The sequence below is a fragment of the Sphaerospermopsis sp. FACHB-1094 genome, assembly GCF_014696195.1.
In the GTDB taxonomy this organism is placed as follows: domain Bacteria; phylum Cyanobacteriota; class Cyanobacteriia; order Cyanobacteriales; family Nostocaceae; genus Sphaerospermopsis; species Sphaerospermopsis kisseleviana.
Genome location: NZ_JACJPT010000002.1, coordinates 1 through 115,343, shown reverse-complemented (window position 1 = coordinate 115,343; position 115,343 = coordinate 1). Strand labels below are relative to the sequence as shown.

Annotated in this window: 91 protein-coding genes and 4 pseudogenes (1 of these 95 running past the window's edge); 60 read left to right on the top strand and 35 right to left on the bottom strand. The window is 36.6% G+C overall.

Annotated elements, in window-relative coordinates:
• Both H6F47_RS01090 and H6F47_RS01085 read left to right on the top strand, forming a co-directional pair.
• A protein-coding gene (locus H6F47_RS01090) for a hypothetical protein (RefSeq protein ID WP_096573006.1) crosses the window boundary here: on the top strand, window positions 1–110 show its final stretch. 340 nt of this gene lie to the left of the window's left edge; only the last 110 of its 450 coding nucleotides appear in the window; the start codon falls outside the window, past its left edge; it ends in the stop codon at window positions 108–110.
• A 15-nt stretch (window positions 111–125) separates the two neighbouring features.
• On the top strand, window positions 126–740 hold the full coding sequence (locus tag H6F47_RS01085) for a PIN domain-containing protein (RefSeq protein ID WP_096573007.1): 615 nt from the start codon (window positions 126–128) through the stop codon (window positions 738–740).
• Between the two features lie 404 nt (window positions 741–1,144).
• On the opposite strand, the gene H6F47_RS01080 is transcribed toward H6F47_RS01085, so the two are convergent.
• Together H6F47_RS01080 and H6F47_RS01075 are read right to left on the bottom strand one after the other, a co-directional pair.
• Window positions 1,145–2,293, bottom strand: coding sequence for a cytochrome P450 (locus H6F47_RS01080; RefSeq protein WP_190647361.1), 1,149 nt, complete (start codon window positions 2,291–2,293; stop codon window positions 1,145–1,147).
• Between the two features lie 346 nt (window positions 2,294–2,639).
• Window positions 2,640–4,328: pseudogene (locus H6F47_RS01075) on the bottom strand (DEAD/DEAH box helicase); the annotation flags it as partial.
• A 69-nt stretch (window positions 4,329–4,397) separates the two neighbouring features.
• On the opposite strand from H6F47_RS01075, the gene H6F47_RS27665 reads away from it, so the two are divergent.
• Both H6F47_RS27665 and H6F47_RS01070 read left to right on the top strand, forming a co-directional pair.
• Window positions 4,398–4,793: a transposase family protein gene (locus H6F47_RS27665; RefSeq protein WP_242027299.1), complete on the top strand. Its 396-nt coding sequence runs from the start codon at window positions 4,398–4,400 to the stop codon at window positions 4,791–4,793.
• 17 nt (window positions 4,794–4,810) lie between these two features.
• Window positions 4,811–5,290 (top strand): transposase family protein, encoded by a 480-nt coding sequence (locus tag H6F47_RS01070; protein WP_236104235.1) that lies wholly within the window; start codon window positions 4,811–4,813, stop codon window positions 5,288–5,290.
• Between the two features lie 136 nt (window positions 5,291–5,426).
• Here H6F47_RS01070 and H6F47_RS01065 read toward each other — a convergent pair whose 3' ends face one another.
• The 4 genes from H6F47_RS01065 to H6F47_RS01050 all read right to left on the bottom strand — a co-directional run bounded on the left by H6F47_RS01065 (window position 5,427) and on the right by H6F47_RS01050 (window position 10,165).
• Window positions 5,427–7,982: a hypothetical protein gene (locus H6F47_RS01065; protein ID WP_242027297.1), complete on the bottom strand. Its 2,556-nt coding sequence runs from the start codon at window positions 7,980–7,982 to the stop codon at window positions 5,427–5,429.
• 191 nt (window positions 7,983–8,173) lie between these two features.
• Window positions 8,174–8,905, bottom strand: a complete 732-nt coding sequence (locus tag H6F47_RS01060; protein ID WP_096573010.1) for a hypothetical protein — start codon at window positions 8,903–8,905, stop codon at window positions 8,174–8,176.
• Between the two features lie 4 nt (window positions 8,906–8,909).
• Window positions 8,910–9,257, bottom strand: a complete 348-nt coding sequence (locus H6F47_RS01055; RefSeq protein ID WP_096573011.1) for a hypothetical protein — start codon at window positions 9,255–9,257, stop codon at window positions 8,910–8,912.
• A 329-nt stretch (window positions 9,258–9,586) separates the two neighbouring features.
• On the bottom strand, window positions 9,587–10,165 hold the full coding sequence (locus H6F47_RS01050) for a hypothetical protein (RefSeq protein ID WP_096573012.1): 579 nt from the start codon (window positions 10,163–10,165) through the stop codon (window positions 9,587–9,589).
• Between the two features lie 231 nt (window positions 10,166–10,396).
• Here H6F47_RS01050 and H6F47_RS01045 point away from each other — a divergent pair, with 231 nt between their 5' ends.
• Window positions 10,397–12,067, top strand: a complete 1,671-nt coding sequence (locus tag H6F47_RS01045; RefSeq protein WP_096573013.1) for an ATP-binding protein — start codon at window positions 10,397–10,399, stop codon at window positions 12,065–12,067.
• A gap of 369 nt (window positions 12,068–12,436) precedes the next feature.
• Here H6F47_RS01045 and H6F47_RS01040 read toward each other — a convergent pair whose 3' ends face one another.
• Window positions 12,437–13,039, bottom strand: a complete 603-nt coding sequence (locus H6F47_RS01040; RefSeq protein WP_137668265.1) for a helix-turn-helix domain-containing protein — start codon at window positions 13,037–13,039, stop codon at window positions 12,437–12,439.
• A 203-nt stretch (window positions 13,040–13,242) separates the two neighbouring features.
• Here H6F47_RS01040 and H6F47_RS01035 point away from each other — a divergent pair, with 203 nt between their 5' ends.
• From H6F47_RS01035 to H6F47_RS00975, 13 genes are all read left to right on the top strand, one after another.
• A complete protein-coding gene (locus tag H6F47_RS01035) occupies window positions 13,243–13,599 on the top strand; it encodes a hypothetical protein (RefSeq protein ID WP_096573014.1) in 357 nt (118 codons plus the stop codon).
• Between the two features lie 255 nt (window positions 13,600–13,854).
• Window positions 13,855–14,460 carry a hypothetical protein gene (locus H6F47_RS01030; RefSeq protein ID WP_096573015.1) on the top strand — a complete coding sequence of 202 codons (606 nt, stop codon included), beginning with the start codon at window positions 13,855–13,857 and terminating at the stop codon, window positions 14,458–14,460.
• A gap of 198 nt (window positions 14,461–14,658) precedes the next feature.
• Window positions 14,659–15,012, top strand: coding sequence for a hypothetical protein (locus tag H6F47_RS01025; RefSeq protein WP_096573016.1), 354 nt, complete (start codon window positions 14,659–14,661; stop codon window positions 15,010–15,012).
• 82 nt (window positions 15,013–15,094) lie between these two features.
• Window positions 15,095–17,974 (top strand): hypothetical protein, encoded by a 2,880-nt coding sequence (locus tag H6F47_RS01020; protein WP_190647359.1) that lies wholly within the window; start codon window positions 15,095–15,097, stop codon window positions 17,972–17,974.
• A 136-nt stretch (window positions 17,975–18,110) separates the two neighbouring features.
• Window positions 18,111–18,869: a hypothetical protein gene (locus H6F47_RS01015; protein WP_190647357.1), complete on the top strand. Its 759-nt coding sequence runs from the start codon at window positions 18,111–18,113 to the stop codon at window positions 18,867–18,869.
• A 94-nt stretch (window positions 18,870–18,963) separates the two neighbouring features.
• A complete protein-coding gene (locus H6F47_RS01010; RefSeq protein ID WP_096573018.1) occupies window positions 18,964–20,106 on the top strand; it encodes a hypothetical protein in 1,143 nt (380 codons plus the stop codon).
• Window positions 20,107–20,145: 39 nt separating this feature from the next.
• Entirely contained in the window at window positions 20,146–20,928 is a 783-nt protein-coding gene (locus H6F47_RS01005; protein ID WP_096573019.1) for a hypothetical protein, read from the top strand.
• A 169-nt stretch (window positions 20,929–21,097) separates the two neighbouring features.
• The gene (locus H6F47_RS01000; RefSeq protein ID WP_190647355.1) at window positions 21,098–22,813 is read left to right on the top strand and encodes a TrbI/VirB10 family protein; all 1,716 of its coding nucleotides are present in this window, start codon (window positions 21,098–21,100) and stop codon (window positions 22,811–22,813) included.
• A gap of 42 nt (window positions 22,814–22,855) precedes the next feature.
• Window positions 22,856–23,644: a hypothetical protein gene (locus H6F47_RS00995; protein WP_096573021.1), complete on the top strand. Its 789-nt coding sequence runs from the start codon at window positions 22,856–22,858 to the stop codon at window positions 23,642–23,644.
• A 212-nt stretch (window positions 23,645–23,856) separates the two neighbouring features.
• Window positions 23,857–25,143 carry a hypothetical protein gene (locus H6F47_RS00990; protein ID WP_096573022.1) on the top strand — a complete coding sequence of 429 codons (1,287 nt, stop codon included), beginning with the start codon at window positions 23,857–23,859 and terminating at the stop codon, window positions 25,141–25,143.
• Between the two features lie 508 nt (window positions 25,144–25,651).
• A complete protein-coding gene (locus H6F47_RS00985) occupies window positions 25,652–27,382 on the top strand; it encodes a type IV secretion system DNA-binding domain-containing protein (RefSeq protein WP_096573023.1) in 1,731 nt (576 codons plus the stop codon).
• 78 nt (window positions 27,383–27,460) lie between these two features.
• Window positions 27,461–27,781 carry a nucleotidyltransferase domain-containing protein gene (locus H6F47_RS00980; RefSeq protein WP_096573024.1) on the top strand — a complete coding sequence of 107 codons (321 nt, stop codon included), beginning with the start codon at window positions 27,461–27,463 and terminating at the stop codon, window positions 27,779–27,781.
• A gap of 72 nt (window positions 27,782–27,853) precedes the next feature.
• The gene (locus H6F47_RS00975) at window positions 27,854–30,142 is read left to right on the top strand and encodes a hypothetical protein (protein WP_096573025.1); all 2,289 of its coding nucleotides are present in this window, start codon (window positions 27,854–27,856) and stop codon (window positions 30,140–30,142) included.
• A gap of 152 nt (window positions 30,143–30,294) precedes the next feature.
• Here the strand turns inward: H6F47_RS00975 and H6F47_RS00970 are convergent, their stop codons facing one another.
• The 6 genes from H6F47_RS00970 to cmr1 are packed head-to-tail and all read right to left on the bottom strand — an operon-like array spanning window position 30,295 to window position 37,897.
• Complete coding sequence (locus H6F47_RS00970) at window positions 30,295–31,164, bottom strand: RAMP superfamily CRISPR-associated protein (protein WP_096573026.1); 870 nt, start codon at window positions 31,162–31,164, stop codon at window positions 30,295–30,297.
• Entirely contained in the window at window positions 31,161–31,595 is a 435-nt protein-coding gene (locus H6F47_RS00965; protein WP_236103999.1) for a hypothetical protein, read from the bottom strand. Before H6F47_RS00965 ends, H6F47_RS00970 begins: the two co-directional genes overlap by 4 nt.
• The gene (cmr4, locus tag H6F47_RS00960) at window positions 31,592–32,686 is read right to left on the bottom strand and encodes a type III-B CRISPR module RAMP protein Cmr4 (RefSeq protein ID WP_015364339.1); all 1,095 of its coding nucleotides are present in this window, start codon (window positions 32,684–32,686) and stop codon (window positions 31,592–31,594) included. Before cmr4 ends, H6F47_RS00965 begins: the two co-directional genes overlap by 4 nt.
• Before the next feature lie 7 nt (window positions 32,687–32,693).
• On the bottom strand, window positions 32,694–35,465 hold the full coding sequence (locus tag H6F47_RS00955) for a CRISPR-associated protein Csx11 (RefSeq protein WP_096573028.1): 2,772 nt from the start codon (window positions 35,463–35,465) through the stop codon (window positions 32,694–32,696).
• A complete protein-coding gene (locus tag H6F47_RS00950; RefSeq protein WP_096573105.1) occupies window positions 35,455–36,867 on the bottom strand; it encodes an RAMP superfamily CRISPR-associated protein in 1,413 nt (470 codons plus the stop codon). Before H6F47_RS00950 ends, H6F47_RS00955 begins: the two co-directional genes overlap by 11 nt.
• 10 nt (window positions 36,868–36,877) lie before the next feature.
• Entirely contained in the window at window positions 36,878–37,897 is a 1,020-nt protein-coding gene (gene cmr1, locus H6F47_RS00945) for a type III-B CRISPR module RAMP protein Cmr1 (RefSeq protein ID WP_096573029.1), read from the bottom strand.
• A 276-nt stretch (window positions 37,898–38,173) separates the two neighbouring features.
• On the opposite strand from cmr1, the gene H6F47_RS00940 reads away from it, so the two are divergent.
• From H6F47_RS00940 to H6F47_RS00880, 13 genes are all read left to right on the top strand, one after another.
• Window positions 38,174–39,043: a bifunctional DNA primase/polymerase gene (locus H6F47_RS00940; RefSeq protein WP_190647383.1), complete on the top strand. Its 870-nt coding sequence runs from the start codon at window positions 38,174–38,176 to the stop codon at window positions 39,041–39,043.
• Between the two features lie 9 nt (window positions 39,044–39,052).
• Window positions 39,053–39,520 carry a hypothetical protein gene (locus H6F47_RS00935; protein WP_190647352.1) on the top strand — a complete coding sequence of 156 codons (468 nt, stop codon included), beginning with the start codon at window positions 39,053–39,055 and terminating at the stop codon, window positions 39,518–39,520.
• Between the two features lies 1 nt (window position 39,521).
• Window positions 39,522–39,956, top strand: a complete 435-nt coding sequence (locus H6F47_RS00930) for a hypothetical protein (RefSeq protein ID WP_190647350.1) — start codon at window positions 39,522–39,524, stop codon at window positions 39,954–39,956.
• Window positions 39,957–39,988: 32 nt separating this feature from the next.
• A complete protein-coding gene (locus H6F47_RS00925; RefSeq protein ID WP_242027296.1) occupies window positions 39,989–40,702 on the top strand; it encodes a hypothetical protein in 714 nt (237 codons plus the stop codon).
• Window positions 40,681–41,388, top strand: a complete 708-nt coding sequence (locus H6F47_RS00920; RefSeq protein ID WP_190647346.1) for a prokaryotic E2 ligase family D protein — start codon at window positions 40,681–40,683, stop codon at window positions 41,386–41,388. Before H6F47_RS00925 ends, H6F47_RS00920 begins: the two co-directional genes overlap by 22 nt.
• Window positions 41,385–41,996, top strand: coding sequence for a Mov34/MPN/PAD-1 family protein (locus H6F47_RS00915; protein WP_190647344.1), 612 nt, complete (start codon window positions 41,385–41,387; stop codon window positions 41,994–41,996). Before H6F47_RS00920 ends, H6F47_RS00915 begins: the two co-directional genes overlap by 4 nt.
• Before the next feature lie 199 nt (window positions 41,997–42,195).
• Entirely contained in the window at window positions 42,196–43,071 is an 876-nt protein-coding gene (locus tag H6F47_RS00910) for a ThiF family adenylyltransferase (protein WP_199291017.1), read from the top strand.
• Between the two features lie 148 nt (window positions 43,072–43,219).
• A complete protein-coding gene (locus H6F47_RS00905; RefSeq protein WP_137666666.1) occupies window positions 43,220–43,537 on the top strand; it encodes a hypothetical protein in 318 nt (105 codons plus the stop codon).
• Window positions 43,538–43,755: 218 nt separating this feature from the next.
• Window positions 43,756–44,061 (top strand): hypothetical protein, encoded by a 306-nt coding sequence (locus tag H6F47_RS00900; RefSeq protein ID WP_190647342.1) that lies wholly within the window; start codon window positions 43,756–43,758, stop codon window positions 44,059–44,061.
• Between the two features lie 353 nt (window positions 44,062–44,414).
• Entirely contained in the window at window positions 44,415–45,848 is a 1,434-nt protein-coding gene (gene dnaN / locus H6F47_RS00895) for a DNA polymerase III subunit beta (RefSeq protein WP_190647340.1), read from the top strand.
• Window positions 45,849–46,080: 232 nt separating this feature from the next.
• Window positions 46,081–47,394: a DNA polymerase III subunit gamma/tau gene (locus tag H6F47_RS00890; protein WP_190647339.1), complete on the top strand. Its 1,314-nt coding sequence runs from the start codon at window positions 46,081–46,083 to the stop codon at window positions 47,392–47,394.
• Between the two features lie 326 nt (window positions 47,395–47,720).
• Entirely contained in the window at window positions 47,721–48,059 is a 339-nt protein-coding gene (locus tag H6F47_RS00885) for a hypothetical protein (protein WP_190647337.1), read from the top strand.
• Window positions 48,060–48,071: 12 nt separating this feature from the next.
• Window positions 48,072–49,877 carry a DNA polymerase domain-containing protein gene (locus tag H6F47_RS00880; RefSeq protein WP_190647335.1) on the top strand — a complete coding sequence of 602 codons (1,806 nt, stop codon included), beginning with the start codon at window positions 48,072–48,074 and terminating at the stop codon, window positions 49,875–49,877.
• Between the two features lie 84 nt (window positions 49,878–49,961).
• Here H6F47_RS00880 and H6F47_RS00875 read toward each other — a convergent pair whose 3' ends face one another.
• Window positions 49,962–53,432 (bottom strand): hypothetical protein, encoded by a 3,471-nt coding sequence (locus H6F47_RS00875; protein WP_190647333.1) that lies wholly within the window; start codon window positions 53,430–53,432, stop codon window positions 49,962–49,964.
• A 257-nt stretch (window positions 53,433–53,689) separates the two neighbouring features.
• Between H6F47_RS00875 and holA the strand changes: the two genes are divergently transcribed.
• From holA to H6F47_RS00840, 7 genes are all read left to right on the top strand, one after another.
• The gene (gene holA, locus H6F47_RS00870) at window positions 53,690–54,655 is read left to right on the top strand and encodes a DNA polymerase III subunit delta (RefSeq protein WP_190647331.1); all 966 of its coding nucleotides are present in this window, start codon (window positions 53,690–53,692) and stop codon (window positions 54,653–54,655) included.
• A gap of 116 nt (window positions 54,656–54,771) precedes the next feature.
• On the top strand, window positions 54,772–55,767 hold the full coding sequence (locus H6F47_RS00865) for a DNA polymerase III subunit delta' (RefSeq protein ID WP_190647329.1): 996 nt from the start codon (window positions 54,772–54,774) through the stop codon (window positions 55,765–55,767).
• Between the two features lie 118 nt (window positions 55,768–55,885).
• Window positions 55,886–56,665, top strand: a complete 780-nt coding sequence (locus H6F47_RS00860; RefSeq protein WP_190647327.1) for a hypothetical protein — start codon at window positions 55,886–55,888, stop codon at window positions 56,663–56,665.
• Window positions 56,666–56,887: 222 nt separating this feature from the next.
• Entirely contained in the window at window positions 56,888–57,271 is a 384-nt protein-coding gene (gene ssb, locus H6F47_RS00855; RefSeq protein WP_096573049.1) for a single-stranded DNA-binding protein, read from the top strand.
• 109 nt (window positions 57,272–57,380) lie between these two features.
• On the top strand, window positions 57,381–57,827 hold the full coding sequence (locus tag H6F47_RS00850; protein WP_190647325.1) for a hypothetical protein: 447 nt from the start codon (window positions 57,381–57,383) through the stop codon (window positions 57,825–57,827).
• 314 nt (window positions 57,828–58,141) lie between these two features.
• Complete coding sequence (locus tag H6F47_RS00845) at window positions 58,142–58,954, top strand: ParA family protein (protein ID WP_190647323.1); 813 nt, start codon at window positions 58,142–58,144, stop codon at window positions 58,952–58,954.
• Window positions 58,955–59,248: 294 nt separating this feature from the next.
• A complete protein-coding gene (locus tag H6F47_RS00840) occupies window positions 59,249–60,406 on the top strand; it encodes a ParB/RepB/Spo0J family partition protein (protein WP_190647321.1) in 1,158 nt (385 codons plus the stop codon).
• A 186-nt stretch (window positions 60,407–60,592) separates the two neighbouring features.
• Here H6F47_RS00840 and H6F47_RS00835 read toward each other — a convergent pair whose 3' ends face one another.
• Window positions 60,593–60,904, bottom strand: a complete 312-nt coding sequence (locus H6F47_RS00835; RefSeq protein ID WP_190647318.1) for a heavy metal-binding domain-containing protein — start codon at window positions 60,902–60,904, stop codon at window positions 60,593–60,595.
• 1 nt (window position 60,905) lies between these two features.
• Window positions 60,906–62,825, bottom strand: a complete 1,920-nt coding sequence (locus H6F47_RS00830) for a hypothetical protein (protein ID WP_190647316.1) — start codon at window positions 62,823–62,825, stop codon at window positions 60,906–60,908.
• 371 nt (window positions 62,826–63,196) lie between these two features.
• Between H6F47_RS00830 and H6F47_RS00825 the strand changes: the two genes are divergently transcribed.
• From H6F47_RS00825 to H6F47_RS00805, 5 genes are all read left to right on the top strand, one after another.
• Window positions 63,197–64,273 carry a hypothetical protein gene (locus tag H6F47_RS00825; RefSeq protein WP_190647314.1) on the top strand — a complete coding sequence of 359 codons (1,077 nt, stop codon included), beginning with the start codon at window positions 63,197–63,199 and terminating at the stop codon, window positions 64,271–64,273.
• Between the two features lie 180 nt (window positions 64,274–64,453).
• Complete coding sequence (locus H6F47_RS00820; protein ID WP_137668726.1) at window positions 64,454–64,900, top strand: DUF1257 domain-containing protein; 447 nt, start codon at window positions 64,454–64,456, stop codon at window positions 64,898–64,900.
• 3 nt (window positions 64,901–64,903) lie between these two features.
• Window positions 64,904–65,107 carry a DUF2997 domain-containing protein gene (locus tag H6F47_RS00815; protein WP_137668725.1) on the top strand — a complete coding sequence of 68 codons (204 nt, stop codon included), beginning with the start codon at window positions 64,904–64,906 and terminating at the stop codon, window positions 65,105–65,107.
• 40 nt (window positions 65,108–65,147) lie between these two features.
• Window positions 65,148–65,405, top strand: coding sequence for a hypothetical protein (locus H6F47_RS00810; RefSeq protein WP_137668724.1), 258 nt, complete (start codon window positions 65,148–65,150; stop codon window positions 65,403–65,405).
• The gene (locus tag H6F47_RS00805) at window positions 65,402–67,018 is read left to right on the top strand and encodes an AAA family ATPase (RefSeq protein ID WP_190647312.1); all 1,617 of its coding nucleotides are present in this window, start codon (window positions 65,402–65,404) and stop codon (window positions 67,016–67,018) included. The genes H6F47_RS00810 and H6F47_RS00805 overlap by 4 nt, the downstream gene beginning before the upstream one ends.
• A gap of 310 nt (window positions 67,019–67,328) precedes the next feature.
• Here H6F47_RS00805 and H6F47_RS00800 read toward each other — a convergent pair whose 3' ends face one another.
• Together H6F47_RS00800 and H6F47_RS00795 are read right to left on the bottom strand one after the other, a co-directional pair.
• Window positions 67,329–67,760, bottom strand: coding sequence for a helix-turn-helix domain-containing protein (locus tag H6F47_RS00800; protein WP_190647309.1), 432 nt, complete (start codon window positions 67,758–67,760; stop codon window positions 67,329–67,331).
• A gap of 85 nt (window positions 67,761–67,845) precedes the next feature.
• Window positions 67,846–68,154, bottom strand: a complete 309-nt coding sequence (locus tag H6F47_RS00795; RefSeq protein WP_190647306.1) for a type II toxin-antitoxin system HigB family toxin — start codon at window positions 68,152–68,154, stop codon at window positions 67,846–67,848.
• A gap of 330 nt (window positions 68,155–68,484) precedes the next feature.
• Here H6F47_RS00795 and H6F47_RS00790 point away from each other — a divergent pair, with 330 nt between their 5' ends.
• The 5 genes from H6F47_RS00790 to H6F47_RS00770 all read left to right on the top strand — a co-directional run bounded on the left by H6F47_RS00790 (window position 68,485) and on the right by H6F47_RS00770 (window position 77,071).
• The gene (locus H6F47_RS00790) at window positions 68,485–69,033 is read left to right on the top strand and encodes a WGR domain-containing protein (RefSeq protein ID WP_190647304.1); all 549 of its coding nucleotides are present in this window, start codon (window positions 68,485–68,487) and stop codon (window positions 69,031–69,033) included.
• Window positions 69,034–69,355: 322 nt separating this feature from the next.
• Entirely contained in the window at window positions 69,356–74,473 is a 5,118-nt protein-coding gene (locus H6F47_RS00785) for a helicase SNF2 (protein WP_190647302.1), read from the top strand.
• A gap of 310 nt (window positions 74,474–74,783) precedes the next feature.
• Window positions 74,784–75,185, top strand: a complete 402-nt coding sequence (locus H6F47_RS00780) for a DNA-binding protein (protein WP_096573062.1) — start codon at window positions 74,784–74,786, stop codon at window positions 75,183–75,185.
• Window positions 75,186–75,532: 347 nt separating this feature from the next.
• Window positions 75,533–76,012 carry a hypothetical protein gene (locus tag H6F47_RS00775; protein ID WP_236104126.1) on the top strand — a complete coding sequence of 160 codons (480 nt, stop codon included), beginning with the start codon at window positions 75,533–75,535 and terminating at the stop codon, window positions 76,010–76,012.
• Between the two features lie 90 nt (window positions 76,013–76,102).
• A complete protein-coding gene (locus tag H6F47_RS00770; protein ID WP_096573063.1) occupies window positions 76,103–77,071 on the top strand; it encodes a DUF4351 domain-containing protein in 969 nt (322 codons plus the stop codon).
• Window positions 77,072–77,232: 161 nt separating this feature from the next.
• Here H6F47_RS00770 and H6F47_RS00765 read toward each other — a convergent pair whose 3' ends face one another.
• Both H6F47_RS00765 and H6F47_RS00760 read right to left on the bottom strand, forming a co-directional pair.
• A complete protein-coding gene (locus tag H6F47_RS00765) occupies window positions 77,233–78,462 on the bottom strand; it encodes a ParM/StbA family protein (RefSeq protein ID WP_096573064.1) in 1,230 nt (409 codons plus the stop codon).
• Window positions 78,463–78,561: 99 nt separating this feature from the next.
• On the bottom strand, window positions 78,562–79,086 hold the full coding sequence (locus tag H6F47_RS00760; protein ID WP_096573065.1) for a hypothetical protein: 525 nt from the start codon (window positions 79,084–79,086) through the stop codon (window positions 78,562–78,564).
• 701 nt (window positions 79,087–79,787) lie between these two features.
• On the opposite strand from H6F47_RS00760, the gene H6F47_RS00755 reads away from it, so the two are divergent.
• A complete protein-coding gene (locus tag H6F47_RS00755) occupies window positions 79,788–80,192 on the top strand; it encodes a plasmid mobilization relaxosome protein MobC (protein ID WP_096573067.1) in 405 nt (134 codons plus the stop codon).
• 202 nt (window positions 80,193–80,394) lie between these two features.
• On the opposite strand, the gene tnpA is transcribed toward H6F47_RS00755, so the two are convergent.
• Entirely contained in the window at window positions 80,395–80,796 is a 402-nt protein-coding gene (gene tnpA / locus H6F47_RS00750; protein ID WP_096573069.1) for an IS200/IS605 family transposase, read from the bottom strand.
• 79 nt (window positions 80,797–80,875) lie between these two features.
• On the opposite strand from tnpA, the gene H6F47_RS00745 reads away from it, so the two are divergent.
• Together H6F47_RS00745 and H6F47_RS00740 are read left to right on the top strand one after the other, a co-directional pair.
• On the top strand, window positions 80,876–82,147 hold the full coding sequence (locus H6F47_RS00745) for an RNA-guided endonuclease TnpB family protein (RefSeq protein ID WP_096573070.1): 1,272 nt from the start codon (window positions 80,876–80,878) through the stop codon (window positions 82,145–82,147).
• 82 nt (window positions 82,148–82,229) lie between these two features.
• A complete protein-coding gene (locus H6F47_RS00740) occupies window positions 82,230–84,005 on the top strand; it encodes a relaxase/mobilization nuclease domain-containing protein (RefSeq protein WP_096573071.1) in 1,776 nt (591 codons plus the stop codon).
• Window positions 84,006–84,078: 73 nt separating this feature from the next.
• On the opposite strand, the gene H6F47_RS27565 is transcribed toward H6F47_RS00740, so the two are convergent.
• On the bottom strand, window positions 84,079–84,309 hold the full coding sequence (locus tag H6F47_RS27565) for a hypothetical protein (RefSeq protein WP_137667661.1): 231 nt from the start codon (window positions 84,307–84,309) through the stop codon (window positions 84,079–84,081).
• Complete coding sequence (locus tag H6F47_RS00735; protein ID WP_096573072.1) at window positions 84,287–84,817, bottom strand: hypothetical protein; 531 nt, start codon at window positions 84,815–84,817, stop codon at window positions 84,287–84,289. The genes H6F47_RS27565 and H6F47_RS00735 overlap by 23 nt, the downstream gene beginning before the upstream one ends.
• A gap of 51 nt (window positions 84,818–84,868) precedes the next feature.
• Between H6F47_RS00735 and H6F47_RS27660 the strand changes: the two genes are divergently transcribed.
• The 3 genes from H6F47_RS27660 (at window position 84,869) to H6F47_RS00715 (ending at window position 93,290) form a co-directional block, all read left to right on the top strand.
• A complete protein-coding gene (locus H6F47_RS27660; protein WP_242027295.1) occupies window positions 84,869–91,816 on the top strand; it encodes a hypothetical protein in 6,948 nt (2,315 codons plus the stop codon).
• Window positions 91,817–92,131: 315 nt separating this feature from the next.
• Window positions 92,132–92,914, top strand: coding sequence for a hypothetical protein (locus H6F47_RS00720; protein ID WP_190647300.1), 783 nt, complete (start codon window positions 92,132–92,134; stop codon window positions 92,912–92,914).
• Between the two features lie 115 nt (window positions 92,915–93,029).
• On the top strand, window positions 93,030–93,290 hold the full coding sequence (locus H6F47_RS00715; RefSeq protein WP_096573075.1) for a hypothetical protein: 261 nt from the start codon (window positions 93,030–93,032) through the stop codon (window positions 93,288–93,290).
• 14 nt (window positions 93,291–93,304) lie between these two features.
• On the opposite strand, the gene H6F47_RS00710 is transcribed toward H6F47_RS00715, so the two are convergent.
• Window positions 93,305–94,075: an Rpn family recombination-promoting nuclease/putative transposase gene (locus tag H6F47_RS00710; RefSeq protein WP_096573076.1), complete on the bottom strand. Its 771-nt coding sequence runs from the start codon at window positions 94,073–94,075 to the stop codon at window positions 93,305–93,307.
• A 641-nt stretch (window positions 94,076–94,716) separates the two neighbouring features.
• On the opposite strand from H6F47_RS00710, the gene H6F47_RS00705 reads away from it, so the two are divergent.
• Complete coding sequence (locus tag H6F47_RS00705) at window positions 94,717–98,901, top strand: hypothetical protein (protein WP_242027294.1); 4,185 nt, start codon at window positions 94,717–94,719, stop codon at window positions 98,899–98,901.
• A gap of 72 nt (window positions 98,902–98,973) precedes the next feature.
• Here the strand turns inward: H6F47_RS00705 and H6F47_RS27655 are convergent, their stop codons facing one another.
• The 3 genes from H6F47_RS27655 to H6F47_RS00695 all read right to left on the bottom strand — a co-directional run bounded on the left by H6F47_RS27655 (window position 98,974) and on the right by H6F47_RS00695 (window position 101,642).
• Window positions 98,974–99,195 carry a C4-dicarboxylate ABC transporter gene (locus H6F47_RS27655; protein WP_347239055.1) on the bottom strand — a complete coding sequence of 74 codons (222 nt, stop codon included), beginning with the start codon at window positions 99,193–99,195 and terminating at the stop codon, window positions 98,974–98,976.
• Between the two features lie 133 nt (window positions 99,196–99,328).
• A complete protein-coding gene (locus tag H6F47_RS00700; protein ID WP_190647377.1) occupies window positions 99,329–100,987 on the bottom strand; it encodes an IS1634 family transposase in 1,659 nt (552 codons plus the stop codon).
• A gap of 166 nt (window positions 100,988–101,153) precedes the next feature.
• The gene (locus H6F47_RS00695; protein WP_190647298.1) at window positions 101,154–101,642 is read right to left on the bottom strand and encodes a GIY-YIG nuclease family protein; all 489 of its coding nucleotides are present in this window, start codon (window positions 101,640–101,642) and stop codon (window positions 101,154–101,156) included.
• A gap of 17 nt (window positions 101,643–101,659) precedes the next feature.
• On the opposite strand from H6F47_RS00695, the gene H6F47_RS00690 reads away from it, so the two are divergent.
• Entirely contained in the window at window positions 101,660–101,854 is a 195-nt protein-coding gene (locus H6F47_RS00690; protein ID WP_096573079.1) for a transposase, read from the top strand.
• Here H6F47_RS00690 and H6F47_RS00685 read toward each other — a convergent pair.
• Window positions 101,851–102,881, bottom strand: a pseudogene (locus H6F47_RS00685) (transposase). The gene H6F47_RS00690 and the pseudogene H6F47_RS00685 overlap by 4 nt on opposite strands.
• Before the next feature lie 69 nt (window positions 102,882–102,950).
• Between H6F47_RS00685 and H6F47_RS00680 the strand changes: the two are divergent.
• A pseudogene (locus tag H6F47_RS00680) lies at window positions 102,951–104,297 on the top strand (IS1380 family transposase); the annotation flags it as partial.
• Window positions 104,298–104,885: 588 nt separating this feature from the next.
• On the opposite strand, the gene H6F47_RS00675 reads toward H6F47_RS00680, so the two are convergent.
• The 4 genes from H6F47_RS00675 to H6F47_RS00660 all read right to left on the bottom strand — a co-directional run bounded on the left by H6F47_RS00675 (window position 104,886) and on the right by H6F47_RS00660 (window position 109,328).
• Window positions 104,886–105,203 (bottom strand): hypothetical protein, encoded by a 318-nt coding sequence (locus H6F47_RS00675; protein WP_096573080.1) that lies wholly within the window; start codon window positions 105,201–105,203, stop codon window positions 104,886–104,888.
• 94 nt (window positions 105,204–105,297) lie between these two features.
• Window positions 105,298–105,897, bottom strand: a complete 600-nt coding sequence (locus tag H6F47_RS00670) for a hypothetical protein (RefSeq protein WP_096573081.1) — start codon at window positions 105,895–105,897, stop codon at window positions 105,298–105,300.
• 27 nt (window positions 105,898–105,924) lie between these two features.
• Window positions 105,925–107,538 carry a helix-turn-helix domain-containing protein gene (locus H6F47_RS00665; protein WP_096573082.1) on the bottom strand — a complete coding sequence of 538 codons (1,614 nt, stop codon included), beginning with the start codon at window positions 107,536–107,538 and terminating at the stop codon, window positions 105,925–105,927.
• 581 nt (window positions 107,539–108,119) lie between these two features.
• On the bottom strand, window positions 108,120–109,328 hold the full coding sequence (locus H6F47_RS00660; protein WP_096573083.1) for a hypothetical protein: 1,209 nt from the start codon (window positions 109,326–109,328) through the stop codon (window positions 108,120–108,122).
• Between the two features lie 477 nt (window positions 109,329–109,805).
• On the opposite strand from H6F47_RS00660, the gene H6F47_RS00655 reads away from it, so the two are divergent.
• The 3 genes and pseudogenes from H6F47_RS00655 to H6F47_RS00645 all read left to right on the top strand — a co-directional run bounded on the left by H6F47_RS00655 (window position 109,806) and on the right by H6F47_RS00645 (window position 112,039).
• A complete protein-coding gene (locus H6F47_RS00655) occupies window positions 109,806–110,228 on the top strand; it encodes a helix-turn-helix transcriptional regulator (RefSeq protein ID WP_096573084.1) in 423 nt (140 codons plus the stop codon).
• A gap of 425 nt (window positions 110,229–110,653) precedes the next feature.
• A pseudogene (locus tag H6F47_RS00650) lies at window positions 110,654–111,150 on the top strand (transposase).
• A 193-nt stretch (window positions 111,151–111,343) separates the two neighbouring features.
• Window positions 111,344–112,039 (top strand): response regulator transcription factor, encoded by a 696-nt coding sequence (locus tag H6F47_RS00645; RefSeq protein WP_096573085.1) that lies wholly within the window; start codon window positions 111,344–111,346, stop codon window positions 112,037–112,039.
• On the opposite strand, the gene H6F47_RS00640 is transcribed toward H6F47_RS00645, so the two are convergent.
• From H6F47_RS00640 to H6F47_RS00630, 3 genes are all read right to left on the bottom strand, one after another.
• Entirely contained in the window at window positions 112,028–112,681 is a 654-nt protein-coding gene (locus H6F47_RS00640) for a DUF6753 family protein (protein WP_096573086.1), read from the bottom strand. The two genes, H6F47_RS00645 and H6F47_RS00640, sit on opposite strands and share 12 nt — an antisense overlap.
• A gap of 627 nt (window positions 112,682–113,308) precedes the next feature.
• Window positions 113,309–114,115, bottom strand: a complete 807-nt coding sequence (locus tag H6F47_RS00635) for a hypothetical protein (protein WP_137666486.1) — start codon at window positions 114,113–114,115, stop codon at window positions 113,309–113,311.
• Window positions 114,087–114,923 carry a chromosome partitioning protein ParA gene (locus H6F47_RS00630; RefSeq protein ID WP_347239053.1) on the bottom strand — a complete coding sequence of 279 codons (837 nt, stop codon included), beginning with the start codon at window positions 114,921–114,923 and terminating at the stop codon, window positions 114,087–114,089. Before H6F47_RS00630 ends, H6F47_RS00635 begins: the two co-directional genes overlap by 29 nt.
• Window positions 114,924–115,343 lie beyond the last annotated feature (420 nt).

The following is a 115,343-nucleotide window of genomic DNA, read 5'->3' as shown; positions in this document are numbered from 1 at the left end:
AAGGATGGTTAAGAGATTTAGCTTATCATTGGAAAACAGAAAATCCCCCCAAGTTACAAGAATTACAGCAAATAGGATTTGTAGAAAATCTAGCAGATGCAGCACAATAAAGGTTAGAAAATTGAATGATTACGCTTTATATAGAAACTAATTTTTTTATTGAGTTTGCGAAGAATCAAGAGCAAGAAGCTGAAGAGTTAGTATATTCTACTTCTCCTGAAAAAATGTCGTTAATAGAAATTGTCACTCCGGCAATTTGTTGTATGGAATCTCTTTCGGTTTTGGAAGATGAACGTACAAGGAGAAATCGTTTTCAAGTTAACTTAGAAAGAGAAATAAGTGAACTAAGAGGAAATACGAATTCTGAATACTCTGTAGAAATTATGAAATCTCTTCAAAATGCAAAATATAATAACGAAAAAATGGCTAATAATATTAATATTCGTCTGTTTGAAGTTTTAGAATGGGCTAAAAATTATGTAGAATTCATACAATTAAAACCAGATATACTCAGTACAAGTCTGGAAAATGTACTTATTACTGATCCTACAGATAATTTAATTTTACATTGTATTCTTGATCATGCCAAAACATCTTTAAATAATCAGAAAGTTCTATTGAGTGGAAATTCTAAAGATTTTGGTACAAAAGAGATTAAAGGAATATTGCAGGAAGCAGGTATACAAAGATATTTTGTCAAGACGGGCGATTTTTTAGGCTGGTTAAATTCACAGTTCTAATTATTGTGTTAAATCCCACATTTTGCACTTCAAAAAGTAGCATAATCAAACTACATTGACGGTCAATTAAAACATTAAAACTTATGGTTTGAATTGGAGTGCGGAATGTGGGTTATAGAAAGCTTTGAATTTACCAGTTTTCTCCAAATTGATCAGGTCAATATTTAGCAAAAACATGGGTTGAAAGCTCCTCGCCCCTGTTTGCCCACAGGCAAGCTTCTAGGGCGACTTTTTGATAGAATAGTACAAACAGGGCATTGTCTGTTGGGCGAGACAGTGTAAGACGGGGATTCCTGCAACTGTTGTTTGAACCCAGAATCTTCGCGCTTCTAGGGCGGGGAGTGTGTCAACCCAAATAGGTCTTTCCGCAGTATCTATAGCGTCTAAACTTGAAATAACAAACTTTAGCGAATACGCACTGGTAGAGTGACAAACCCGTTGCCAGGGAAGGTTTCGCGCTCTAGGGTCTCGTTTGAGGCAAGCGATATCTCTGCGGTGTGGGCGAGCAGCGTTTCGACAGTAACGCGCAACTCCAGTTGAGCGAGAGGCGCTCCCAGACAGTAGTGGATACCCCCGCCGTAAAGCAAATTGGCTTGCTGTTCGCGGTCGAGATGGATTTCATCCGGGGCGTTGAACGCTCGCGGATCTCGGTTAGCGGCGATCCACATCAGCGAGATCCGCTCACCTGCGGGAATCGTACGGCCGTTGATCGTGGCTTCCCGCGTTGTTACTCGGGTGTTGGCAACCAATGGACCGTCCATTCGAGGAATTTCATTGATGGCGGCGGGAATTAGCTGTGGCTGTTCGCGCAGACGGTGTTGGAGGTTCTGGTTTTCTGCTAGATGGGCAATGACAATGCCGATTGCTGCGGCGACGGTGCCATGCCCTGCTATCCAATTCCGCAGCACCGCGATGATATCCTCGTTGCTCCAGCGGTGACCGTTTACCTCGGTCATCATCAGCCGACCGGTAACATCGTCCCGGATGTCCTGACGACGATGATCCTCGATTGCCTCGGTAACAATTGCCTCGTACTCCACTGCGATCGCACGCGCAGCCTCATGATCGTGGTGGAAAGTCGCCGCCTGATTGCCGTGACTCCAGTTGCGGACGCGTTCCCACGTTGTCTGTGGCCAGCCAAGAAACGCACACATCGTTCGGAAGGCGATCGGCTCGGCAATGTCTGCCACTGCATCAGTTGTACCTGGCATCTTGATCGCCTCCATTACATTCGTAGCGATTTCTCGACACTTGGGTTCAATCGATGCCATCTCGGAGGCTGAAAAGTAGGGTGCTAGGATTTCGCGGTATTTCGTGTGTTCGGCTCCATTCATGGCATTCGGAATAGCACGATGCAGCGAGGCATTGATAAAAGTGTCCGGGTCATCCAGCACTGCGACAACATCCGCGTGGCAAAAGAGTGACCAGTGCATTGCATCGCTGTAAGCAACGGGACACCGCTCGCGCAGCTCGTCGTAGGCGTGAAGCTGATCGGCTAATACTGCTGGGTCTCGCGGATTCCAATCCTGTGGGGTGTGGTCAGACATTGTCATAGATACCTCCAGTAGATCAATTAATGTTTGCAAAAGCATTGATCGCGTTAAATGTGAACACACCTTTAATAAAATTAGGTCTCTAAATTGTAATTGGGATATTATTAACAGAGGTATCTCTTATGAAATAAGTCTCATGACAAAGAAAGGCAGAGAGAGGAGGACATCTCTACTATCTATTGAGAATATCTTTTTAATTTTTTCTACTATTCCTATCTCATCTATTATTCCTGAGTGATCTATAACTGAGGATTAAGGGTTGGGGGTTTGCAAGCGATCGCCTGCGGCACTGGCGTAGCCAATCGCCCTCCCCACTTCCCACTACCATCGCCTAACACCTAAAAACCTAACCTTCATGAATCAATTGTAACAAAGCCTCCGTTGATATCTTCCCACTCATATCAGAACCCTCCAGCAAACTATCCGCCAAATCCCGCTTATGGTGATGCAACTCCACAATCTTATCCTCAATAGTGTCCTTTGCTACCAACCTATAAATCGTCACCGGGCGTTGTTGGCCAATGCGGTGGGCGCGGTCAGAAGCCTGGTCTTCCACCGCCGGATTCCACCAAGGGTCTGTATGAATAACATAGTCAGCCGCAGTTAGATTCAGTCCTGTACCCCCAGCCTTCAAACTAATCAGAAACACATCCCCCTCCCCAGCTTGAAACGCATCCACACTTTTTTTCCGTTCATTCATTGGGGTACTACCATCTAAATATTGATATTTAATACCTTGCTCATCCAAGTAATTGCGGATAATATGCAAATGATCTACAAACTGACTAAACACCAAAGCCTTATGGCGATTTTCCAGTAGTTCACCCAACACCTGACCAAAAAGTTGCAACTTAGAACTAGATAACTCAGTATCAGGCATCACCAAACTAGGATTACAGCAAGCGCGACGCAACCTCATAATCTCTGCTAAAACTTGCAAATGTTTTTGTCCTGCATCCGCATCACTTTCACTCAATTTAGATATAGCTTGACGACGCAAAGCCTCATAAAATGCCTTTTCCTCTTTACTCAACTCCACATGAAGCAAAATTTCTGTGCGAGAAGGTAACTCTTCCAACACCTGATTTTTTGTACGTCTTAATAGAAATGGTTGAATTAGTTTTTTGAGTTTATTTCGTGCTTGTTTATCTTGATATCTTTCAATAGGATTTGCAAAACGTTGATTAAAACTTTCAAAAGAACCCAATAAACCAGGATTAATAAATCGGAACAAATTCCACAACTCACCTAGATGATTTTCAATCGGTGTCCCAGTAGTCAATAATTTAAAATTAGCTTTCAAATTCATAGCCGCCTGGGAACGTTTAGTAGACATATTTTTGATAGCCTGTGCCTCATCTAGAACAATGGTTTGCCACTGCACCCCAGACAGCATTTGTGCTACTTCATCCTGCTGCAATAAACCATAACTACAAACCAACATATCCAATGGTTGTAAGCCATCCAGTAATTTTTGGCGGTTAGAACCTGTAAATTGAATTACATTCAAAGTTGGGGCAAATTTCTCTGCTTCACTTACCCAATTCATACAAACGGAAGTCGGGGCAATTATTAGAGTCGGTCTATGATGGGCATTTCTAAGGATAACAGCTAATGCTTGCACCGTTTTACCCAGTCCCATTTGGTCAGCTAAACAAGCACCTACACCCCAATGTGCTAAACGTGCTAACCAACAAAAACCTTCCATTTGATAATCTCGTAATTCGGCTTGAAATGTAGATGGAAGTTCTGGTTTAAGGTCTTGTACTTCTTTGAGTTTCTTGATATGTTCTTTCCAATGTTTATCTGCTTTTAGTTTCCCAACTTCATCTACAAAATCTTCTAACCCCAATGTCGCTAAGGGGTGAAAACGCATCCCTTTACCATGTTTTTCGGAAAACAGTCGTAACTCATCCAAACGTTTACGAAAGGCTTGGGTTAAAGCTAAAAATTGACCATCACCAAGAGGAATAAACCTACTGGGAGTTTTTTCTAATAATTCTAGAAGTTGCTGCATATCTAATACTAAATCTTCACTAGACATCTCCGAAAAAGAATCAAATTATGGTATAACAAGGTAAAATCGTGCATCTACCCTGAGATTATGAGCAACATAGTTGAGTATATTCATCACAATCCTGAAGAATCACAACGGTTATTAGGACTGCATTATGAACAGCTAAAGCAACTTATAGAGAAAGCAATAGAGCTACATAATAATAAAAAAGAATTGGCAGAATCTAAAAAAGTCAGACTCATTCTGGGAGGAGGTGGACGCAAGCCAAAATTAACCCCAGAGTCGCAAATAATTTTAACATTAACATATTTACGTCATTTGACAACATTTCAGTTACTGGGCATTCAATTTGGCGTAAGTGAGACAACGGCAAATGATACGTTTAACTATTGGTTGCCACTCCTGGGAGAATTATTACCACCAAGTTTAATATCACAAGTAAAAAAAACTCCAATGACCACGAAATTGTTAAAGAACTGTTAACGGAGTTTGAGTTAATCGTGGATAGCTATGAACAGCCTATAGAAAGACCTTCAGAGCATGAGACACAAAAAAAGTATTACTCAGGTAAAAAGAAAACTCATACTAGAAAAAACCAGCTAATTGTCCTACCAAATGGTAAAGATATTGTAGATGTAAAGGCTGGTAAACCAGGTCCCAAAAGTGATATCAGCTTATTTCGTGAAACCTCCCAGGAATTTGAGACCAAACAAAGGTTTAATGGGGATAAAGCTTATGAAGGAGAAGAGTCAATTAAAACCCCTCAGAAAAAACCGAAAAAACAAGAATTAACGCCTGAACAAAAGTCCAGAAATAAAGAACTAGCGTCGGAAAGAATTTTTGTTGAACATTTAATTCGTTTAGTCAAGATATTTAGAGTTGCCCAAGAAAGATTTAGATTAAATACCCAGAAATATGAACAAATAATTATGACTATTTGTGGACTTGTAAGATTGCGTATTGGTACTGTTATTTTGTAGCTATAGCAAATTGCAAGTTTCCTGCATAAAATCCAATTTCAGAGGTGCTATTTTTTGGCTAATTCCCAATAGCAGGCATCTTCAGCACTGATTATAGCGTATAATCTGAGTATCTTTGCACTTAACCTTCATTTCCTCAAAAGCAGTTGTGGTGAAGGTTAGATAGTTTTCGGAGATGTCTACTTAATTTCAATTCACCAGTAGCAGCAAACCAATCTTGTTGACGTTGAATTGATAAGTTAAAATCTTTCAAGTCTGCATTATGACTAACCCGCAGTTTTTCCCCTTCTGGCCATTCAATAACTACGCTGTTTCCTAATGCTTGCAGTTCTAAAAGTAGTTCTAAACAGTCCTCTGGGTTTTCTATTAACCATTCATTATCTTCTTCTTCTGTGCTGAGGGTGGGACAAGCTTGAATGGCAGTTTGGGCAAGTTGTTTTTCTTCTGATAAGTTTCTTCTAGTTTGTAGACGTTTACCTTCAATTTCAGCAATGACTGTTTCTCCACCTGCACCGGGACGGAAATATGGTCCACCTTGGGCAAAGGGACGTGATAACAGGGTAATTTTTAAACCAGAATTAGCAGGTAAAAGATGAATGTGGGGTAGTGTTTGGGCGGTTACTTCTTCTGCACCTTCTACTCCTCCACCAATGTCAGAATGAACGGTGACAATACCGGAAACGGCGTTGATGGCTGCTAAAACTTTTTTCTCGGCAATGATGGGGACGTTTAATTTATTTTCTCTACCTAGAATTTCGCCTATACGTCTGTGTTCAGGTGTAATTTCAATGACTTTAATGCGGGTGGGTGTTTCTTTGATATTGATGATATTTTGTGATGTTAATTTGGGTGAAAATTCTAAGGTGAGACGACCTTGTTTTTCTTTTTTAACGAGTAGTTCTGGTTCTCCTTTGACTATTTCTACGCGAATATTAGGGGTATCTTCCCAAAAAACTAAGGGATGTCCAATTAATGCGAGGATGGCTTTGTCATTGAAGCGATAGTTAACTTTGCCATAATAGCCTTCGCCATAAGTTTCAATACAATTACAAGCCCGAATATCTTGGTAAGTAAGATAATCATACTCATTTAAATTATTACTCAGATTTTTAAGGGCAATGGGACGACCTTTACTCCATTGTCCTTTGGCATTAATTTTTTGTTCTTTGGGTTGCAGGCCACATTGGCTAGGATAGAAGGTAATAAACCATGCTAAACGCAGTTCTGATTGGGGTTTTGTGGGTGTTGGGTCTTCTTTTTGCAGGTTTGCTAGGGCATTAAGGCACATTTCCCAAGATTCTTGGGGTTCGATTATGTCTATGATGGTTTCAACTTCGTTGTCTTCTCGTAGTGCTTGTGCTTGTTGTTTGTAGTTGCTGCTGGGTTTGAGTCGGGATAGGAGTTCTGCGGTTTCCATTGCTAACCAGTGATGACCGGATGCGATCGCTCTCCGATATAATGGTTCTAATAAATCAGGTAATCTTCTTTTTGCACTGTCCATATCCATCCAGTACAGACATAGGGAAAGAAAGAATGTTTCTAAACTATTTTCTTTTTCTAAGGGAGGAATGGGAGCATTAACTATTAATTCTTTTTTGGTAATATCACCTTGCTGGACTTGCAATATAATGCTCAGTCCCATATAAACTAAATTAAGAAAATGATCTGATTGCCGAATCATTATATTGGTATAATCTTCTGCTTCTTTGAGGCGTTCTGGCGAACCATCTTTCAACAGTGCTAAAATAAAGAATAAGCCAGCAATTGTATTAAAATATATTTGGCGTTTGCCTGTGGCTTTTTTCAAAGATTTTAGGGCATCTGTATAATATTTAATAGCTTTCTCGTTCTCACCCCGCAAAAAATTTGACCAACCCCAACCAATAGCGGCGTTATTTTGAGATTCTTCTGATATCTCTTTCAAACTATCCTGTGCATCTTCCGTATCACCACGTAAGAAATATTGTTCTGCCAACATCAAAAGCAAATAATCTGAGATATATTTTTCAGGTTCATCACATTTATCTGCCAATAGTATTAACGCATCTTCAGAATCAGATAATTTTAAGAGTGAAATTTGGAAAATACTAGATATACAAAGGATAAATAATTCTTGTGGTAGAGTGCTAAACCAATGTTCATCAAATGGATTATTGCATATCTGTTCAAAGATATTTTCTATAACTATTTTTTCTTTGCTATTACAGTGCTTATGGTAATTTTCAATTTGACTATTAATAAAACTTAGGTCTTTGCGGTAAAGACCAATACGGATTTCTCTTATACATTGGCTTAGATTACGAAAAATCCGTATACTTCCGTAACTATGTACAGGAAATTTTTCATTTACAGCTTTTACTAAGAGTTCAAATTTTCCCGTTTCTACAGCATGACGAGTAGCAATTTCTGTCAGGAGGGGATGGCATTCGGGACTAGATTTACTTTCCTTGACTAACAAACCTGCTTTTATCAATTTATCAATTTGAAGACTAAGAGTTTTAGTATTCCAAGGTTTATTGTTTTCATCTAATGCAGCAGTTTCACTGAGACAATTGATAAATGAATTTTTATCTACTGGTGCATAGATTACCGAAAATAACTGAATAATCTTTTGGATAGCAGGAGATAAATCGAAGTATTTTTTAGTGAGTTGGGTTTTTAGTTGAGTGTTATCAATGTAAAAATTAGACATAGTATTAATAATTGACACCATTTTTAGGTATCAGGTGTAGATGTACCAGGGAACTATTAACTTTTAGAATATCATTATAGTGTTAACAGCAAGAGACAGAAATGAAAATAAATTGATGTCTGTGTTTAAACTTGCTGTACCTGATTGTTCTGTAATTTATAACATTGCTATCATATCTATATCTGATTGTACTACATTTCACTGTATTCACTGGTAATTGTTTGCAAAATTGCATTTACATCAATTTTGTCCAAGGAATTCCCGTAAATCTTTTCAAAAGATTCAATTTCTGCTTGATAATTTTCTTCGGAGTCGCAGTGCTTTTCAAAAAAATCTTGGCCTTTGTAACCATACAATATTAGATTAGAATCAATTCTCTTCAAAAATGGTTTGACAGAATTAAACTTCTGAAACGTCCGAAAGCATCCTATTAAATAACCGTAAAAATAAAATAAAAAATAGTTAATTTCTTGTTGAGTAAATTCCTCGCTAAATGTTTCTCGCAATATTTGGGGGTCTTGTCTATTTATGTAATTATGGTCAACAATTCTATACAGCCGAAAATACAGCCAACCGCGATGATCATAAATATCCATCAAGTAGTAGAATGTTCCACTGGTTTTAATAACAACAAGTAATGTTGGAAAATAAAAAGCTCCTTTATATTTATCATACAAATCGCTACTTTCACCTAATAAACATTCTAAAATTGTCAATAGTTCTGCTAAGTTAAGTTTATCATTTTGTTCTTCTCTAGATAAATAAAGATGCTTATGTAAATCAAAATTATTTGCAATTGATAAACTATTTTTTTGTAATTTTATGTATTCTGTATCATCCAATCTCCACAATTGATAGTTGATATCCTGAGATTGTAAGTCAACTTTGTATCTGTTTTTGATTTGCTTAATTACTTCTTGCATAAAATTAAACCAGAACTCCTGCCATTTCCCTAATTCGATTTGCCCAGGTTTGAGACAAGGTTGAAATTTCCAGACGACTAGAATCACTTGCCCAAGTTGACAACCAATGAATATGCCATCGAGACAATTGACGTTGCATTTGAGCCAGTTCAAAGGCACTGTCCACATCTAAATCAATAGCTGTCAGTTCTAAAAATACTTTACTTTCTCTAACAATTTCAAGTACCGCTTCCCCATTAACCCCATCCAAACTGAGAGATGCCATTTGTAGAAAGTTCTGTGCCAATCTTTCAAGACGTACAGAAAGGCGCTCGCATCGAAACGCAATTTGTTCTACAGTCCAGTTATTCATACGCCTCCTAATAACTTATGGATGATTTGTTTGACCTTTTCTCAAATCTCTGGGTCTAAAATTTCCATCGCTCTATTTTGACGTGGACGGAGATTTACCATTGATTCATAGAAAATTTATTGAAAAATATGATTCCAACTCGCGCCCCAAACAAGCTTTCACCTGTTCTGGGTTGGGTTAGACTGAGATTGGGTTATTCATGGTTAACCGGACAGGATATAAAACCGCTCATCCACAAGAGTTTAAAAGTGTTTAATTGCATTTTGTGACCCGTGGGTCACATTTTTTGATCCAGAAACATTTAGAAATACTCATCTTATGTACTATGATCACCGATCAACTGACAAGTAGCCTTGACGATAGTTGTTTTTCTTCAAAGAAGCTGCTTGTTTCCTTGACCATTGCTTGACAGGAGTTAGTGGGGCAATATCTACGAACTGATAACTAAATGATACATTTCCACTTAACTTTGCTACCACATTACCAATAAAGCGACAACAGCGTTCTGGTTGACTAACTACTTGTTCTTCGGCAAACCGTATTATTACCCACCCAGCTTTAAGAAAACACAGATTTCTATAATCATCATCACCAATACAATGGGTAGGTACTCCTGTAGAAAAACAATGACTTTCGTCCACTTCAATATCAAGATGTAGCTCAGTATTTGGTTCTACAATTACAAAATCTGCTGTGTAAGGACGGTCATGACCATTTGGTAGCATTTCTTGTTGGGGAAATACCCAATTACCAAAATAATATTTCAGCACTTGCCCAAACCGTTCTTCAGCAGCACCCACGGTAACACTACCACTACCATTTGCTTTAATCAAAGGAGCAAAATTTTGATGTTCAGCAAAGTTGGGAATTAAAACAATAGGATAAACCGGAATTGATTTTTTCGCCATTAATTATTGAAGATAAATAATAACGCATCTATCTTACAATTACATTTTTATACAGAAATCTATAAATTAATCTATTTTTGAATATTCACGAATATATATCAATTGATATAATAAATTCCACATTTTTATACTAGCTATAAAATTAAATACCGTTTAAAATTTTACAGTATAATTCATGACTTATAGATGCTATCAAAATTTATCGAAATACATATCTTATAAATAAACAAGATGTCATCAGATTTTTTAAACAAGTTGCCACAATTAATCAAACGTAAAGAACCTGTAATTATTTTGGAATCGCCAACCCAAGAAAGATACAGAATGATTCGCTATATTTGCCAATATTGTTCAGTGCTAGGAATTAAATGCTACTTGTGGAATTTAGGACAGGAAATAATCAAAGAAGTTGAATGTGTTAATAATGTAGATTTAAATTTTAAGGATTTTGAAGACTATACTCCTGTACCAATTAAAGAATTAAAAGACCAATTTAGAATCTTGAAATTTTGGGAGTCTTTTCAGGGAGAAGGAATATTAATTATCGAAAATATTTACCCTTGGATTAGTACCAATGTAGCCCAAGAAACCCAATTCTTTCTACTATCTGAGTGGGTTAAATCGAATTTACTCAATCTTTCTTTTTCTCCATCTGCTCCTGGTAAAATCAAATCTGCTATTCTTTTAGGTTCTCAAGCTAACTTACACCCAGAACTTGCTGCTCAAATTCCTGTCATTACTCAAGAATTGCCAGATATCTCAGAAATTACTGTAACTCTCAATGAAGAACTGCATGGAATTTTACCACTAACATTGAGCGAGATGGATAAAAAGAAAATTGTCCGTAGTGGAATTGGGTTATACATTTCCGACTTAATCAAAGGACTAAAATCAATTGATTTCCATGATGAAAAAAGTGCAGACTCTATAGCTAAAGAACTACTAGATTATAAAATAAATTTGCTCAATAAACTTTATGGAATTGAATTTATCCCTACTTCCGAAGTTCCCTTGGGAGGACTAGATTTGATGCAAGAGGCTTTTAAGAAATTCAAAAGATTGTTTAGTCCTCTTGCCAAAGTCTACAAACTCAGAGTTCCTAAAGGTATAATGCTGGTAGGTCCTCCAGGTACGGGTAAATCTCATTCAGCTAAAGTATGCTCACAAATTTTAGGTATTCCCTTGATTTTAGTAGATTGGGGTAATGTGAGAAGTTATGGTAATGAAGCAGAAATAAAATTAAAACAACTACTAAAATTAGCAGACCGTCTCAATGAAGTGGTTTTGTATTTTGATGATTTTGATAAAGGTTTTGCTGGAGATGATGATATAGCTAGAAGGTTAGCAGGTCAGTTACTCACTTGGATGCAAGAACGTACCAGTGATGTAATTGTAATTGCTAGTGTCAATCGTTTAGAATGGCTACCACCAGAATTAACTAGGGCAGGAAGATTTGACTATATTTATAAAGTTGACTTGCCTAATTATGGGGAAAGACACAGTATTTTTAAACTTCACTGTGCGAGATTTGATGATAGATTTAGTAGTGATGTTTCTGGTAGCATTGATCCTTATAGTCAAGAGGAATGGCGACGAATACTTAAAGAAACTAATCGCTGTGTAGGTGCGGAAATTCAGACTATTGTTGAGAGGGCGGCGGCTACTACTTTTTGTCAAATGTTTCCAGAAGATATACCTGTTCCTAGCAATGGTAAATTACCACCATTGGAAATTTCTGTGGCGACGCTGTTAGCAGAACGTCAACAAATTAATCCATTAGCTATTCGAGAAGCAGATAAAGTGGAAAGTATGAGGAATAAAGCTGAACTTCAGGGTTTACCATCTTCTACTATAGATTCATCGGAGTATGCAATTGGTAATATAGATATATTTGGTGAATAATTCATCATCACCAAATTTACAGCGTTGGTACAATTTTTCGCGTTCAGCTTGCCATTGAGCTTTCTATTCTTGGGTCCACTGAATTTATGGGAAGATTCTTCCCCGACGTAGTGTACTATTAGACTTAACTTCACTCATGGTTAGTTACAGCAGGGAACAGGCTTGAAAGTTTTTTAGTATAAGGTTTTGTCCCTAAAATTTGTACCTCATTTACTCCAAATCTGCTGTATACCTTCTGTAATATTTATATTTTGAGCGGATTGAGGGTCGCCCCTGTGCGAATCAAAATTGTTCGACAATTTCTGCTTGACTTAAATTAATTTCATCAGTTTCATTAACCAAATTAACAAACTTCTTTAACTCAGCTTGTTACATATCATTAACATTTTGCAGTTGCGCTAGTTCTTGTTCCTGAAATGCTACTACCGCATTTAATCGTTCAACTTCTGACATCAATGGTGCAATTGTTTTTTCTAACTCTGAATTAACCAAATTTGCAGCTTGTTTAGAAAATGTGTTGTGCCACCTGCTTTGATTCGCTTCTTCTAGTGATTTTTCTAATTCAGCTACCCGTTGTTCTAATTGCTGGTTTTTAATGAAGCACTTTTCAAAACTGTAACCAAACTCACGGGGACTATGATTAATTAGTTGTTGTAACCGCTCTAAATATTGCTCATTGACGATTTTAGGACGACCAATAGGCGATGAATTCCATTGGTGTGCCATCCCACTACGAGCTATATGTATCCAATGTCTTGCTGTTGCTGGACAACATCCTAATTCTTTGCGAATTTGTGTTTGAGTTTTCCCCTCATCTGCCAACAACATAATTTGGATACGCTGGCGGGATAATTCAGGTAAATCCTGTTCCAGATTTTTTTGTAGTAGTTGACGCTGGAATGGTGTCAAGAATTTTCCCTGGCAAATATTTGGTGATTTAATTTCATCTACTTTTGGCAAATTAGTAACCATTGCTAACTTAATTGGGATAGATTGTTAACCTGAAATCACTCACAGTGATATATACCTCTCGCCGGAGAGACCATATGTAAACATTGAGTTTTTGTTATGTATAGTATTTACAAAATTTTTTTGGCTCTCCCAAAGTTGGTATGATAATTTAATAAAAAATAATGCATGACCATTACCATTTGACTGGCTTGATTAGGAGGTGTATGAATAACTTGACTGTAGAACAAATTGCGTTTCGGTGCTATCGTCTTTCTATACGTCTTGAACGATTGGCACAGAACTTTCTACAAATGGCATCTCTCAGTTTGGGTGGGGTTAATGGGGAAGCGGTACTTGGGATTGTTAGAGAAAGTAAAGTATTTTTAGAACTGACAGCGATTGATTTAGATGTGGACAGTGCGTTTGAACTGGCTCAAATGCAACGTCAATTGTCTCGATGGCATACCCATTGGTTGGAGACTTGGGCAAGTGATTCTAGTCGTCTGGAAATTTCAACCTTGTCTCAAACCTGGGCAAATCGAATTAGGGAGATGGCAGGAGTTCATTCAACAAATACCTGATAAATAGGTTATTTCAGGGTCTTAAGAAACAAAATGTATATTGATTTTATCGTGCCGACTTACTTAACTTGCAGCTAATTTCTTATATCAATTGATAGATGTTGTAATAATTTTTATACCAATGTTTTAGAAACAAGTGTTGAAAAAAAGTAGACACAATCTTATATCTGCAATTACGAAATTTGATAGCTGACTGTAAGCAGTAAGATAGGAGAAAATGATGCTTATTCGTAGGCATTTATAAAATATCGAGACATGAGAATACACAATCATCCTGATTGCAGTAATTACCAAATTCCCAAACAACAGACAATTGAAGTTTGTCCAACGGGTTCTCAGAATCGCACAGTTGATAAAAAAAGTTCAATTTTTTTATTAGTAGCAGCAGCAACAGCATTAGTCTTGGCAAATACATCCATTAATCACCTGCTAATGTCTGTTCTAATTCTGCTAACTGCCATCATCGCCGCAGTTCCTAATTTAGCCAATAAGTTGCTGACTAAATTTGAAAAATTGCAACGTCGTTGGGGAATCAATGTTTATGGAATTTTAGTTGGTATTATCTGTATAATTTTCACCTTTGATATTACCACCACATCAGCTAATGCACAATTTTTTAATGGCGCACAAACATGGATGACAGGAGCTTTTGCAGGTATTCCTGCTGATGCTGTTACACTATTTTTTAATGTTCTGAGAGCATTGTTTTTGTTGTATCTTGGTATTTCATTGGTGAGAATTGTCAATGCTGCCAGAAATGATGAAGATTGGCAGAATTTAGCCAGAACTCCTTTAATCATCAGTGTTACTATTGTAGTAGGTGATATTCTCACAGGTTTGATTACTGGTAATGCAGTGTAATTAGCTCAAAAAAACAGGTCTTAAATTCTCTGATTTTTCAGTAGAGTGGTTTCTGGATATTCGTAACGGGCGCTCGTTTTTAAACAACTTATATCACTCTTGGATAAGTTAAACATTTTCGACTACACAGCTTTTTTCTCAGTTTGATAAAAGCGGTTTAGGTCAAATTCGCACGTTTAAAAACCTCAACTAACAGAGATGATGAAGCGCAAAGAATTTAGAACAGTTAACCGAGTTTTAGGGGAACAACCGAGAATTGGACCTTTTCCAGCAGATCAATTTTTTCCTTGGACAGCTATTGCTTTGATAACTTACTTGATCTGTAAGCTAACTTTTCAAACTTCTTTGTTAGTGACTGGGTTAGTTACAGCTTGGGGATGTGCAACTTGGTGGACTCTTACCAGTAATAAAACCTGGTTATCAAAGTTTCTCACAGTACCCAGAGTTACCAGAGGGTATAAACGTTTTTATTCTCTGATTCATGAACCAAAGATAATAACATCAACTCAAAAAAAGATATCTAAATCACGACGAATCTCAACTTTAAAATAGTGTTTTTTGTGTTGGTAAATCTTAAAAAAACAAAATGCACTCAATTAATTTTGAGGCTTGTATTTATATTTTAGTAAAAATTATGACATCAAGTTTTTCAGCTAAAGAAAAAATACCCAAAGATAAGGTAGGTAGACAAAATATCTCTGCTCAAGAGATTTCTGTAGCCAAACGCCTTACTCCTTTTGAAGACTTAACCCATATTGCAGCGATCGCCAGTATTTCCATAGCTGGCAGAAAAGATGTTGGTGCAATTATCCTCAAGCGAAAAGACGATATCCAAATTAAATTCTGCTTTGACTGTCAAGGTATCCATTCTTCACTTCCAGATAGTCAAATTTTACCAATTTTTACAGGTATAGAGGCAGGACTCAAAGAAATACCCTATGGTGAAACTTTAACCTTTCATCTGGGTTCGTTTACCGATGACCATCACCGTCAACAGGAACTAAAAGCATTAGAAGAAAATTGTCGCAGTAATGAACTGATGCTTTTAATTCGGTCAGAACGTTTGCGAATTAGAGATTTAACAAATCAAGGCAGTCGGAAAAACAAATTTTTGCGAATTTACTGTACCTACACTGTTGCTATTTCTGAAGCTGGTAAAACAGCAGACTTGGTGGAGAAATTAATTCTCCACGCTAGAGAAAGTTGGCATAAATTTACTGGACAAATTCACGAAGTGCGACATCAACGCATTGAATCAATACTGAAAAATAGCTTTACATCTGGCTATCAACTTTGGGAACAAACTCTAAATAATAAAATGGGTTTGAATATCAAACCATTGGGTTCTCAGGAATTGTGGGGAGTAATTTGGAATCAATTTAACACTAGCAAACCTCCAAATATTCCGCATTTACTAACCTTAGATGATGATGGACTGCGGGAAGAACAAAATAGCGACTTTCACATCCGTCATTTAATTTTAGAACGAGAAGCATCAGTTCCTTTCTTCGATAGAGCTTGGGTAAACTTGCAAAATCGTTACATTGGAGCATTAACGTTTACAGAAAAACCAATTGGTTGGGTGGATGAATATGCACAATTACGGTATTTGTGGGAACTAATTGCTAGAGATAAGGTTTCTGATACAGAAATCATCTGTCAACTGACGAGAGCTAACGAGGGGTTAGCTAAAACAGCACTGCAACGTCTAACTAAACAATCTATCGTTTCCTCTGCCATATCTGCGGAAAAAAACAGCGTGGATGTAAAAGCCAATTTGAACATGGAAGAAGCGATCGCCGCACAGGAAACCATCTATAAAGGCGCAGTACCAATTAATACCGCAGTAGTCTTTCTGGTACACCGTCCCTCACGTCAAAAATTAGATGAAGCTTGTCATTATGTTTCTAGCTGCTTTCTCCGTCCGGCTGTTGTGGTGCGAGAAATGGAGTATGCCTGGAAAGTATGGTTACAATGTTTACCTATTGTCTGGCAAAACTTATTGAGTAAACCATTTAATCGCCGATTGCCTTATTTTACCAATGAAGTCCCCGGATTAATGCCAGTAATTAAAACTGCAACTGGGGATAAAACAGGGTTTGAATTAATTGCTGATGAAGGTGGTACTCCTATTCATTTAGATTTATACAACCACCACAAAAATTTAGCAGTATTTGGGACAACCCGTGCAGGTAAATCGGTATTAGTGGCTGGTTTACTCACCCCTGCGTTAGCTCAAGATATTCCTGTTGTTGCTCTTGATTATCCCAAGCCTGATGGTAGTAGCACTTTTACTGATTATACTAATTTTATGGGGGAAGATGGGGCATATTTTGATATTAGCCGTGAAACAAACAATCTGTTTGAATTACCAGATTTAAGGGGGTTAGAAGCAGAGTTAAGAAAAGAGCGATTAACAGATTTTAAGGATTTCCTTAAATCCACAATTATGACAATGGTGATAGGTACTAATCCTGTTGGTGTTGATGCTACGATGGTGAGTAATATTGAAAGTATCATCACCTTAGCAATTGAAACTTTCTTTGCCGATGATGATATTAAGTTACGCTATAAACTGGCATTAGAAAAAGGTTTGGGGACGGAAGAATGGAATGATACGCCTACACTCAATGACTTTTATAACTATTGCTCTCCTGGTTATATTAAACTAGATTCAATTGCTAGTAATAGTGAGGAGCAATTAAAAGCACTAGACCAAATTAGGTTACGATTAAAATTTTGGCTTAATAGTAGAGTTGGTCAATCTATTAGCCAACCTTCCAGTTTTCGTACGGATGCTAAATTGTTAGTATTTGCATTGCGTTCTCTTTCTTCTGAAGCAGATGCAGCTATTTTATCATTAAGTGCTTATGCTGCAGCTTTGCGTCGCGCTTTGAGTTCTAAGGCTTCTATTTTCTTTTTAGATGAAGCACCAATTCTGTTTCAATTTGAAGCAATTGCCGAATTAATTGGTAGATTATGTGCTAATGGTGCTAAAGCTGGAATTCGTGTAATTTTATCAGCACAAGAACCAGATACTATCTATCAAAGTAAATCAGCCGCTAAGATTATCGCTAATTTGACAACTCGGCTTATTGGTCGAATTCAAAGTAGTAATATTGAGTCGTTTATCAAGTATTTTCAATATCCAACTGAGATTATTTCGCGCAATAGTACAGAGTCATTTTTTCCCAAGAAGGAAAGTATTTATTCACAATGGCTATTAGATGATAATGGTAAATTTACTTTTTGTCGTTATTATCCTGCTTATTGTCTTTTAGCTGCTGTTGCAAATAATCCTCAAGAACAGGAACTCAGAACATTGTATCTCAGGAAATATAAAGATGATCCTATTACTGGAATAGTCAGGTTTTCAGAAACATATATCAAGATGATTAGAGGTGAAGAACTTACAGAGGAGGCTAATGCAATTTTAGAACAGGTGAAACTGAAATCAAAACAAATTCATGTTTCAGAAATTAAGTCTGATAAACCATTGAAAATAGTGGCATAAAGGAAATATAAATAAAAAATATCCCATCTTTTTTAGTGCAGGGGAGCAGAGGAGCAGGAGTCCTATATCAAACTTATTTGTTGTTATCCAATTTTCTAAATTTATCTAGTCTTTCACCATTAAACAGGAAATACTCATGAAAAGTAACAAGAAAAAGGTAATATCAACTGCTATTTTGTCAAGTTGCGTCTTAGTAGCAATAGCTTTACCAAAAGATGCTTTGGCAATTGACTTGGGAGGACAAATTGAAAACTTCTTTAACCAAACATTTGGATATATAAACGGCTATTTCAACGAAGTAGCAAATCAACTAAAAAAAGAAGTAGATGAAAGTTGGGAGAATCTGCAAAAAGATGCTCAAGCAGCAATTGAAGAATCTACAGGAAATATGGGAATACCTGACCCTACAGCAGCTAGTCAAATATTAGCTGATAAGTTGCGAGACAAAGGAGGAATAGCAGCAGAAAGTAGCAGTGTTATTGGTGCAGTGGAAGCTGGAAAACAACTTGAAAGAGATAGCACTCGTGCTGCGGTAGCTAGTGTTTTAGGGAAAGCAGGACAACAGCGTACTCAATCGGAAATTGATGCTACCAACAAAACTGTTGGACAAGCACAGCAGTTAGCTGAAGATGCCCAAAATATGGATGCTTCACAAGATGTTCTCAAAGCGATCGCTGCTCAAAATGCTCAAATTGTCTCTATGTTAGGGCAAGTACGTACTGATGGTTTACAAGCAAGACATGATGCTCAACAAACTAACCTCATGCTGAATCAAATTGCTGAAAGTCAAGCAGAACAAAATCGTGCCAGAAGAGTTTTAACTACTGGTATGACCAGTCAATATTTAGAGTTAACTGGTTGGAGTAGATTAGACCCTGCTTATGTCAAGAAATAAGATATATTGAACCTAAAATTTTCACACTAATCACATTCTTCAACAAGGAGTTAATCAACTCTTTTTTCACTTCTATTCTACCAGGAATAACGCTATGTTAGGTCGAACAATACTAGCAGCTAATAACTTCGGTGCAGGGGATTTAATTGAAAATGCCTCTGCTGGTGCCAGCTTGGTAGCAGAAGGTTTTAATGAACTATGGCAACAAACTCTTACAGGTGGATTATATGCTTCGCTGTGTAAAGTTGGAGTATTATTTGCAGTTGCTACCCTCGCATTATTCATGGTGCAATGGGGTAAGCAAATGATTAATGACGAAGAACAAAGGGCATTCAGTGAATTAATTTGGCCTTTAATTGTCACTGTTCTTCTTGCTAATAATGGTTCTCTACTAGCGAATAGCACTTTGGCACTGAGGGAATATATTAACAGTGTCAATAACTATATATTAGAGTACACGGCAGCAGACGCTGATTTGAGAGCAGCTTACCAACAAGCACTGGGACAAGCAGCATTAGAAACAGCCGTAGGTAATGCGATTCAAGAATGTCGTTCTTCTCAATTATCAAATGAAGAAGGAATACAATGTCTCAAACAAGCAAGAGCAGATTTAGAAGCTAAATTTCCTGACATTTTTAAAGATGCAGAAGGTGGTAGCTATTTAGGAGCAGCAGACAGTTGGGTAACTCAAGGTTTGGATAAAATTAATCAAGCAGTTTCTGAAGCAGAAGGTGATGGTTTAGTGGGTAGTATTGCCAATAAATTTACTGCTGCATCTAGTGCTGCAATTGGTGCAGTTGTTACCACTTTTATTACCAGTTTATTATTAGCACTAAATAATGCTTACCAATGGGGATTAGAACTAGCATTACTTCTCACTGCATTAATAGCTCCTTTAGCAGTAGGAGGTTCTTTAATGCCAATTGGTAATAAAGCAATTTTTGGTTGGTTAACAGGGTTTTTTACTGTTGGTCTTGCTAAACTTTCTTTCAACATTATTTTAGGTTTAGCTGGACAGTTAATTGCTACAGCCAAAGCTAGTCAACCGATGATTTTTTTGGCATTTATTGGTTTAGTTGCCCCATTTTTAGCCACAGGAATTGCTGCTGGAGGTGGTCTAGCAGTTCTAACTCAGCTTAATAATGGCGCTCAATGGTTAGCTAGTGGTGCTATCTCCGCAGGTAATATTGCTCTTTCTGCTAGTGTGTCACGAATAACAACAATGATTCGCAAATAAGAATTTTATCAATAAGAACTTTATCAATTTTGAGAAATTATGCTCAATCACACGAAATCTAAAATTCCAAAAAGGGAAGCATTACAGTTTTTAAGTTCTGGGCAATCGGTATCTAATCCCATTGCTATTGTTGCTGTAATGTCTCTAATTTTTAGTTCTTTATCTTTTCTGTTACAAGTTTTTAATTATGGTGCAACCTCAACTTTAGCTCGTAAAAAGCCACCATCTTTAGTCCAGATTGCTGATGGGAATACAATCAATGTTAAAGCATTAGAACCTGATGACCGTTCAGCAGAAGTGATTAAAAAATTTGTGGTTGATACTCTAGTGAAAATATTCAATTGGGATGGACTGATAAGATTAAATAAAAATGGAGAAATAATCACTCAACAAGATAATGGTATTAGTATAAAAGTTAACAAAGTAACTGCACGAGTTACTACAAAAGCTTGGGAAGCTGCCTTTGCATTAAGTGAAGAACAAGATTTTCGATCTAGTTTTCTGAAAAAATTAGCGGAACTTACACCACCCAGTGTTTTTCAAGGTGGTTTACAAAGTTCTTTAGTTCCAAGATATGTTAGTGAACCACGCAAGATAGGTCAAGGAAAATGGCAGATAGATGTGATTGCTACTCTGGTGACTTTTAGTAAGGATGATAATGCTGGTAATGGAATAGCTTTTAATAAAACTGTGACGGTTCAAGCTATACAAAGTCCTCAAAAGCCTCCTGAAACAACAGAAATTGCTCATAAGATTTATTCGGTTCGCAGGTCAGGTTTAGAAATTATCGAAATCACGGATTTGAATTTAGGTAAGAATTGAATAATTTTAAACAACAAATATTGATTGATATTTTACCCTAATTAAATCCTAAAAGCAATGATTAAAACACAAACAACAATAGCAATTTACAATGTTCCCTGTTCCCTAAAACTAAAAAACCTTGTATTTGACGAACATGGGAACTGCTATATATAAAATAGGTGAATTTATGAACCCGATTTTAGAAAATCAAACTGACCCTAACAAGATAAATAATTTACTCAATTTTCAAGAAGATGAAGAAGAAAATACCATTAGTGAGATTGAACATGAAAATATTATTCCTGAAACGGAAGCGGATGTAGAATTATCAGATGAATTGGCATTAATAGAAACACAACATTCACTTGTTAATTCTCCTTGGTCACGCACAATAGTAGTTGGGGGAGGATTTGGATTAGGATTTATTCTACTTTTTATGTTCCTTAATCCCATGATGAATGGCAAGGTAACTAAAGAAGAAGCAATACCAGAAGTTGCTACTACTTCTCCTTCTGAAGAAGAAGTTCCCAAACAAGATGGTGATATTTATGCCAAGTTAGCATTACAAAAACAAGCAGAGGAACTGGAGGCATTTAAAGAACAAAATAGAGTCAGGCAAGAATTACCCGTTGCAAAACCGGATAAGCAGATAATTGAAAATTTGCCCAAAACTCAACCTATTTCTACTAAATCTGTCAGGAGGGAAACATCATTAACATCCAACAGAGAACAACAACCTAGAAGAATTATCAGAACACAAAGACTTGAAGAATTGCCAATCGCACGCTATTCACCTCCAGTAAAAACTGCTGTAACTTCAAGAATATTACCCCAACAAGAAACCACTTTTAAAACTTCTACAGAACCTACTGATCCTTTAGCAGAATTAGCAAGATTACGTTCTCTTGGTTCTGGTGGTCAAATTGATTATGCAGCAGCAATTACAAATGACAAACAGGAGGTAGCAAGCACGCAGACTCAAAATGTTGTCACATCTGATTATGTTCCTAGACGTAGGTCGAGTTATAACCGCGATTCTCAACTAGAAACAGAACTAGCAACAGTTACTACAAATCACTCAGAATCAGATTATGACAGCAATTTTGATAATAGCAAAAGGGCGATTGAACAACTAAAAGCTAAGTGGAATCCGGTAATTAGTGCGAAAAGTTTAGATAAAAGTGATAACGTAACTAATTTCAATGAAAGCAACAATTATTCCCCAGAAGAAGCTGCTATTATTGAGGGCAGAGAAGAACAGTATTTAAGAGTAGGAGAACACGCTGCTGGGATATTAGAAACACCTGTTGTCTGGTCAGCAAATATTAATTCTCATAATTCTCACATTCAAAATAAGTTTGTGGTTAAACTCACCCAACCTTTACTAAGCAATATTGGGGAAGAAGCGATTCCTGCTAATACACTTTTGAGTGCAGAAATTCAAGAAGTTGATTCATCTGGGAGAGTTACTGCTGTAGTTACTGCCATTCTCAAAGATGGTACTGAATATACATTACGACCAGGAACAATTGTTATACAGGGGAAAGAGGGAGAACCTTTAATTGCTAATCAATATCGGGACAAAGGTAAAGAGATTTTAAGCTTGGATGCAGGATTAGGTTTGATGTCAGGACTGGCCAAGGTGGGGGAGGTGGTTAATCAACCTGATATTCAAAGTAGCATTTCTCAATCCAATGGTGGGTTTAGCAGCATCCAAACCAGTAGAAGTGGCGATCGCTCTTTATTAGGTGCTTTTGCTCAAGGAGCGTTTGGTGCAGTTTCCAAACAGGTGGAGGAACGAAATCAAAAAGCGATCGCAGAAATTATGAAGCGACCCAACATTTGGTTTATCCGGCAAAATACCCAAATTACTGTTCAAGTAAATCGCTCTTTACGACTTTAAACTACCGAATACAAATTGATGAAAGTCTCCTGGAGGATGAAAATGAACAAGTTTTTCTGGTTATCTCTAACTGTCACAGCTTCTTTGTTGGTCAATATTCCATCTCAGGCACTACCGACACCAAGAACACAATTAACTAATACCAAAAGTTCTGTACGTATTATTCCCAGAAGCAAGGCCACAGGCACTCAAGCACAACTACAAACTGTAGAGGTATGGCCGGGACATGGTGTATCTATCTCTTTTTACAAAACTGGTGAGGTGATTCAACGAGTGTGGTTAGATGACCCTTCCCGCATACTTATGGATGTAGATGGTTGTTTGCAAGGTTTGTCTGATAGGTCGAATTGTCAAAACCCAGGAGCAGGTTTAATTCATCTGAGACAAATTAAACCGGTTAATATTCCTGGAATACCCACTGCTAAAAATGGCGCACACTTGACGGTGATCACGCAATCTTCAGCCGGGACTCGCCAAGTTTACAACTTTCGGGTGCTAACAAGCAAAGGTACTCCAGCCTATAGTACCATCTCTATCACTCCTGATGTCACCCGCAAAGAAACACCACCTACAGATTCTATCATTGTCACAACTATTACCAAAGGATTACAGGTAGCAGCAGAAAAAGGGTGGATAACTCCTAGTAATCCTTTATGGCAGAAACTACAACAACTAATTCAAGAGTTAGAGTCTGGTAAAAATCTAACCAGTGCTGCTCAAAGTGTTAAAGTTTCGCCTCAACTGGTTGAGCGTTTATTGCAATTAGGAACTGAATCAACTAAATCAAGTATTCCTGCTCAAAAAGGTAAGCATTTAACTGTCAGTAATTAGCTTTAAAGATTGAAACAAATAACAAGATAAAAATACACCAGAATTCAGGAGTCAGAAGTAAAACTGTCTTTGTGTATAGGTTTTAATTTAGATTCTGTACCTCATTGATCTGCAATCTGCTGTCAGAAGTGTGTAAATTAGGGATCATCCCAAATGTGTAAGTTTATTTTTCAGGTGTTCATTCTAAGAATTAAGGTAATCAAGGTGTAAATATGTTACATAATCCTCAATCTCGAAATAATCACCAACTCGTTCAAAGCACAAAAAATAATCATTTTAATTTAAAATCCAATATCAAATACTGGATGTTTTTGGGTTTATGTACAAGTTTATTATTGCATGGCTTAATATCCTTTCGCCATCATAATTTACTTGGTTATATTTTAGGAATTCAGCCAGCAACAGCATCTCCTACACCAACAGTGAACACTATCCCTAGTAAATATATAAATAATGCACCAGTTCCTGATTGGCAAAGCATTACATTTAAATCTTTTGTTTTCTCTAGTCCTGGTAGTGTTGAACTTCCCAATGTTGAATTTCCTGGATATAAATCAATCAGAAGTTGGCAAGCAGGACAAAGTTTAGATGAAGTGATGGAATTGGGAGATTTTGAAAATGTATTTAATTTAGAAAATTTCAGTTTACAAACAATTGGTCAACTGAGTGGTATTTCTCTGGTAAATACTAAGTTATCAGATTTTCAAACGATTAAATGGCAAACTGTCCCTGAATTAACTAAAGCCATTCCTACTCTAGTTAATGAATATGTAGAAAATGTATTACCTATTCAAGATTTGATTAAAAAGATATTGGGTGGTACGAATATTAATGGACAAACAATAGGAGAAATCATCAATGATTTACCACAGATAAAAGATATAGAGTTAGGAGAAATTGATTTATCTCAATATAAACTAACTTCCATTCCTGGAATAGAAAAAACTGCTCTTAAACAATTTAGTAATTGGCAGAATACTAGCATATCAAAAATACCTGGACTAAATCAGGTAACATTCGCTAATTTTCCCAATGCACCTGTACCCCAAGGAAGTATTGTTGGTAAATTAGATTTGCCATTAAAGGAAGTAGAATCAAACCGACAACGTTCGATTAGTGGTAGTGACCAAGTTGGATTTAATATTCCATGTACTAACAACTGCGCTCACATAGAATTATCAGGTGCAGGTGGAATCACAGGTACTCAATGGATGAGTGGTAAATTTCAACAAGTAAAGGGTGGGTTTGGGATATTAGGCAATCTTAATGGTGGAAAAGAACCGACAGGAAGGCATCCTTTTGGTAAGGGATTTAAACAAGCTGTGTGGGATATTAATGAAGGTGATGGAACTGCATCAACAGCTATTTTCTTCCGCATTTGTCGGCGAGGTGGTTGGTTTGATTTAGGTTGTTCCCCTTATTTCATTGGACCGTTTCCTTTTTTCATATATCAAGAAAAATCACCTATATTTCTTGGTACTCCTTTAACAGTTCCCTAGATAATTTAATGTTTTTTGAAGTTGCATTTTAGTGGAGATAGGATGTTATGTGTAATGAGAGTTTATATATCGTGCTGATATCACAATTTTATCTAATTTGTGTTTTTAGAGGATGCGTGACAAAGCATAAATAGATTTTTTATTTCACGCAGAGGCGCAGAGAACACAAAGAAGAGAATTGCAACAAAAAATAATTTTTTATGACTGATACAGAACTAATATAGGCATCCTATTTGATTTCTGAAAAAATCAGTTACACTTAATTTTTCATAATCCTCTTACCTGCCTAAAAAAACTATCAGCAATCAAATCATATTACTATATATGTTTTAAAATATTCATCTACAACAACTTTCAAATTTTCAAACCACACTCTTGCGCTCTTCTCTGCGCCTCCGCGTCTGGAGCGTGAGATAAAGAAAATGTAGTTATCTACTTGAAATGGCTGTAATACTAAATTTCTCAATCTTAGATTTAGATCAATCATTTTGAAATTTATATAATCACAATGAGTACAAACAACTTTATTTCCGAACTACAAAATCCCCAAGCACCAATTGGTAAATACACTCATTACCTCTTCTCTTCTAATGGGTTAGTGCTGACAGGATTATTACTCGGTTTTGTCTTCCTACAAATATTATCGGGAACGAAAAAAGGCAAATTAGCTACCAGTTATTTTGGGGGAAGAAAGGAGAAAGCTAAAGCCAAAAAGAAAGCTATCAAACAAATAGCTAATCCTCAATGTGATAGTGCTACTCTCTATATTGGTAGACACAAATTTACAGGTAAAAAAACTCAAGATAAAGAACCAGGAAGTCCCATACCGTTATACATACCAGATGTACAAAGAGGAACGGCAGTCATTGGTGCGCCCGGTAGCGGTAAATCATTTTCTGCTATTAACCCGATGATTTATAGTGCCATTGACCAAGGTTTTCCAATTGTTTTATATGACTTTAAATACCCAACTCAAGCTAAAGTTGCCAGTTATGCCAAAAAGATGGGTTATAAAGTCCATATCTTCGCTCCTGGTTTCCCTGAAAGTGAGGTGTGTAATCCCCTTGATTTTCTCCGAGATTCTACGGACGCGGAAACAGCAAGGCAGTTAGCAACTGTAATCAACAAAAATTTCAAAATGATGGCTGCTAGTAATGAGGATGCTTTTTTTGGTCCTGCTGGTGACCAGTTGACCGAAGCTATCCTGATGCTGACTAAGCAAACTCAGTATCCAGATATTATGACAGCGGCGGCTATTTTGAGTAGCGATCGCATGGTAGAAAGATTAATGGCTGCTAATCTCAATCCCTGGATTAAGATTGCTTTTGGTCAGTTGTTTAGTTCTGCTGGTTCTGAGAAAACGATTGCAGGTATCGCCGGTACTGCCAGTTTGATGTTTACCCGGTTTATGAAAAAGAATACTTTGGGGTGTTTTGTGGGTAAGACGACTCTACCTCTGGAAATCAAGGGTAAGCAGATGATTATTTTTGGGTTAGATAGGGAACGACGGGATGCTGTGGGTCCACTGTTATGCAGTATTTTACACATGACGGTAGCTAAGGCGATCGCTAAAAAAAGGCAAGATCCATTAGTTGTTGTTCTCGATGAAGTGCCTTCTTTATACCTACCAGACCTGTTTAGATGGCTCAACGAATCTCGTAGTGAGGGTTTTTGCGGCATTCTGGGTTGGCAGAACATGGGACAGTTAGAGAAATACTACGGTAAGGAGGTTGCTAAAACCATGCTGGGTGCTTGCGGTACGAAGTTCATTTTTAATCCAGGTGAAGAAGAATCAGCGCGGTTGTTTAGTGCTTACCTGGGAGATGAAGAAATTAAGTATAAGCAAAAATCTAAAAGCACTGGGGGAGGTAAAAGCAGTACCTCAATTTCCGAACAGGATAAAACACGGAAGTTATTTGAACCAGCACAGTTTTTGAAGTTGCCACCGGGGAAGTGTATATTTATTAATCCGGCTTACTGTAATCAAAATGAAGCTTCTGTTCCTTTATTAAAAACAATTAAAATACCGAAAGTTTTAATTAATATTGAGCAAGAAAATGACTCTAGATGGACAAGTTTGATTGCTCAATTAACAGAGAAAAGCACTCAACAACGTCCTACTCAAGAAGATTTAGATAAACGAGTGGCGGAGGTAAATAAATTATTTCCTGTTCCTCAGCAACCTGTACAAGCTGGTGCTGTACCATTACCTATTGATGCTTATAAAGGATTTTTCTAATTAGCAATGTTAACATAATTTAGATAGGGAGATTAAGAAACAGTTAGCCAAGATAGATTTTTCTCTGGAGGAATAGAAATGATACAGGATAGTGAACGAAAAATTGTTTCAGAGTTTCGCTCCCAACTGGAAGCAATAATTCCCATTTTAGATTTGCGGGTATTTGGTTCACGAGCGCGGGGTGATGCTACAGACGAATCAGATTTAAATGTGTTTATTAAAGTTGCTGAATTAGATAGATACTGTCGAGAAAAAATTAGTGATATAGCCTGGGAAGTAGGTTTTAAATATGATCTAGTTATTTCCACCTTTGTAGTCACAGAAGCACAGGTAGAAAGGGGAGCTATGGGGGCTAGTCCCTTAGTGGCTAAGGTGTTACAAGAGGGTATTTCTATATGATAAATCAGCAACTAAAGTTATTAAATGAATCCTATTAATCCTTAAATTCTGACTTAAAATGGATATATTAATATGTTTGATGAAAGAGTAACGCAATTAGCAACTGCTTATCAAAAAACTGTTGACCATATAATTGATGAACTTCAAATCACTGCCTCAGTATTAGCAGAATTAATCCAGGCTTTAATAGATAAAGCTAGAGAAAAATTGCAGCAAGAACTAGAAAACATATCTGAAATTGAAGTACAAATAGGAAGTGAGAAATATCGGCTTGTTCCCGATGAGGAATGTCCTGGTGCTTGGAAATGGGAAGCTGCCGAAATGTCTAATGTTCAAGCGCAGAATATCGCCAAGCAGTTAATGTTAACAGCAGCAGATAATTCTCAAGACATCACAGATATTGTTCTATATAATAATAACTCTTCCTTAGCTATCATTGCTACTATTGAATCAGGTGATAAATTAACTGTTTACCAGCAAGATAATAAAGGTAAGTGTTATCATAACTGGGTAACGGAAAATTTAAACACTGAGGAAATTATTGCTGTTGTCTATGAACCCATAATTCGTTATTTACCTCCTAGTCAAAATTCCACAAGTAATAAAACAGAGTTAAAAGAAGAGTTAACAACAATTGTTAATGAACTGTTAGGTCAACTTTTTGGAAATCAAGATATTGAAAGTGAAGTTTTTGATAATGCTACAGAATCGGAATTTACAACATCAACAGAAAACACCAGAGAAAGCATTGAAATAGAGCATGAATTTACATTTGTTTTAGGTTCACCATTTGAAGAAGAGACTTTCATTTTTTGGGATGAAAATACTCCATTACCAGAACCACCTGTAGATGATTCACCAGAGTGGGATGATGCCAGGGATATACCTATGGCTGAAACAACATACATAGAGGAAGAAAATCAGACTGATTTTACTGATAAACAAGTTTCGACGAATGAGATAAAAACTGAAGAAACAGTCACAGATACAACACCTGAAACTGATACTAATAAAGAGAAGAATTCAGATAAATTTGTTGAAACAACAGAGGAAAAAATTGAAACACCAAAGCGAAGAGTTGCTTTTGCACCAAACTACAATGGTGTAGTTTCATCTCCAGCAATAACTTCTCCAAATCAGAAATGGGTTAGGGAAGTAGAAGTTCCTATTAAAAAGGATGTTGCAGCTAGTTGGCAAAAATTTCTAGGTTTGAACTGGCTGAAAATGCGGCATAAACTTAAAGTTGAAAATGCCAGAATTTCTGAAGCAGCAGTTGAACTTCTCAAAGCTTATGGAGAGACATTAACTGATGGTTCTAGAATTTACAGAAGTGATGCTTTTGTAATTAGAAAAGAAGGTGACAAGTATAGTATCCATCATCGCCGTGATGAATTATCTAACTTTTCTCATTCTCTAATGGAATTTACTGTCAATTCTCGTCAGGATATAAAAATTAAAGTTCCTCCTACACAAATGTTAGCAGTAGAAAGACAGGAGTTTTTGATACTAGCTGAGAAGATTTCGGGTGAGAAGAAATTACCACAGCTAGAAAATGCGGATATCAGAGATATTGCTAACCAACTAGGTTCTTTAGCACCTGCTGGCACTTTTGCAACGTTGGAAAGTTTTAGAAAGACTGAGGTATTGGGTTTACTCAATTCGGCTTTACAACAAGCTAAGACTGATAATTTAACTATAGGTGAATACACTATTTCTAGATCCAGAAATGTAGAAGCTGGGGTGGCACATTTGCAGCTACATAAAACTAATCATCAGGGTGAACAAGAAGAAATGGTATCTTTTACTCTCCATAAAACAGCAGAAGGTATTATTAAGCAGGTAGATTATCTTAATATTAGCGATTGGGATTTAACACAATTGAAGTTTATATCCCGCAATGCTCATTTGTTTGATTTGGAGAAGTATGGTTTAGTTGATAAAACCAAGGATGGTAGTAAGGAGGTTAAGAATATTGCTGATATACCAGTTCCTCTACATCCTGCACTTAAAAAAGTTTGGCAGGAAGTGGAAAGGGATAATTCTCATATTAATTCTTCTCTCTTTAATACAGAAGAGGTTAAAGCCGGTATTCGAGATAAGCTTGAAAAGTCTCAGGAGATGCTTTCTGTGGGTGAACAGAGGGAATTATATTTTCAACTTTTGGTTTTACAGAATTTAAAGGATGATGATTTGCTAAATAAAATACCACCATTGAGAGAGATAATGAATGATTTGGAAAAGTGGCGTAAGGAAATCATTGCAAATAAATATACTCCCAAAACAAGTATTTTGAGACAAAATATAGATGCCAGTATAAAATTTAATACATCTTCCAGAGAGGTATCTAAATTATCACTCTAAACAGCACTAAATTAAAAACAAAGCTTTTATGCCTTTATTATATTTTCCGAACTAAGGTTTTTATTTTTACAAATTGCTGTACAATTTCCCCTTGGTTGAAATTGAAGTTTCCTTGTGGGAATTATGTAAATCAGGTACTCGAAATATTGGATCTAGTCGTTAAACTTCCAGATGCCGAATTTTTGAATCACAAAAGTGGATGGTTGCTTTACCATACTCCCTGGAGTCCAACATAGTCCAGAAAATGCCACACTTTCTCCTGCTTGATTAGCTACTTTCCATTCTCTACCCACCAACGGTTCAATTTCTCCTTGAACTAATAAATTTTCTCTAGTTTCTGTATGAGCCAAAAGTCTGCTATTTCCTATATTTTCTACTATTTGAATTACAATAGAGATATTTTCAGATGTCCAAGTATAGGCATTAAATATTTTTTCAGATTCTGTTATTTCTTTTATTTCTTTTACTGCAACATCACCCCAACCATAACCTCGCTCACCTCCCATCTGTAAACGATAACAAGCCTCTTTCCATTGTACCGCACACTCTTCTTTTTCAACTTTTTCAAACACATATCCCACTAGATAAACCTGTTTACCCTCATCCAAAGTACGAGGTGAAATAAACTCAACTTCATGTAATAATCCTGGCTCTGCTGCTTGTTGAGGATATACTAAAGCAGTGCTGGCATAACTACTTAAAAAACAGCGCCGAAACAGACTTTCGTTTTCGTTTTCACTTCCCCAAGGCCATTTAACTTTATAAACTCCATTTGATTCAATAGCAGGATAAAAGTAAGTAAAAGCTAAATTATCATCAACTTTTTTCCCGTAGCATTCATACTGTTTTGTATCAGTTGCAGGTTCATCAGTTCCATTACGGGTTAATCGCATTGTCAATGCACCCCAAAATACACGCCCAGTCAAATAAGAACGGGTACGTTGTACATTCCCCACTTTGCCACAACCAATATGTAAAGGAGATTTGAGTTTAAAAACTACTTGATAGGCTCTCCAAGTCAAAGGTTTCCCTCCTGTTGATTATTATTTTTTGCTGTTTCTTCTTGACGAGCTTTTGCACCATAACGAGCATAAATCAACATTTGCTCTAATATTTCTTTTGTAAGTAATAATCGTTCTAAATCTTGAGTTACATTATCAGTAATATGTTTGAGTACAACACTGGAAGTAAGATCATTGGTTCCATTTTTTTGAGGTTTATTCCACTCAAAACCTAGTTTTTGTAATAGATTTAGCATTTCTTGAACTACAGCTTGACCATTAGCTTTTTCCTTAGCTAGTAAATAAAGAAAACAAGCATATACGCCATCTTCTTGTAAAACACCTAATGCTTTTGTGACTGTATTTTCTATATCACTAACTTTTTGATTTTTGGTATTAGTAATAATTGATTGTGCGTGTTGTGCCGCGAGGCGATCAAGATTAGCCATCATGCTTGACCTCCTTCAGTAGTTTCTATAGATGATCCAGAAGATGTTTGTTGATTACTCTGCAACGGGTTAAATAGTTCTTGAAGTTCAACAGTCTTAGGATCGCCAATCATTGCCATTCTTCCAAAACCCCGCGTTCCCATACCACCAACTCCCAGCCATTCAATCATTTTCAAACCAGATTTAACTACGCATAATGGACATTGCCAAGCACCTCCGGGTAAAGGATTTTTTGTTCCATCTTCCTTAAGCTTACCTGTTTCCTTAATTTCACCTAATGACCATCCTTTTTCACCACTGCGGTAATCATCTAAAACAACATCTGCGGTAAGAAAAGTAGCACGGGGAATGGCTTCATAAGTAAACAATGCCCCATCGTTGGCTGCACCAGTTTCTGGGTTAATTGCGACAGATGTTCTGACTTCTAAATTACTATTTACTACTTGGCTAAAAAGAGCATCTTTAACAATAACAATTTTGTTGATGGCTTTGTAGCGTTTATCATTTTGCCATTGAGGAGGTGCTTCTATTTCTGCTTTTATCTCAGCATTCAGCATTAACCAGCCTAGATTTAATCGTTTATCAGGTTTATCCGAATTATCCCAATTCAAAATAACAGTTTCAAGATTATCTGGCTCATCAGGTAAGTTAGTAAACCCTGCATCATCTAATCGCTCTCTCGTACTCACCCACACGGGACCGACCATTGAATGCACAGGGAATAGCAAAATGTGAGCATCAAAAATATTTACAACACCTGAGTAAGCAATCTCTTTCTTTTTAGGGTTTGGATTACCAGTTTGTGGATTATCACTATTACCTGAATGTAAATAACCAAAGGTGTAACAGATTGGGTTATTTTCAGGATTTTTAACATATTTTTGATCTTGTCCTGCGGCTTCGGGGGTTTCATATAACTGTGCTGCATAGGATCGCGCCGCACCATGTAAACTTGTACCGGGAATTTTCGGAATTTTAGTTCCTGGTTCTCGCACGATGCTATTATCAACTCGTCCTAAACGATAGCCTCCTGTACCGATATGAACAGGATCGAGAGTCATAAATAGGTAACGTTGTCGTTTGTAAGTTGCCATTAGTGTTTTACCGTTCTTTTAAAATTTCCATATACAAGTCTGTTATGTCTGCCAGTTCTCCTCGCACTGCTGCATTAATTAGTAGCTGGCGATTTTCTTGAGGAATATCTATCCATTTTTTATAGTCTTTAGTCCAAGCTGTATTAGCTAGTGTATCAGTGACAAACTGCTCAAATATTTTATCTTTCCATGATTCTTGTTTTATATCTTCCCCGTACCAGATATCACGGGTGGCTTCAATGCTGTAAATCACCTGATGACGCTGGGAGGTTTCGAGGTTTTTGAGAATTTTCCAGAGTGTTTGAATACGGTCTAGGTCTTCGAGGTAGAAGGGGCGAGTTTTGCGGGGACGGCGGTCTTTTTCGTCGTAGTGAATATCGAACCGTCGGGCGGTGCTGTCGAGGTATTCAAAGTCAAAGGTGGAGGGGGTAAAATAAATTTGGTCGCCTTCTTTTAAATCCCCAGCGTGAACTAACCAACAGGGTTCAGTTATACCAGGTCGCTGACTTTTGATTTTGCGCGATCGTCCATCTACTTCTTGATCATCTTTTGTTTTTACAAAAACGTAAGGATACCAATTATCATCTGTTGTTCCATCTCCCATTTTGTTAGGAACGTGCCAGGTGATTTTGCGATCGCCTTGAATTAACTCTGTATCGCTTTCAACTAAGTTTATTAGGCTGATAGTGATCGTTTCTTCAAATTGCTTCGTTCCATTTGCTAATTTCTGTTTTTCAGGAGGTAGTGTTCCTTGAGTTTTTGATTGCACTTGCCATAATTGTTGACTACTAGATTTATAGCTCAACATTTGTCGTCCAGCGTCTAAAGCAGACCGGAGGGGAGTACGACGATCAAAGTAGACAACACCTAAATGTAAGGGTAAGCGGTTACGGACTTTGCCCATTTCTCGTTCATATTTTGTTTTTATCACCTCAACTACATCAAGAGATTTTTCTGCTGGAACAAGAGCCATAAATGTACTAGGTTCAGAGAGAATAGGAATTATAGGACTGTATTCTTGTTCCTCAAATAAAACATTATTAATATTTAACTTACCTGGTAATTTATTAGAGCTTCCATATCCAGTTGGTTCTTCTATAAAGAATTGTTGATAACGTAACTGTTCAGCAATAAATTCAGCAGCTGATTCAATTTTTGAGTATTGTTCAGATTTAGCACCTAATTTCTTAGCAGCATAGCAAAGATTATCTGTGGTAATGAGCTTACAACCATTATGTAAAACACTTAGTTTTGTCGTTCCTAGAACCAGGTCATAAGAACCTAAAGACTGTAATTTAATCTGGTCAATATTATTGAATTCAATGCTAAGACGACCTTTTATTTTTGGTAGTTTTGTGTCTGCTAGTGCTGTTTGCCAAAACTGCTGAGTGGTACGCCAAACGCGCTGGATACGAGCAAAAGATGGCTTTTTTTCTGGTTCTTTAACACTTGGACTACACACAACCAATAAAGTTTTGATCATATCGCCACTCAGCCAATCATTCAAATCAAATTGACCAACAACTAAGGCTAAACGAGCATTATTATCAGCAACTTCATCAATCCAGATAGTATCTCTAGTTTCTATATCTTCTTTAGTTAAGTCTTGTAGCCATATTTTTGCTCTGTTACTGCGTCTTTCTAGGCAAATACTGCAAACATTTCTCGATTTTGCTTGTTCCTTTTTTTTCTTATCATTTCCTCCCCATCCCTGTGAACGAACACCACAAACTGTACAGATGTTAGAGATTTCTGATTGCCACCAGATATCTGAACAATCTTGAAAAGGAGTTATGTTAGGTAATTCCTGTTGTAATGCTTCATGTAGAACAATAGCTTTTTCATGTGATTTTGTAAGATAAACTTGAGGCTTTAGCTCTCCATTTATCTCAAACTCACGTTTCCACCCATTATTTAAGATTTGATTTTCAATAAGATTTAAAAATTGGTTGCCATCAATATCATTCTCTAATTCTGGCACTAAAAAAGCACTACCATTTTCATCTCGATATACTTCATTTCCTAATGCGTAAGTTTCCTCCAAAAGTCTACGGACACAATTTAGTGCTAGTTGTAATGATTTTTTTCTTCCGTGCAAATCACCAATAGTTAGTGATCTCTCTAAAAAACTGAGTCCATCAAACCTAACCGATAAAATACGCCACTTTAGGTTATTTTCAGTAACTTTATTCTCTAAAATATATCGAGCGGCTATTGCTTTCCAAAAAGCTGCTGTAGCTGCTCCCCACTCTGAAAGTCTTACTTCATTAAGAGGTCGCCTTGTATCTCCAACTGCATTATTAAATGCTTGTTCTATGTTATGAATAAAAATATCGCGCTGATCAATACTTTGAACTGCTTCCAAAAGTTTTGATGAATTTTCTCCTAGTGTAATCTCAAATCCAAAAATAGACCCAATGAACTTGCTTTCCTCTCTAAGTCCTTGTTCTTCTTCAGGCTTATCTACATGAGCAACATCATGACATTTCCCTAATAATTTAATACGCCAGTCTAAAGAAAGTTTAGCTTTAGAAGGATTTTTCCCTTCTTTTATTATTTTTGCAAGCGAAGTATCTGCCGTAGATAAATTAAGTGGATCTTGTAGAGAACATCCTTCGAGACTAGATTTGACACGGGGAGTAGTTTGACTTGGATTAAAGTTGTTCCCCAAGCTGATCCACTGCTTAATACACTTATCCCAATCATGTAGAAATGCAGCCACTTCTCCTAAAAGCAAAGCGTCACGGTTATCCGCTAAATCTTGTAAATCATGAGTCATGGCTGATTTCCTTTCTTTGGTGTAGATGCTTTGCTATTTCCTTGGTGCGATCGCCTAACTCACTCAATTTATTAAAAGAAACTTCAGTCATAGCTGGTTTTGGCGTTAGTTTAGGTTCAGGTATTATTTCTAATATCGCAGTTTCAGCTATAGGCCGTTCATTATCCCACCACTTTTTAGCCTTATCGTAAAGTTGTCCAGTTTTTTTCCCAGACTTTCCTTGTAAGTATCGTTCTTTAGACTTGAAAGTACCATCAGGATTTAGAAAATCTGGATCTATTTGTCCAGGTGCAACCAGATAGCGAGGTAGATCGGGTTCTGATGGTTTTACTTCTGGTTCTGGTGGCTTTAGCTCTGGTATATCAGCCCGAATTGCTAACTCTCCCTGACTGTCAAGTTGATCCTCCACAATTCCAAAACCACTACTGGTCTTTGCTCCAAAACCATAAACCGTGAGCATCGCTTTTACCCCTTCTGCCACAATTTCTAAATCTTTAGCAACTTGGCTCTCATCAATTGCACCAAAAGGTACGTACAAAATCATAAACTTACCTGTTGCCCTGATTGGAACTGACTCAATCAAAATGGGATTTTTGCCTGTACTTTTTTTGCGATCATGCGGATTAATTACTTCCAAGGCAATCTTATCAAAGAACGTTGGATAAAAATAAAGCCGACCTGAAAAGAACCCGGTTGAAGATAGATAACGTCTAATGTATCGCTGATACAAACGCGCCAAATCTCTACCACCAAGATTATCGAGATAACTATCAAATTTTTTTTCATCTATCTGAAATCCATTTTCAGTGCCAAAAAGTCGCCCGATACTAACTCTTTTGGCTACAAATTCTTTCTTTTGCTGACGTTGTTTTCTTACCCCTTCATCTAAACCACACCACCACCCTGCCAATTGTTGAAGCATTGCATTATGTAAAGCCCCTTTCCAGCTTGTTGAAGCAACCATTGGGGTTTGAAATACCTTGTCTTTACGTACTGGATTATCAAGTAAATGGAAGGAGCGATCATCTTTACTCAAATAGGGTTTTTGTAGTTTGAAAGGTACACACAGCATAAAACTGAGTGCTGGTAAATTTTCAAGTTCTGAAATATTGGGAATGAATCGAAAATCTTCTGGTATTTTTTTTGTAGTGAGATTCTTTTGCCAAGCATCACGAACATGATTTTTGAGATCAGAGTTAAGAGCCTCATACCACAAGTAGGATAAGTGAGGTTCAATTTTAACAGCATCTGTAGCAGCTTGCTTTATTTCGTTTCCTGCTTGTTCACACACACTTTTATTATTGTCTCTTTTGCCTTTTTTAAATTTTTCTGAGGCTAGTTCAAATTTATTCAAAGAATCAATTAAATGCTCTTTTTCAAAAGCATAGTAATCATATTGCATTGCCATCCTCCTATATTTTTAATAAGCTTTGCAGAAAGGCTTTTTCATCAATCATTTTTCCAGTTTCAGAATCTCTACCTGAGTTTATTTCACGCCAAAGGGTTAGATTGTGGTTATTCTTCAAGTGTTCATGAATTTTCTCTACAACCGTTTCTCGATTCCAGATAGTATTGTAAATATCTGCTTGTTGAGGAATATAACCCCATACACGGATTACTATATTTCCATTTTCATCTTTATAAGGTCGAGATATTTTAACTTTAGCGGCTATAACATCACCTTTAACTGTACCCATAATAAAATGACGTATATTTTTATCTGATCTGAAAAGTTGTCGTAAATCATATTTCAAATCAAAGGTACTTCTTTCATCAAAATTTGAATCTTTAGAATGTATTTTTGCAAGAAAAATGTTTTGTAACGAAGGTAGTTTTCTATCAGATTCACTTCCGTTAGTGAGAATGAGCCAATCGTATAGAGGCTGAGTATCAATAATGCCAGCACACTCAATTTTAATTACACCAAACCCCATCTGAGAACGCGCTCCTAAAGCCGACCAATCAGCAATAAATTGAATTAGTCCAGCAATAATTTCAGGCTTGAATTTTGGATTGAAGCTTTGAATTTTAATAATAAAAGTGCCATTTTTAGGGGCATTTGGAGGGTTAGAATCTCGAAAATACCATTTTAGCTTACCTTGATCATTTGTATAAGTTCGATCTGCTGTAATAGTATGCTTAATTTGTGCATCAGAGATTTCAATCTCCTGTACCTCCAGACGAAACTGACGTTTCCAACCAGTTGCGCCAAACACTTCGCAGACCTTACAAAGTCCATTGTTAGGCTTCTTGGAATCGTATGAGCATTTTTGCTCAGTCGGATCACAGACCACACCCCCCATCCCGCGCACCAGAACCTCCATCCACCAGCGCAGACTACCAAGCAGTCCGGTTTCGTGAATGCGATCGCACTTTCCGGCCTCAATACCGCCTGTCCAGATTGGAGTGAGAGTTTTAATTTTTACTTCCATTGCCACTATCTGATACCCTTCACCAAGCGTATCCAATTTTTGAAGTTTTGGCTATAAAAGCAACTGTATCTACTGAATTTTATAGTAAGTCTGCTAACGCAGACTTAGCTAAAGAAATCAACAACTAAATTAACTACTGTTGTTTACTTCACTCTTTGCACAAGCAGCAAATCATACACCAAAAGCACATTATTTAGGTTTAATAACTTTTCTTCCCTTTGCAACCCCAATCAAAATTAAAACCCATGCTGAAAAAAACCACAAACCCAAAAACTAATTGATACCCTAAAACTACTCCCCCCACACTGGCCTATCATCCCCACTCAGGGAAAAAGACCATTAGGGTATCAATGGGAACAACACCCCTGGTCTCCTCAAACATTGCTGAACCAACTCCAACAATCTGAAAAAGTCCCAGTCAGAAACCGCTATCATGGTTTTTACACAGTAACCCCCACAGGTATAGGTCTCCTTTGCGGTCAAAACTCCCAGGAATTTTTAATCGCCATAGACTGTGATGGATACAGCGCCCATGCAGCAATTATCGCACATCAACCACTACCGACCACAGTTGCATTTACATCAGGACGACCAGGACGAGCGCAATACTTACTGAAATTGCCAGGTAACAATCATCTTCACCTCAAATCCCGCAAAATCACCACCGCCCCCGGTGAAGTTTTAGAATTTAGAGGTACTAAACTACCATCAATACTTCCCCCCAGTATTCATCCACAAACAGGTTATTATCGTTGGCTGAGTGGTTGTCGTCCTGACCAGATCGAAATAGCGATCGCACCATCTTGGGTAATTGAACAGATGACCAAACGTGCGAAATCACCAAAAAGAGACTACTGCAAACATAGTAACTCCTTACCTACCAATCCAGAATTTACAGGTGAGGAGACAGAAACAGCACTGTTACTACTAGAAATTATTCATCCTCGCTTTGCAGATAAATATGATTCATGGATCAAGGTGGGAATGGCTTTGAAATCAGTCAATCCTACCCTGCTTTCTGCTTGGGAAGAATGGAGTCAGCTATCAGCTAAATACACACCAGGGGAGTGTGAATACAAATGGCAATCATTCAGGAAATGGGGTATGAATATGCAAATTTTACACCGTTTAGCTAATCTTTCCTAACTACTAATTATGTCAAAAATTGAAACTCAACAAATTGTGGATGCAGATGTTGAAGCTGACGATAACGATACTGATGTCACCACCTCATTCACAGAAACTGATGTTGTTAACCTAGCCTCTAAAAAAGAAGATAGATTTGATTTTAACAGCAACACTATCATCTTAGGCATCCAAATTTTACCAGCAAATCAACACGATTTACGACAAGTGTTAATCACGGCTGGAATCAAGGGAGAACCACCAGTCATACAAGTTAGTACACTGCATGAAATCGAAAAATATCCAGTAATAGTTGAAGTTCTCACAAAATTAAAAGCTCTCTTACCACAAATAGCAGAACAAGCCCAACAAAAAGAAGCTCAAAAACAGAAAATATCTGTCAACCAATCAGAGAATAACAAAATTGTCAATCCTCCTGATTTACCACCAACCAATACTCACAAAACTAAACCCTCTAATCAATTAACACTGTTTTAATATGCCTTACATTTTGATGATTGAAGGTCAAGAAATACCCATAGCTGATGAAATTGCAGCTACCGACGAAACTCTCCGCAATGCCCTGACACCATTCTATCCAGAAATTGCTCATGCAGAAATTACGCGAACGGATAAAGAAGGAATTACCCAAATTCGCATGGTCAAGAAAGCAGGTACTAAAGGTTTAGGTGATATCCTCCAAACTTTAATTACTAGCGAACATCAATTTAACCCAGCTTTACTATTAAGTTGGCAAATCAAAATGTTAGAAATTCAAGGTCATCTGAATATCGAAAATCTGCTGTTATTACAAGATGAACTAGAAACAGCAATTACCACTGGGAGAGAATGGCAAACTGAATTAGAGAAGAGTTTAAATATTCTCAAAAAATCTCCTCCTATACCTTCACAAATACCAATTTCCGGCTTCTAATGCAGTCTCAATATCAATTGGCTGCTGAGTCTTTGAAAAAATACCAGATTCCCCAAACTGTACAAGAGGGAATTTGGTATTTAGAAGAAATCAGCGAACAAATTAATTACCTCAGTCTCTACAAAGAACTATTCCCCTGTGAATGGTCATCTTCGACAATTCCCTTGAGACAACATTCCTATCCGAGTGTTTACAGCGACATAGAAATTGAGTTTTTGGAACTGGTAAATGAGTGGTTATTTCCCATAGAATACCACGAAGATTTTCGGGAATGCACAGAAAGATACACAGAAATTCCCGTTTACTCCCAAAACACAGATTGGTGGGAAATGAGTTTAGAAGAACTTAGCTTTACAGAACAATTTCTATTGTCACTTATAGGTTATGGACATCCTCAAGAAGATTGGAATTCTTGCTTTGGATTTATTCCTGATAAATTGGTGACTGTGGATAAAATCAATTGGGATAAACTTTCATCACTTTGTCAACAAACAACATCACCTTTGTCTCTACTTTATGATGTCATATCTATCATTGACCACAGCACAGAATGTATTTGGTTAGATGTCACCCATGCAGAATATGTCTCTTTTGAATGGGAACAAGAAGTGCTGAAATATTTAGCCGAACAATGGCAATTATGCCAAACATATTGCCAGAAAATGACAGAATTTTCAGAATGGATTGAATCTTCTATTGACCATAGAAAACAGGTAATCAAACTATGGAACAAAGCACGGTATTAACTAACATTTTACCTCAACTCAACATTGGTGATATCTCACATTCAATTATTAACCAAACTACTCATGCAGAAACACTAGCACATCTGCTATTTCTGCCAGGACAATACCTTCTAGTTTATAAAGAAGGAGAAACAACAAATTACAAATTTATCGCTCCTGCTGCGTTGAGAGAAGCTTTTGCTGCTGAACCCATTGATTCAGGTTATTTACCAACAAATACAGTGAGGTGGGGAAGATGCCACAAAGGAGAATGGTTATTGCAGTTTTATCCACCACAACGTTATTGCATCTCGTTAGAAAATATGACTTTAAAAATACCTATACCGGGGTTAATATTTGCTGGACGTAATCGTCAATATTGGATTTGGGCTATTAAGAAATTCGAGCAAAATTCTCCTCTGTTTTATGCACCATTACCAAATGTGATGGAGAACGGTTCTATCTGTTTTGGTGAAAATTCTGTTCCTAATTGTTCCCCTGAAAATATCATGCAGGTATGGCAATTATTTTGGCATAGTGCTTTCAATCAAGATTCGGTGCAGGGTAAATCTAAATCATATCCTGAAAATGTGCTATCGCATTTACAACAACTACACAACAACAAGTCTAAAAGATACCCCACACAGGATTTAGTGCCTTGGGGTAACAAAACCATCACCACTGCAATTGAGCTTATTATCTCATGACTATACCTGCACTCATCAATTATCAATTTGCCATCAGCACCGACTTACCACCAATAACAGGCAAAATGATGGAATACTGGGTAGCTGGGAACGGAGTGTTTGTCCGTGCTGCACGTCAAGGACTGTCTGCGTGCTTTCCTATCAACCAATGCAGTATTCGCGGTTTACCCCATCTCACACCCTACTTTCACCTGCAATATCCCTTGGTTTCCGCTAGTTTAGTGTTGCAAATTTTACAGTTAGCTCAAAATGCAGGACACAAGGAAATACTCTTTTATCTCTGCTTCACAGACGGCAAATGGCATCTGCACACCCCAGAACAAACTGCCACATCTACCAGTGTAACTCCAGTAGAGGCAACCAGCTTATCATATCAGACTGCGATGATTGAGGTACACAGTCACCACAGTATGAGCGCACAATTTTCTGCTACTGACGACGAGGAAGAAGCTGGAAAATTTAGAATCTTCGCTGTTTTGGGTGAAATTTTCACTAATCCCCATATCTGTGTGCGGTTGGGTACATACAGCCACTTTTGGCACATCCCTGCTAACTGGGTATTTGAATTGCCAAGCTGTTTAATATCCAATTCGGTAGCATCTACATGATTACAGCTATTTTCAGGTAAATCATAGTTTTTGTTTCGCGCAGAGTCGCAGAGAAACAAAGGCGCAAAGGAATCAATGTGTGGTTTAAATAGTTGAAAACTGCTGTAAACAACCACAAAGACGCAGAAAACGCAGAGGTAAAAATTCAAGGAATGATACCGCTACAAAACGGATTTGATGTCACAGATATTACACCATTATGAAATTAAACCTATCTTTTGCTCATTCTGTCCCACTCATGCTTCCTGCACATAATCACGTTGAGTTTATAGTTGTGGGTGCTGGTGGGACGGGTGGTTTTTTGATTCCATCGGTTGCTAAACTGATGCTGGAAATTGAAGCAAACAGCAACAAAACAGCTTCTTGTATAGTTGTAGACCCAGATATCATTGAACCTAAAAACATTCCCCGACAGAATTTTCAACAGTCGGAGGTTGGGTTATACAAAGCGGAAGTTTTAGCAGCTAGATACAGTTTAGGATTGGGAGTACAGATTAGAGCGATCGCTAAACCATTCACTAAGAAAATTGTATCAGCAAGATGGCGCAAGTTAACAGTAATTATCGGTTGTGTAGATAATGCTGCTGCGCGTGCTGAAATTAGCAGTTGCTTAGACCAAAATTACCCAGGTTCTCTACCACAAATTTGGTGGTTAGATTGCGGTAATCATGCTAATTCTAGTTCTGGACAGGTGCTACTTGGTTCTACTAACCAATTTACCTTAGAAGCTGCTTTTGATAATCTTCAAAAACCCAATTTCTGTTTTAATCTTCCCAGTCCTTCTAGGCAACATTCAGAACTGCTAATACCATTACCTGAAGAATCAAATTCAACAAGTTTATCGTGTGCTGAAATTCTAGCACGAAACCGCCAAAGCTTATTTGTTAATCAACAGGTAGCTGTTATTGCTGCGGAGTATTTGCTGGCATTAACATTAACTGGAAGTTTGAGAAAACTTGCAACCTATTTCCATAATACTACAGGTTCTTGTCGTTCACTATATACCTGTGTAGATTCTCTGCAAAAGGTTACAAATGAGGAAATCGTTCCACAAAATCGTTCAGTTTTAGTTTAGCAATACAGCATCAAATTACTCTCGCTGACGCGCTTCTTCCTTGGAGAAATTCAAGGGAGAAGATTATTTATAACACTTACGAAAATCCTTGAAACTCTTATTTTTTATGTATTTTAGGTCTTTGTAACTAACCACAGAGATAAAACCAATGCTCAACATTACTAGAGTACAACTTAGTGCTAGTGGATGGACTCTCAATATCCTTTCACCCAGAGTTGCTACTATCACCAGTCCTTTGGGACAAAGAAAAGTCACATATTTCGGTTTTGAAACTGAAGAAAAAGCAATCCAATTTAAACAATGGCTAGTTGAAAATACTGCCAATTCGTCTACTTATGTAAGAAAAGCAGAGCGATTAAGTCAAAATTGGGAATGTAAATGTTGGAATATACCAACAGATTTAATAATTCAAATCGCCGAGCTTGATATAAACCAACAAACCCAGTTTCAAAATCAACAAAATTAGTTCAAATAATAAAAATTCGAGCCGAAAATAACTAATTTATTTGCGCTACGCGCCAAGTATTTGATGATTTTAATCAGAAGGCGCGATCTCTTTTTTTAGATAGGCTTTCAATTTTAAAGAGGTGTATACAGATAGGATTATTGTATACATTAAACGCCTTCATTGTCAATCATATCATCATACTTTCTTGCCCAAAATTGTACAAACTCTATCTAAATATGAAAATATTCCATTCATTTACAGCCAATATTACCAAAGACACTTACGTCAGTTCATACAGCAATGGTAATAATCAATCCTGTTCATTTTTTGCTGATGGAGAAACAGTGACAATAAATTTTAATACTGATTGTCTTCACCAAGTACGAGAAACTATCAAAGCTCTCCAACAAATAGATCAGTCTCTTTCTGAACAAAGACAACAACAAATTGCGAATGAACTTGAACAGTTAAATACTCATCATTTCATGTCACTTTCTCAAAGTCATAACGGTAAATATCACACAATGGAAATCAGTTCATAAACATACATTTTCGTTTCTTTAGTCTTTTTTATCTTAATGGTGTTTAACGATTGATTAAAATTTACCAAACATGAATTCCAGAAAATGGGAGCATCCCAAATGTGTAAGTTTATTTTTGGCTTGAGGTCAAGACATGAAATGAACAAATGAACGAACCACGAAGGAGCGAAGGACACGAAGGTAAGAAGAAAGAAGAGAGTTTTCAGATACTTATTCTACATTTTTGCAAAATTGGTATGCTCCCCAGAAAATAATTGTCCTGTATACAAATTACAGGGTAAATAAAGGTGTTTAGTGGCAAATTAAGCACCTCTTATTTTATTACTTCATTGACATCAAAGAGCCGCACCCTTATGAAATTTACCATTTCTCAGAAAGAATTAGCTGATACCCTCGCTGTGGTTAGTTACGCTGTACCTAACAAACCTCATCATCCTATTCTCAATAATATATTGTTAGTTGCTGAACAGCAAGAACAGCAAATTTTAGTTACTGCTTTTGATTTGAGTTTAGGAATTAGAATTCAATGCAAATCTAGAATAGAAATAGAAGGTAAAATTGCTTTACCCGCTAAATTATTCACCCAGGTAATTTCAAGTCTCCCTAAACAAGATATTACTTTGGAAATTGTAGATAATGCGGCTATTATTACTCACTCCTGTGGTAAATGTCGCATTCAAACAGTTAGTCCTCAAGAATTTCCATCTTTACCAGAAATTGAAGGTAAGAATATTACATTACCAGCAATCAAATTATTACAAGCATTAGAAGCAACATTATTTGCTGCTAGTAATGATGAAAATAAACAAGTTTTAGCTGGAGTTCATTTTCAATTTACTAATAGTAGTTGGGAAGCAGCAGCAACAGATGGACATCGGTTAGCAGTTGTTTCTGGAACGATAGAAACGGATGAAAATTTAACAGAAACCACACAAGGTAATGCTGATTCCAATACCGTAGAAATCACAATTCCTCAACCAACACTAATAGAATTACAAAAGATTTTGGGTACTGTAGGAGATAGCAGCGAATGTATTATTAGCATTGACAATAGTATTGCAGTATTTACCTTACCCACTATCCAAATTACCACCAGATTATTAGAAGGAGATTATCCCAAATATTCAGCTTTAATTCCCCAACAATTTCAACATCAAGTTATTGTTGATAGGAAATTATTAGATCATGCTTTAAAGCGAGTGGGAATTGTAGCTGACCAAAAGAATAAGATTGTCAAAATTATCTGTGATTATCAGCATCAACAAGCAACTTTATCTACTGAATCTTCAGATATTGCTGGTGCTGTGGAATCTTTAAATATTAAACCCCAAGATGGTTATCAGCAACAATTAGTCATGGGGTTTAATATCAAATATCTGGAACAAGCTCTCAAATTTCCACCTACGAATGAGGTCTTGATTCATATCAACCAAACTACAACTCCTGTGGTTATTACTCCTGTTGATGGTATTCTCAATCAATTAATTTTGGTGATGCCAGTTCAACTTATTAATAATAACAGCACAGCAATGAAAGAAGATGCTGCAAATGATAATGAGGAAGTCGTAGCTACAGAACATATTTCCTCAACAAATGAAGTGAATGAGGAAATAAATGTAGCTGCTGAAGCAGTGGAAATAGAAGAAGATGTCAAAGATAAAAATGATGTGATGAAAACAGATTCTTCTGGACAGAAAAACACAGCAGGAACTAAAACTAATTCTCAAACTTCTGCCAATTCTACTCCTAAACCTAGAGGAAGGAAAAAGAAAGTCGCTGCTGCATAGAATGACTGAATCAAAAATTGCAATGGTTTAGATTTAGCAAACCAAACCTCAATACTTGTCAGTCAAAAGTTCTGCAAATATCTCTTCAACCCTAATTTCTCTGTGTACTCTGTGTCTCTGTGGTTCGTTACATCAAATCTGTTTTAACAACCACACCAAAAATTACTCACACCCCAAGCTTGTTACTCATACATAAGCTTGGGGAAATTCAACATATCTACTTTTGAAAAACATGACATACCAACCACTTCACCTGAAATATCGTCCCCAGTCCTTTGCTGAACTTGTTGGTCAAAGAGCGATCGCAACTACTCTCACCAATGCTATCACATCCCAACGAATTGCCCCGGCGTACCTATTCACTGGACCCAGAGGTACAGGTAAGACTTCCAGCGCCCGCATTTTTGCCAAATCTCTCAATTGTCAACATGGTGATTTTCCTACTCCCACACCCTGCGGACTGTGCAATTCTTGTACCAACATCTCCAAAGGTTTATCCCTGGATGTGGTGGAAATAGATGCTGCTAGTAACTCTGGTGTTGAAAATATCAGACAAATTATTGACCGTACTCACATTATACCTGTCAATAGCCGCTACAAGGTGTTTGTTTTAGATGAAGTGCATAGCCTCAGTTCACAAGGTTTTCAAGCTTTACTCAAAACCTTGGAAGAACCACCAAAGAATGTAGTGTTTATCCTCTGCACCACAGAAATTCACAAAGTTCCTGCAACAATAATTTCTCGTTGTCAAAGGTTTGATTTTAAACGAATTGGTGTTGAGGATATGATACAACACCTCAACCAAATTGTGAATGAGGAATTAATTGATATTACTCCAGAAGCATTACGTTTGATTGCACAAATTTCTTCTGGTTGTTTGCGGGATAGTCAATGTTTACTGGATCAATTGAGTTTACTAAATATCACCATTGACCAAAATTGGGTATGGGAAATGATGGGAAATGTACCTGAGTATGAATTGCTAACAATGGTGGAAAGAATTGCTGAAAATGATAGCGATTCAGTAATTAATATTATTCGGAATTTGTTGGAATGGGGTAAAGAACCTTTAATAATTCTGCAAAATCTCACTAGCTTTTATCGAGATATGTTGATTGCTAAAACGTCTCCTAGCAGTAAAGAAATGGTGATGCTAACTGAAGATACTTGGCAACAATTGTGTCAAATAGCTAAAAGTTGGGAAACTACAAATATTTTAGCAGGACAGCAGCACTTGAGACAATGTGAGGTGCAAATCAAATTATCTACTCAACCACAGTTATGGTTAGAGGTTGGTATTTTGGGTTTACTACCTGCTGCTAATTCCTCTAATTCCAGCAATTCAAATCAATTCGTTTCAATTTCTGAAAATCCACCTTGGATTAATTGGAAAACACCTGCTGATGCTATTGTTTGGGCGCAACATAAGTTACCAAATATGAGTGTTGAATCTTTACAAGAACATTGGAATTTATTGATTCCAGTAAATGGCAAGAAAGCTCCTGTTTGGGTGGAGACTGTACAACAGTTAGCGTCTTCTCGATAGAGATTTACAGCAGTTTTTGAAGAAATTAGGTACACATTTAGCGGGCAAGATGCCCGCACCACAGGAGTTTGATGATTCTAGTTTGTACCTCATTTGAATGAAATATGCTGCATCAATTAAAAGTTTACCTATCTCCTTCCTTTTCTCTTTTCTTCTTCTCTTGTTTTCTCTTCTTCCTTCGTGTTCTACCCTTCGGGAACACCTTCGGTGAACGCGCCTTCGTGGTTCATTCAATCAGTATTCTCTAAAAGAAAAGGAGTAATTAGTAATTCGTAATAACTCAGTCTATCTATTTCAAATTATTTGTTACCATTGGAGTAATAATCATGCAAATATCTTGTCAATCTAAAAGTGGAGAATCATGTACACAAAGTTTAAATACTTTAGAGGAATTATGTGAATTTATCAACAATCACCCGGTATCCTCTTACAATTTCCACATTAATTCTGTGATTTACCAATTGTTGACAATAACAACCTGTGAATGGCGTGAACATCCGAAAATTCTCCTGAATGTTCAAGGAAAAGTCTTACCTCAAGAACTGACGATTACACATTTAGACGACTTTCACTATTTCTTATCTCAGTACCCATCACCACAATATTTACTGGAAATCAATTCTGCACTTTTCAAAATGCAAAAGATAGGAACTATTGGTAAGTAACCAACACCAAAAATGAACACTGATTACAATCATCGTCATTTTGTCAGTAAAAGCGGTCATCAAATTACTGTGGCAGAAGATAAGTTAAATATTTTCTACACAGATAATACAATTTATCGCTCTTGGCAACCTTTACAGACTATTAAACCTTACAATGCCCTGAAACAAATGGTTATTGACATTGAAACTTCAGGGCTGATTCCTAGTAAAGATAAAATTTTCGCTATTGGTTGTATGAATGAATTGGGCGAGTATTTTGTATTTATGGATGAAAATGAATCAAACTTACTCTGCCAATTTATTTCCTATTTTCAGTCTATTTATCCTGATCTAGTTCTCACATACAACGGTACAGATTTTGATTTTCCCTTTATCATTACTAGATGCCTAATCAATAACATATCTCATCCATTTACTATTTCTCAGCAATCGAGAATTATCAAGACAGCACAGGTATTTGGTAAGCCTATGAATATTTCGGAAATATTCATCAGCAACAGCCAACATATTGATGTTTACATTTGTGTTTTGAGATGGGATTTTGTCAACAAAGCATTATATCAACATTCCCTAAAAAGTGCAGTCATAGAAATGGGATTGCGAGCATCTGCTAGGTTAGTTTTAACTCCCCAAGAAATTCAACATTGTTGGGGTGAAGGTGCAGGTTCTCAAGGATGGGAAACAATCAGAAAATACCTAATTTATGACTTGGAAGATACGAAATTAATTGCTGATAAATTAGTTCCTTCCTATTACTATGAATCGCTGATAGTACCAGGTATGAACTTACAACAATTATCGCTCACTGGTAATGGTACTAAATGGCAGCGAGTTTTAGAAAGACAATATCCAGGTTACAAACCAACTGCTGATCCGAAGTTGAAATTTGAGGGAGGACTGGTAATTTCTGTACCAGGTTTACACAAACACATTGCCAAAATTGATGTTTCCAGTCTGTATCCCAGCATTATGCTTAAATATGGGATTTGCTCCCGCAAGGATACGCAACGAGTCGGTTTAAGTATTCTCGATTATCTCACCAGGGAACGACTCAGACTCAAGGAATTAGGAAAAGCTGGAGATTTAGCTGCTAAACAAGCTGAAGCTGCTCTCAAAGTGTTAATCAACTCGTTGTTTGGCTTTTATGGGACTTCTGGTGTTGGTTTTAACGATATGGAAGCTGCTGCACTGGTGACAGCTTATGGTAGACGTATTCTGCGATTCATGATTGATGTGATTGAAAAAGCGGGAGGTATCCAGGTTGAAAGTGATACTGATGGTGTGTTCTTCTCCCACTCTGAACCTCTGCTGATATTTGAAAAGCTGCAAAATGCTTTACCTACTGGTATCAATATAGAGTTGGAAATCCTTGCTAAAGCGATGTTTGTTCCCTCTAGAGGAGCTAAGAATTATATTATCTGGCATGAAGATGGTAAAATTACTACTAAGGGTTCATGGCGGAAAAGAGACCGTTCTCGTCTGGAAAAGGAGTTTCCTTTGAACTACCTGACACAATATCTTCTGTCAAAAGCTAAGGCAGAACAATATTACCAGGAATTAACCAAGGTTATTCGTTCTGGTGATTTTCCTGTGGAACAGTTACAGGTTACTCGGAAAATTAAGAAGGGTGAAAAGGCTCTTTTGGTTCTGGGTAATACTGGGGATGTTGTGACATTTTATCAAGGAATTAGGGGATTGACTAATTCTGAAGCCTATTCCAGTGGGTATTATTTGGAGTTGATAGCTAAAAAACGAGATGAGTTACTTTCGGTTGTTGAGCCTCAAGGTAATGTGGGAAAGCAGTTGAGTCTGTTTTGAGTGGGGAGTTATGCTAATTATGATAGCGATCGCCTATGGGAATGGGGCGATCGCCTATAATTTTTGTATCTATACCTCTTACTCTTACTTATTTTTCCTTTTTTTCCTTTCAATGTAATCAGAACATCTATCACTACAGAAACCACAGTTATCTTGAGGGCAGATGAGACGACCACAACCGGGGCAATTTTGCTCTCTACCAATTACTAATGGTCTAAATCCGCATTTTCCCATCCCATCTACCCATCCACCACAATAAGCTAAAATTGTTGTCAGGATACGTTCGGATTCTGTACGTTTACCTTGCAGTAATCCTTGACCAGAGAATTTAAATATTTTGAATTCATCTAGTCTAGATGCTTGACGATTGTCCCAAAGAGTTTGTAAAGTATCACAAAAATCTTCGATAATATTTAAAGGATCGTATAATTTTAGTGGCTTAATTTGCTTGTCACTTAGATAGAAAACTTCTAAATATCTTTTAGGACTATAATCACCTCCACGGTAAGAAAGCATTGATAAAAAATGCCTCAATATAGACAGGAATAAATATGGCAAAGTAATTCGTTCTATAGGAAGATTAATCAAAAAATTGATGAAATTGACTTGCCACTGGGGTAAATTATTAACCCAATTTTGAGGTAATGGACGTTTTGCAGCTACAAATAAAGGTATAGAATTTTGAGCAACAACTGATATATCTTCCCAACTAGGTATATCCTGGTCGCTTAACTTTTGCAATTCTATTAAAATTTCACACTGTTGTTTATAATAACGCTGATCATAATCAAATAGCCAAGGTGGTAAGTATTTATTAGTATCAGACTCTCTAGGCATATTTATACTAATGAATCGGTCACTAAAGATTGTTTCTAGTTCACTCAGCTTTGCTTTATCAAAAGCACCTAGTACTTGAGGATTCTTAACATGAAATTTAGGGTTTTCTCTTCCCTGCATATATTTTTTTTGAAGGTACGGTGATAAAACACCAACGATTTTGACATCATTACCACGAGATTCTTTGAATTGGGGAACACAAAATTCTGAGTAAGAATTGGAATTAACACTTTTTCTACTGTTTTTTACATCAAGTAAATATTGAGAATCTAATCTAATATCCCCCAATGTCCAGGTTTTGCTTTTTTGAGTAACTTGATGAATTGAAATATCTTCTACCTGATAACCTAAAGCTTGATAAAAACGAATTACTAACTTCTCAGCCCCACGCGCTGAAATCATTTGTGCTGCTTTATTATCATTAAAATTTACATCAGCATCCCATTCCCTTATTAACGAATTATCTGATTGGTTGAACTGATATAATTCACGCCAATTATGAGTAATATATTCCTCGTAAGGATAATTGCTATCTTCAAAGCGAGAGATAATATCAAAAAAAGTTTTAACACGCTGTTGAACAATTTCTTGTTTCTTTCCTGTTGGCGCAATATGCCAGAGAAAATTTTTATAAGCTAAATTATTTTGCAAATATTTAACTTGCTGCCAATATATATTACGTTCTCTTTCTTTTGCTTGTTCTACTCTTTCAATTAATTCATTTACTATCTCATTGAATAAGTCATCATCTACGCTATCAAGATACTGATTAATAAAGATACCGTAACTATTGTAATCGTATTCTGTAAGTTTTAAATAAGAGCGTAACTTAGAAGAAGCCAAGATAACTTTTGGTGCATTTTTAATAAGTTGATTAATCAATTCATCTTGCTCTTTTTGATTAAACTGGTTAAGATGTTCAAGAACCACATTTTCAGCAACATCTTCTGTGCTAGATAATGTATATGTAACAATTATTGGAATTTTTCTTTCTGTTGGTGCAATATGCCAGATAAAATTTTTATAAGCTAAGTTATCTTGTAGATATTGAACTTGCTGCCAATATATATTACGTTCTTTTTCTTCTACTTGTTCTACTCTTTCAATTAATTCATTTACTATCTCATTGAATAAGTCATCATCTACGCTATCAAGATACTGATTAATAAGGATACCATAACTATTGTAATCGTATTCTGTAAGTTTTAAATAAGAGCGTAACTTAGAAGAAGCCAAGATAACTTTTGGTGCATTTTTAATAAGTTGATTAATCAGTTCATCTTGCTCTTTTTGATTAAACTGGTTAAGATGTTCAAGAACCACATTTTCAGCAACATCTTCTGTGCTAGATAATGTATATGTAACAATTATTGGAATTTTTCTTTCTGTTGGTGCAATATGCCAGATAAAATTTTTATAAGCTAAGTTATCTTGTAGATATTGAACTTGCTGCCAATATATATTACGTTCTTTTTCTTCTGCTTGTTCTACTCTTTCAATTAGTTCATTTATTATCTCGTTGAATAATTCATCATCTACAATATGAAGGTATTTATTGATAAAAATGCCGTAATTATTGTCTGTTATTTGGAATTTGAAATAGTATTCTGTAAATTTTAAATAAGAACGTAACTTAGAAGAAGCCAAGATAACTTTTGGTGCATTTCTGATGAGTTCATTAATCAACTTATCTTGCTCTTGTTGATTAAACTGGTTAAGATGTTCAAGAACCACTTTCTCAGCAACATCTTTTGCTATAGATGATGTGTATTCAGCAATTATTGGAATTTTTCTTTCTGCTGGTGCAATATGCCAGAGGAAATTTTTATAAGCTAAGTTATCTTGTAAATATTGAACCTCTTGCCAATATATATTAAGTGCATTTTCTTCCGCTTGCTCTACTTTCTTAATTAGTTCATCTATCAATTCTTTTCTTAAATGTTCTTCTACTAGATTAATCTGTCTATTTATGAATTCAATATAACTATTTGGACTAGAAGAATCAAATTTTAAGTACGAACGCAATGTCGCAGAAATAATTAGAAGATTTGGCAGTTTTTCGGCGATTTCCTTAATGATAAAATCTTGTTGATTTTCATTTAAATCTTTGAGTTTATTAATAACGAAAGTTTCGGCTATCTCCAAGGGCAAAGATAATAAATATTCAATAATAAATTTTTTAAACAGTGGAAATATATTACTATTAGCATACTTCTCAACTATTCTTTCATCATTATCAACTTCTCGTACATCATTAATTGTCCTTAATAGGAATGGTGCTAGTTTATATTTTATTTCTTCGTCCTCTCCGAATATTTCAGCCATTTCCATAGCTTCCCTATCCTTAGTTTCCTTAATACTGAAAGCAACAAGGCTTTCGCTTTCGTAGTGAGTCTTACTTCTGAAATTAATTTTACAATTATCGTTATAGGTAATCTGCCATGCACCCCCAAATTGATATCTCTTAACAACACCAATAAAGGTTGGTACTTTCAGGTTGATTACTCGATTACGCTTTGCATCAATATCAAATTGAACGTATACGCCCCTTCCTTTATTACCCTCTATAATTTCTTGTACATCTAATGGAACATCATCTCGATCAACACGAATATCTCCTGTATTTTCTTCCCCCAAAGGAGCAATAAAACCAAAATTATTGACTTTATTTTTTTGATTATTAAACCCACCAAACCAAACAATTTTACCTAGCATCATTTTTTTTGTCCTTGCGTATTAGATTTTAATAATCTACAATTAATCCCAGTCTGATAAAGGATTACGATATTCTTGCTTAAGAATACTATATTCTGTTATTCGGTTTTGAGTATTCCCGAAAATTAGGGTAAATTATCTTACTTTTTACAGTTTAGACAAAAATGCCATTTCGTTGAATGACTGCTTTCCGATGCAGACAAGATTATAGTAGGCTTAGAGCTTACGCTCATGTACGACAATCTTATTGCCGTACTACCATGCCAACATACTTGTACTTTGGTGAAAACGAATTCTTTCTAAGTCGCACCATCAAACAACTAAAAACCCACACTCTAGATCAACAATGGGCAAACTTCAACTATACAGAATACCCCCCAGAATCTAAAGAAACCATTCCTCAAGCATTATCCGATCTCATGACACCACCAGTTGGGAGTGGAGGAAGATTAGTACACTTGCCCAACAGCACATTACTGGGAGTTTGTTCAAAAGAAATTTTGTTGCAGTTGGAGTCCATTCTCCCCAAAATTCCCTCAACAAATACCCTCCTTATCACCAACACTCACAAACCTGACGCGAGAAATAAATCAGTCAAACTCCTACTGGAGTACGCACAGGTAAAAGAATTTCCTCTCATTCCCCAATGGCAAACCCAAGCATTAATACAGCAAGCTCGGACATTAGCTGACGAAGTAGGTGTAACACTCACCACCGATGCCTACAAAGTATTGATTGATTACACAGGCAATCATACACGACTAATATTCACCGAACTAGAAAAGCTCAAAACCTATGCTTTGGGTAAAACAGTCAATGGGGATATGGTGAAAGAATTAGTGTCAGAAAGTGCTGCTAATAGTATACAACTAGCCAACGCCATTCGCTTGGGTAACATTGCTCAAGCATTAGAATTTGGCGATCGCTTAATTAACTGTAACGAACCCGCTTTAAAAATTACCGCTACCCTGACTACTACCTTTCGCACTTGGCTAACAGTCAAACAGATGATCATCACCGGGTGTCAAGATGAGAATGCGATCGCCCAACTAGCAGACGTGAAAAATCCCAAACGCTTGTATTACATACGCCAAGAAGTTGCTAATTGTTGTGTAAACAAGCTGAAAAATAGTTTGAAAATGCTGTTGGAACTAGAGCTAATGCTGAAATCTGGTGTAGATGAAAAACTCGCTTTGCAAACTCAAATTATCAAACTTTGCTCGTAGGTACTACTTCTTACAAATGCAATAGAACCTCTGAAATTTAACCTAAAACGCTCGGGTTGTTGGAGGGAGATTAAATTTCTGGAGATGTCTAATCAACAATTTCCAAAACTCAAAAAATGAAGCAACTTGATCTACTTCATCTCACAACAGACCTTTCTGTTTGTGAACCTTCTCAAAGTATAGATTCCGAATCTACACAGCCAATTGCAGAAAACTGGCAGTTATCAAAAATCATTGGTCAAATTTTAGCGGTATCTTTACTCAAAAGTGCAATTACACACAACCGAATTGTCCCTGCGTATTTGTTTACTGGAGCAGAGGGAGTAGGAAAATCTTTAGCTGCGAAATGCTTTATCGCTGAAATTTTCAACATCCAAAACCTAGCTAACTGTCCTGATATTTTATGGGTTGAACCAACATATCTACACCAAAAACAGTTGTTAAGTGAGAGTGAAATAGCAGATTCTGGGGTACTGCGAAAAACTCCATCCCAAATTAGAATTGAGCAGATTCGAGAAATTACCCAATTTCTGGCTACCTCCCCTCTAATTGCACCTTACAAAATTATCGTGGTAGAAAATGCTGAAAGAATGCCACCCACTGCTGCTAATGCACTGCTGAAAACTTTGGAAGAGCCAATATCCGGCACTATTATCCTCATTTCATCCCAACCACAAAAGTTACTGGCTACAATTACCAGCCGTTGCCAATTGATTCCTTTCCAGCGACTAAACAACGCCCAAATGACGACAGTTTTAGAAAATGTGGGACGTTCTGAAATTCTCAATCACCCAAATGTTATACAGTTTGCGGGTGGTTCTCCAGGGGAAGCGATTGCTTACCATGATCAACTTCAATCTATCCCACAATCAATTTTGCAACAACTAATTCAACCACCTAGCAATATGTTAACAGCGTTCAGTATCGCCAAAAATATTGAGGTGCAATTAGATTTTCATCAACAACTATGGTTGATAGATTACCTGCAACATTGCTGGAAGGAATTTCTCAGTGATCACAATTGGCTGTTGAAATTGGAAGATGCCAAAAACTCCCTTTTAAAAATGGCCTCTCCCCGATTGGTATGGGAAGTTTTGCTATTTCCTGACTAATACCAAAAACTACATTTTCAACCCATCTGTCTAAACATGATCAAAGATACCAAAAACGTTTTTGGATAAAAGGATTGCGCTATGCGCTCTTGTGGTGAAGTAAATCAAACAAAAAACCATGAGTGCCATTATCAACAATTACCGTCAATTGGATGTAGCATTTCTCCTGCTCAACGACTTGACGACAAAACTCCGCACTGCTGGGGCAAGAATCTCAGTTAGAAAAGTGGGAAATTTCCACAGAATTACGGTTTTGAAAGAACCCACTGTAGCCACTATTGAGCAAATTCTTGGTGACACAAGCGGGGAAACAGAAACGCCTCACCTCAGCAGTAATAATGCGATTACTTCATCCTCTGAAAGCACTCCGTCACCAGATGATGCTGTTAGTGAAGCTGGTAGTAATACAGTACCTACCGTAAACGAGGAGATTGAGGATAACTCAGTAGTTGAGGCGATCGCTCTACCAACGTCATCTGAATCTACTTCCTCAACAGATGATACTTCTAGTGAAGATAGTGCTAATACAGTACCTACCCTAAACGAAGATATTGAGGATAACTCAGTAGTTGAGGCGATCGCTCTACCAACGTCATCTGAATCTACTTCCTCACCAGATGAAAGTCATACTGGTGACAGTAAAGATATTATTTCTGAAAACACAGCAGAAATTATCACCAATTCAACTGATTCTCCTACACCTGATAACTCTTCCTCAGACATCACCAATATTCCCAATTCTCCAGAATTAGCAAGTTTGGAAGATTTACAAACCCTAACTTTAAAAAGACTCCGGGAGTTAGCCAAATTGCACAAAGTCCCTGGTTTCTCTCGCATGAAAGAGGAAAAGTTAGTAACCAAACTGCATGGTTTAGTAACCAAAGAACAAATTGTGTAATAGTCATCAGCCTCAAATCTCTAGCAGATTTGGGGTTATTTTTTTTACGCAGTTTTTCCCCAATACAAACAGTAATCAATGCGCTAGGCGCAATCAGATTTGATACTGGGCTGTATCCAATACCAACACCAAATTAGCACCAAATCATTCATTTGGTTGCATAACCGAAAATGCGCTATCGCGCTAATACCGTGAAAAAATTGATTACCCAAGGAAAATAATATGACTCAGCAATACATCAATAAAGTTGATTTAGTTGGTCGCGTTGGTCAAACACCTGAGATCCGCTATTTTGAATCAGGTGCAATGAAAACATCCTTGACCCTTGCTGTCAAACCTCCCTACAGAAGTGAAACTCCCCTTTGGTTTGATTTAGAACTTTGGGGAAATATTGCACAAGTAGCAGCAGACTGGGTTCAAAAAGGTTCAACTATTGGGATCACTGGTGAAATAGTCTTTGACAGATGGATAGATAAAAACACCAACGAACCCAGACAAAAACCCATCATTCGTGTCAACAATTTGGAACTCATCAGTTCTGCTCAACGCAAAGACTCGAATGAAACTGGTGAAGACCAAGATTCCATAATTAACGCCAATTTCTAGCCAGTCAAATACATCCCGCAGCATCACTTTTGTCTGTGGGATGTTTTGGGTAGAAAGCGCAAAGCGCAATTCTTATGAACTATTGACAATTTCATCACAAGGATAAACCATGATTAACTCAACCCAAACCATTCGACTGCTCACTATTGATGAAGCTTTTGACAGTCAAGGTGTCAAGATTGTCTATGGTGAATGTACCTTCTCTTACTATTCAAAAGATGGCGTAGTAGAAGACACAATTCCTTACAGAACCAAGGGAGCAGCAGCAGTTTCTATAGCTGAATCTGGAGTTAATGCCACTGGTATCGCTATCGGCTATCTGGATCTTAACGTAGTAGATAGCGGTAAGGGATATAAGGAAAAGAAAACCACTTTAGTTATCCGCAACTTCATCTGCACTGCTACTGGTAATCGCACTCATACACCAACTGTTACCCCTGTTGTTCAACCACCCACACCACAGGAAAATACTCAACAGCTAGTTGGTGCTGGTGTAGCTACAGCTTCTCAAAACGGACATTATCGGAATACTAACATTTCTGACATTCCCTTTTAAGGATCTTACTTCTGGCTACTTTGCCAGAGGTATTTTTTTTCTGTGGGCAGATAATTTTTTTCACTGATCAGTGCTAGGCTATGACTTCAATGATAGATGTAGGAACTGTTATTTTTTTAACCCATAATTTGAGCAATAGTCTACAGGTCACAGCAACAGAGAAAATTTCTGTTTCAAGATTCGGTTAATTCTCATATATTGATATATGATTTAAAAAATTCGATATATGATACTCCCACATCAAAACATCAGATATTGATATATGAGGTGGAGAACTCAATATATGACACTCCCTAATATCAAAAAAAATAGTCATGCAAATTAGATTAGCTGTAATAAGTAATGCCGGAGGAAGTGGTAAGACAACCCTTTCTGTCCATCTAGCTCATGCTCTGGCAAAACGCAGGTATAAGGTAGCACTGTTTGACCTTGACCCGCAAGGGTCACTGACACTATTTTGTGGATTAAATCAACCAGAACCAGAACACACTTTAGCTGCTGTCCTCAAAGATGATTTTGATGGTAACTGGCCTTTGACACCCTGCTGGAGTGAACACACCGATAAAGTAGTTATTTGTCAGGGTGGTATGGTTCTGACCCAAACAGCAGATGAATTAGTTTTACACAAAAGGGGAGCTTACTTATTAGGCGATCGCCTAACTGACTATCCTCTGGAACATGATTTAATCATCTTTGATTGTCCAGCTACCCTGGGTCCCTTACCTTTAATGGCACTGACAGCCAGTACACAGATAATTATTCCTGTGCAGCTAGAACCTAAATCAATTCAAGGAGCGGCTCATTTACTGGAATGGTATTACTACCATTGCAAGCACCTACGCTTAAAACCCACACCAGAAATTCTTGGCTTTGTTCCCAACCAATATGATGCTCGACGTGCAGCCCATAGACAAATGTTAGCTGCATTACCATCTCAGTTAGAGCAGATGAATATCCATGCTTTTCCAGAAGTTCGGGATAGTGCTGAATTTGTTAACGCCAGTGGACAAGGATTACCATTACCTATTCACCGTCCCAGTCATCCAGCAAAAGATGACTTCAAAGAAATTGCTTCAAAATTAGCCGCTTTGATTGGTAGTAAGACCAAAGAGAAAGTCACGGCTTAACCAAGTTGATGGCAGGAGTAAAAAAAGTCTCAATTTAATCAAGCTGTTGTAAAAATTACGCATTTTTATTTTTTAGCAATGGCTGGAAAATACTCCTTTATTCAGTAGCTCATTGAAATTAATGCCTCATCAAAGTGCTTGAAACTTTTGTCAATCAGCCCTTTTGATGTGTCAATGATTTTGCATAACCACTTACTTAATGCGATTGCATGACGGCTTAGGCCATGCTGCGCTATTGGTACTGCGCTCTGCGCGATCGCTGTTTCAATAAACAAATTAAAACTGTGCTAACTTATGACTACCCGTAAATCTCCTGATCTCACCAACTATTTTTCAGGCGCAAAGCAATCCCAACAGTTATCAGAAGCTGAGGCAGAAATTCAACGCCTAAAAGCCGAAATCGAAGAACTCCGCTCTCAAGGGTCAAGTGAGTTAGAAACGCAGTTACAAACACTCAGAGCGCAACTTCAATCACAATCAGGTATCCAATATATTCCCTTAGACAAAATTCAAGCTAACCCAGAGCAACCGAGACAGACATTTTTATCAGAAAGTATTGAGTCTATGTCTCGTTCCCTGGTATCAGATGGACAACTAGAACCAATTATTTTAATTCAACGGGAACACTTAGTTATCTTTGATGGTGAACGGCGTTGGCGTAGTGCTAGAAACTTGGGTTGGCAAAACCTGCAAGCTGTAATTATTCCTGAACCTGATGCTCTACACCGCAAGGCTCTAATCACTTCATTACACCGGGAAGACCTCAATCCTCTTGATAAAGCAGAAGCTATTGTCCGGGAATTGGCAACTAATACTGGTTTAGAACCCCAGGATATTCCCCGGATTCTCTCAACAGTAGTGCGACGGTTGAATGCACAAAAACGAATGAACTCTGTTGTTGAACTGCTCACAGTAACGCCAGAGGAACAACAACAAGGTTTAGCTACTTTGGACTTAGATGAGCGAGAAGTGGCAGTGTTGACGATACTTTTAGATTTACAACTTAATCCTGCTTCTATTGATGCCAATATTTTTCCCATGCTTTCTTTAGCTGAAGACTTGAAAGCTGCTATTAGGTCTTCTGGACTTAAAGGTGTTCACGCAATGGCGTTACAAAAACTTTCTGCGAAAAATTTGGGACTACCAGAATCAGAAGCAGAAGAAATTAGAATCAACATCACCCAAAAGGTGTTAGCAGAAAAATTATCTGTACAAAAAACCCGGCAATTAGTCACTGAGGCGATCGCTTCACAAAGTACCGACGCTGAGAAAATAGAAAAACAAGTTAAACCAGTAGCAACAGCAACACGCTCTTTGTATAAAGTTTCTGGGGAAGCGTTGAAGAAAGTTGAGGTATCGCAATTAATGGAGTTTCAGGAAGTCCTTCGCAAGAAACTGGCGGAGATTGAAGAGGTAATCCAGGAAAAAGCGGTTAACGATAATAAGGGCTGATGACTTGCGTTTAAAACTAGCAGTAGATACTGCTTGTGAAATTGCAGAAGCTCAAGGATTGCAGTTTGAAAGAGCGATCGCTCGCGTCAAAGATTTGGCAAACGGAGGGCATTAACTACTAATTAATACCCACTTATAATCTTTTTCTTGTCCAAACTAATTCATAATTAGCTCGCTGTTACACAGCTAGGAACTTATTTTTTTAAAGCCATTTCCATAAACAATTATCTCTACACCACCTGTTACTACCATCGGATTGGATATTTTTACACCTATTACCCCATCGTAACCATGTTCCTTAGCTTTTTCTTCCAACTTTTGCAAGGCTGTATCTACGGCTTCTTGAATTAATTTTTCATAATGTTGCATACGACCACCTACCAAATTACGGATATTTTCACGAACGTCGCTAACAACATTGGCTGCTTTAACTACAACAACAGTTAGTAACTCGCCAACTTCAATTTTTTCCTGCAAATGATCCAGACTTATTAGCATATTATTCACCTAATTCTTGTTGCTTTTTACGTGAAATAAACCATCGAACCAAGAACCAAACAAACACTAACAGTACAATAATAGGTATTCCAATTAATCCCAATATTAATGTAATGCCAAATTTATCACTCACTAAATACCAAGAAATAGATCCTGTTAATGCTTTGAAAATTCCGTCAGCTATTGATAAGCGAGCATTTTTTGTTTTCCAAAACTCAATTGCAGTGCTAATTTTTTGACTCTGGATAATATGAACCATAATATCAGAGTTTTGAATTAATGAAGCATCACTGAGTAAAAACTTGACGATTTGATTAATTTCAAATTGCTTCAAGTTCGCTACATAACCAGCTAGATTTTCTAGATCATCTATGGATAAAATAATACCCAAAGAAACTAAATTTTGTTTAGATATTTTTAACAGATTCTGAATAGAATCAATATTTAAAAGTGAAAGTTTAGATATTGTTGTATCATCTCCAATATCTAAAATATCTTTTAGCGATTTGTAGTTTAAATCTTTTGGAGATAGATGTTTATAGAGTTCCAGCCTGACAACATTTTCAAGTTTGTCACCTGCCAAGTTTGCCCAATCTACTAATGTAGATAAGCTATGAGTTGTTTCAATGATTTTATAACTAACTTCTGGCAAAGCCAAGACTCTTTCAAATTTACCATTTTGAATATCTTGCACCAGTTGGCTACGTCCCATATAGTTTAAGGAAATACCTACCAGTGAAGATATTTTAGTAAAGTCTAACTGATTTGATTTAGCCAAAATATCACGAAATTCAGGTAATTCTCTAGCCAGCTTTAACGTATCAGTATAGTCATTGTAAAAGTCCAACCAAACAGCATAAATATTATTGGAGATTTCCCGTGCTATTTGAGGGTATTCATTACGAATTTGTTCCTCAGCCGTACTAGCAATTTGTTGACGAATATTTTCTTTTACATCTGATGCCTTTAAAATCTTCTGGATTTCCGGTAATATACCATCAAAGCTCTTCACTATATCACTGGCTAACCAAATCCCTCCAATAACTTCACCAACAACTGGGATAAAACCACTTCCTATGCGTCCTAAAACTCTCTCACCTAATTGTGGCAATATTCTATTAACTATTGCACTAACAGTTTTTTTATTGATTTGTACTATTAGAGATGAAACAAAAATAGAACCTCCTTTCCAGACACCACCATGTTTGGTATCAGGTTTAGTTTTGAGGTCTGTAATTTTTATATCCGGTCTTTTGTCAATTATTTTACTAAAACTATTTACGATTGATTGTGAGTATTTATCATTCAGGAACTGCTGAATACAACTAAGGGCATAGAACGAAGTATTAGCTACAGCCGCCTCTAATTGATTTGAAATTTGTATCGCTACGTTATCGGATAACTTAATAAGCTTGGTTTTTAAGATTGGTGAATTGAAAGCAACTTCTGTTACCTGATTGGCTAGTTCTTCTGCTTTACTGGGTATCCAACTACTTGCAAATCTATTGATAAAACCAGCATCACTATTAACGTCATTTACTGCCTTGTCAATTGCAGAATCAATCACTGAATCTAACTTTAAGGTGTTCCATTCTCGATTCACAATAGAACTAAAATCTACTTTTGCTTCGTCAGAAAGGAACTCCTGTATAACACTATTTAGCTCTTGCCGCAGTTTTGATTCTTTAATCTCTCCGCATTGAGGAATAATATTATCTGATCCTTGAGAGATTGGTAATGCGTAAACTATCGTTGTATTTAATACAATGCACGCCATTAACAGAAAGAGTAAAGCCCTTTTGAGAAAATTTAGAATTAAAGGCATACTTGGCAAATAGCTTGCCACTTTCTTGGTTTTGTTACTTCCTAAAAAATTAAGTATTTTGGATACACGAATCTGGACTTGATTAAAACACATCATAATGCACAGTGTTAGTATTATTGGTTATTTAAATGTGAATTAACAGGTAATAGTCAAAATTTATACAATTAATAAGTAACATAATCTTGAAGTAAAAATACAGTTCATAACATTTTTTTAATGATTTTAACCCACATCTCACACTTCATTTTGAAATATACAAAGATTACGAAAATTAGGGTTAATGATTGTTGAATGGCGATCGTCAAGAGGCTATGATTTGTACATTTAAATGCTGAAAAGTGCTGTCATTTATTGTAACTATTTTAAATTATTAATGTAGTATAGGGCATTTTAAAGTACAGAAAGCCGGATGTTAATACGGAAGCTAACGCTTTTCTGGAAGTAAACAATTTAATTTCCAAAACAATATGCTACAAGCAGTGCTTCCCAACTCAAATGAAACCTTCCTCCAAAATGCTGTTGTTGAAAAATACAACTTCTCCAAACTAAACAAAACACGCATCCGGTTCAAAATTCAGTTAAAGAAAACCACCAAAAGCAATGCTCCGAAATGGGCAGATGTTCTCAAATCTTCCCAAAATGAACAAGAATCCGACTTAGTAAAAGTTACAAGTTCAGAAGTTGGTTTAAAAGGTATCAAAGTTTTCAAAGCTCTAGATGAAGCAGCAAACAAACTAAGACAAGAAATTTCTTCAGTCCAAGAATGGATGAATTATGACAATGGTGATTGGATTTGTTCCATAGACCTAGCACCAATAGTTTGGAGTCAATTAATCGAAATTAGAGATCATATTGCTCCTACTTTACGAACTCAACTCAGAGAAGAATATGAGGAAGGTTTTGCAGATTACCAAGAACGTATTGATAAATTCCTCTCACTCAATGCTTGGCAGTTATCTGGAGAACAACAACAAGAAGTTAAGCATAATTTAGTGAAAGCTTTTCCCTGTGTAGAAGAACTAGAAGACTATTTGCAAGTAGTAATTGGTCGTCCTGTGATTATTCCTGCTCTTAGTGAGCAATTGTCACAACAACAAGCTGAATGTTTAGAACAAATCACTAGATTTATCGAACATTATGACAGAAATTTAGAACAAACACTCAGAGAATCAGCGATCGCAGGTGGTGAACAACTAGCAGCGCAATTACTCGAAGATTTGAGCAACTGGGAACCAGGACGCAAACCGGTTAACTTCAAAAAGAAAATGGAACGCCATTTCAAGAAAGTGCAAATGCTTTTGGGTAACGCCAGTTTTGAAGCGGGAAGCAGTCTTGGACAAATGATGACTCATCTAGAAGAAATCCTCGAAACCGCTTCAGTGGATGCTAAAAGGCTTGACTCACAGGGACGTTCTCAATTGCAGGAAAAAATGGACGAAATTTACTCCAAACTCATGGATGAACAGCGTCATCTGCAAAGATTAGCCAGCGATGAAGGTATGGGTTTAACCAAAGCTACAGCTATGTCTCTTAAACTCCGCTAGGAAAAACAGCCAAAAACCTATCTGTATCATCCCTGAGCAAAACAATGTGTGAGGTGTAGATGAAAACAATACACCTCCCCCCATCTTGCTACGCAATCAAAAGGAGAAGGGATAGCAACTGTTTTCCTGTTTATCACAACCATATTAACTTGCCAATTTGCAGTAACTAGAGGTAAATAAATGTCACATTTTTCAACTGTCACCACAAAATTAACCAACCATCAATGTTTGGTAAAAGCTCTACAAGATTTGCAGCTTACCGTCCAAGTTCATGAAAAACCACAACTGCTAAAAGGTTATTACGACGACTCCGAAGGCAAAAGTGCTGAGATTGTTGTTCCCGGTTCTACTTTAAATGTCCGCGCAGATATCGGTTTTATGTGGGAGCAAGAAGCAGGGGTGTATCAAATCATCCACGATGCTTATGAAACAGTACCCCGACTGGGAGAAAACTTCTTTTCTCATACCCTCATGCAAGCCTACGGTAAAAACATGGTTCGCGCTAAAGCAGAGCAGTTACAAGAACGGTTAGGAGAATGCACCATCACAGAAGAAACGACGGGTCAGGTACATACCTTGCGTCTTGCATTCTCAGCACATCAACAAACTCAACAAGTACGGAGATAGTTTATGGAACGGGCAATATTGATACATTTTGATGCTGGTGCAGGTGAAGTAAAAATAGAAGCCGAGGGATTTGAGGGATTGTCCTGTATAGAAGCAACTCAACCTTTTGAGGAAGCTTTGGGGATAGTAGGTGATCGCACTTACAAACCAGAATCTCAACAACAAGTTCGCACCACTAATACCCATCAACACCGACTACATCAGTAAATCTTCACAGGGGGAATCAACAAAATTCCCCCATCTTTCCATGAGTGAACTACCCGAAGAATATCCCATGCTCCATATTTACACCTCAAAAGGAGCGCGACAACCAGTAATTATCAAAGGAAATACTGAGGGACTTTGCACTTTAGTTAATGCCCTAATTTCCGCTATTGCTCATCCACAGTCTTCTGGAGTTACTGAAGCCTTTAACAGTGATGCCGAAGCTTACGAAGTAGTTGTACATCTTGTCACCACTCATAACGAACTTTATCCCGTACCTGAGCAAAATTCACAACCATGAAATTATCAAACTTAATTACCACCATTGACTCTCAAATACCCATTGTGGCTTTAGAGGTTCTCTCCCCTGAAGAAGCGACCATTATTCAATGGTTAACTACTGAAGTCATGGACAAACTCAATAGTCCTGTGTATTTCTGGAATTTAGGAGTATCCAGCTTAGAACAATGTCTAATTGCTGACGACGGTGGACTGGTATTCAAATCAGTTGATACTTATAAAAAGCCTCCCCACGCTGACCCTTTAATATATGTATTCGAGTACATCAGCAATTTTGAGGGGAATGGGGTTTTCATTCTGGGAGACGTTCACCCCTTTGTGGGTAAAAACTCCCTGCAATTAAGTTGGGAAGTTCTCACCAGGGTCAAGAACTTGTACCATCGTCTCAAACCAACTGAAAAACGCATTGTACTTCTGGGTCAAAATATTCAATTGCATGAATCTTTATTGAGGCTTATTCCTTGCTGTGAAGTTCCTTTACCCAGCATTGAGCAAATTCAAGACCACTTAGAATCATATTTGCTCTATTTACAAGAATCTGCCAGTGAACAAGAGGTGAATTTTACAGTTTCTCTGACCACTGAAGATAAGGAAACCTTGGCAAGAGCAGCATTAGGATTAACTTTGGAAGAAATCAGCGACTTCCTGCGGTTGACAGTGAAAGAACGCCTCACTTCCCAAGGCATTGTGATTGATGGTACAATCATTGCCTTAGTGGTCGAATACAAAACCCGGCTATTAGCTCAAATGGGTATCGAATTGGGTAAACCCACGACAATACCTTTTGGGGGGCTGGATTTACTGCGAGATTGGCTGCAACGTCGTCGTCGGTTGTTTTCCCAAGAAGCGCGATCGCTCAATTTACCCCAACCTAAAGGAGTGCTACTAGCGGGACCACCAGGGACAGGTAAATCAATAGTAGCGAAGAATATTGCCACCATCCTCAATCTTCCATTGTTGCAATTAGACATTGCCTCAATGCTTGGTAGCCTAGTGGGAGAATCTGAAGGTAATGTCCGCCGCGCACTCAGTACGGCTGAAGCGATCGCTCCTTGTGTTCTATGGATTGATGAAGTTGAGAAGGCACTTTCCGCTAATGGCGATACTTCTGGGGTTTCACAAAGAATTTTAGGAAATATCCTCACTTTCATGTCTGAATGTACAGCAGGGGTGTTTGTGGTAGCAACTTGTAATGATCCGACTGCTTTACCGATTGAGTTCAAGCGGAAAGGACGGTTTGATGAGAATTTCTTTGTTGACCTACCCACAGAAATAGAACGTTGTCAAATTCTCAGGATTCATCTGGGACGCTACGGTATAAAAGTTCCTGAAGAGTATCTGGAAGCGATCGCTGCTAGTACCAGCAAGTTTAGCGGTGCTGAATTAGAAACTCTAGCATCAGAAGCTGCATTATTAGCTTTCGATGAAGGAAGACCGCAGCAGGTAACACTAGCTGATTTAGAAAATTGCCAGCAAAATATTACACCTTTAGCTGTTCAAGATGCGGCTGCTGTTGAACGGATGCAGTCGTGGTCAAAGGTGGCACGACCAGCTTCTAGTTCTGTACAGGTTTCTAAGAGAAGTCTTCGTACTTCTAGGTTTCGTACTAATTAGTACACAACAAAAGAGCAAAGAGCGTTCGTGGAGGGTCCTGGAGGGAACTATCGCAGCTGCAAGCAGTTCGTTGTTTGCAAAGCATCCCATAGGAAATTTAGGTGTTCTGCGATCGCCTTTAGTAGTGCGCTCCCTTTCCATCTCTCTGGTAGATGAGTAGTCAATAATTGTACTCACCTATTAATCGCATACAAAAATGCTCCTAATAGTAAACTAGGAGCGTTTCTGTTTCTCAAATGTTTTTGAGTTATTTAATCAAACAAAGGTGCAATTATCCATTTCACCTGGTAAATGCTTAGATAGTGAAACTTTAAGCAGCCTCTAAGAAATCTTGCTGTAACGGATTTTCTGGGAAAAATACAGCAGGTGAAACTTTAAAAAAATCCGCAAGTTTTTGGATATGTTCAACAGTTAATTTACGTTTACCATTGAGTACATCAGAAACAATTGATTCGGTTTTAAAGATAGGAACTAAATCTTTCTGTTTGAGATTTAATTCTGCAATCAGAACTTTGAGAAGGTCTACTCCATAAATATCAGGAACTAAATCTTGTTGTTGCTCATATTCATGGATTAAAATTCCCAACAAATCCAAATAATCTTCTTCCGCCTCGGTTAATTCTGCTTTATCAAGAAGTTTATCAACAACTACTTGAGTTTTTTCTAAATCTTCTTCAGATTTTATGGTACGAGGAGGAAAAGACGTAATTAATTCTATGTAGCTAGTGTTTTGATTTAGCATTTCATGTTGATGGAATTATTTGGTTAATCAAACTCAGATTAATAAACATTAATCCTAGTTTTCAATAATGGCATTTTAATTCAGGTTAGCTATCAAACCATTCGTCGTTTTTCCAGTTATCTTTACTATATTCTGCATGAGTAAGAAAGTCACGAATATATATAGCTTTCTTCTTATAATTGATACAGGTTATCAATCTGTATTTGTTTCCTCCAATATCAAAAATGACGAAGTTTTTAACTTGGTCAGGTGCAAAAGGTACAGTAGTTTTAACATCTGCAAAACTATTCCATTCTTGCAATTTTACAAGTTTTATCCAGGTTTGTATACTTGCTTGAGCGTCGGGGTACTTTTCGCAAGCCTTCTTGAGCCTGGTTTCGGTAACGATTCGCATAATCAGGTTTTCCTCGTATACAAATAAAAATGCTTCTCATCATCTTTTCTCCTGATTTCATGTTCAGTAACTAAAAGCCTTACTTAACTAATAGGAAGAAGTCAGGCTTCAGATTTTGCATGGAATAATCTTAGCAAATTGCGAAGTTGATTGCAAGTGCCTGAATCATAAGTAATATTACTTACTTTTGGAGCAATTAGAACAGCGTTCTACCAGTCCTTACAACTTCCTGAATGAAACTATGATATCCGGTGGGCAGCTATCGTTCACTGCGCCACTAATTCAAGTATTTAGCTGACAACCACACTTTAAAATATCAACAGGCGAATTATGGAAATATATTTAGTGTTTGTAGATGCTGCCCAGAATAGTAATAAGTTCTGGAGTGCCAAAGTTGAGCAAGGAAATTTAACTGTTGAATGGGGTCGAGTAGGATATAAATCTCAGCAGAAAGTTCATGCTTGTGGCAACCATGAAAAAGCAGTTTATAAATTTAACAACCTTGTTGCTGAAAAGAAAATGAAAGGCTACCGAGAAAGCCAAGCTCAAATTGACAATAATTCTGATTCTTCGGAAATCAAAAGAGCTATTCAATTGCTAGAAATATTACGTCCTTATGTAGCTGAAAGACAATTTGCCAATAGCAATTATTTAGAGACATTAAACCAATATCTCAAAATTGTCCCTACACCTTTGGGTATGAAAATAATACCATCATTAATATACCGTCATGTAGGAGACGTAGACCACCAACTATCACTACTAAACTCTTTATTGGCAACTGAATCTGTTCAAGGTGAAAATACAGCAGAATCTGGTAATAACAGGAAAGTTATCAGCTTGAAAACTATTAGTAAGAACTTTTGGAGGCATATCTAATACTGTCTCACATTCAAATTATTAAGCTTTTCAACCTGTTAATGTAAATTTTTCAACCATAAATATTCACAAATTATTTATAAATGATATGGCTTACTAATGAATGTAAGCTATATTTTTTCTCTGATATCATTTGACTTTAAAGATGCACATATAGCATTTCCTAGTCTAATGAATTGCCAAACTATCTGCGTTTATCTGCGTCCATTTGCGTTCAATTATTACTGCCTATACCTCACCTGAATGCGAATATACATAACATATTTAAATCGTAACTTTGCGCTATGCGCCCATTACCAAAACTATTTTTTGGTAATGGAATATGTTTACAATCAATTCAACAATAGAATCAGAATTAAAAACCACACCCCAACAAAGATGGGAAAACAACAAAAAGGCAATTATTACCCTGCAAAATCTCAACACCACTCCCACCCAAGAACAACTACAAACACTAGCCAAATTCAACGGATGGGGTTGTTTACCAGAAATATTTAGTTTAAATCCACAAACTAGATGGGTTGCTAAAGCACAAAAAGAATTGCTAACTTTACTGGAACAAAACGAATTTAATAACGCTGCCAGTAGCATATTAAATGCCCATTATACAGAACCTAAAATTATCCGTAGTATTTGGGAAATGCTATCACGCATAGGATTTACAGGAGGCAGAATATTAGAACCAGCTTGCGGTACTGGTTTATTCTTTGGACTCATGCCAGAGGATATCAGGTGTAATTCAAAACTATTTGGAATAGAATTAGATAAAACACCCGCTATCATAGCCAAACATCTATATCCCGAAGCTAAAATCTATAATCAGGGTTTTGAACAAGTCAGCTTCCCAGAAGGATATTTTGATTTGGTATGTGGGAATTTTCCCTTTGGTGACTATGGAGTAAACGACTCAAAATATAACTTTCTCGGAGTCAGCATTCATAACTATTTTCTAGCCAAATCTGCCGACTTAGTGAGAGAAGAAGGGTTAATTGCAGTCATTACTTCTACCTACACTTTAGATGCTCCCAGTTCTCAAAAGTTCCGGGCTTGGTTAGGACAAAAACTAGAACTGGTAACAGCCGTAAGACTTCCTAGTGGAGTATTTAACACCATTGCTAGAACTCAAGTTAGCCCCATTCTGCTAATCTTTCAAAAAGTCAAAAATCCTCGTCATGCTAATACATCAAAATGGATAAATACTCAAGAAGTACAAATTGTTCCTCAAGATTGGGGTAATGAAGGTGAAAAAACTAAAGCTCATCTCAACGAATATTTCTTGAGTGAATTTCAAGGCAGAAGTTTTGATAAATATTATCAAGACCAACTGCGAAAATCTCCCCAATACACACATTTACAACAGAGAATCTATCCTCATGTACATTACTTATTAGGTACACCAAGCATTAATAAACTGTACGGTGAAGGTTTTGCTCTTTTAGATGATGGTAGAGATTTATCTGAAGCACTGTGTAAAATACCTCTAAATGTTAACTACTCTCCTAGAAAAGAAACTGAAGAACTACTGTTAGTTCCACCTGAATTGCAACATATTAAAGAAATGGCTTTTTGTATTCATGAAAACCAAATTTATCAAAGAGCGAAAAGCCATTTAGTTTTAGTAGAAACAGTAGAGAGAAATCGAATTGAGGATTTTTGGCAGCTACGTAGTTGTTTAATAAAAGTCATCAATGCCCAACAAACAGTAAATGATGAGGAATTAACACAACTCCAACAAGAACTAAAAAACAGCTACAACTCATTCATTCGTAAATGGGGGAGAATCAATAGCAAGTACAATCTAATACATCTAGGGAAAGACCCCAACTATTATTTAGTCAGGACTCTAGAAAAGAGCAATTACAAATTAGCTGATATTTTCTCTAAACGAGTCTGTCGTTCATATTCTGCTCCCACAAAAGTTAATTCAGCCCAAGATGCTTTAACCCATTCTCTGAATATTAAAGGTTGCTTAGATTTAGATTATATCTCAGAAATTAGCCACCTGACTCCAGAGGAAATTATTCAACAACTCGATGCTGATAATCTCATCTTTTACAATCCTACTACCCAGAAATGGGAACTCGCGGCTCAATATTTATCTGGTAACGTTTACAGAAAACTGCAAGAAGCGATCGCAGTTAATTTACCAAAAAACATAGAAGCACTTAAAGCAGTTCAACCATTACCAATGCTTCCCGATGCTACAGAAGATATCAAACTTGCTTGTCTAGAAACATCAAATATTGATTGGAATTCTCTCACAGATTCCCAAAAAGATAAAATCTTGAACAAGAAAATTCACATAATGCTAGGTACAAACTGGATTAAACCAGAAATTTACCAGCAGTTTGCGAAAGAGATATTGAAAATAAAAGTAACGATATCTCATATTACTTCATCCAGCACATCTTTTTGGACTGTAGGGGAAAATTCTGACGATATTACAGAATATGGCACAAGTTACATTGACAGTGCCAAACTTCTAGAAAAAGGATTAAATCGTCAAGACCCCAGAATCATTATTTACGCAAGCAAGGATACCATCAATACTGTAGCCTCTAATGAAGCAACAGAAGAAGCCAGAGCTAAATTAGAAGTCATCAAATTTGCTTTTAGAAATTGGATTTGGGAGAATCAACAAAGATGTGTGGATCTGTATACATATTACAACACACAAATTAATGTTTTCTCTGCCCGGAAATATAATGGTAATTACCTCCAGCTTCCAGGTAGTAATCCTCATGTGCAATTAAACTATTGGCAATTAGATGGTGTTTCTAGAATTCTCGAAGAAAATGCCACTTTTCTAGCCCATGATGTAGGACTTGGTAAAACATATACCATGATTGCATCTATTATGGAATGTCGGAGATTGGGATTAGCTAATAAGCCAATGTTAGTTGTGTTGAATGGCACTGAAAAACAAATTGAAGAGAGTTTTAGATATCTCTATCCAATGGCAAACTTATTAGTTCCTGATAAGCTAGATGCCGAAGGTAGAAAAATCTTCACTGCTGCCATTCAAACAGGGGATTTTGATTGCACTATCATTACTCATTCCCAATTCTTCAGTTTAGCATTATCGGAGGATTATCAATTAGCATTTCACAATCAAGAAAAAGAAATTCTCCAAGCTTTCTTGAGAAACGAATCCAACAACAGAATCACCACTAAACAGCTAAAGAAGGCGTTAAAAAGCCTAGAAAGTAAAATTAACAAGGTAACAGCATCAACAAGAAAAGATAATCACATTGATTTTGATAATTTGACAGATATGTTGGTGATAGATGAGATTCATGAATTTAAGAATTTATCTATCATCACCAAAATGTACAACATCAGAGGTATTCCCAATAATTGGAGTCAACGTGCTAGTGATACGTACATGAAGATTCTGCATACTCTGGGAGATATGCTCACAGAAACTTGTTCCCAATTCACAGGAAAAGTAATTGGTGCAACGGGTACAATTCTGTCTAATACTATGGCAGAATTATTTAACTGGATGCGGATGTTTCAACTTCCTAAATTACGAGAATTGGGAATAGAAACTTTCGATGAATGGGCTAGTCAATTTGCAGAACCTACTTCTTCTGCTGAAGTTACTGCGAGTGGTAAATACAAAGTAGTAACTCGGTTTAAGAGTTTCTGCAATATCCAAGCTCTCCGAGGGCTAATGGATCAATTTGTTGACCTCCGCACAAATGATAACATTGGTGATGTTTTAAAACGTCCAAAACCTAAGTTTATTGATGTTGTTGTAGAACCATCTCCAGCACAATTACAATTTCTGAGGGAAGCTCTCAAAAGGGCTGAGAAAATTTACACTCGGCAGGTTGCACCTAGCATTGATAATATGCTGAAGGTAACAACGGATCTCACAAAAGCTGCTTTAACTATGCGCTTATTGGGAGAAACTAAAGAAGCAGATACCAGCAAGTTACATGAGTGTGTTTGGAATAGTTGGCAAATTTGGAAGCTAACAAATAATGTCAAGGGAACTCAGTTAATATTCTGTGATGCTAGTATTCCTAAACCAGATAAATACAGCACTTATTTGTATTTGAAAATGCTGTTTATAGCATTAGGTATTCCAGAATCACAAATTGCCTTTGTTCATGATTTCAACAAATCTAAACGGACTAAACTGTTTGAGTTAGTTGATTCTGGTCAGGTGCGTATTCTACTGGGAAGTACAAAGAAATTAGGTACAGGTTGCAATGTCCACCGTCGCGGATTATGGGCTATACACCACCTAGATGCCCCTTGGCGACCTTCTGACTTAACTCAACGAGAGGGGAGAGGTATTAGACAAGGAAACGGGGAATTAATGGGTTCTACGTTGCCTTTCGTTTGGATATTTAGGTATGTTACAGAACGCCTGGATGCCCTTAGATGGCAAACTTTACAATGGAAGCAGGAAATGACGACTAAATTCCTGAATGGTGAGGATTTGGATAATGTTGAAGATTGTGATCAGGGAGTTTATTCCTATGCTCAAATTAAGTCAATGGCTACAGGAAATTCTCTGTTAATTGAGGAGTCTAATTTGCGTAGTGAGTTGAATTCTCTACTCATTCAACAAAGGAGTCATCAAAGACAACAATTTAGTTTGGGTTGGAATATAGATAACTGGAATCGCAAAATTCAAGATTTAAAACGCAAGATTGAGTTGCTTCAGGAGGACTTGCAAATAATCAAGCCAATGTTAAAGGACATAGAAGCAGCGCAAATTTCTAGACGAATCTCTCTGGAGTGTAAAGAGATTTTCCAGAATCAATATACTTCTGCGAGAAAGGTTGCTAATTATCGAGGATTTGATGTGTATGCTTATTATCGTCCTGGTAATAATAAGTTAGGTATATACATCAAATGTTGTGGAAATGAGTATTATTTCCCCTGGGTGATGAACAACAAAAGAGAAAGTATTGAGTTTCAGCGTTCTCATCCTTTAATCAGTCTTGATGCGTTGATAGATTCATTACCGGAATATCTGCCAAGATTGCACGAAGAATTGGAAAATGCACAAGTTGAAAATGCTAGACTTGAATCTCTTGTAGGACAAGCTTTTCCGCATACAGAAAGGATTGCTGATATTTCCCAACGTTTGCAGGAAATTGATGCTATTTTACAAGAGGATGAAGCTGCTTTAGATGTTTCTGAGGTGTCATCTCATGAGGAGAGTAGTGAAGATAGTGATGATGATTTTTGGTTAGATGATGAAAGGTGTATTCAAGAATGTCACATTCACCCAGGAATAGTAGATAAATTGTTTAGTCGCAGCATTGAAAATATCAAATGGATTAGCGATATTTCTCAAATTGTCAAGACTATCAAACCTATTGATTATCAAACTTCTGCATCTAGCACAATTAACAAAATACATGATTTTCCTAGCAGTATCAATAAAGTAGGGGGTATTCAACTTAGTCTGTTTTGAGATTACTGCTAGAGTTTTAGATTACTTTAAAACTGGGTATTGGGGAACTGCTTCCCCAGTGCCTATTTTTTATTTTTTAAGTGACATAATGAATACTTTAAAAACATTACATAAGTAGTTGTGCAAAATAAATTTTATAGTTAAAAGAAGAAACAGTGAACACAGAATTAAGTTTTACATATACATCAAAAAAGCCTAACTAACGACATATAAATACTGCTTTAATATAGTGACAATATTGATATATCGCTACGCGAAACATTTGTGAAAATCATGAAAATCAAAATTCACTGTATTTCAGGAGATAATTATGCAATCTGTACTTACTTTAATGATAGAAGCTATCTGTGTTACTTTCTTTGTAGCGATGTTTATAGATTTTATTGCTGGGATTTTTCAATTAATACAAGCTACAACATCAGTTATACCGGACAACATATCAATATCAATTCCTAAAGTCAATAAACCAGTTATTGTTCAACCATTACCTGACCCTTGGAACATGAAATTAGAAAATGATATTTCATCTGACGAAACCATGAAAAGTGAAACCATTCCTTTTCCTGTTCCTACACTAAAACTTTTACCACCTGCAAAAGAAATTAAATCAGAACCAAAACGCAGAGGAAGACCAAAAAAGAATAATACAACCCCTACTCCAAAAACTACTTCTACACGCAAACACAAATCACCTGAAAAAGCTGCTGCGTGAACAAACAAAGATAATCAAAAACCTAAACCATAGAATTTTTCAATTTTAATTTATGGTTTAGGTGTCAATCCTTAGCAGATTTCATTATTACAGGGAAAGAAAGGAGAATAAAAAATTAACCTTTAATCTTTCCCTAAATAACTGAATCACTACAAACTTATAAAGAACGCCTGGGGAAAGAGTTCTTTTCATTGACAATAATATTTGTTATGTCTATACTAGGGAATATTAGATTCGCATATTCAAGAATTAAATTCACTCCAGGGATAAAATCATACAGTTTGAATAAATTTATAGCATTATCAAATCTAGTCCATATCATTTAATGATTGAAAACCAGCATAGAAATGCAATTCATCAAAATACAAACTGCTGTAAATATCATCTGGATAACTATGCTAATTATTTGCCCTAAATGCCAAAGTAATAACTCTCGTAAATTATCCCTAGTTTATCAAGAAAATGTCACCCATAGCACTAGCACAGTCAGAGGTTCTATAGGTTCAAAATCTGCTGCTGCTTATAAAAATGAAACTAATACTACATCACTAGGCAAGATAGCAGCACCACCAGAAAAACCAAAATCAAATATTATTTTAATTCTTAAAATCATTTTTCTTACCTGGATAGGTATTATAGTATGTGGTATTTTTAATGCCTTAGTTCTAATTGAATTGTTAATGTTTGTATTTTTCCCAATCTACCTATTTTGGGCAGTAAGAAAAAACATTTTATACTCACGTAAATACCCTAGACTTTATAAAAAGTGGGATAATTCTTTTATGTGCCAGCGTTGTGGAACAATCTTTGAGATTATTGAAAGTTAGAGCATTTTCTAAATCATATTTATTATAAAAAAATTATAAACAGACAAAAATTTGTATATAATATTTTTTATCATGCTCATCTACTAAAAAATGACTGAATTAACAGCTAACTATGATGAATCATGGAAAGAAGCATTAAATGAATATTTTGAAAGCTTCTTATTCTTTTTCTTTCCTCAAATCCATGAATTAATTGATTGGAAAGAATCCCCTCAACCCCTTGACAAAGAACTTCAAGAGATTACAGCTTCATCAGAAACAGAAAAACGCATTGCGGATAAACTTTATAAAGTTTGGTTGTTAGATAAACAACAGATATGGATTTTGATTCACGTTGAAGTTCAAAGTCATTATGATGTTGATTTCGCAGAACGAATGTTTATTTACCACTATCGCGCTTTTGATCTTTACCATAACAAGGTACTTAGCCTAGCGATTTTAGGTGATGATAGACCCAATTGGCGACCTGATTGTTATCATTATTCTATTGGAGATGGTGAAACTCACGTCAAATTTCCTACTGCTAAACTCCTTGATTACGAATCGCGTTGGAATGAGCTAGAATCTAGTAACAATCCCTTTGCTATCATTACGATGGCACACTTGAAGACTAAATCCACAATCAGTAATTTTGCTGAACGGGAAGCGTGTAAATGGAAGTTAATTAGAGAACTTTACGAGCGAGGGTTAACAAAAGAACAAATAGTTAAGCTATTCAAAATCATTGATACAATGATGACTTTACCTAAGCATTTACAAGAAGGATTAATCACTAAAATTAAACGTTTGGAGGAGGAAAGAAAAATGCCCTTAGTTAGCCCAACAGAAAAACTGGCTATGGAACGCGGTGAACAGCAAGGAATACAACAAGGTGAAGAACGGTTAATTATACGACAACTTAATCGGCGATTTGGTGTAATTGCATCCAGCTTAATTGAGCAAATTCATCAACTATCTGTTGAACAGTTAGAATTACTGGGGGAAGCACTTTTGGATTTCTCAACAATAGCTGATCTAGAACAATGGTTACAAAATAAACCAAATTCCGTAGAAGAATAGCAGAAATATTTGATAGAAAGGGAGGAGTTGTATTAGGCGATCGCACGTAGCGCACTGCCAAAGGCAATCGCTACACCCACCGCAGATCGCCTCTCTTAATTTTTAGAGGTTCAATCATTACAATTACCTACCAGTTAAAAAACTCTATTTCATTAACAAATTCAAAGTCTATCTGGCATTTCCAAAAATCCCTTTGGCTTTGGTGAAGGCAGATTAACAACCTTGTTCCCTGAAACAGTAGAACCAGAATTATTAGTTGGAGTATTACTATTTTTAGTAGTTAAATTCGCACTACCAAACAATACTTGATACAAAGCCCATACATCTGCTAATCGCACACCCATCCCTACTTTATCGAGTGCTGGAGGAATTTCTACACCACCATTCCAAATCAATTTCACATTACTGTAATATGCCTCTAATTCTGATCTAAGATACTCCGCAGTACCACCACATAAAATTAATTCATCAATATCACGGGGTATTTCTTGCAATAACCAGCGTACTAATGCTCGAAAATATTCATCCCGACTAATTTGGAGGGCAAAAGACATATCTTGGCCTTCTGCTAAAACCTCAACTTCACTTTTACGTCGTGATAAAGTAGCTAAAACTTCTGGTTTACATTCAGATCCTGCTGCTACTACTGTCGCTATAAGATAAGGATCATCTTTTGACAAACCACTACAACGTCTAACAAAATCATCCAACATCCATGACATCCCAAAGGCATTTGATACCCCTGGAGTTACTGCACCTTTATTAGATATTTGTACAGAAGCATTGCGATATCCCAACATTGCTACCGCAAGGTTGCAATTTTTAATGTTTTTCCCCAAAATATTGCGACGATGTAGATAAATACCAACTCCTTCGGGAACAACATTCAAGTCTACCAACTTGACTCTGATTTCACCAGTAGGTGTATTAAAACGTTTTAAAACCTGTTTTAATTTAGTTTCAAGTCGCTCCTTATCTTGATACTCTGAAGGTGGTAGTAAAACAGCGAGTGAAACCGTGAATTTATTCATCAGTTTTAATTTCTGACTCACAACCCACAAAACACCACAAATTTTTGGTACTGCATTTTCTTCTTTTAACTGCTTGAGTAAGGAATTACCACCATATTTGTTTCTCGCAAGGAAACCAACAGCATAATATTCTTCACCAATACCCACCCAGCAGGTGTTCTCTGGATCTGTTTCTCCAGATTTTGTTTTTTCATAGTTCTCTACTGAAACAACAGATACATCTGCTATTTCTGGTTCCATACAAAGCAACATAGGAAAGTCATTTTTATTAAATACACTTGCAATTGCTTTGGTTTGAGAACCACCTAAATCTATAGCCAGTGTCAAATCTGGAATTACACTATTTGTGGTTTTAGTCATGTTATTACTCCTTTTTCCATCAATGAACCGAAATATATTCTTTGTGATTTAATTTCGTTAATTATGATCCTAAAATTAGGTTTTACTTATTTATGGTGTTTATCCAAATAATGAACGGATATCCTGTCTAATAGCCGTTTGTTCATCTGTTAATTCCATCTGTACTTCTACATCTTCATCCCAAATATCATCTTGTTGGTTAGTTTCTGGAGATTGAGTGACTGTCGTTTTATTAGGAATTCTTTGTTCTATTGGGCTTTGATAACTAGCATAATTCTGTTTTATTACAGAATCGTTTGTAGTCAAAGTGGTACTAAAATTGTCCATCCCTTGAAGAATTATTTTAGCTAAGGATAAATTTAAATTTAACTTAATTTGAATATAATCCCAATGCTTTAAACAATCGATCAATGATGATAAAGTTACTTCCTTTAATAAATCATCATCTACTCCATCTACATTGATATAGGCTAATGGCATAAAACATATTCGTACTGCTTGCCATACTAATTCATCAATATTTTTATAGGAATGGTTGAGCAAATAATTCAACAAAATTCCATCTGAAGTATTTTCTCGAAATTGAAATCTCAGTCTCTTGTCTAAAATTTTTTGCCTTGTCATATATTGCCTCTATTTATTGATAAAGGATTAATATCTACATAACTATTAGTACAAACAACAAAAGTTTTGTTGCTGGCTGGAACACAAATTTATAAAGGATAATAACTATATTGCAATAACTAGCAATGAATTGAAAAGCAACAAATGATATAAGCAAGATATAATTTTTGATATATTTTTGTTTTAGTGAAACCTCATCTAAGTATTATGCTAAAAATATGTTTGAACAGAGAAAAATTCATAAAGGCAAATTCTTAAACCCAATTCATCAATTTTGTATTACAAAAGTAGTAAAATGTATGACGATAATCGCCAAATTACTCAATTTTTTAGATATGGGCAAGTGTAGGCAAAAGTGGGCAAGTGTAGGCAAGTGTAGGCAATTTACAGATAAAATCTTAGTACAAATAAACTAAAAGCAGATTTTTGGATCAAAAATTGTAGGCAAGTGTAGGCAAAAGTGGGCAAGTGTAGGCAATTCTGTTTTTTATGCTGACTTTATCAGTACAGGACTGAATTGACTGCTGGACAAGAGTTTTGACAACTACCATCAAAGTATCAGATGCTACTATTTATTTAACAGTGTAAATTCCCGGTGAAACGCAAGCCATGTTTTGTTTATACGCTCTAGGAGCATATGACATTTAAAAAATAGCCTAACTACAACATTTTTCTTCTGAAACAGTTTTTTGGAGAAAGCCATGAAGTCCAACAAAACTAAGGTAACTAATGGAGTTGCTAAAAAAATTGTATTTCCTATTCGTTTTGCTGCTGATGAGTACGAGCAACTTAAACAAAAAGCAAAAGAAGGCAGAGTGAGTATCACAGAATTTATTCGACGTGCCGCACTTCGACGGCGTGTTGTGGAATTGCCCCCTCCCCCTGAGTTAAATTGGAAGTTGTACACAGAACTAAATGCTATTGGGGTGAATCTTAACCAAATAGCTACAGCAGCAACTAACGCATCAAAAACAGGACAAGCTGTAAATTTTGATGTTGAGCAGCTGCAAAACTTAGTGAAATCCCTGCGTGCATCCATCAAGGAAACACAAATGCAATTGCTGGAGTGCGGGGTGACAGTTGATGAATCAGAAGAAATTATTTGATGGATCACGAAGGCGATTGCGCTTCGCGTACTGCCGAAGGCGATCGCTGTGCCAGTTGCGATCGCTCTAAAATTCACCACATTTTCCCAAATCACAAGAAAATCGCCGAAAGGCACGGAAGCCACTTGGCTTTAGACAGTGGAGGAAGTGCCAACGGCGAATTTATAGAGCCTCCGGCACGCTATCGCGAACGCCTTGATATTTAACCGTGATGCGGATCTTCGATATACCTTTTGATAACGTCTGCTGAAACTTGTCCAGCAGTAGAATAAAAATAACTATTAGTCCATAAACTAGGAAGTTTAAGTAATTCAGGAAATTCTCGCCTTAACAAGCAAGATGACCGTCCTTTAAAAGCTTTAACCACTTGATTTATAGCAACGTCTGGTTGATGTTCTACAAATAAATGAACATGGTCTGGGGCAACTTCAAGAGCGAGTATGTCCCAGTCTTTTTCTTTGGCTAGTTCGTAAATTATCTGTCGAAGACGTTTGGCTATCTCTCCAGTTAACACCTTTTTTCGTCGTTTGGGTATCCACACAAGATGCACTACTGCATTGCCTTTTGAATGATTTCCTATTCTGTATTCCAGCGTTGTCTTCATGTTGTTTCGTGGCTGCTATTGACAAGTAAATCATATCTCAACTATACTTTTGAAATCAACAAACATTGAAGGTCGAACAATGTACGGATGCCAACAAGTTCTCATTAAGTCCGATAAATCAACAACAGCAATCTTGGAGTACGTCTGCACAGAAGCTAAAAAGCTAATAAATTGTGGCGTTTACTATTCTAGGCAGATGTACTTTAAAACTGGACATATTCCCAGTAGAGCAGATTTGCATAAACAACTAGGAACTTATCAGAAAAACATTCATTATCAGGCATTGTATTCTGATACCTCCCAGCAAATACTAACCAGTGTAGCTGAATCTTTTAAATCGTACATTGGGTTAGTAAAAGCTGCGAAAAAGGGTGAGGTTTCCCAGAAACCAAAATTACCCAATTACCGCAAAAGTGTTATGGCTGTAGCTACTTTTACAGGCAGGTCATTAAAGTTAATTGATGGGATGATTAGGTTTCCTTTGGGAATAAAAGTTAAGGCATGGTTTGACATAGATTGTTTTTATCTACCAATGCCATCCAACCTTGATTTCAAGTCAATCAGAGAAGTACGCATTCTACCTAGAAATAGACAATTTTATGCAGAATTTGTCTATCAGGTAGATGAAGTAAAATCTGATGTTGATAAAAATAATGTTTTGGGGATTGACCACGGTTTGAATAACTGGCTAACCTGTGTTTCTAATCTAGGAACATCATTTATTGTTGATGGACTTCATTTAAAAAGTTTAAACCAGTGGTACAACAAATCAGTAGCTAAACTTAAAAGTGATAAACCGCAGGGCTTTTGGTCTAACAGATTAGCTGCTATTACCGAAAAAAGAAACCGACAAATGCGTGATGCAGTTAACAAAGCTGCAAGAATAGTCATTAACCGCTGCATTGAAAACAAGATTGGTACTATTGTTTTTGGATGGAATAAAGGACAAAAAGATAGTATTGATTTGGGGTCTAAAAACAATCAGAAGTTTGTCCAAATTCCCACAGCAAGATTAAAAGACCGTCTTACTCAATTATGTAAACAATACGGAATAGATTTTATAGAAACAGAAGAATCATATACTTCTCAATCATCGTTTCTTGATTGCGACAACATACCTAAATTCGGTGAAAAACCCGAAGGGTGGAAAGCAAGTGGTAAACGAGTTAGTCGTGGAGTGTATAAAACTTCTGATGGATTCAAAATTAATGCGGACTGCAATGGTGCTGCTAATATTTTGAGAAAAGTAGCGGTAATGCTAGGAGTTGATCTTAGCGGAATCAGTAGAGGCTGTTTAAGCCAGCCTAAGAAAGTTCGTTTATGGACTCTTCAGAAATCTCCGTGTCTTTAGACCGGAGAAGCTTAATATCCCAACAAAGTATTCAGCTAACCCCTAAATAACCCGTCGTAGACATTGCTGAGAGGAGTCCCCTTTGATTGGCAAGCAGTTTAAAAATCACAGCTTTCGCTCAACCCTAGAATATGTGCTGGGTAAGGAGAAAGCCACTATGATCGACAGCAATATGGGTGGAACTACACCCATACAACTAACTAGAGAATTTGGTGCAGCCAGAAGATTTCGCCCCAATCTCCAACGTGCTTGCGCTCATGTCATTCTTTCTATTCCTCACCGTGATGTATGCCATAACAAAGGGGAATATCATGAACATTTGGAGGATGAGCAATACACAAAAATTGCCCAGCATTGGCTCAAGGCCATGAAATTCTTGGGAGAGGAATTAAATCAAAGCCAGTACGTTGTTGCTCGTCACCATGACACCAACCACGAACACATTCATATCATTGCTTCGCGTATCCGTATGAATGGCTCAGTTGTACCAGATTCCTGGGATTATCGCCGCAGTGAGGTGATATTACGACAATTGGAGAAAGAGTACGGTTTGGAAGAGGTGTCTTGTAGTAGTGATAGGGTGGCTAAAACAGTAGAGAAAATTGGAATTGAAACAACTATTAGCGATCGCCACGCCCAAACGCAAAAACAGAAACACCACTCTTCCAATCAACCACCTATTACCCAACTGTTAGCTGACATCATTGATGAAGCTACGAAGGACCAACCAAATGTTACCCAATTGATACAGAGACTTCAGCAACAAGGTGTTGTGGTTCATCCTCAGTTTAGTACCGAGGGTTTGTTTAAAGAGGCGATCGCTTTCGAGATGAATGGTGTCAAAGTTGGTGGGTATAAATTAGGGTCAGCATACAGCTTTCCAGGACTTCAGAAAAAACGAGGTGTATCTTATAACCCTGAACGGGACTTACCAGCAATATATTCTTGTCAGGGCAAAAAACAGGTTGAAATGCCAACACCTGCTATAGAAACAACGGTAACAATATTGTCCCCAGAGGAAGAAATACCATTAACCTATAAAACTACGCATAAACAAGAAACTACTTCAGAAATTAGTGCGGTGCAGAAATCTTCACTAGAACTACCGGAGGTAATCAGTTCCCTCACAGCAGACATATCACAATCAGAATTACATCAAGCTATTACTACACCAGAGGCTAAAAATAATACAAATGAGGGTAGTCAAGCACTAATCGAAGTTGAGGAGGCGAATAGTCAAAATGCAGTAACAGAAGCGACAGGAGAACAACCACCTTCCTTACAGAACGCTACGCAAACAGTAATGGCGAAACGCCCACATCTAGCGATCGCGCGGAGCGCACTGCCGGAGGCGATCGCTCAAAATGCAGTAACGGAGATAATAACGGAACGCCAAGTTGTGGCTAAACACCGGCTTTCAGCGATCGCTTCTAGTAAACCTGCAAAAAATACTCTGGACACTAAGAATAGAAGCAAGGTTTCTGTAGACAACCCAGATTCCGGTCAGGAAAGTAATGCAATACCTTCCAACACACCTTTGTTGAGCGCACACCAATCGGTTAATCGCTCACAAAATCACGCTAACAGCATCAGCCCAACTATCAGGTTTTTTTGGCAACAAGCAGGACAACCAGAAACATATTCAGGAAAATACTACGACCTTCAACTAGAGAAAGACATTCTCAAACTAAAACGCAAAAATGGGGAAGAAATTGCAGAAATTTACCTCTATGATGACGCTAAAGGTAAAGATAAAGGGTTGACAGATGAAGATTTGATGATATTGGAAAGACTGAAAATGCTACTGTTAACCCACAACCGACAAGAAGAACAAGAAAATAACAGAGAATTGGAGTAAAGACAGTTATATCAAAAATGGTTTTGATTTATATCAAACGATATAAAGCAACAAACAAAAACTACCTCCAATTCTACTTTTTTTTACTAGCAACATCAGTGAAATAACTTTTAGAATCAAATCTGAGGAAACTATTAGTAGTTATAGCGATCGCCCATGTTAGGACATCAATCAATTGATGATAAAACCCAAATAACAAAAGACTTTTCACACTGTCACCTGTCACCTGTTCCTTGTGACATCCTGTAACAGTGATGTATAAATTACCAAATTGGCAAATTTCAATACCGTGTTTCTGGTTCAAAAGGCAAGGTATCAACATCTTCAAAATTACGCAAATCTATTTCCATCTGCTTCCTCCTTTGTAAATAGGTTTTGTTGTTTGAAATAATTGCTTGCATTTGCTGTTCACCAAAATTTATGCCCTGTTCCGCATATCGAGCCGACAATTCATTGTAATTATCAACTTCAATTTTTTTACGGCTTTCCATTTCTGCTAATGATTCAGCACTGATACCAATACTATGAGCATATTTCACATACTCTGGTTTCAAAGAACCATCAACATTAAATTGCTGCTTTTCTTCTTCTGTAAAGAAATCGTAGGCAGTATAATTTATCCCAGATTCAGGGTCAGTTTCATCTAATTGTTTAAGTTGTTCATATTCAGATTTAAATCCTTGCCCATGTTCAGTAATATAATCATTATCAAATCCATAAGAATGCAATTGCTCAATGTATTTAGATTTTAAAGTACCGTCAGGATTGACTTTCTCTAGATACATATTTAACCAACGCTGTAATCGTGACATATCTAATAACTCCAACAAACAATCTATTGTAAATGATAAACAAATCAAATCATGACATTAGAATTTAAACATTTTGATACTCGATTAAACCAGTGGATTCATACAGATGGTAATGCCAAAAACTCTGATTCAATTTTAACTGAAAAACTAGATAATACACTTTTAGAATTCTTCTTACCAGAGAGAGATTTTTCCTTTGGACAAATGGATGAACACTGCACCGCAGAAGACTTAAAAAACCACCCAAATGGCGATGTGTTACTGTTTTCATCCAAAACTAGGCTACTCTACGGTTCACCAGAATGTTTAGAGATTATTGAAAAACTTTGTCCAGATAGAAAAGACCGTGGTGCTTACGGTTCTATTTTTTTAGGATCATGCAAAAATGCCATCCATGAAAGACTCAATATTTTAGTAGTAGATGACGCTAATGGAGAAAATGGAGGGATTTTACCAAATGATGTGGCATATAAATCTGTAGGTGACTGCTACGGGCAAATTTCAACTGAACTATATGACAAAATAACTAAAAGAAACGAACAAAAAGATAAAAGCTTCCGTGTAATACAACACCGCTTTGGCTGGAGAGAAACTGATGGAGAAGACACTAAATACCGTTTTGGTAAAGGCACACTTCGCCCTCATAAACTAGAAAGATTACCGTGGGTGAAAAATACACCCAAAATTGACCTCATCATCCCCATATCTAGCTTTAAGGGAACGGATAAAGATAACCCATCCACACCAATTAAACCGCAAATCAAACCAGGTTTATATAATCAAACTATTTGGTTGGGTGAAAAATCACAGTCTCAAAAAGGTAAAACTGCCATTTCTCAACTACTAGCTTCTTTCCCTCAAGGTATAAAAGACTTTGCGGAAGAATTAGAAAAGCAAGCACAAGAACTTGCAGAAATTCAGAAAGACCCTAGAAAAGTCGCACAGCTATATTGCGAAAAATACGAAAAACGTAAAGCATTTATTGGACAACAAAAACCAGAACAATTAGAAAATGAAACGCCAGATAAACCAGTAGAATTATATAACGATAATCCTAATTCAGATGATTTACAAGAAGATAGTGAATCTCAACAAGATGATTTGTTGATGTACAAAATTATCAAAGCAGATTTACTTGGTCATGCTCAACTTTTAGAAACTGAGAAAGTTAAACAAGAACTTACGCGATTTGTACAAAATGAATGGCGAGATATTGCCCTTGGTCGTGTTCTTACCTTTGACCGGGGAATGATTATTCCCTCCAAAGAACTTAAAAATGGTGAAATTTGTGTCCCTTGGATGATAGAAGGTGAAAAAATCCTGAATTTTCGCTCACCTTTTTTAAATGCCAATGGTTTGTGTGTTTCTATCAACAAACAGGTTGAAGATTACCTGGGACCAGATGGCAACCCACTAGAAGGAATTATCGTGGTCAACGATGAAGACCACAAACGCATCCAAGCTAGAATTGAAGCCCTAAAAGCACAAGGTATTGAAACTGAAGAATTAGACCCAATAGAAACAGAATCAGAACGTCAAGGTCGAGATTTTGATGGTGACTGTATTGGTGTAGAGTTAGCAAATAAATATCCTAATTTTACTGCCGAAGCCGAATATAAAAACTTGCCTGAAAATGCTTATGATCCCACAGTTAAACTGAAAAAGCAATCTTTTTACAGAGAAGATGGTACACAACCTGAATTTGAAGAAATCGCTATTCACATGAGTGATGGTATCAGTGTTGGTATTATCAATAATCATGTGACAGCATTGGAAGCTTTAGAATCAGAAATAGAAATTTTAATCAACTATGGTAATTACCAACAACAAACCGAATATTTAAACCAAGTTGCTAATCATTATAAAAAATTATTCCATTTAGAAAGTGATAAAACTAATTCTCAAAAAATTAGGCAAGACTACAGAGAACAGATGCAAGAGTTTCTTAAACTAGCATCCGTTCAAGATAAAAGTCCTGAAGTAATAGAACAGGCAATGTTAGTTAACCAGAATATGTACCGACAAATGATTGAGGAAGCTTGTTTCCAAAATCAAATTGCGGTGGATTTATTCAAAAGTGCCAAAAAGCCTGATATGGAGGTAATAGCTGAAAACAAACGCTATCTTTATCGAGATGTTAATTATATTAAAGATAAAAAATCTTCATCTGCTTACTTGAATGAAGGTATTAATACTACTGGATATTCACCAGTGGAGTTACTAATTAACCAAGTTAATAAATACTTTGAATCATCTCCTTTAGAATCACGTCCTATTATCCAATTTCAAGATTTATTTAAAGGTGTAGAATTTACTCCTCAGCAAAAATTTCAAGCTATTTTAAATAAGCAAGAATTTGATGAAAAATTTAATGCTGCTACCAGATTAAATAAACGTCGAGAAACTGAACAAGGTTCTTATGCTGTTGTTAAAACAAGCAGTGGTACAGAAATCACCATTACTAATCTCACTCGCTACGAACATCCGGGAATTTGGAAAGGTTCAACACTCAACATCCGTTTAGAAGAAATACCAGAAAAATATCGGTCTTCGCAACGTCCCCATAATTTATTAGCAATAGCACAAATTGATGGAGAAACAGAAAATGGAGAAGCTAAATATGAGAAGTTGGGAACAGTTAGTCAACAATCTGTAATTGACTATAATTTAAAACCGGGAATGACTACTCAGGGAGCGACATTAGTTGAACTTAAACCTGAATTGAGAGAAAGTCAAATCAAGTTACTGTTTCAAGAAGCTTATGCTGTTGCTGAAAATTTCTATAATTTATTTCCTGAAGACCAAAAATTAGCAGTTGCAGCTGCAACGTGGAGTATATCAGCTTCCCGACAAGATGAATTAGAACAAGGTGATAATTCTAGTTTCAATTCTCGAAAGAAGGTTTCTAATTTTGTATTTGCAACTTTTGGTAAAGAAATAGTTGGTCAATTAGATGAGTTACAATTTTCACAACTCAAGGTTTTAGGAATTGGTAAGGAAGGAGATAATTTTATTGGCAAAGAATGGAATCCACAAGAAAAATATGAGATAGAAATACGCGCTAGTCGCTATTCTCCAGGACATGAAAGACATAATTCTAGATTGGTTTTTGTCAAAGATAATGATGGAGAATACAAAGAATTTGCTGTTTTGGAACAAAGAACAGGCCAGTTACCAATTGGTACTCAAGCACAAGCATATATTAAACCAGGTGAAGCTTATACAGCTACAGCAACTATTAATTTACCATCACAATCACCAATCAACATTACTATCAGAGAAATTAGTAAATTTTCTCACGCAGGTAAGACTTTCAATGGTGAAGCAGTTACACTCACTATTGGTAATTTACCCATTCCTGTTAACACAGCTAAAATTAAATTGGATGGTCAAACATTAGGAGAACTGGATGCTGATTCAATTCAAGAATTAAGAAAGATAAATTATTTATCTAATGGTAATCCGCTACAACTTAAATTAAAATCTATTGGTGATAGTCAAAATGAAGGTGGTTTTATTATTGCTGAATCACCTCATGGGAATTTATTAAAAATTAATAAGATTAATGTTTATGATTTCAAAGGTCAAGTTTTTACTGGAGAAGAATATAAAAGCGTTAGTTTAGAAGTACCAACCAGTAAAAATAGAGATGCTGTTTTTCTTGATGGAGAGTTATTAGGAGTTCTGCACTATAAAAAAGATAAGGAAGCACTACAAAGTTTAGGATTACTTAAACACGGTCAACAAGGTTCTGTTAATTGTTCTTTACAAAGCAATTTTTCTCACACTTTTATTAATATTGAACCCAGTACAGTACAATATCCAGAAATTTGGACAAAGGAAGCTCAAGCTTTTCAGGATAACTCTCAATTAAATACAGTAACGAAACAAGAGATAATGGTGGAAAATAGTGGTTTGTTACTGGAGAAAATCAAAAAGCGTCCCACAATCTTATTTTCGGCTAAGGAAGATCAGGTACTTGGTTTAATAGGGATGACGGTAGATAACTATAAAACAGAATTAGTACAAAATTGGTTGCAAGCTAAAAATATTGAATTTAATATTTTACCTGGACAAGATGTACTACTAGAGACTAAAAAAGGGATGTCTGTATTTTACTTGGTTAGCAATACAATTATAAATGATGATTTAGATGCTTTGAAGGCAAAGTTTGGAGAAATATTAAGTGCTGACGGGACAAATAGTGCTTACAATCAACGCCTTAATTCTCTTCCTAATAGACCATATATAATAGGTGAACAAATAGATAAAGTTCAAGAATCATCTACAACAATAATTCCTGTTACAGTTACACCCGAAGAAACCATTTTAATTTGTGAAAATCAACAACAGATATCCGCAGTAGCTGAGATATTACCTGTTAATAACACTATTAAACAAAACATTCTGGAAATACAAACAGGAATAATTGTACAGCAAGTAAATTGTCAGAAGAAAATGGGGGCAGGACTAGCTGCGGCGATCGCCCAAAAGTGGCCGATAGTTAAACAAGAATATTTGAAAAAAGGAGATTGGCAATTAGGAGATGTGCAGTTTGTACAAGTATCGTCATCAAAAGCAGGTGAACTAATAGTAGCAAATGTAGCTGGTCAGTATAATTATGGTACCAGTGTCAGACAAACTAATTTTGAAGCATTAAAACAAGGACTTAATCAAGTAAATCAGTATGCTACTAATAACAATCTAGCTATTTATATTCCAGAGCGATTAGGTTCGGGATTAGCTGGAGGTAAAACAGAGCAAGAGAAAGAAGAAACTTGGAAAACAGTACAAACAATCATTGCTGAAACTGTACCTAATGCCACTATCGTATCTAAACATGAAGAAAAGGATGTTGTGATTTCGGGTAAACCTGTGCAAATGGTGTTTCCTCTGAAAATGCACGGTGAACCCAATCCTTTACCAGTCAGCACTACTATTGATGCTATGCGCGGATATGGTAGATGTCATACAACCAGGACTTATGAACCGTACAAAGCTTATGGGTTTAAAGAGGGAGATATTGCGATCGCCTCCGGCGGGCGTTCCGCCATCGCCAAATCTAGTTCCCAACAAGTTGCCTTTCGAGTAGGTAAACAATACCGCATCACCCCAGAAATGATTGCAGATCCAGCATATCAGCAACAATGGGCAGCAATGGAAAAACACAGCAGTCGAGAACTCACTACCTTTAGGGATAAACCGGAAGTGTGGGGACTGAACATGGAACCACTGGGAGATTATGTTAACGGTAAAATCGTACCTTTTCCCAGCGCAAAACTTGAACAGTCATTAGTTACACCTGCTATACCACCACCTTTATCTACAACTACACCCCTGGCATCTGTTATTAATTCTCCAGTGAATATCGGTTCTCGAAGTTCTGACCCTCTAGGTGCGGCTATGACTAATCCTACTGTTAAAGCCAAAGAATTAGGCAAAATTCAAGGGGAGTATCCTGTATCTTTCCGTGATAACGCCGCAGTAACCGCCGGCAAATATGGACCAGAAACTTATACCCAAGATAAACCTGCTGGAGTTCCTTTTGTCTCTGCTGAACAAGCTTATCAACACTACAAAACTACAGTACCCTTGGGAGAACCACGAATACAGTTAATGGCAGAAATTATTCAAGCTAAGTTAGAACAACACCCCAAGTTGTTTGCAGCCATCACCCAAAGGGGAGGTGTGGAATGGCTGGAAAACTGTACTCACTATGTCACTTCTGCCAGAGATAACTACTGGGAAGGCAAGGGTAAAGAATCTCCGTTTATTCGTGCTTTGATTGAGGGATATTCTAGGGTGTTGGAAAACTCTCAAACTATTACTCAAGTATCCTCGGAATTGCAATCCAAGGAAGATGTAAAAACAGTTACTACACCGCAACCTAGAGATTTTGGCCAAGAAATTATTACTTCTCCCAAAACTTCTAACCCACTTGCTAATCTCCAACCCCTGAATGCTGCTGTAGCAACACATATGCAAAAAGATATAGCAATGGCTGAAGTAGCTACTCAATTCATTGGTATATCTACTGCACCACCTGAAACACCCTCTAGCACCCGCAATTATCAACAAGCTTGGGGCGATCGCGCAAATACAGGTGTTTACTCAGCCAATGACACAATTATGGTTTCAGGTTCTGGTCCTTGGAGGGGTGTTACTCAACAACAAATTCTGGAAACTTTCAATAAACATTATGTACCACTGATTGATCAGGCGATCGCCTCTAACAGTTCCTTTGTAGTGGGTAATGCTGCTGGTACTGACAAACTGGTAAAACAACATTTAGAAACACAGGGGTATAAGTTGGAAGCTATTAAGGATGGGTACACACGCGCAGTCAAACTGGAACAAGATACTACGCTTACTAACCAACAACCACAATCTTTTTCACAAACTACTTCAGAAGTATCTTCTTCAGTAACTAAACAACCATTATCTGTAGAATCATCTGACAAAATAAATTCGCCTAACTCTAAACCCATTTCTTTATCAAACATTGTTCAAAAAGAGGCTGCTGATACCAGTTTTTATCATAAAGAAACAACTATAGAACAATTAAGAACTTGGTATTTAACTGCACAAAAATTAGGTAAGTCAGCAGAATATATTCAGCGAATTGCCGAAGTTGGTAATGAGTTTAAATCAGGTAGAGGATTAACAGATAAAGCACGTTTAGCAATGAATAATGATTTTCAAGAATTACATTCTATTAATCGCATCACACAAATCGCTCAACGAATAGGAGATGTATTTGGCAGTCGGCAAGAAAACGGGGAAATTATAGTACAAGGTAAAGAATACTTAATTACCATCAATAATTCCCAAAAGGATTTAAGGATTAATAAAAAAGATGGAACTGTTTTACTAGATATTCAATTAGGACAAATCAAGGAGAGTAAAGTATCGGCTGAAGTTATTGATGTATTTGAGGAGATAAATCAAAACATCAATCAATCTTTAGCATCTGTCAAAAATCAGTATCTTCAAGTTTAATATTTTAGGACTTACGCACAGGGTACGAAAAATATGACTTTGAGATTGCTTCGGAGTGGTCGTAATGACGAAAATATGTTAATCTTGCGTAAGTCCTATATTTATCAAATTCAATTTTTTTTATTTGCACAAAACACCAAAGTATGTAAACTAAACTTCAATTTCAGATTGCGTTTTTTACAATACATCTTTAAACTATAGCTGTAGCCAAGGTAATTAAGACATTATCAATTATGGAAACATAAAAATAATAAGGTATTTCACTATTGCCTTCTGCTATAACAACCCACCTAATCAATTCATTAGCATAAATTTATGACAAATAACCCCCTAGCTATACTCACTGAAGAATCAAATAAAATATCACCTGATATTTCACCTACTAAAACTGCTTATATGTTAAGCCAACTTCTTGAATATGTTGGTTACGATGAATCAGAATCTATTCCAGTAACAGAAACAGTGAGTATTGAAGAACAAAACGATGCTATCAAAACATTGGCATCTATTATTGCTAGTCTTAATTCTGGAAGAACAGTAGAAGAATCCATTTTAATAGAATTTGAACCAGACGAAATCCAGTTAGAAAATCCAGAGTTTATTCCTGAATCACCAATAACTTTCGTAGATGATTTAACTGTAAATAAAACAACGGAAAAACAAGATAATTTCACTCAAATCAATTATGATTCGATCATAGTTTTAGAAGATGAACAAGAAGAAAACCAAGCAAAAATATATGAGGAAGATATTATGTTGTATGTTATTCCTCTGATAATGGCAAGGTTAATGAACGAAGGAAGTTTATTAGAAGATAGTGAATATGGAGAAATGAGAGTTTATCAATCGGATGAATTTACTGCTTCACTACAAGTTACACCTACAGAGGAGCAAATTTTAATTTTGAAAAGGAAGCAACATTTATATTTTGAAAACGAAGTTGCTTTAAATGCTACTAAAAAAACAAATTATGCCCAATTTCAAGTTACTACAAATCAATTAACAGAGGCAGAGTTAGAAAAGTTTAAATTGATAGCATTAATGGAATACAATCAAAGTAATGAATTTAATAAAAAAGAACAAGAATTAGGAGATTAATAGAATTTAAGTTTAGACTAAATCGGTGATGTTCAAGAAAAAAAGGGAGTCTGATTGAATACAGTCTCTTTTTGGCAGAAGCTAAGAGAAGAATCACCTAGTTTTACTCGCCAATATGAAACGTACTTTCTTAGAAGAATTTTGTCAAGCTGCCTACAAGTATTTAGGTATAGGTAAAGACACTACCTTTGAATTGACAGATGCGATATTGCTATGCAATTTTAAACCACTCACTAAGTCCCCTCAAGGAATTACCACTAACACCACCATAAGAAGCGATTGCGCGGAGCGCAGTGCCAAAGGCAATCGCTTTATCATCAAAGATAAACATCTTTTCTTGTCAGTGTACTGCAACCGATTTGTTAGGCTGCTATAACCATACAGTTAGGACTAATTCTGTGGAGACTCATTCAGTTGTTGTTGAATTTGTTGGACTTCTTTGAGCGATAAGCCTGTTACACGGGCAACCATCTCAATCGCTAAACCTTCTCTTAGTAAATTATTGGCAATTTCTCTCTGTTTTTTTGCCCCTGCTTCTTCCTGAATCGAACGGTAAATCACAGATTCTTGCATGATGTCTCTCCGCACTAAACTATAAATTACGTCTTGCTCTAATCTTAACCCAGCCAGAATTGCTGAGGCTGCTATCAGATTCGCCTGTATCGCTGGATCTTCAATCTGATCGGCAATTTTAGTTGCCTGGCGTAAGGTCTCTGCTGGATTGGCAGTCTGTCCCAGTGTAGCAAAGGGCAATAGTCCAGGATATTGCAAAAATAGTGAAGCAGGTTGCTCCCACAAACGAATGACATCAAATTCATGGTGTGTGCGTTCCATTGTGAAACTGGTTTGATAAACTAACTCTGAGGTAGTCTGCTTCAGATAAATCACAACTTGCCGCATCGGTTTAGTTGGATCTTTGCGGTACATTCGCACGCGGTAATCCAAAACACGGAATGGAATATTGTTTTTGGGAAGTGTTTGGAACTCGATATGCAAAACAGATTCGTCTGATTCCAGTAAAATTAGGGCATCGGCGCGAATCGGATCGAGGGAGAGTTCAGAGGGTTTGAGTTCTGTCATTGTGACAGACTTCCCTAACAGCCAACTGGCGAAGTCGGCGGAGAAGTGTTCGGCAAGGTATCGGCAGGTATCGTCATACATGGGAGAGATTGTACAACCGATTATACCGATTTGATGTTGAGCAAATATAACGTTTGAGGAAGAATAAGGGCGATCGCTCTTGAGGAAGAATAAGGGCGATCGCCACACCCCCCACCTGCGATAAATATCCAGCTTACTGACAACAACAAAGCTCACAACCATTGATATTACGTTCACAAATAAAAACTACTCACCCTTATTGACAATAAAAAAGGGGTAATTTTCAACTACTCAATAACTCCCCCTCAAGGAACTATCACGAACAGCACCGTAAAGAGCGATCGCCATATCCCCCACTCGTGATAAACATCCAGCTTATTGAGAATAAAAAATCTCAAAACCATTGATATTATGTTCAAAAATAATAACTACTCACCCTTATTGACAATAAAAAAGGGGCAATTTTCGACTACTCATTATGTCCCCCACCTGTGATAATTAACTCCCCCCCTTGTGATAATTGATTTTTGAGTAAACCCTTACCCCATAAAGCTTTCAGGAAATTACAACTCAAATTTAATAAAACCTGCACATTATATAGATATGGCCGGAAAAAAACTACTCAAAACGGGGTTGTATCCTAGTCAGAACATCTATTTCAGCCCTGCGGGGACTACTCACCTGGTTTTGAGTGCGCTGCCATGAAACGTCAATACACCACCAAACGCAATCCTTGTCCTGTCTGTGGCAACCATCACGGTTGCGCTATTCGCTCAGATAACTTAATTGAGTGCTTGCGGAGTTTCAGCCAATATGATGCCCCTGCTGGTTATCGCTTTATCAAGCTCCTGCGTAACGATATGGGCGGTTTATTTGTCCCAGATGATAAAAGTGGTCAAATCCAGGGTGAGCGTCTGTCTTCGCCTCAAAGTCGGGCTGGTAGCAGAAAGATAAACAAGGGGTTGAGTATTGAGGAACGGAACAGGCAAAACCGATTACTTTTAAACTCCACTGTGAGTAGTTTGGGTACTCAACATATCTCCCACCTGCAAACACAACGACAGTTGACTACTCAGGAAATTAACTGGCTCAAAGACTTAGGTTGGGTGAGAAGCTGGGAACCAGGATTATCTGCCCCGGTGGGGGTAACATCTGCTTTGGCTGGGGTGTCACTTGAAGGTAGACTATTGGGGAGAGAAGGAATTGCGATCGCAGCCCTTGACCCCAATTTTCAAATCACCGGTTTTCAAATTGCTACTCTGCAAACCAAACCCAAATACATCTGGTTGAGTAGTTCCAACCAAGGAGGAAACGGACCACATTTACCAAATGGGGAACTACCTCTGTTTTGCTGGAAACACCCAAACAGTAAAAGGGCAAAAGTAGTAATTCTTTGCGAAGGCGCACTCAAGTCTCTACTCACCGCCGTGTTTTTGTGGCGTTCTGGACAAACTGATATTGCCGTCATTGGTACAGCAGTGGCCGCACGCTATGGTAACAAAACCCTCAAAGATTACTTGAAGCGGTTGCGTCCCCAAAAAATTCGCTTGATGCCTGATGCTGGTGCTATACTCAATCCTCATATTGCCCAAGGTAATGAAGATACTCTGCAACAGTGCCGTAAATGCAGATATCATCTCTCTGTGGGTGACTGGGGACAATTGGAAACTAAAGAGCAATTAGACATTGACGAATTACTGGCCGTAGGTCGGCAAGATGAGATTAAACTAATTAGCACGGCTGCTTACCTGAATCGTCATCATATCCATCAGCAAATCAGAAAACTACTCAAACAAGGTTCATTCCAGTTGGTGCAGGATAAGTTGATCACGCTAAAACCTGCTCCCAACTCTACAGACAATTTAGATTTAATTCAGCAGTATGCAAAAGGCGTTGAATACTGCCGTAAAGGTGGATATCAGGTAATGGTGAGTTGGAATAATGAAGCAATACCTTCCCCCTGTCCCCCGCACACTGCTCCCCTACCTCTTTTGACACCAGAAGAGTTTTTCGCTGGATGTTCAGAACAAGTACAACAGTCTCTGGCTCAGATAGACAGAGAATGGGGAATGCTCTACAAACTAAAGCTCTGGTTTGGGCGCATGGTGGAGCGTTATCGTCCCAAAAATGGTTTTGGTCAACAAAATTCGGGAGTATCGGATAGATACGAACCACAGAGGCACAGAGTACACGGAGAAAGAAAAGACAAGGTTAAGAGGTTTGACGCAGCTTTACAAGGTGATGGTGTTTTCAAAGGTGATTTTTCTGTTTCATCCTTTGGGTTAAATGCTGATCATGATGGTTTTAGCAGAATCACGAATAGGAGAACAGAGTACAGGGAAGATGGAAAAACAGAACTTTCCACAGATCAGGGAGTTACAGAACTTCTGGATCAAGATGAGTGTAATTTTCAGATAAACGAACCGCAAAGAACACAAAGGACACGAAGGAAAGAGAGTTTAAGAGATATTGTTCCCAATTCCTTTACATCACAACCTGATGAAAAACAACTGCTTTCGGAAGATGAGCAAGGTTTATCCTCACCCATTGCACCATGCAATGTCATTGAGTACAAACCTGGAAAGTTCGCTAAATATGGCACTTTACAACAACCACCGAAAATTATCTTCAAAAAAGGTCAGCGTTTGCAAGTTTACGCTGAAGCTATTGCAGCCGGGTGGAAACACATTTTAGATAAAAGTCCCACCGGTACATTTAAAAGCCATGATGCAGGAACAGCTTTACCAACAGCTTTGGGAGTAGAAAAGTTATGGTATTTTACCAGTCATGCTCGCAATGTGAGTACAGAAACCATTGAACGCAATTATGAATATCTGGATGTACGTAATTCAGGTATGGTCTGGGACACTACCCCTAACGGGAAACGCTATTTAAGATGGCCTAAACAGGGAGAAACACCAGATACAAAAGGTAATTGCCATCGTAGTCAGATTTTTAATGTTTTACGTAGTAAGAATTTAGACTCTATTGAAGGTGCAGAAAACCCCATCTGTGCTACTTGTCATTTACTAGAAGCTTGTCGTGGTTGTGCAGGTCCCGGTTTTGGACATCGTTTTTTAAGGAAAGAGACTTTCAAGAGCGATCGCATTCGTTCCCATCCCGACAGCGCACCCCAACCAGAAGATTTCGACTGGTCAACTAGCGGTATTTTCTGGGATGAAGTTATGCAAACAGTACAACCAGTTAATACTATCACTGCCAATTTACGGGACATTGATCAAGTAATGGCAGAGTTAATGACTCATTCTCCTGAAATCAGTCTGCAATTACAACCAATGTGGGCAGTTTTAAGAGAATGTATCACAGGAGATATTCAACAACCTTACTACGGTTGGAATGATGCTGGTGTCCGAGGAATGTTGGGTAAAGCACCAGAAAATTTAGATGAAATCATTACAGAAGTAATGCAGATTTTACAACCAGATTTATTACCGATTTTTAACTCTACCAGTAGGTATGGAGTAGATTTAAGTGATTTACCCAAAAAAGTGCGAAAACAGTTTGGTAATCCTATTTCTGAATTAGTGGATAAAATTCAAACAGAAGTAGTAGTTAACTGGTTTGTACCATTTTTACAAGTTTGGAGTAGAAAAATTCCCGGCGCAATGCGGATTGATAATGGTAAGTTGAGCGTGACAACTCGTAATTCACGTCATAGTGCAATTAGTCAATCAACACTATGGAATGTTTACTTAGATGCTACTACAAAACCTGAGTATATAGCTTGGTGGTTTGATATTGAACCAGAAGCAATTTTAACTGTAGAGCAAGAAATAAGGAAACCTAATAATTTACAAATTATCCAAATTACAGGATTAGGACAAGTTTCAAAAAATCGTTCTTCCTACTGTCAAGAAAGAGTCAGCGCACTCCGACAAGAATTATTGTCTCGTCATAGTGATATCAAATTTATTGACTTTGTGAAATGCTGTGAAAATGAAGATGGTGGTTGGTTTAGAGACAGTCGCGGTTCTAATGATTTCCAAGAAATTACAGCTTTAGCTACTTTTGGGATTCCCTATCAGAATATCGGGCATTTAGAAACCTTATATCTGACTTTAAAACCCACTGATGAGCAAGTTAACTATCATAACTGGGATGATGGAAAACTCAATCATAGGAATAGTAATAAACCATTATCTTACTCAAAAATCAATCAAGATTTACAAAAATTTATTGATTGGGTTACGCAATCGGAAATTATCCAAGCTATTGGCAGATTAAGAGTAAATAATCGTCGGGAATCAGAACTTAATTTTTATTTTTGTGCTGATTACGATTTGAGCTTTTTAGAACATGAAATCAAATATATACAAGCAGCAGAAATGACAATTGAAGCTGGTTCTAAAGATGAGAAATCTTGGTGGAAAATTGAAACAGCAGTTAAAGAACTTTGGTTACAGGGACAAAAGATTACTCAACCAGTTGTAGCAGCAGTTTCTGGTATGAGTCAGGGTTATATTTCCAAATTAGCAACTGAGTTTGGAGGAGGTTGGAAACAATGGTTAAAAATATTCCTTTCTCTATTAAATAGTAATAATAGCAAAAGGAATAATTTGGATGATATAAGCGATGTTGTAAAAGAGGAATTGGAAATGACAGATATAGATTTTAGTCTGCAAAATTTCGAGACGAAATCTCATCAGGAAATAGTTAAAACAGTATTTGCGATAGATAAACATTTAGATGATATTGATTGGCAGTATTTTTTAGATGAAATGCCAATTAAATCGCAGTCTAAGATTATCGCTGCTTTACTTTCAATCTTGCCTAAATGTTGGGTTCAGGAATTAATAACCCAAGTTGCTAGTTATGGGGAAGAGCGATCGCTAAGGCTGTACTTTGTGAAGGCAGTGGGTGAATAAAGTAATAAAATCCCCTCCAGTCAGAAAAAAAGGAGGGGTGTATGTTAAATGAAATAATTGCCATCTATGCTATCACGGATGACTTATTGAACCCACATTCCGCACCCTGAACTGGCACAGAGGGAAATTACGTAGAGAAAAAATCAAAGTGAGCATAAAAACAGACATATAAAGTGAAAAAAGGCATTTGAGAAACAGTAAATCACCAAAAAGTTCATCAAAACCTATTCTTAATAAGAAGCAATAAGAATGAACACCACCTGGAGAGGTCAACAGATAAATAAAAGAAGATATTCAAGAGAAAAATGATAAATTAGACTAATATTTCCAGGATAAAAACGAAATTATAGACATAGTAAAATGGAGCAATACATCAAATAGATTAGCTCATTTTCACTCATAGAAATTAAATTAATAGAGATAATAATTAGGTGACTAATTGATAGTAACGTAAACAATCATTTGGTAAAAGACTCAAGATAAAATCTCTGTCCTTATTCCAATTAGAAATATGTTCCTCCTGATTGAGTGTAACCAAATGAATACACTGAAAGCATTGAAAAATCCAGCGTAAAGTAGGACGGGTAGTTGCTTTGCCTAATTGATTTTTAATTGTTGATTTAGACTCTTTTAGAGCATTTCTAATTTGACGTTGAGCCAAAGTATAAACCAGTAGACATAAACCCATAATCATTCCTAGAGACTCTATTCTTTCAGGACTTTTGAGGAAAATACTGTCTGCAAAAAATAATGGGTCTTTGAGAAAACCAAACCCCCGTTCACATGATTGTTGAGCTTTATATTCACTGAGTATGGAATCATTGGTCAGTTCCTGTGAATCTAAAACATTTGTCGCAATAATAAAACGCCCTGCACTCAGCAATTCTGTATTAATTTTACTTTCATCTTCGGAGACTGTCGCTAATATTTGATAGGATATTTCTTCTGGAGAATCTTTTTTGCTAGATTTGACTTGAGTAACCGTAGTTTCGTTAATTTGATGATATTTAAATTGTTTTGATAGTTTGGACAATGCCTTGATAGCATCAGCCTCACAAGCAAATCTCTCTTGTGATAATTTTTTTAAATCTTGCACAGCTTTTGATTCTGCTTTGGTAACTTTTTGTGTGAGCTTACGCAGGTCTGATTCTCTTCTTTCTTGACTTTGTACCACTAGCCATCTCTGTTCTATTCCGGCATAATTTTCTGTTTTTGATGCTAATTTATATCCTGGTATTGTACTATCAATAAATTCTGATTCTGGGATTGTTGAGATTAATGATTTTGCTACTTTTATGCTTAATGGTACTCTACATAACCAACGTAAATCTGACATCATTTTCAGGTTTGATTCTGTATATAAAGCCGAGTCAGCAACTATGAGACTATTAACTTCTAATTGTTTGTGATATTCTACTGCTATTTGACCAAAGCATGATGAATCTGCTTGGTTTCCTGATGCTAGTTTCAAAAATATTGGTATGTCTCCATCTCCTGAACATATCATTTCTATGATGAATTGTTTTAAGTCTGGTCGGTGGTCACGAGAATAACCATAAGTGATGGTTATTTCTTTTGGTGATTTTACTGTTAATTCTTCTAATTCTTGGTTATCTCCTACTTTTTGACTCTCAAATATTACTTCTGGTAAGCTAGTTTTATATTGCCCATGTACGTGCATTGATGATGAATCTAAATGTGATGTTGACAGTGATACTCCAAATTTTTGAGCTGCTTTTACTGCGATGATAAAAAAGATTGTATCCAATCCTTTTATAAATAGTTTATCCATGACTCTCCCCAGTTTATCGTCGTTGAGATATTCTGGTTTTACTCCTGCTCCTATTAGATGTTCACAGGCGATTGTTTCAAAATATTCGGAAAACATATATAACGGTTTGGAGACAAATCCTAACCCGTTTATTATCATGGCTTTTACTACTTGACCCGGACTTACTTTCTCTCCTTTTTCGACTCCTATTAATTCATTTATGATTTCTACTAATCCTATTGAATCTATTATTCCTGCTACTATCCCTAGATGGTCTATGTTCTGAATTTCTATTTCTTGAGGTTTTAATTTCACAACAGTTTCCTCTAATATTTCTGTTGTAATCAATTATTTCTTATTTGGTTATCAATTCATTTTTTTAAGAATGTTTTTGTTACCCAACTTCACTTTCTCACACCATTTCTCTTTTAATGCAACTCCTTCTCATTAAGCCTCTTAAGCTTTAAATTGACTTTAGTTATTATGTACTACTTTGCTGGCTTTTTTGATCTGTGACAGTTGAGGGTGCGGAATGTGGGTTAAAGATAATATCTTCTTCGTCATCATCTTCCTCATCATCATAAGAAATTACACTTTCTTGGTTTTGAATATAATAATCATTATTGTTATGTATATTCATTATTTGAATAACATTATAAATTTCATATTCATATGTGAATTCAAACCATTCACCATAAGCACGGTATTGTTGAAATTTACCATGTAGCTCTTTTTCAATTGTATAAACATTATTTACAGATATAAAATGAATTAGTTCTAAAGGATAAGGGCTTTGTCCTCTATTTAATTCTTTTAATCTCTCTTCCGGGTGTCTTACAGTTCGTCCTATTTTATATCTATTTGTTCCTATACTATGAATTAAATAAACGTATCCTGGTTTCCCCGGATTTCTCACAAAGAAAATAAAAAAAGAGGTCAAAAACTGCGAAAATGTATATTTAGAAAGCATTTCAGCAGTTATAAAGTATGACCCCACTAACAACAGATAGTACACCAAAACAGTTCAAGTTTGAAAGAGAAAAATCAAGACCAATAGTAGTGAATTTCCAGGGTGGTAAAGTAACATCGGATGCAGGTTTAAGTTTAATTGCGGAAATAGACCGAAAATTGCAAATAACTAGGACTTACGCATTGACAAAAAATATCATCTATGTAGTCTAGATAATGACATCCTTGCGAAGGTTGGCAAAAATATGCTCATGGACAACAGAAGTAAACAGATTCCTCTGTACTTCATACCAATTGCTAATTATATTTTCAGAGCGCATAAACTCCAATTTCACAAATGCTTGAAGTGAACAAAATATGTGAGTTTTGATTGCACAGGTATCTCTAACCATGAACCGACAAATTCCACACACTTGTTTTATGGCACGATGAAAGGTTTCAATACCCCAATGAGTATCATGAATTGTGACGAAGGTACTTCTGGTTATGTCTTGAATTTTCTCCTCATCTGGCAGATATAAAATATAATGTCTAGAGTCTTCTTTTTTAAAGTCTTTCCTAAACAACTTTATAAATCCAAATTCTTTCAGATGAGTTCTTAATCCTTCTTCAGGAATATCCAAAGTGCCTACTTGGCAATACTTGTGCGGCTCATTTGAAACAGTTCTATTCTATTTTTTTCAATTCCGAATAGGAAACCCAATTTCTGGTTTTTTAGAAATTTTAAGTTTTCTACTCCTGAGTACCAACTATCTCCTGTTACCATTCTGGGTTTGACTCCCCAGCTTATTATTTCACTTACCATTTCTCTAAAATAATCGTTTTTTGTTTTTCCCTCCTTTTTATCATATATTCTATAATTTATTGGCACTGAATTACCATTAATATCGCTGTAATATAGAGTGATTAAATTTAAGCCAATAATAGTTTTATGGGCTTTCCCTGACCAAAAATAACTGATTAATTCCGCATTTTTAGGGTCGCTGTAAATCTTTTCTATGACTGTATCATCTACACTTAATATCCCCCCTACCAGGTTGATAATTTTCTCTATTATGCTGAATAAATCTTTTGGTTCGTATCTCTCTCTCAATAAAAAGCGATTGACACTATCATGTGAAACATCTCCCAATATCTCGGCTAACCTACTGCACCCTCCATACTTTGGCTCTGACAGTAAAAATAAGGTGTAGATGTCTAGATTGCATTGTGCTGTCGAGGGTTTAGTAATTTCTCTCATTCTCTCATACCCATTACTAGACGACCCTTATTTATCAATGCACTATTTTGTTATTCTGTCAATGCGTAAGTCCTAATAACATCACGATTAGCTAAATGTTTCCAAGACTACAGAAAGCCAAATAAGACATTACATCCCATAGAAAGCTTATTAACACAACGAATATATGGCTTAATAATGGGATATGAAGACTTAAATGACCATGAAGAATTACGTCATGATCCAATGTTCGCACTGGCATTAGGAAAAAGCATTGGTCAAGAGAATGAACCATGTACATTGGCAGGAAAGAGTACATTAAATCGGATAGAACATTGTCCTGAAAATTTAGAACAAGGAGCAGAAAGTCGCTACCATAAAATTAGTCATTCTCAAGAAGAGATTGAGAAATTATTTGTAGACATATTTTTAGAATCTTATTCATCACCACCAAGACAAATAATCTTAGATTTGGATGTAACTGATGATTTAGTGCATGGGAATCAAGAACAAGTATTTTTCAATACTTATTATGGAGGATATTGCTATGCACCACTTTATATTTTCTGTGGAAAACATTTATTAGCAGCTAAACTTAGGGCTGCCAATGTAGACCCAGTAGAGGGAGCATTATCAGAATTACAGAGAGTCATTAAACAAATACGTGCAGAATGGAATAATGTAGAGATTTTAGTTCGTGGAGATAGCGCCTATTCCCGAGAAGATATTATGGAATGGTGTGAGTCTCAAATCAAAGTAGATTATGTATTTGGGTTGCCGGAAAACAGTCGTTTAATAAAGATGACCACTCTAACTCAAAGTAAAGCCAAGCAAGAGTTTGAGCAAAAGCTATCCACGGTAGTTTCCTTTTTAGAAACTCTATTTGTTCCAGATATTGAACTTCCTGAACTGGCATCAAATCTGATAGAAAACTCAACTTGGTATAAAACTATTGACTATCAAACCCATAAATCTTGGAGTCGTAGTCGTCGTGTAGTAACTAAAGTTGAGTATGGGGCAAAGGGAACTAATATCCGTTTTGTTGTTACCTCAATTCCTACTAATAAGATGCCTCCAAGTGAAGTTTATACCCAGAAATATTGTCCTAGAGGTGAGATGGAAAATCGTTTTAAAGAACAACAATTAGAACTATTTAGCGATAGAACCAGTACCCATACATTTGCTGGTAATCAACTACGTTTGTGGTTCTCTTCCATAGCTTATGTTTTAATGAATGCTTTGCGAAATAAATGTTTAGTTAAAACTGAATTACAGAATGCTCAAGTTGGGACTATCCGTACCAAATTGTTGAAGTTAGGAGCTTTGATTACTGTGAGTACCCGGCGAGTTTTAATTGCAATTAATAGTTCTTGTCCCTATCAGCATATTTATGCTACTGCTTACCGTTGTTTGCAGTTGTTACCAAATCCTGGTTAATTCTTTTGTGACGATTATTACTCTCATTTTTAGCTTTAATTTAGGGTGGGGATAAAAGTTTTTTTCTTAACTCTTTTTTGTCATGTCTAATTTTAATACTCAATTATTTATATCAGTATATTTTACCTGAATACTTCTTGATATTTAACAAAATCTATCAAATCTATACTTAGGAGATTTCCTTTTTTCATCTTCCCTACTTATGTAGCAAATAAACTTCCTTTGTTTTGCTCTTTATGAATGTTTTTTTTGGCTTGTGAGAAATCCGGGTTTCATGCTTTCTGCCTTCACAAGTAATTTTATTAATTAAACCAGACTATTTTAGTTTTTATCATAAACCTTTAAATTCAATATATATACCGTAAATATACTTAAAAAACTAACAAAAAACTGCCCCACCCTTGATCTGATTGTATCCCTTACAAAATCGGATGTATTATCGTAAAGGATGCACGTTTGTAGTATGCTCTAAACTCTTGCTCAAAGGGTTATAATACACAAAGGGAAGAGAGTTTTTGGTGTGGTTATGTTTATTTTTTCAAAATTGGGATGCTTGCATTTGACCTTTATTTCTAAATCTCCCCTCAATCATATTCTGCCACTAACTCCCCTTTCATTAATGCCATAAATATGATGAATTAAATGAGGATACTTTTCTCTAGCCATTTTACTTGCTACCTCTTGATCCTGATCAATAAAATAATCACCGCTATCAGGTTCAATAGCAATGTACCAACCATAGTATTTATCGAGTATTTCTGGTTTTAAACGCTCAAAAATCACCCAACAACGATCTGAAAATGCCTTTCTTCTCGCTCTATCTTGGGCTTTTTGTTCTTCTGTCCATTGAATTTCAGGAAATACTCTTCCACGTCTCACAATTCTCTCTGATGGACTTTGTGCCATATTTTTTACCTCAATATAATTATTGTCTTTACACTATTATAAAACATCCTCATTATTTTAGAGCGTGGAGTGCAGCACCGGAGGAGATTAATTTTCAACCCCCAACACCTTGACACAAAATACCTAAAATCTTGTTTAACTCCTTAATATAATAATTGTTCAAATCAATAAAAATCTCTGTCCCTACCAACTTTAAAAACTTCCAAATATCTCCAGTTGTCACAGCACCATAAACAGTTTTAATTTCATTACCTTCCTGTTCATTAAACAACTGTGCTGCTAACATTGCTGCTGCACATTGACCCAAACCACCTTTAATATTTTCATTTTTAGCTTCTACAATAATTACCACAGGAGCATTAATTGTTAACTGTTCCCTAGAACGACTGATAACAAAATCACAATAACCATTTAAACCTTTCTCAACATCAACATTAAAATCTGTACCAGAAAATAAACTAATTTGATAATTAGCCTTACGCCTAACTTCTAATAAAATTGGCGTAATAATCATTTCTGAGCGTGCTTTTTCTGTATTTATTGCTAACGCAAGTTCCGTAGTTTCTTCCAAAGTGCTGGTTAACTTTTCACTGATTTCTATAGGTTCTACAGCGGCAAATAAATCAATTTCTTCCTTAATTGTAATATGAAAATTATTCCTAAACTTAGTTAAGCTAAAATCGCTATAAGCCATTGCTATTACCTCATGATTTTCAACAGCTTATCCAAAATTTAAAACCTCTTTAATTATAGCAGTATACTTTTCAGGAATAGGTGCATCTTTACCTTTAGTCTCAATATCCCTGACCCAGCTTTGACTCATACCTACAGCATGAGCAAAATCTCTTTGACTCATTTTTTTAGCTGTTCTCATTTGTTTAACCAAGCTGCCAGTTATTTCCTTGATAACAGGTATATTCTTAACTGTTACTTTACCATTATTTACTCCCAAAGTTTCAGCTACGGTAGAATTATTTATGACAACATCAACCTGACTTTGTGTTTTTACACCAGCTTTATTAGATTTTGTGTGAAATTTTGTATTTTTTTGATTTTTTACTGATTTATTATTATTTATCTGTGAAGAAGGTAACTTAAAACTTAACTTAGCAGGTAATAAAATATTTTGAATATAATTATCTGGTAACTTCTTCTTTCCCAGTAACTTTTGATTTCTTTCTTGAGGTGATAAATGAGCTAATTCTTCTGGTATCGCCCACACAGGTCTTAACCATAATGGATAGGTTTCATCATCAAATTCAATCGTCATATTAACCTTATCTTTTAACAGTAATAAAGCTTCTTCTAAATCTTCTTTTAATCGCCAACCATAGCGATAATCATTCACTAATTTCTCAATTTGATTAGCTGGTAATATATTGGCCAATAAATTCCGAACTGTATAAATTCCATTTTTGCAAGTGCCATTATTTTGAATAATGTACAAAGCTAAATTGAAAGCTAGTTTATGTTGATGAGTATCTAAATCAAAAACTTCTTTGGGAATAAACCCACATTGATAAAGTGCAGTTTTTGCTTTTTCTCCTTCAGCATTGAGAAAATTATAAGTCCAAAGTCCAGGCTGTACACGAATTATCACCTCTAATAAATCTTCTGGTTCTTGAAATAAATTTGGCTGGCTATATTCCTGTACACTCACCATCCACAGTAAACAACGTTCTTTAATACAAAGATTTAAATCGCCTTCGTACCACTGAATAACTGCTCCCAAAGTACCAACAACCATAGCCAAATCTGCTATAGCTTTGAGTTTTTGTGATTTACTTAACTTTTTACTTTTATATATTTGCAGCGTCTTAATTAGTTCTGAACCACGCAGGATAAAAGGTTCTTTCCAAGGTTCTTGTTGTTGTGCAGCATAAGTAGCAAATACTGCGTGTAATCTAGCAGCCATTACACCGTACTTTTCCAGGATTTGGTGTTCTGCACTGTCTAAAATATATTGAGGTTGATGTGCTTGTTGGTGAAGTATGTAGAACTCAATATAACGACCTTTACCAAATTCTTTTGAGAAGTAAAGTTTGCCATCACTATACTTATTCCAATCAGGTTGTTTAAGGTATGCTTGGGTAGCACTAATAATTGGCGCACCTGTTGCTGTCATTTCGTAGTTATTGTTTATAAATAGCGGTTGTTCTGTGAAAGGAAGGTTTTTAGCTTTTCTGAGTCGCTTAGTTGTTGTTGGTATTTGTGGATTAGCAATAGTGGCAGTTCCAGTTTTGCGTGTAGCATCTGGTGAGTAAGGGATTGCTAATTGATAGCCTGATAATTCAGGGTTTGGATACCTTCTCTTATTCTCTCCTACTGATACCAAAACTGTCCTCCCCCAAATTACCAAAAGTTGACATGATTAGAAGTTACATTTCGCTGTTAATACTGAAAATACTGTTGAAACTTACTTATCAATTGATAATTGACAATTAACAATTGATAATTAATTGTTTCATTCAAGAGTTCAAACCTTTCCTTTCAAAGAGAAAAATCAAAATTTCTTATTCTTAACCTTTCTTAATTTCAGAAAGAAATAATTCTAAAAAGTTAATTGTTTATTGTTTATGATTGAAAATCATATAATTTCATTTTTATTGATTAACAAATTCCATTTTTTAAAACTTTTTATTTAAAAAGTGTTTTAACAATTGAGATCATTCAAACTTTGAAAAAAATAAACACAGCCACACCAAAAACTCTCCCAATTTCCTCTTCCTCTGCGTTCTCTGCGCCTCTGCGGTTCGTGCATCTGAAAAAAGGATGAGTGTGAAAAACCTCAGCATTTAACCGTTATTGATTAATGCTATTTAAAATATAATTACCCCTCAAAATTTCAAAAATTTCTAATTCTGCCTTCACTTTTACCCTAAATGATATTATCCAGTGATTACCAAATCCTGAATATCAAGCAACTTCTGAAACTACAGTACCCACGAAATTTTCATCAATATCTGTATCTTGATTTTCATTTTCGTGTGAAAGCTTTTCTTCTACCAGTTTTGTCAACCAGTCCATAACAGTTAACCCTGAATCTTTAGCAGCATCTTGCAGCAGAGGTTGTAAATGTGCTGGAAGTTGTAAATTCACGTTAAAAGTTTCTCGTAATGGGATGACATTTTTTCTGACTTGAGAAGATTCTCCAAAGCGGTAAGTCCAGTATTCGCATTCTGCACCACGTTGGTTGCCGTCTTTCTCAACAAAACTCAATTTACCCAGGCGATCGCAATAAAAACTTTGTGGATCATCCTTTACCGAATCCCGACTACAATACATACAATTCCAGCAACTACGGTTTACTGACTGCTGAGAATCATTAGTTGATTGCTTTTGCTTGTCAAAAGAGTAACTTTTTCTAGATTTATTCCCTGAATTTTCACGGTGGTACTCTCTAACAATTTGGGCAACATGACCAGATGTGACTTTTCCACCGGGTGCTGTAGAAACTGCTTTAGCCCAAACTTCTCGCTGTTCGTCTGGGGATAGAGTTGTTAAAGGTCTAACTTGGCGTTCGTTTGTCGGCAGAATTTTAATTTGTGATCCACGGGTCACATTTTCGGAAGTTTGTGATCCACAAGTAGCATCCTCAGAGTTTTGTGATCCACGGGTCACATTTTCGGAAGTTTGTGATCCACAGGTAGCATCCTCAGAATTTTGTGATCCATGGGTCACATTTTCAGAAGTTTGTGATCCACGTCTCAGATTTTCATAAACCGATGCACCTTGTATCAAGCGATAAGCAGAACGACGGGAGAATTCCCAACGGTTGAGACAATATTCCTCAAAGGTTTTATAGTTTTGGCGATAAAGTCGTTTGTCTCGAATTTGATCCAAAGACTGGCCTACTTCCCAAAATCCTCTTAAACCCTTTTCAATTTTCTTTTCTAATCTATCTAGTTCTAAAGCTTCAGCCTCATTTAGCTGATTTTCTATCTTTGATACGCTTTGACTATCAGCTTGATTTTGTTCAGAGTCAGTCTCTAACCCCATTGGATCACTTTTGTCTTCCAGGAGAAGATTTCTTGTATTCTCAAATACGGTAAAATCAGAAGATGACCTGGTTTGGTTTCCCCCCCCATTCACAGGATCTCGCCTAGATTCCGTCATATAGGCCATAACTTCGCTTTCCTAGTGATGACACCTTGTTTGTTGACGGATGCTTAGTCAAGTAGATTTTTTAACTTTGCACCGTGCAATTAAAATTTTTGCACAATGCCATCTAGACTGGCATATTATTTATAATTTCTTAACAATTCCCTGCCAATGTGATCCAAAATGTTTCTTGGTTTGTGGTAGATAGTTGATAGAGAATTTTCCTCAAACTCTTGTAAAGGAAAGAGGTTTAGTCTTCAATTAGTGAATAAAATAAATTAGCAAGCCTCACCCACTTTGAGTATTGCTAAACGCTTATATAAAATTAAGCAAAGTTGGCATCGCAAATGTACTAAATCAGCCCAAAAATCTGATGAAGTAGATACTTTCAATCCAATTTCAGGGTTAAACATCAATATTTAAAGTTGCCAACGTTATCATAATAAATATAAAGTGGAATAATAAGTAAAGTTTATAACTGGTAGAACCAGGTTTTCTACTATGCAAGAACGTCAAAAACGACTAGCAGAATTAATTGAACATTTATTAGAAGAAGGTTGGACTCAGAAAAAGTTAGCTGAAAGAATAGGTGTTGATACTACAACCGTGTATAGATGGTTAAAAGCGAAAGTTGTTCCTGAAGCTGACTCTAAAAACTTTTTGCGTTTGGCAAAAGTGAGTGGTGGTGATAGTGAATCTTTACAAGAGTATTTGGACGGTCATATATCTTTATCTGCCTATCGTCAGCGTTGGGAAAATAGCCCATTGAATTATGCTAACAGTTTTAAAAGCCGCCCTGTTGAAGAAATTAAACAGGAAGTTTTAGAACAAATTATTCTGCTTGAGCCAGCAGACATTTTAGATGTCATATCTAGAAGTGCGACCCTTTTGGCAGAAAAAAAATTAGTAGCAGAAAGAGCATGATTATAGGACTTACGCACTGTACAAATTCACCATGATGTGCATGAACGAAAATCCGTCGTTTCAGGCTTTTGTCGATTAACTTCCGATCAATAGCGATCACTCAAAAATCATTAAAAAATCACGTTAAAAAGCCTGAAATCCGTACCTCATATTTGGTTGATCCTGTCAATGCGTAAGTCCTAGATTAATATATGTTATGCCTACAATTTTTAATTTGACTTCTGTCAAAAGGTATAAAAATATTAAAAAATGCAGTTGAGTTTGCATCTTTATTCATAAAAATCTATCTTTAGACTTATATGAATGAAAATAATAAAAAATTTTAGAGTCTCACTTCTTAGAGGATGTCTGAGAAGTAAGAAAGCCCACGTAACGGTATCCTGTCAGTAGAAAAAACACGTAAGTATGACAGCGTTACGAGAGCTATGAATGCATCCTACCCAAGTAATTTGACTTCTCAACAGTGGGAACTGTTATCAGGGTTAATTCTAGAAGCTAAAAAAGGAGGTAGAAAACGTAGTGTTGATATGGAAGCAGTGGTAAATGCCATACTTTACATCCTGTCTGCAGGTTGTGCATGGCGAATGCTGCCTCACGACTGCCCGAAATGGAAAACTGTTTACCACTATTTTCGGCAGTGGAGAAAAGATGGGACATGGGAGAAAATCCATGAGCGTCTGCGTTTATGGGTGCGTGTGAGCATTGGGTTATGGATGTTTATTGTTTGCTGTGCAGTGTTGTCACACGACACGAAGAACAAAAAGGATTTGTTGTACTGCCCAAACGTTGGCTTGTGGAAAGAACTTTTGGTTGGTTTAACTCGTGTCGAAGACTGAGTAAGGACTATGAGATTTTACCTGAAACAACAGAGGCTTTTATTTATGTAGCTATGATTCGTTTAATGTTGAAGCAATTGGCGTAATCAAAATCACTTTCTCAAAACTTTTCAGACATCCTCTAAGAAAATTTGCTATGCACATATTATGCAAATATTAAGAAAATCTTAAAGTATTATATCTGTCATCTGTTTAACTTACAAGATAAGTTACCATATCTAAATATCATCATTAATACTGCCAAATCAGAAGAAACCGCAAACATAGTAGGTAAACAACATGATAAAAACAGTAATTATCGATGACCATGAATTGAGTCGATATGGTATCAAAATGTTACTCTCTGCTGCTCCTGATATAGAGATTTGTGGAGAAGCCCAAACAGCATCAGAAGGATTAAAAATCATTGACATTCACAAACCACATATAGCTCTTGTGAATTCGACTTTGGCAAACGGTGCTGGTGTGGAAGTTACTAGGCAAATTAAACAAGAAGCATCAAATACTAAAGTCGTGATTTTTAATGCCCAAGCCACAGAAGTCTGTGTTAGAGAAGCTTTTGTTGCTGGTGCGAATTCATATTGTACGACAATGATAGCCAAAGAAAAGTTAGCAGAAGCTATTTATGTTACGTACAAAGAAGAACATTGGTTAGATTCTGCGATCGCTAAAATATTAATTCAAAATTTACACCCTCAAACTATGGCAGTTCTTCCCAGTATGAAAAAGAAACGAGTTTTCCACCAATATTCACTTAGTTCTAGGGAATTAGAGATTTTGCAGATGATTGCTATTGGTGATAGAAACAATCAAATTGCCAACAAACTTTTTTTGAGTGTAGGTACTGTGAGGTCTCATGTCCATCGCATCCTAACTAAACTCGATTGTCAAAATCGCGCTCAAGCTGCTACGAAAGCAATTGTAGAGGGACTGATAGATAGTCCAGAAACGAATCAAATCAGTTTAACGGCTTGATTTTGATTTTTGATTTAATTGGTCTAGATAACGTTGTCTTTCTTCGTTATTCACAACCCAGACCATACATCTGCCTTTTAATTGAGCTTTTTTTGCTCGACAAACACTCAGGTCAAAATCGTTCCACTTCATAATTTGACGAGCAAATTCTCCGTCTTTTGACTTAGCCCAATTCAGAATTTCCTGTTCTTCCACGGTCAAGCGAACTGGTTCTGTTAACCCTCTACCTCTCCAAAGGAAAAATATATTACCAGTCAGCATAACAATACCAAACAAACCAGATAATACCAGACCAGTGGCTATTAAAGGATTAAAGACGGATCTAGATTTTTTCTGTTCTGCTTTGCTTAACAAGGTTGATATTGCTTTGGCGATCGCGCTTTTTTGTTGAACAATGGCTACACTTGATGCTTTATCAAGTTTGTCATCTATTTCTGTTGTCCAACCCTCTACTACAGTGTTAAGTTTTCCTGGTATGTCTTCCATTAAGACCTCAAATTTACCCAGGGAACTTAACACCAAAAACAACGGATCTTTAGGATTGATACCAGAACGTCTAACTACATCTAGAACTTTCTGTTTAAAATGGTCTGACTGTCCTGCTAATGTTGTATCTAAAGTAGATTCTACAGATGTATTCATAAGCTAATGTTCGTTTTTAGATATAAGGTATCGGGTTTTTATACTAGTTAGCGAAAATAGGGCAACATATAAAAATTAATTGATAATTTTGATTAATAATATACATAATGCTTGTTGGATTTGTAATTGACTAATATAAAATATTTCGGTTTTCAAAAAACTTTGAAAATTAACTTGGATTAGGACTTATATCAATTCTGTATGATAGCGTAGCGTGTCATAGCCATAGATGTGCTGAATTAAAATAAACGAACCACAGAGGCACAGAGAAGCCAGTGCGTTGGGCGGGTTTCCCGACTTGTTAGCGTTCGCGCAGCGTGCAGTAGGCATAGCTCCTCTGAAAGAGGCAGCAACTGGCGCTACACAGAGAGAAAAGCTCAATCTAAAATTTGGCGCAGCCTCACAAAGAAATGGTATTACGTACAAGTCATGGAATAATGAATCATGAAGACATGAAGACATGAAGACACGAACGAAATAGAGTTTGAGAGATATTTTGCGTAAGTCCTGTTTTTTAAACATTTTGAGTCTCAATTTGTTATGATTCTAAATCTTTAATATTGATCAACAGATTCAATCCTTGAAACATAACTTGGTACAGTCTGTTTGTAATATTGAAACTAAAAATTAAAAATCGCCATTTAATTGATTTGATAAATCCAATGACGATGTAATGTTTAATAAACCCAATAATTCCTCAATATGTTTATTCTTGCTAATTTGCTCACTAAATTCTTCCATCCAGTTAAACACACGAGAACGGTTCATAAAATCTATCTCGTAATTTTGCACTGCATAACTATAAGGTGAATCCAAAGATTCTACTAATTCATAACTATCCCTCCATAACCTCCCCAAATACAATTCATTACCTCCATTTGCTTGGATATGCTGTTGGATATCAGAACCGTCATAGTAAGGAAATTCATCACCAAAATACAGATTTTTGATAATGATGTAATCCGCTTTATCGCCATAACAATTAAAAAGTTCTTGCAAATATTCTGTGCAATCTCGACGATATGATATTGGATGCACAAATGTAATGCGATAACCTAATTGTGCAATGGCATCCCACAGCATAACTTCTTGTGCAAATTGTCGGAACTCTTCAAAATTTTGTCCTGGTAAGTCACTCAAAGCTACTTGGACATCAGAAAAAGTTTCTAAATCAATTAATAATTGGTCTGCACCACCTTGGGTTAATGGCAATTGAGCAATAGGTAATAATAGCTGATAAGCATATAACTTATTGCGATTACCACTGTAATAAACTCTGAGATTTAGTTTTGATTCTAGATAAAGTTCAATCAACAATCGTGCTATAGTTGACTTACCTACCCTAGCATCACCAACTGTCATCACCAGTCGTTTAGGATTGGGGATAATCCTTGAATTATTTTGGTTATGCTGCTTGATCTGTGACGACTGCATTCTCTTTTATCCCCAATAATTGATTAGCAGTTAACACGCTTTGTTCAAACTCCTTCAACCAAGCTGAAACACGAGATTTGATGACAATGTTGGCTTCTTTATCCTCTAAAACTTGACCAAAAGTTAAGTTTTTCTCATCAATATAGTCATAGGGTTTGAAAAACAAATCTGGCATTTTAATTTCTACTGCACCAGTAGCTAAAAGTTTAGTCCGAGTATCGGAACTATCGTAGCGTTCAAATTTATCAGCTTCACCGTGAAAAAGATTTTTTACAACTACATAATCAACGCGATCGCCACAGTATTTGTGAAGAATTCGTAATATATTCACTGAGTCTTTTACCCTAGATAGTACACTCACCATTGTGACTCTGTATCCCAAGCCTTTGACAGCATCAAATACACCCAAGTCTTTCTCGAAATTCTCAAAAAACAGACCTGATTGGGCTGGTAAATCTACTAATACCAGTGGGGGAAGTTCTTTTTCTAAGTCTATTAGTAAGTCATCTGCACCACCTCTTGTAAAAATATCAAGTAGCTTTACTCCAGGTTGTGCTGAGTCGTAATGTCTATACAATTGGGCATTACGATGATCTGAGTCATAAGCTAAATACTTTAACTGTTTGTTGAGATATAAATGTAGTAATCCCCTTGCAAATGTGGATTTACCTACACCTCCTTTATCTCCTGTGATAATTACTATTCTTCCTGTTGGATCAGTTTGATTTTCTACTGTTTGATTATCTGTTGTTGCCTGTTGATTTTGTGTAGTGTCTTCATTTGATTGATTCTGTTCGTTTTCATTCACGGTTCTGAGTTTCCTTTTTCTAGTCATAAGTTAAGCTTTCAGTTGCTTAAATTCGCAAATGATTCAAAGTAAAAATAAATTTGCTGATCAATTTAGTTCAGTAGTTAATTTGAATTGTAAGTTTTATTTTGACTAATATTTATTGATTAATAACCTATCATTTGATGTAAACTTGATAGGCTTTTTGATATAATTTACTGTCGGTTATAGTTTTAATTTAATCGTAATGCTACTTCTTGGCTAGGTAATTAAGGTATTATCTAATTGCTTTTGTGGGTTAATTATAGCCAGTAATTTATGTAAATATGAAGTACAAAAGCAGAAGTGTTGAATGTTAAGAAATCTGTGATAAAAATAGCCCAAAATATATTAAAATTTGAGCAAGCTATATCAAAATATTGATTTGATCATGATTATAAA

Excerpts from the sequence above, each read along its gene's own strand:
- H6F47_RS01040 (WP_137668265.1), bottom strand. The coding sequence starts at position 13,039 with ATGGTTACTAATTTGCCAAAAGTAGATGAAATTAAATCACCAAATATT.
- H6F47_RS00865 (WP_190647329.1), top strand. The coding sequence starts at position 54,772 with ATGAAGCAACTTGATCTACTTCATCTCACAACAGACCTTTCTGTTTGT.
- H6F47_RS00890 (WP_190647339.1), top strand. The coding sequence starts at position 46,081 with ATGACATACCAACCACTTCACCTGAAATATCGTCCCCAGTCCTTTGCT.
- H6F47_RS01065 (WP_242027297.1), bottom strand. The coding sequence starts at position 7,982 with ATGTCTAATTTTTACATTGATAACACTCAACTAAAAACCCAACTCACT.
- H6F47_RS00715 (WP_096573075.1), top strand. The coding sequence starts at position 93,030 with ATGAAACGTACTTTCTTAGAAGAATTTTGTCAAGCTGCCTACAAGTAT.
- H6F47_RS01050 (WP_096573012.1), bottom strand. The coding sequence starts at position 10,165 with ATGGCGAAAAAATCAATTCCGGTTTATCCTATTGTTTTAATTCCCAAC.
- H6F47_RS00995 (WP_096573021.1), top strand. The coding sequence starts at position 22,856 with ATGAACAAGTTTTTCTGGTTATCTCTAACTGTCACAGCTTCTTTGTTG.
- H6F47_RS00800 (WP_190647309.1), bottom strand. The coding sequence starts at position 67,760 with ATGCTAAATCAAAACACTAGCTACATAGAATTAATTACGTCTTTTCCT.
- H6F47_RS00860 (WP_190647327.1), top strand. The coding sequence starts at position 55,886 with ATGAGTGCCATTATCAACAATTACCGTCAATTGGATGTAGCATTTCTC.
- H6F47_RS00875 (WP_190647333.1), bottom strand. The coding sequence starts at position 53,432 with ATGATGCTAGGTAAAATTGTTTGGTTTGGTGGGTTTAATAATCAAAAA.
- H6F47_RS00770 (WP_096573063.1), top strand. The coding sequence starts at position 76,103 with ATGACTGAATTAACAGCTAACTATGATGAATCATGGAAAGAAGCATTA.
- H6F47_RS00980 (WP_096573024.1), top strand. The coding sequence starts at position 27,461 with ATGATACAGGATAGTGAACGAAAAATTGTTTCAGAGTTTCGCTCCCAA.
- H6F47_RS01080 (WP_190647361.1), bottom strand. The coding sequence starts at position 2,293 with ATGACAATGTCTGACCACACCCCACAGGATTGGAATCCGCGAGACCCA.
- H6F47_RS00820 (WP_137668726.1), top strand. The coding sequence starts at position 64,454 with ATGTCACATTTTTCAACTGTCACCACAAAATTAACCAACCATCAATGT.
- H6F47_RS00930 (WP_190647350.1), top strand. The coding sequence starts at position 39,522 with ATGCCTTACATTTTGATGATTGAAGGTCAAGAAATACCCATAGCTGAT.
- H6F47_RS01015 (WP_190647357.1), top strand. The coding sequence starts at position 18,111 with ATGAAAAGTAACAAGAAAAAGGTAATATCAACTGCTATTTTGTCAAGT.
- H6F47_RS00795 (WP_190647306.1), bottom strand. The coding sequence starts at position 68,154 with ATGCGAATCGTTACCGAAACCAGGCTCAAGAAGGCTTGCGAAAAGTAC.
- H6F47_RS00955 (WP_096573028.1), bottom strand. The coding sequence starts at position 35,465 with ATGACTCATGATTTACAAGATTTAGCGGATAACCGTGACGCTTTGCTT.
- H6F47_RS00840 (WP_190647321.1), top strand. The coding sequence starts at position 59,249 with ATGACTACCCGTAAATCTCCTGATCTCACCAACTATTTTTCAGGCGCA.
- H6F47_RS27660 (WP_242027295.1), top strand. The coding sequence starts at position 84,869 with ATGACATTAGAATTTAAACATTTTGATACTCGATTAAACCAGTGGATT.
- H6F47_RS01035 (WP_096573014.1), top strand. The coding sequence starts at position 13,243 with ATGAATAACTTGACTGTAGAACAAATTGCGTTTCGGTGCTATCGTCTT.
- H6F47_RS00920 (WP_190647346.1), top strand. The coding sequence starts at position 40,681 with ATGGAACAAAGCACGGTATTAACTAACATTTTACCTCAACTCAACATT.
- H6F47_RS01060 (WP_096573010.1), bottom strand. The coding sequence starts at position 8,905 with ATGCAAGAAGTAATTAAGCAAATCAAAAACAGATACAAAGTTGACTTA.
- H6F47_RS00985 (WP_096573023.1), top strand. The coding sequence starts at position 25,652 with ATGAGTACAAACAACTTTATTTCCGAACTACAAAATCCCCAAGCACCA.
- H6F47_RS00915 (WP_190647344.1), top strand. The coding sequence starts at position 41,385 with ATGACTATACCTGCACTCATCAATTATCAATTTGCCATCAGCACCGAC.
- H6F47_RS00765 (WP_096573064.1), bottom strand. The coding sequence starts at position 78,462 with ATGACTAAAACCACAAATAGTGTAATTCCAGATTTGACACTGGCTATA.
- dnaN (WP_190647340.1), top strand. The coding sequence starts at position 44,415 with ATGAAATTTACCATTTCTCAGAAAGAATTAGCTGATACCCTCGCTGTG.
- H6F47_RS00645 (WP_096573085.1), top strand. The coding sequence starts at position 111,344 with ATGATAAAAACAGTAATTATCGATGACCATGAATTGAGTCGATATGGT.
- H6F47_RS00790 (WP_190647304.1), top strand. The coding sequence starts at position 68,485 with ATGGAAATATATTTAGTGTTTGTAGATGCTGCCCAGAATAGTAATAAG.
- H6F47_RS00850 (WP_190647325.1), top strand. The coding sequence starts at position 57,381 with ATGATTAACTCAACCCAAACCATTCGACTGCTCACTATTGATGAAGCT.
- cmr4 (WP_015364339.1), bottom strand. The coding sequence starts at position 32,686 with ATGGCAACTTACAAACGACAACGTTACCTATTTATGACTCTCGATCCT.
- H6F47_RS00675 (WP_096573080.1), bottom strand. The coding sequence starts at position 105,203 with ATGGCACAAAGTCCATCAGAGAGAATTGTGAGACGTGGAAGAGTATTT.
- H6F47_RS00705 (WP_242027294.1), top strand. The coding sequence starts at position 94,717 with ATGAAACGTCAATACACCACCAAACGCAATCCTTGTCCTGTCTGTGGC.
- H6F47_RS00805 (WP_190647312.1), top strand. The coding sequence starts at position 65,402 with ATGAAATTATCAAACTTAATTACCACCATTGACTCTCAAATACCCATT.
- H6F47_RS00655 (WP_096573084.1), top strand. The coding sequence starts at position 109,806 with ATGCAAGAACGTCAAAAACGACTAGCAGAATTAATTGAACATTTATTA.
- H6F47_RS00695 (WP_190647298.1), bottom strand. The coding sequence starts at position 101,642 with ATGCTTTCTAAATATACATTTTCGCAGTTTTTGACCTCTTTTTTTATT.
- H6F47_RS00905 (WP_137666666.1), top strand. The coding sequence starts at position 43,220 with ATGCTCAACATTACTAGAGTACAACTTAGTGCTAGTGGATGGACTCTC.
- H6F47_RS00845 (WP_190647323.1), top strand. The coding sequence starts at position 58,142 with ATGCAAATTAGATTAGCTGTAATAAGTAATGCCGGAGGAAGTGGTAAG.
- H6F47_RS00720 (WP_190647300.1), top strand. The coding sequence starts at position 92,132 with ATGACAAATAACCCCCTAGCTATACTCACTGAAGAATCAAATAAAATA.
- H6F47_RS00935 (WP_190647352.1), top strand. The coding sequence starts at position 39,053 with ATGTCAAAAATTGAAACTCAACAAATTGTGGATGCAGATGTTGAAGCT.
- H6F47_RS00880 (WP_190647335.1), top strand. The coding sequence starts at position 48,072 with ATGAACACTGATTACAATCATCGTCATTTTGTCAGTAAAAGCGGTCAT.
- H6F47_RS00950 (WP_096573105.1), bottom strand. The coding sequence starts at position 36,867 with ATGCAATATGATTACTATGCTTTTGAAAAAGAGCATTTAATTGATTCT.
- cmr1 (WP_096573029.1), bottom strand. The coding sequence starts at position 37,897 with ATGGAAGTAAAAATTAAAACTCTCACTCCAATCTGGACAGGCGGTATT.
- H6F47_RS00835 (WP_190647318.1), bottom strand. The coding sequence starts at position 60,904 with ATGCTAATAAGTCTGGATCATTTGCAGGAAAAAATTGAAGTTGGCGAG.
- H6F47_RS00965 (WP_236103999.1), bottom strand. The coding sequence starts at position 31,595 with ATGATGGCTAATCTTGATCGCCTCGCGGCACAACACGCACAATCAATT.
- H6F47_RS00910 (WP_199291017.1), top strand. The coding sequence starts at position 42,196 with ATGAAATTAAACCTATCTTTTGCTCATTCTGTCCCACTCATGCTTCCT.
- H6F47_RS01000 (WP_190647355.1), top strand. The coding sequence starts at position 21,098 with ATGAACCCGATTTTAGAAAATCAAACTGACCCTAACAAGATAAATAAT.
- H6F47_RS00830 (WP_190647316.1), bottom strand. The coding sequence starts at position 62,825 with ATGATGTGTTTTAATCAAGTCCAGATTCGTGTATCCAAAATACTTAAT.
- H6F47_RS01030 (WP_096573015.1), top strand. The coding sequence starts at position 13,855 with ATGAGAATACACAATCATCCTGATTGCAGTAATTACCAAATTCCCAAA.
- H6F47_RS00975 (WP_096573025.1), top strand. The coding sequence starts at position 27,854 with ATGTTTGATGAAAGAGTAACGCAATTAGCAACTGCTTATCAAAAAACT.
- H6F47_RS01020 (WP_190647359.1), top strand. The coding sequence starts at position 15,095 with ATGACATCAAGTTTTTCAGCTAAAGAAAAAATACCCAAAGATAAGGTA.
- H6F47_RS00760 (WP_096573065.1), bottom strand. The coding sequence starts at position 79,086 with ATGACAAGGCAAAAAATTTTAGACAAGAGACTGAGATTTCAATTTCGA.
- H6F47_RS00710 (WP_096573076.1), bottom strand. The coding sequence starts at position 94,075 with ATGTATGACGATACCTGCCGATACCTTGCCGAACACTTCTCCGCCGAC.
- H6F47_RS00635 (WP_137666486.1), bottom strand. The coding sequence starts at position 114,115 with ATGCAGTCGTCACAGATCAAGCAGCATAACCAAAATAATTCAAGGATT.
- H6F47_RS27665 (WP_242027299.1), top strand. The coding sequence starts at position 4,398 with ATGAGCAACATAGTTGAGTATATTCATCACAATCCTGAAGAATCACAA.
- H6F47_RS00745 (WP_096573070.1), top strand. The coding sequence starts at position 80,876 with ATGTACGGATGCCAACAAGTTCTCATTAAGTCCGATAAATCAACAACA.
- H6F47_RS01055 (WP_096573011.1), bottom strand. The coding sequence starts at position 9,257 with ATGAATAACTGGACTGTAGAACAAATTGCGTTTCGATGCGAGCGCCTT.
- holA (WP_190647331.1), top strand. The coding sequence starts at position 53,690 with ATGCCAACATACTTGTACTTTGGTGAAAACGAATTCTTTCTAAGTCGC.
- H6F47_RS00670 (WP_096573081.1), bottom strand. The coding sequence starts at position 105,897 with ATGGCTTATAGCGATTTTAGCTTAACTAAGTTTAGGAATAATTTTCAT.
- H6F47_RS00660 (WP_096573083.1), bottom strand. The coding sequence starts at position 109,328 with ATGGCCTATATGACGGAATCTAGGCGAGATCCTGTGAATGGGGGGGGA.
- H6F47_RS00900 (WP_190647342.1), top strand. The coding sequence starts at position 43,756 with ATGAAAATATTCCATTCATTTACAGCCAATATTACCAAAGACACTTAC.
- H6F47_RS00815 (WP_137668725.1), top strand. The coding sequence starts at position 64,904 with ATGGAACGGGCAATATTGATACATTTTGATGCTGGTGCAGGTGAAGTA.
- H6F47_RS00780 (WP_096573062.1), top strand. The coding sequence starts at position 74,784 with ATGCAATCTGTACTTACTTTAATGATAGAAGCTATCTGTGTTACTTTC.
- H6F47_RS01085 (WP_096573007.1), top strand. The coding sequence starts at position 126 with ATGATTACGCTTTATATAGAAACTAATTTTTTTATTGAGTTTGCGAAG.
- H6F47_RS00785 (WP_190647302.1), top strand. The coding sequence starts at position 69,356 with ATGTTTACAATCAATTCAACAATAGAATCAGAATTAAAAACCACACCC.
- H6F47_RS00885 (WP_190647337.1), top strand. The coding sequence starts at position 47,721 with ATGCAAATATCTTGTCAATCTAAAAGTGGAGAATCATGTACACAAAGT.
- H6F47_RS00690 (WP_096573079.1), top strand. The coding sequence starts at position 101,660 with ATGACCCCACTAACAACAGATAGTACACCAAAACAGTTCAAGTTTGAA.
- H6F47_RS01025 (WP_096573016.1), top strand. The coding sequence starts at position 14,659 with ATGATGAAGCGCAAAGAATTTAGAACAGTTAACCGAGTTTTAGGGGAA.
- tnpA (WP_096573069.1), bottom strand. The coding sequence starts at position 80,796 with ATGAAGACAACGCTGGAATACAGAATAGGAAATCATTCAAAAGGCAAT.
- H6F47_RS01045 (WP_096573013.1), top strand. The coding sequence starts at position 10,397 with ATGTCATCAGATTTTTTAAACAAGTTGCCACAATTAATCAAACGTAAA.
- H6F47_RS00990 (WP_096573022.1), top strand. The coding sequence starts at position 23,857 with ATGTTACATAATCCTCAATCTCGAAATAATCACCAACTCGTTCAAAGC.
- H6F47_RS01010 (WP_096573018.1), top strand. The coding sequence starts at position 18,964 with ATGTTAGGTCGAACAATACTAGCAGCTAATAACTTCGGTGCAGGGGAT.
- H6F47_RS00755 (WP_096573067.1), top strand. The coding sequence starts at position 79,788 with ATGAAGTCCAACAAAACTAAGGTAACTAATGGAGTTGCTAAAAAAATT.
- H6F47_RS00775 (WP_236104126.1), top strand. The coding sequence starts at position 75,533 with ATGCAATTCATCAAAATACAAACTGCTGTAAATATCATCTGGATAACT.
- H6F47_RS00735 (WP_096573072.1), bottom strand. The coding sequence starts at position 84,817 with ATGTCACGATTACAGCGTTGGTTAAATATGTATCTAGAGAAAGTCAAT.
- H6F47_RS01005 (WP_096573019.1), top strand. The coding sequence starts at position 20,146 with ATGCTCAATCACACGAAATCTAAAATTCCAAAAAGGGAAGCATTACAG.
- H6F47_RS00825 (WP_190647314.1), top strand. The coding sequence starts at position 63,197 with ATGCTACAAGCAGTGCTTCCCAACTCAAATGAAACCTTCCTCCAAAAT.
- ssb (WP_096573049.1), top strand. The coding sequence starts at position 56,888 with ATGACTCAGCAATACATCAATAAAGTTGATTTAGTTGGTCGCGTTGGT.
- H6F47_RS00810 (WP_137668724.1), top strand. The coding sequence starts at position 65,148 with ATGAGTGAACTACCCGAAGAATATCCCATGCTCCATATTTACACCTCA.
- H6F47_RS00640 (WP_096573086.1), bottom strand. The coding sequence starts at position 112,681 with ATGAATACATCTGTAGAATCTACTTTAGATACAACATTAGCAGGACAG.